The organism is Acinetobacter sp. FDAARGOS_558 (assembly GCF_003937785.1).
Taxonomy (GTDB): domain Bacteria; phylum Pseudomonadota; class Gammaproteobacteria; order Pseudomonadales; family Moraxellaceae; genus Acinetobacter; species Acinetobacter baumannii.
This window is the reverse complement of the sequence record NZ_RKJH01000001.1, coordinates 2,768,234-2,883,576: the sequence shown is the minus strand read 5'-3', so window position 1 is coordinate 2,883,576 and position 115,343 is coordinate 2,768,234. Positions and strand designations below refer to the sequence as shown.

The window sequence follows — 115,343 nt, the reverse complement described above, 5'->3', positions numbered from 1 at the left end:
TCGTTGTCTTCAAATACACTTACGTTGCCATTACCATCACGAATTTGCACAACTGGACCTGACTTAATCACTTGTCCAAGCATACGTGCAACTTCTTCTAATGAACCACCTGGGTCATTACGCAAGTCAATAATAATACCTTCAACTTTCTTGGCTTTTAATGCCTCAAACGCATTTGCAGTATCTTCAGAAACTGAGCGATATTGCTGACCAGCACGACGTGAACGATAGTCAAAATAGAACGATGGAATTTCAATCACACCTAATAGATGCTTTTTACCATCACGTGTCACTTCAACTGTACGTGAACGAACACCGGCATCTTCTTCTTGAATAACATCACGTACCAAAGTCACATTGCGTGCTTGACTCATTGATGCACCAGCACCAAGAAGCTTCAACGTTACTTTTGTACCGCGCTTACCACGAATCAACCCAACAATTTCCGAACTCGACCAGCCGACCACATCGATCATTTTGCCGCCCTCTTGAGCGACACCAACGATTCGGTCTCCTGATTTCACTTGACCAGACTTACTTGCAGGACCACCTTCTACAATGGTTTCAATCTTGGTGTAATCTTCATTACCACGTTCTGGGCGAATCGATACCCCAATACCTTCAAGTTGTAATGTTGTTTGGCGGTTCAGCTCTATCGCATCAATTGGCGGATAATAGTTACTGTGCGGATCATAAGTTGCCAACATTGCATTTAATGTTTTATCCAACACATCGTCGCTTTTCACACGACTAATTCTTTCAAGCTGACGTGTATAACGCTTAGTCAAAGTCTGAGCTGGCGTTAAATCTTCTGGGCCTGTTAAATCTTGACCATCAGCAAGTGAAGGGTTTTCTTTTAACGCCTTTTGTTTCGCCTGCTCTTCTTCACGGCTAATCGTTAAATTAATTAATTGAGAAACCAGCATTTTACGCCAGTGATTTTGCTGTTCAGCTGACGTTTTAAAATACGGTGCTTTTTCGCGGTCTACTTCAATAAAAGTATTTGGCTGTTTTAAATTTTGTGGTTTCTTCAACTCAGCAAGCATGAACTCATAAAACTGTTTTAAGCGCTCACGATATTGCTGGTGAATAGCAAATGGCCCAGTTAAATTCCCCGCTTTTAATGAAGCACCAAAATTTGAACCATAGAGCTTTTTATAGTTTTGAACTTCAGCGTCTAAAAATAATGAGTGGTCCGGATCAAGACTGTCTAAGTACATATCAAGAATACGGTTAGATGTGTTCGCATCCAGACGCATATTTAAATAATGTTGGCGGTCTACTAAAGTTGCCAGTTGACGAGCCACCAAGGCTTGCTCTTGCGTTGGCTGGATCGATTGAGAAACAGCAGCAGTATTGGTTGCTGCTCTTGCTTCGTTCATCGTATGAGAGAAGAATAAACCGCCAGTCGCGATTGCTACTGCACAAGCTATAGTTTGAAGTTTCATAAATTCTTAATACTTCCTTGGGTGTTCGTATCTTACACGCTCTGTTTTCGATATGAACTAAGCAGATTCAACATCTTAACCAACTAAATTGTTTATACCGTGTAGTTTTATCATATTCTGTACTGACAAAATGTAGCAAATCATTGCAAAATTCGCTTATTGTTTTTCAATCAAAATTCAAATGGAACCAATATGATTGGCGCGTTGATGCTGGACATAGCCGGCACAGAACTTACTCAAGAAGATATTGAACTATTACAAGCTCCGCAAGTCGGTGGCATGATTTTATTTGCACGAAATATTGAATCACCACAACAAGTCCGTGCTTTAACCGACCATATGCGCCAAGTTCGCCCAGATATTTTGATTGCTGTCGACCAAGAAGGTGGTCGCGTTCAACGTCTAAAATCTGGCTTTACGTTATTGCCAGCCATGGGCCGTTTTGGCGAGCTCTATATCACTCAACCTCAAAAAGCACTTGAATTAGCTGAACAGTGCGGCTGGTTAATGGCAACTGAAGTTTTGGCTGTGGGGATCGATTTTAGTTTTGCGCCAGTTTTAGATCTGAATGCAATTAGCGATGTAATTGGTGACCGTGGCTTCTCTAAAAATATTGAAGATATCGCTCCGCTCGCTGGCGCATTTATGCGCGGTATGAAAAAAGCCGGCATGGCGAATACCGGTAAGCACTTCCCTGGTCACGGTTCGGTAAAAGCCGATTCACATGTCGCAGCTGCAATCGATAGCCGTAGCTATGACGAAATTTATAACCATGACATGCAAAGCTTTATTAAGCTTATGCCTGAGCTAGATGCGCTCATGCCGGCACATGTGATTTACGATCAGGTTGATCCAAATCCGGCAGGTTTCTCACCTTTCTGGATTCAAGAAGTCCTTCGTAATCGCTTGAAATTTAATGGCGTACTTTTCTCCGATGACTTAAGCATGCAAGCTGCTTGTGTCGCTGGGGGTGCAGACGCGCGTATTCAAGCAGCTCTGGCAGCAGGCTGTGATATGGGGCTAGTGTGTAATGACCGTAGTGCAGCATGTACAGCACTCGATGGTATTGCAAACTTAGAACTACCAAATCAAGAGCGTTTAGAACGTATGCGTGGTCGAATTCCACAAATCCAAGTTGGTGAAACTTTATCGCTTGGAAATGACTGGCAAGCTGTCAAAACAGCCATTGAAGAGTTTAAAAATTCGATTTAAGTTAGTAAAAATTTTAATTGGCTACAAAAACCTATTCACTATCTGATACGCGGATAAGTCATACGCAACCTGCTCATCTGCTGAAGGATATTGATTGCTTCAATATATTTGATAGATGCAGAAAGTGAACAGGTTTTGCGTATGACAATGGTTTTGGTTACTTTTCCCGAAAGAAAAGTAACTCCAACTGAAAGTTCATCCCAGAATGCCAACCTAATTGACAGGACTCCGCCATGCAGGTTCATTCACCATCAATGCATTAGAACCTCTTCATTGTTATTAATAATGAAGATCACACAAAAACAATAAATCGAGTTCAGGACGAATGACACAACACCTTTCAAAACACCGCCACATTTCTTTTACAGCCCACTATACAGGCTATATCTGGTATCAAATGGGGATCTCACATGAAGCACTTGCCACCAGCAAAGGAAAATCGTTGGCATATTTAGTTCACCCATTAGAATCTTGGGCAGAGAAATATGTGGGCGGCAGTATGCGCACGACGCTTAAACAGCGCCATACCATGCTTGATCATAATTTAGAGAAGTTAATTCAAGAAAACCCTGATTTACAGGTGCTTGAAATTGCTTGTGGTTTATCACCACGTGGTTGGTGGTTTAGGCAACATTATCCTTCCATTAGCTATCGAGAGCTTGATTTGCCCGATATGGCTCAAACAAAACAAAATGCACTACAACAAATTGAAAAAAATGCACCTGAAATTTTATCGGTCGATTTATTTACCGAAGCGTTTGCTCAAGCATTTGAAGTTTTTGACTCTAATCGCCCACTGGTTGTAATTAGTGAAGGTTTAATTAACTATTTTGATAAAGACTTATTAAAGCAACTGATCCAATCCATTGCCCACTACGGTGCTTCCTTTAAAAAGCTTTATTATTTAACCGACCTGTATCCTGAACCCGTTAAAAATAAACTTGCAAGTATTATCTGGAACAGTAGTAAATTACTTAAACTTATGTCTCGAAGCTCATTTAGTTTTCATTTTAAGACTCCACTAGAAGTGAAAGACTTTTTTAAAGATGCAGGCTTTAGTCAAGTTAACGTTGAACAACCTCAAATATTCTTTGGACAAGTTTCTAAAGACAGCGATGAAGAGCATTTAGGCGACTTAGTCTGGACTATCCATGCTCAATTAAAATAAAAAATGGAAGCCTCGTGAGTTTTGAGGCTTCCAAATCATAAAAGAATAAAGGTTAAGCTGCTTGTTTCTGGCGAGCAATGAAGCGGCTTAAACGGTCAGCAAGCTCAAAGCTACCATGTTTAAATAAGGCACGGACTCCTTGTTCAGTAGCTTCAAAGATTAAACACTCAATCGAGAAAGCACCCTCTTCATCTTCTAAATGTAAAGCCAAATCACGTGGGTATTCATTTACAAACTCAAGCTGTGCTACATCATCTAACTTCAAATACATCCCAAAGAAAGTCACGTCAACAATCGTCACTGGCACCTCTGTTTCACATTCACGGTGGCTCAGTTTCGTTTTAGGTTGGAGAACTGGTATACGCTCTTCACCTCGGCGTTCCATGTTTTGCATTTGCTCACGCGTCATTGGAATAATGCCATCCAGATTTTGGATAGATTCACCCTTCAAAAATGAAGTGAACAAACTCATAGTTTCTTTACGGCGCTGGAGCTGCGGCACATGGTCGGCGTTAGCAATCAGAGCAAATTCCATATCCGGACATTGCAAAGCAAAATTGGCATTTTCATGAGGTAAAGTAAAACTATCGTACTGCCCTGCTGCGATCAGTGTCTTACATTCTGGAATAGGTACATCTGTTAAACGCAAAAGGCGATTACAGTTAATTTCATAACGCTCTCGTTCAGTACCCGTAAATTCTGCCATTTGCCTAAAAAATAATTTTTTAGCTGTAGGCGACATACGCGTTTTATCTAATTTGGCATGATTCACCAAATATAAAATTACCGCTTGCCCAAACTCTTCCATACGATTTTCTTGCATGAGTTTGAGCGACTCTTCCAGAATCATCCGCCAGCTTTTACGGGTCTTTTGCATAACACCCATTAAAATCATACGGTCCATCAAATCTGGACGATGATAAGCAAAACATGAAGCAACAACTGAACCCAACGACATTCCCATTACAGAAACTTTTTGAATTCCGACGATATCTAGCCAACGTCCTAACATTTCTGACAAATCGGGAAGCTCTAATGTTCCAGCAGAAATTCCGGTATCTCGATTGGTAATTTGTTGATTTGCACCCATAGATGGCAAGTCGATTAAAATCACCGGGCCACTTTCAAATAGTTGTTCAACACAATATTTATACGAGTTAAAATTTTGAAAAGCACCGCCAACAATCACAATCGGTGTTTTGTGAATCGTTTGTGGGTCTGCAATCGCCATGTATTCAATTTTCCAACCGTCAATCCATGTGGTACGAGCTGGCTGTTTAAAACTATCTCTATGGTAGATATCGAAAAACCCAAAACCGGCATAAGCTTGGTTTATCTCCGAATCCATTTGAATAATGGAATTCATATCCTTGCTTCCTCCTTGCTGTAATTTTTTTATGCTGCAAGAGTTCCTTCTTGAACACGTAATCTTTTATGCACAAATCTTTAAAATTTGTATTTGTTTGTATTGCACAATAACATTCTAAACAATTGTCTGAAATATACGCAATCGCTGAATTGACCGCTCATCCTGTTTAAGCCGCTAATAGTTTGCAAAATATTTAAATGTTTTTTTATAGCGATCACATTTTTGAAAAAAAGCCATTCATTGTTCCGCATTTGACTGCTACTATCGTAGTCATTGGTAAATGATTAAAAAATGCTATGCAAGATTCAATTGAACAATATATGCAAAAAGTTGGGCAACAAGCACGTGATGCTTCACGCGTCTTAACAAGTGCTTCTACCTCACTTAAAAATCATGCGCTCTCTGCCATTTATACTGCTTTGGAAAACAACCAAGCAGCTATCTTGGCGGCGAATCAAATCGACATGGAAAAAGGCCGTAGCAACCAGCTCGACAGCGCCTTACTTGATCGTCTTGAGCTTACGCCCGCACGTTTTAAAGGGATGTTGCAAGGTTTAAAAGATGTGATCGCGCTTGTCGATCCAATTGGGGAAATTACGGATCTTGCATATCGCCCCACAGGCATTCAAATTGGGAAAATGCGTGTACCTCTAGGTGTCGTTGGTATGATTTACGAATCACGTCCAAATGTCACACTTGAAGCTGCATCTTTAGCAATTAAATCGGGCAATGCTATTATTTTACGTGGTGGCTCAGAAGCACTTGAGTCAAATAAAGCAATCGCAGAAGCGGTGAAGCATGGCTTAAAAGTTGCTGGTTTACCTGAGCACTCAGTACAAGTGATTGAAACTTCTGACCGCGCAGCGGTTGGTCACCTCATTACTATGGCTGAGTATGTAGATGTCATTGTTCCACGTGGTGGTAAAAGCTTAATTGAGCGTGTAACCAACGAAGCTCGTATTCCTGTGATTAAGCATCTTGATGGTAACTGTCATGTGTTTGTAGAAGCTCAAGCAGACTTACAAAAAGCGTTACCAATTACCTTGAATGCTAAAACACATCGTTACGGCGTTTGTAATGCAATGGAAACTCTGCTCGTTGATGAAAAAATTGCAGAAGTTTTCTTACCACACATTGCTGAGCTTTATGCTGAAAAACAAGTTGAGCTACGTGGTTGCCCAGAAACACGTCGTATTTTGGGTACTACTGTCAAACCTGCGACAGAAGAAGATTGGTATACCGAATATTTAGGGCCGATTCTTGCAGTTAAAGTGGTGAGTGGTATTGATGAAGCAATTGACCATATCAACAAATATGGTTCGCATCATACCGATGCAATTGTGACAGAGAACTATACTTTGGCACGTCAGTTCCTAGCTCGCGTAGATTCAAGCTCCGTCGTAGTTAATGCATCAACTCGTTTTGCCGATGGCTTTGAATATGGTTTAGGTGCTGAAATTGGTATCTCAACAGATAAGATTCATGCACGCGGCCCTGTTGGCTTAGAAGGTTTAACTTCTCAAAAATGGATTGTGTTAGGTGACGGTCAAATTCGTCAATAAGTCTCCTACTTAAATAAAAACGCCTGATCCATATCAGGCGTTTTTATTTTGTTATTTCCCACAGAAAAACCAGCCCGAAGGCTGGTTTTTTTAACCATAGATCAATTAGAAAATAAAGTCGGTATTCACAAATTTCGAATAGTGCTCAGACACCATAGAAGCCAGCATACCTTTACTGTCATCAGTCTGTTTAGCCGCAATCATAGAGCGAATCGAGAATGCACGAAGCGCATCATGCACAGAAAGTGTACCTTCTGCAGAATCTTTACGACCACCAAATGGGAATACATCAGGACCACGTTGACACTGACAGTTGATGTTTACACGACAAACTTGATGTACAAGTGTATCGACCAAATGACCAATTTGCGCTGGGTCACTACCAAAAATACTCACCTGCTGACCATGATCAGAAGTAGTGACATAATCCAATACAGTTTCAATATCATCATAAACAGCAACTGGTACCACTGGGCCAAACTGTTCTTCGCGATACAGTCTCATCCCCTCAGTCACTGGATAAACTACGGCTGGATAGAACATGGTTTTGCAGAATTCACCACCTTCCGGATTAACCACTTTTGCTCCTTTTGCCACCGCATCTTCAATCACTTCAGTCATGTAGGCTGTACGGTGCATGCCTGGTAGCGGCGTAATAGATACACCTTTTTCCCACGGCATACCTACTTTCAGTTTAGCCAGCTCAGTCGTTAAACGGTTAACAAACTCATCGGCTATCGAACGGTGCACCATCAGCATTTTTAAAGCTGTACAACGCTGACCATTGAATGACAATGCGCCCAACAGACACTCTTTCACTGTCAGGTCCAAATCAGCATCTGGCAAAATGATGGCTGCATTCTTTGCATCCAACCCCAGAATCGCACGCAGACGGTGAGATTTTGGATGTTGTTTTTTCAAGTGGTCAGCCACTTTACTAGAACCAATCAGTGCCAGTACATTAATTTGCCCAGATGCCAGCAAATGCGGCACCACTAGAGAACCTGGTGCATAAATGGTATTGATCACCCCTTTTGGAAATGAATCACGAAATGCCTCTAACAATGGTTCAAATAGTAAAGTTCCAAATTGAGGTGGTTTAAAAATAATAGTATTACCCATCAGCATAGCCGGTATCAGGGTTGCGAAGGTTTCATTCAGTGGGTAGTTGTATGGTCCCATACACAACACAACACCTAATGGAGTACGACGAATTTGACCAATGGTGCCTTCAGCAATTACAAAGCGGGAGTTGGCATTATCTAGATCCTTCAGGGCATCAATGGTTTGACGCATGTAGGTAATAGTACGATCAAACTCTTTCTCTGAATCAGCCAAGCTCTTGCCAATTTCCCACATGATCAGCTTAATAATCAGATCTCGTTGCTCTACCATGCGCTGAATGAAATTTTGCATACATGCAATACGCTCACTAACCTTCATCATTGGCCATTCGCCACGACCATTGTTATAAGCTCGTACCGCTGCTTCTAATGCTTCATCGCTTTCTTTTTCGCCCATGACTGGATAACTACCAAGTTCAACTTGCTGTAGGCTACCGTCAGGCTGCTGAATCCAGATCGGAGATAATGTTTTCTTGGTTGCACCAGCCCATAACTTCAACTCACCATCCACGAGTGAGACACGCTGATGAATTTGAGATGGCAAACGTACACTTTCAGGAATACCGTCCACTACTGGAAATTTATGCTGTAAATTATTTAACTGATTCATTCTTCTTAATACCTTATTATTTGTATGTCTTTATATATCCCCGAACCGTACACTGTAATCAGTTCTTCTTCGGATCAATACCACTATTATTATCAGTACTCACCTTGCTTGAACCGTAGACCACAAGGTGAATTCTTAAAGCATGGATAGTTTCGATATTTTCTAGTTGAATTTACCCCCGACACACACTATCAGTTACCCCTAGCTTCTGGATAACTTGTTCAATGATCTGTTCTGGTGTGAGAGCAATATCAATAGCAATTGCTTCATTCACATCAGGTTCCTCTAATGTATCTAGTTGGGTTTGTAACAATGCTGGATCAAAAAAATGACCAGATCTTTCTGCAAGTCTTTGCTGTAATAGTTCATAAGAACCTTTTAGATATACAAACTTAACATTTTGGTCCTGCCCTCTTAAAATATCGCGATACATCCGCTTTAAAGATGAGCATGTAAACACAGCCGTTTCACCATCTCTTTGTTTTGCTTCAATTGCCTGACGAATAGCTTGCAACCACGGCAAGCGGTCTTCATCGGTTAAAGGGATACCTTGGCTCATCTTACTTTTATTTGCAGCTGAATGAAGCGTATCGCCATCAAGAAACTCACAAGCCAAACGCTCTGATAACAACTCACCAATAAGGGTTTTCCCTGTGCCACAAACACCCATTGCTATCACTATCATGGATTACCTACCTCTAATTACAAAACAGCACTAAGCAACAATGTGAAAGACAAACCAAGTACCGAAATAATTGTTTCCAGTACAGACCAAGTCTTCAGTGTCTGCCCAACTGTCATTCCAAAATATTCTTTGATTAGCCAGAAACCAGCATCGTTTACATGCGAGAAAATTAATGATCCAGAACCTGTCGCTAATACTAAAAGTTCAGGTCTAACGACTACACCTGCTGCTGCCGCAATAGGTGCAACAATGCTACAAGCCGTGGCCATCGCAACAGTAGCCGAACCTGTTGCCAGACGTATGAGAGCAGCAACAAGCCATCCTAATAACAATGGTGAAAGGTTTGCTTTTAAAGCAGTAGAGACGATTTCATTAGAAATTCCACTGTCTCTTAAAATACCGCCGAAACCACCACCAGCACCAACAATCAGCAAAATACCCGCAATTGAAGCCAGACATCCACCACAGAATTTTTCAATTTGTTCACGGTTAAAACCCTGCATGGTACCAAAAGTAATAAAGCTGACCAAAACAGCAATAAGCAATGCAATATCAGAAGTACCAATAAAGCGTAATAACTCATTTGGGAACGTTTTTGGTGCAAAGAAAACATCTGCCCAACTACCAACTAGCATCAATGCAACCGGTAGCATGATCGTAAATAAGGTTATCCCAAAGCTCGGCAATTCACGTGTGTTGTTAGCATCTGCTTCAACAAACTGCTTTGCTAAAGGATTATTTTCAGGCAATTTGACATATTTGTTAATCCATAATGCATACAATGGACCTGCAACAACCGCCGTCGGGACGCCAACCAACAAACTGTACATAATGGTTTTACCGATGTCGGCATGGTAAGCCTGTACCGCAAGCAAAGCGGCTGGATGCGGTGGAATCAACCCATGTACGACCGATAGACCCGCAACCATAGGTAAACCAACAATTAATAATGATTTACCTGTACGTTTGGCAATATTGAATGCAATTGGAATAAGAAGTACAAAACCAACTTCAAAAAATACCGGAAGCCCTACAATTAACGCAATGAACATCATGGCCCAGTGAATATGTTTTTCACCAAACCATTTAATTAAAGTAATTGCTATTCGTTCTGCACCACCTGACTCAGCCATCATCTTGCCAAGCATGGTTCCTAACGCAATCACAATCGCAAGGTGACCTAGTGTTTTACCGGTACCTGCTTCATATGATTTAACAATCCCGTCCATTGGCATGCCAACTGCAAGAGCTAAACCAAGAGAAACAATAATAAGAACTAAAAAGGGGTAAATTCTAAACTTCGCGATCATGACAATCAAAGCAACGATCGCAATTAAAGTATAGACAAGCAACATGCCACCCTGAACCGTCTCCATGTGACACTTTCTCCTTGGAATAATGTTATCTAGGCACTGCCTAAATAAAGGTCTTCAACCAGAGATATACTCATTGTTGAAGCACTCATTTTTTATATTTAGTATGACTGGCAACCGCCAGTCACAGCATCACAAAAAATCTAAAGCACCTAAAAGACACTTTAGATTTTTAAACCACAATTACTTTCGTAAAACTCACAACTGACTTGCAATTTGGGCTAAACGGGTAATTTCAGCCCAATCTTGTGCAGCGACAACAGGTTTAGGCGTTAACCATGACCCACCTACACACACCACATTAGGTTGCTTTAAGAAATCTGGAGCTGTCTCTGCTGTAATTCCACCTGTTGGGCAGAAACGTAAGTTTGGAAATGGACCATAAAATGCTTTTAGCATCTCAACCCCACCTGCCTGTTGAGCAGGGAAAAACTTCACAATGTCGTAGCCCAACTCAATCGCTTGAATGAGATCACTCGGTGTCATTACGCCTGGTAAAAGAGGTAAACCTGCATCTTGTGCAGCCAAATGCAAGTCTTTGGTCAAACCAGGTGATACCCCAAATTTAGCACCAGCTTTTTTAGCTTGTGCACAATGCTCAGGCTTGGTAATTGTTCCCACACCCACCACAATGTCATCTGCTAACTGAGATGCACGTTCAATGGCAGCAAGCCCAGCTGCTGTACGTAAAGTAATTTCCAGTACCTTTACACCGCCAGCATGCAACGCACGTGATACATGTTCACCTTGTTCGGCAGAGTCAAAAGCCAACACTGGAATTACTGGACCTAATTTGACAACATCTTCAATCTTGCTCATTACTTTGTAATTCCTTTGTCTTAAATCTGCCCTTGTGGCTCTTCGCCAACAAGTGCACCAAACACAGATGCGCCATGTTCAGCAGGCGCTGCTGCCGCACGGAACACACCAAATAATTCACGGCCAAAACCAACTTCGTTTTCTGCCTGATGTTCTGGTTGAGCAACAGGACGTGACTGCCAAGTCTGCTCATCTAACTCAATATCGAGTACACCAGCTTCAGCATCAATAATTAATATATCTCCGGTTTGAACTTTGCCAATCGGACCGTTCAATAACGCTTCTGGAGACAAATGAATGACTGCCGGTACTTTGCCTGAAGCACCAGACATACGGCCATCGGTTACTAATGCAACATGGAAGCCTTGATCTTGTAAAACACCCAACACAGGAGTCAAGCGGTGCAACTCAGGCATACCATTAGCACGCGCACCTTGGAAACGAACAACCGCAATAAAGTCTCGGTGTAATTCACCACGATCAAACGCTGCCTGTACCGCTTCTTGCGAGTCAAAAACAATTGCCGGTGCTTTCACTTTACGGTGCTCTGGTGCAACCGCAGAAATCTTGATAACACCACGGCCAAGGCGACCTTGCATTAAGCGCAAGCCGCCATCTGGCTGAAACGGCGCATCAATGCTACGGAGTACCTTGTCATCAAGGCTTTGAACTACCCCGTCAACCCAAGTAAGCTTACCGTCAATCAATTTCGGTTCTTTGGTGTAATGCTGTAAACCTTTACCAGCGACGGTCGTCACATCGTTATGTAACAAACCAGCCTCAAGTAAGTTACGAATAAGGAATGCTACCCCACCCGCAGCTTGGAAATGGTTTACATCGGCCTTGCCATTTGGATAGATTTTTGCGAGCAATGGAACAACAGCAGACAACTCATCAAAGTCATCCCAGTCAATTAAGATGCCAGCCGCACGTGCAATCGCAATAAGATGCAACGTATGGTTGGTTGAACCACCTGTAGCCAATAAAGCCACAATACCATTAATAATGGCTTTTTCATCAATAACATGGCCAATCGGCGTGTAGTTGCCTCGCTCGGCAGTTAAGTCAAGTACACGTTTAGCAGCTTCGGCAGTGAGCGCATCACGTAATGGCGTATGAGGATGAACAAATGCCGCACTTGGCAAATGTAAGCCCATCACCTCCATCAACATTTGGTTACTGTTCGCAGTACCATAGAATGTACATGTGCCCTGACCATGATAGGCAGCCGATTCAGCTTCAAGTAAGGCATCGCGTCCTACTTGACCTGTCGCGAATTGCTGGCGGATTTTAGCTTTATCATCATTCGACAAACCGCTACTCATTGGCCCCGCAGGTACAAAAATGGTTGGTAGATAACCAAACTGCAAAGCACCAATCAGCAAGCCCGGAACAATCTTATCGCATACCCCGAGACACAATGCGGCATCGAACATGTTATGGGAAAGTGCAATCGCAGTCCCCATCGCAATGGTTTCACGTGAAAATAGTGATAATTCCATACCGGCATTACCTTGAGTAATACCATCACACATTGCCGGTACACCGCCCGCAAACTGTGCAACACCACCATTTTCACGTGCAGCTGTTTTTATAATGTCAGGGAATGTTTTATATGGGGCATGTGCTGAAAGCATTTCATTATATGAAGACACAATGCCAATATTTGGTTCACGGCCAACTTTAATAATTAATTTTTCATTATCTTCCATGCCAGCAAAACCATGAGCCAGGTTGGCACATGAGAGTGCACCACGAGCTGGGAATTTGCCTTGGGCATGTTCAATACGTTGTAAATATGCAGAACGAGTTTTTTGGCTACGCGCAATTACACGTTCAGTAACTTTTGCCAATACTGGATTCGGCAAGTCCATGCTGGACGCTCCTGTACAACCGGATAAGCCGGAACATAAAAATAGACCAAATGATATATTTCATCATCATTTGATAAGGGGGAGGAACAATATTATTAAGGCAAAAAGCGACATGCAAGCCCTAGTCAACTTTACGGTAATACTCGAGCATCGGTATTAAATACAAATTATGTTTAAGTTTTAAACGAGAAGCTGGTTTTATTCTTGACTATATTTATTGGTATGTCTGCCTCTATTAACTATGAGAAAATTCTCATAATATCAAAGCAATAAATTATTCTTATAAATGTATTAATACCGACTTTTTTATACTAAGTTTTATATTAAAAATGTTTATGATTTATTCATTTTAACTTATATATAAACGATTAAAATTTAATTTCATTTACGTATATTATTTGTAATACTCCCCTCTAGTTTGATTAAAATAACAGCACTTCTTTTTTCTTAAAAAATTTATACCAAATATTTGAAAAATACATTAAATAGAAATCTACCTTTCATAAATATATACAAAAAACTGTTTAATTCTTCTACAAAAAAACAATAAATACAGTGGTTAAGCTTTATACTGAGCGAATATTAGTTATAAAAAATTTAATGGTCGATAGTGCTTAAGTCTAATGGGCTAAAGTCTATCTTGGACAGAAAAACAACACATGTTAAAACATCACAACCTGCTCTTAATGCATCACACAATTAATGCCTTTTGATCAGGAAGTTAGGAAAACTATTTTTATATCAGGACTTGGGTATTTCAACGTGGCTACATCAGTATTAGTTATTAATTGCGGTTCTTCATCTATTAAATACGCACTGGTTTCAGAGCGTCGTGAAGATCGTATTTACGGTTTAGCAGAAAACTTAGGGGCAGCTGATGCTCGTATTAAAGGGATTACCGTCGGTGGAGAACCGCTAGAGCTTTCAATTCCTTATGCTGACCACGCCAAAGCTTTAGAAACTTTACTTGCACGTCTTGCAAACTATAAACCTCAAGCAATCGGTCACCGTGTCGTACATGGTGGAAGCCTTACCAAAGCTGAATTACTCACCCCTGAAATTGTAGAACGTATTCGTGCAGCCACTCCGCTTGCACCGCTTCATAATCCTGCTCACTTAATCGGGATTGAAGCAACGATGCGCCTTTTCCCTGAATTACCTCAAGTTGCCGTATTTGACACCGCATTTCATCAAACTATGCCTGCACATGCATACCGTTATGCAATCCCTAAGTTTTTATATACAGAACATAATGTTCGTCGCTATGGTTTCCACGGTACAAGCCATGCTTATGTGTCTGACCGCGGCAGTGAACTGGCAGGAAAATTCCAAAAAGGCGGTTGGTTAACAGCACACTTGGGCAATGGTAGCTCGACTTGTGCAGTGTGGAATGGACAAAGTGTTGATACTTCTATGGGCCTTACTCCACTTGAAGGTGTTGTAATGGGAACACGTAGTGGTGATGTCGATCCAAGCTTACACAGCTTCCTTGCTAAAAATCTTGGCTGGGACTTAGCAAAAATCGATAAAGTTTTAAATAACGAAAGTGGATTACTCGGCCTATCACAGCTCTCTAACGATATGCGTACAGTGATTGAAGCTGCTGAAAATGGCAATGAAGATGCTTGCCTCGCGATTGAAGTATTTAGCTATCGCCTTGCAAAATCACTTGCTGCCCTAAGCTGTGGTTTACCAAGTATTGATGGCTTGATCTTTACAGGCGGTATTGGTGAGAACTCTGCTTATATTCGTGAAAAAACTCTAGCTTATTTACCTCATTTCGGTTTACAGCTCGATAAAGACCAGAACAACAATTTAAAACGTGGTACAGAAGGCCGTATTGATAGCGGTACAGGTCCACAAATCTGGGTAATTCCAACCGATGAAGAAGGCCGTATTGCCAAAGAAACTCGTCAGGTTGTAGAGGTTTCACAAAATACATCTCCTGAAGTTAGCCTTGCTTAATTACAGAAGTCAAAAAACGCTATTCATTTATTTATAGGTTTATATGAATACAATTTTATTAATTCCTACAGGTGAAGGGGTTGGTTTAACCTCTGCCTGCTTAGGTATGATTTATGCACTTGATTGTAATGGGATTAAAGCAGGCTTTTTAAAACCGTTCTCTCAGGTAGATCAAGAAAATTTAGACCGAACTACCTCTTTATTTGGTCATTTATTTCAAAGCAAAACTGTTCAATCCATTTCTCATGAAAAGCTAACCCAACGCATTGCGGCTGGTGAAGTCGATGAGTTACTTGAAGAAGCAGTAAGTCTTCATCGCAGTATCGCAGCAGACAATAATGTGATTATTGTTGAAGGCTTATTACCAAATGGGCAAGACCATTTTGCCAGTGAACTTAATGCAAGCCTTGCTCAAGCGCTTGATGCTGAAGTGGTTTTAGTCAGTACAGCAGATATTCAAAACCCACGTAAAACAGCAGAGAAAGTTGAAGCTCACTTACGGCAGTTTGGTGGTGCAACCTCTAACCGAACAGCGGGCGTACTCTTTATGCGTACACGCGGGTTGTCTGAAGAGACAGCTCAAATACCTGTCGCATTTGACCCGTCGTTACGTCCAACTGAAGACATCGCAAAATTTACGGCAGAATTGCAAAAATATAACCGCTACTTTGGATCAAGCGATTTACCAATTATTGGTCTAGTTCCGTTTAGTAATACCTTAAGTGTACCTAGAACATTAGACATCGCCAGCGTGATTGATGGCCAATGGGTAAATCAAGGCGAAGCAAAAACACGTCGTATTTTGCACTCAAGTTTAATTGCCTCAAGCATTGAATATGAACTGAATAAATTCATTGCTGGTGAACTGATCATTAGCGCCTCTGAACGTACCGATGTATTACTGGCAAGTAGTCTCGCCACCAGTAATGGTATTCCACTGGCAGGCTTGGTGTTGACTGAGCGTGAAGCTCCTGCTCCCAAGCTTTTAGAGTTTTGCCAAAGTGCAATTAAACAAGGGTTGCCAATTTTACATACCCATTTAAATACACTAGAAACTGCGCAGCGCCTATCCGATTTTGGTAATGAAATTCCAACCGATGACACTGAACGTGCCGAGCAAGTGACCCGATTTGTTTCCAGCCACATAGATGTCGAATGGCTTAAACAGCATAGTAATAACGGTGCTACACCACGCCTTTCCCCTTCTGCATTCCGTCATGAACTGGTACAAAAATCGATTGCAGCTAAAAAACGGATTGTCCTTCCAGAAGGCGATGAGCCACGTACTATTGAAGCTGCTGCTATATGTCAGGCTCGTGGTATTGCGCATTGTATTTTGTTAGCAAAACCAGAAGCTGTACATGACGTAGCAAAAGCACGTGGTATCGAGTTACCAGCTGGGTTAGAAATTATTGATCCAGATCAGATCCGTGACCAATATATTGCTCCAATGGTTGAACTCCGCAAAGGCAAACTCAACGACCTACAAGCTAAAGAGCAATTACAAGATACTGTAGTTCTCGGCACCATGATGCTGGCTTTAGATCATGTGGATGGATTAGTTTCGGGGGCAGTTCATACAACCGCCAATACAGTGCGTCCAGCGTTCCAGCTGATTAAAACCGCACCGGCGTACTCACTGGTTTCATCCATTTTCTTTATGCTTTTACCGGATGAAGTCTATGTCTATGGTGACTGTGCAATTAACCCGGACCCTACAGCCGACCAGCTTGCCGAAATTGCGATTCAGTCTGCTGATTCTGCAAAAGCGTTTGGAATTGACCCACGTATTGCCATGATCAGCTACTCAACTGGTACATCTGGAACGGGTGCTGATGTTGAGAAAGTACAGCAAGCGACTCAAATTGCACAGCAACGTCGCCCTGATTTACTGATTGACGGTCCACTACAATACGATGCGGCTTCAGTTGAAAGTGTAGGACGCCAAAAGGCGCCAGACTCACGCGTTGCTGGCCGTGCCAATGTATTTATTTTCCCAGACTTAAATACAGGAAACACAACCTATAAAGCAGTACAACGTGCAGCAAATGTAGTTAGCGTTGGCCCAATGCTGCAAGGCCTAAATAAGCCAGTCAATGACTTGTCTCGTGGTGCTTTAGTAGATGACATCGTCTTTACTATTGCATTAACAGCCATTCAGGCCGAGCAGCAAGCTGCTGCCAAATAATTAATATCATTTAATCTTTTCTACCTCTCGCCATTTGATATCCGCTCAAATGGCTTTTTTTATTTTTTAAAAATAAGCCTGATTCTAGGTTGTTCTTAATTTTAAATAACTTAGCCTTTGTGTTATTCGACTTTCGGTCAAAAGATCAACCAATCCCCCACAAGATTGTCTTTTTGTCATATAATTTAGCCCGCTAGCTAACAGCCCGCTCAAGAGATTTTTTGGTATGACAACGATTATCAAACAAGATGACTTGATTACATCAATCAAGGACGCCCTACAGTTTATTTCGTACTATCACCCGCAAGACTTTATCCAAGCGATGAGCCGTGCTTATGATCGCGAAGAAAACAAAGCTGCAAAGGATGCAATTGCACAGATTTTAATTAACTCTCGCATGTGTGCGGAAGGTCATCGTCCAATTTGCCAAGATACTGGTATTGTTAACGTTTTCCTTGAAGTGGGCTTAGATGTTAAATTTGATTTAACAATGAGCTTAGACGATGCAGTAAATGAAGGTGTTCGCCAAGGTTACCTTGAAAACAGCAACGTTCTTCGTGCATCTGTTCTTGCTGACCCTGCATTTGGTCGTAAAAATACAAAAGACAATACCCCTGCCGTTATTCACTACAAACTCGTACCAGGTAACAAAGTAGATATTACTGTTGCTGCTAAAGGTGGCGGTTCAGAAAACAAATCTAAACTTGCGATGCTTAACCCATCTGACTCGATTGTTGACTGGGTTCTTAAAACCGTTCCAACTATGGGTGCAGGCTGGTGTCCTCCTGGTATGCTCGGTATCGGTATTGGTGGTACTGCTGAAAAAGCCATGATGCTTGCGAAAGAAGCACTCATGGAAGAAATCAACATGGACGAATTACTTCGCCGTGGACCAGAGAACAAAATCGAAGAACTTCGTATCGAAATCTTTGAAAAAGTAAACGCTCTTGGTATTGGTGCACAAGGTCTTGGCGGTTTAACCACTGTTCTTGACATTAAAATCAAAGACTACCCATGTCACGCTGCTGGCAAACCAGTAGGTATGATTCCTAACTGTGCTGCGACTCGTCACGCTCACTTCCAGCTTGACGGTTCAGGTGTAGCTCATATTCAAGCACCAAAACTTGAAGACTACCCATCTGTAACTTGGGATGCTTCACAATCTAAACGTGTAAACCTTGATACCATTACTCAAGAAGAAATGGACTCTTGGAAACCGGGTGACACATTACTTCTTAGCGGAACAATGTACACAGGTCGTGATGCTGCACACAAACGTATGGTTGAAATGATCGACAATGGTGAAGAATTACCGGTTGATCTTAAAGGTAAGTTTATTTACTACGTTGGTCCTGTTGATCCGGTACGTGATGAAGTGGTTGGTCCTGCCGGTCCTACAACGGCTACACGTATGGACAAATTCACACGTAAAGTACTCGAGCATACTGGTCTATTCGGTATGATCGGTAAAGCTGATCGTGGTCCTACAGCAATTGAAGCAATCAAGGACAACAAAGCAACTTACCTTATGGCAGTGGGCGGTGCAGCTTACCTCGTATCTAAAGCTGTTCGCGAAGCTGAAGTGGTTGCATTTGCAGATTTGGGTATGGAAGCAATCTACAAATTTGTAGTGGAAGATATGCCTGTATCTGTTGCAGTTGATGTAAACGGTACATCAATTCACGCAGTAGCTCCAAAAATCTGGCAAGCGAAAATTGGTAAAATTCCAGTAATCGATGCCGCAGCTGGCTAATCAAGAAAAGCACCGGATTCGGTGCTTTTTTTATGCCTTTTAATATTTTTTTGAAATTGAAAAGAATTGTAACAATTGGTTCGCCAATCTGTGCTATTAATGAATATACCCACCCGCCTACACTGCATATAGGTCATTTCATGACTATTCGCCCTATTCTTAAAAATCTTTCAATCAGTCTCTGTCTAAGCTGTATTACTACAAGCTTATTTGCTTCTCCTGCCAAGTTAAGTTCAGTAAAAGAACTCATGCAAATGAGCCAAATTGATTATCTATTGAAAGAATCAATCAATGAGTTAACGCCTTATTATGATCAACAAGCTGAACAGATCATTAGCAATATTACAGGCATCAAAACTTTAGGCCCGAAAGAAAAAGAGGCAGCGAAAAAGTTAGGCTTACTTTTAAAAGATTCGAGTAACCAGCTGATTAGTAGCCCTAAAACGACTCAAGCCTTACAAGATATTTATTTAAAAACGTATACCGAAGAAGAAATCCAAGCAAATTTAAAGTTTTTGAAAACCCCAGAAGGCCAATCAATTACCCGTAAAAACGTACAGATTATGGGGCAAATTTCAGAATATATGATGGAATTGGGACAGCAAACTTTTAATGACCCTAAAGCACGAGATCATATGCAAGAAGAAATGCTAAAAATTATTGCACCCTTAATGAAAGATAAAGAAAAGTCTTAGCTTTTCTTTATCGACCACAAATTGTTACCACGTTAAAGGGTTCCACAATTTAAATGGTTTTATCAGATGTACATCTGACTTTTCATTATATTTAGCAGGTTTTAATTCTTGGGGTTTATGACGTATTTTTCCTGAAGCATCTTCAGCAACAAAATTGTAGCTAGAAGATTTAAGCTCGGTAAATGCAATTTCTCTACGACCAATATTATCTTGCATTAACATAAATGGACCCGTGTGCTCACTACGGTCCATTTTATTTTCTTCATCATACTTCAAATAATAAGATGCGCCTGCATCTACCGTAATATCGATATATTTAGGTTCTTGAAAATGAATCCCCAACAAAGGGCGGCTTGCTGAAATACGGTAAGTTCCTGCTGGCAGTTCAATCCAGTAATAATGGTTATGCAATAAACTTGGAATTCGTTTGCCATTTACAAATAAATTGATGGCTGCAATTTCTTGACGATTCCATTTCGTGTCTGGCCGGTAAAGATAGACAACTGCTGCCTGCTCATTTTGGGGTTTAACTGGCGCAAATGTCTGACCTAACTTTTGATTTACCCATCCCCCTACAGTGAAGCCGCCTAAACGATATTGATCCAATAAACCGGGTTCTTTATCAACATCAACTTTAGGTAAAGTGGCGGTCAGCTCACCTGAATTCTTTTCTAAGTGTGATGAACTTTGGCAACCTGCAAGTAATGCGGCACAACTTAAAGCAATAATTAAATAACGCATGACATCCCTCAAAGCGTTTTCTTTTGATTTTTCTATATCGCAAAACTATGCGTATTTTGTTTTTTTAGATTACCACCACCTACATGAATTGAAAACAAAAAAAGCATGAATCACCGAGGCAATTCATGCTTTTTAGATGAATGAAATCTAAGCAGACTTCGAATCAATTACTTTTAAATCTGCCTTAGCAACACTTTCATGTGTTACAGCTTCTTTAGGCTGACGTTCTGACTTGTAGACAGGTTCAGCTTCACCATTAATAACTGCTTCATTAATGAAAACTGTTCCTACATCTGTACGGCTTGGCAAGTCATACATCGTTTCAAGTAGAACATTTTCCAAAATCGAACGTAGGCCACGAGCTCCGGTATTACGCTCAAGCGCTCGCTTAGCCACTGCACGTAAAGCTGAATCTTCAAATACGAGGTCAACATTTTCCATATTGAACAGGTATTGATACTGACGAGTTAATGCATTTTTCGGTTCAGTTAGAATTTGCATTAACGCTTCTTCATCAAGCTCTTCAAGCGTTGCAATCACTGGTAAACGGCCAATGAATTCTGGAATTAAACCAAATTTAACTAAATCAGTTGGCTCAACTTGACGGAATAATTCAGCAAGTTTTTTGGTTTCATCTTTGTTTTTAACATCAGCCGTAAAGCCAATTCCACCTTTCTCTTGACGCTGTTGTACAATTTTTTCCAGTCCAGCAAATGCACCACCACAAATAAATAGGATATTTGAGGTATCAATTTGAATGAACTCTTGCTGTGGATGCTTACGTCCACCTTGTGGTGGAATTGAGGCTACAGTACCTTCAATCATCTTAAGCAAAGCTTGTTGTACACCTTCACCAGACACGTCACGAGTAATCGACGGATTTTCAGATTTACGTGTAATTTTGTCGATTTCATCAATGTAGATAATACCCTTTTGAGCTTTTTCTACATCGTAATCTGCTTTTTGCAAAAGTTTTTGTACGATATTTTCAACGTCTTCGCCAACATAACCCGCTTCTGTCAAAGTAGTCGCATCTGCCATTGCAAACGGCACATCTAACAAACGAGCCAATGTTTGAGCAAGTAATGTTTTACCTGAACCGGTAGGCCCAATCAGTAGAATGTTACTTTTAGCAATTTCCACATCTTTAGACACATGACCAGATTGCCCGACTTTCAAACGCTTATAATGGTTATAAACGGCAACAGATAATGTCTTTTTGGCAAGATCCTGACCAATCACATATTGATCAAGCGCAGCACGTATTTCATGTGGTTTTGGCAATGCCTTGCTCGCCCAGTCACCTGCTTCAACCTGTTGGCTGGTTTGTACAAGGTCTAAGCAGACATCTACACACTCATTACAAATATATGCGTCCTCGCCCGCAATCAGTTTCCCGACTTCAGACTGCGTTTTACCGCAAAATGAACAATGTTTTTGTCCTTGAGGATGTTCGGACATATTCTCTCCACAAATAGAATCTTAAATATGAGGGCAAGCGATAGGGTTAAATGACTATATGGAGGCGTTTTCCAACAACTCAAGCCACTTAATATTTTCCCTTATGGACGCTTACTTAATACCTGATCGACCAAGCCATATTCTTTTGCTGCTTGTGCAGTCATAAAGTTATCACGATCGGTATCACGAGCAATCGTGTCATAGTCTTGACCACTGTGTTCTGCCATCAAACGGTTCAAGCGTTCTTTAATAAATAGAATTTCACGTGCGTGAATTTCAATGTCTGATGCCTGACCACGGAATCCACCTAATGGTTGGTGAATCATTACACGTGCATTTTCAAGGCAATAGCGCTTACCTTTAGCACCAGCATTTAATAAGAATGCGCCCATAGATGCAGCCTGCCCCATACAGTATGTCACTACATCAGGTTTAATAAATTGCATCGTGTCATAAATCGCCATACCAGCAGTGACCGAACCACCTGGCGAGTTAATATAAAGATGGATATCTTTATCTGGATTTTCAGCTTCCAAGAACAACATTTGGGCAACAATCAAATTTGCCATGTTGTCTTCAACTTCACCAGTTAGAAAAATGACGCGCTCACGTAAAAGTCGTGAATAAATATCAAAAGAACGTTCGCCGCGAGAAGATTGTTCAACCACAACAGGAACTAAAGCATTTTCAATTGTTGGAACATACATACGTTATTTATTCCTAAATTTTTTGTGACTTAACCTATGGCAACAATATGCGGGATAATTTCTCAAATTGCAAAAGGTTCGCACTGAAATATTATATTATTTATACCTAAGTACTTAAGACGTACTCAAATTAACCATATACCTAAAAATGAAAAAGGCGCCTAAAGCGCCTTTTCCTGACTTCTCAAAAGATTAGCCCATACGGCGAGCTTGTTGTTCTTTCAATAAATCTTCATAAGATACTGCTTTGTCAGTCACTTTAGCAGAAGCTAAAATGTGATCAACAACTTGATCTTCTAACACAACAGCTTCAATTTGAGCGCGTTGTTGAGCATCATTTTTGAAGTATTCAATCACTTCAGTTGGATCTTCATAAGAAGAAGCCATGTCGTCGATGTAAGCATCAACACGTGCTTGGTCAACTTCAAGTTTAGCATCAGCTAATACTTTGCTTACCAATACGCCAAGCTTAACAGAACGTTCTGCTTGTTCTTTGAACAATTCGTCAGGAAGCATGCTCTTGTCAAAAGATTGCGCGCCTGCACCACCAAATTGTTGAGTGAACTGTTGAACCATTTGTTGACGTTGACGGTCAATTTCTTGAGCAACCATTGCAGCTGGAACTTCAATTTCGTTAGCAGCAACAAGAGCATCAAATGCAGCTTGTTTAACTTGGTTACGTAAACCATTGCGAACTTCACGTTCCATGTTTTTACGAACGTCAGCTTTTAATTTTTCAATGCCTTCTTCTTCAGAAACACCGAAGATTTTTAAGAATTCAGCATCAATCTCTGGAAGTTTAGGCTTTTCAACTTGCTTCACAGTGATTTTGAACTGAGCTGCTTTACCCGCTAAGTTTTCAGCTTGGTAATCTTCAGGGAAAGTTACATCAATAACTTTCTCTTCACCAGCTTTCATGCCAATGATGCCGTCTTCGAAGCCAGGAATCATACGGCCTGAACCTAACACAAGTTTAAAGTCTTCAGCAGAACCGCCTTCGAACTTCTCACCGTCGATAGAACCTTCGAAGTCAAAAGTCACTTGCATGTCTTTTTTCGCCATACCCTTGGTTACAGCCCAAGTTTGACGTTGCTTTTGCAAGTTTTCGATCATGGTGTCAACGTCAGCGTCTTTAATTTCAGCTGTTTTACGTTCAACTTCCAAACCGTCAAATGCTTTTACTTCAACTTCAGGATAAACTTCTACAGTTGCTTCAAAAACTAAAGCATCTTCTTTGTGTTCAACTTTCTCAATGTTCGGCATACCTACCGCATTGATTTTTTCTTGTTGAATTGCTTCAAATACGCTGTCACGAATGATGTCATTCACAACTTCTTGATAAATACTTGCACCGTATTCGCGGCGAACAACGTTTGCAGGTACTTTGCCCGGACGGAAGCCGTTGATCTTCACAGTTTTGGCAGTGCGCTTCAAACGAGCTTCAAATTGCTCGTTAATACGGCTCGTCGGTACAGAAACATTTAAACGACGGGCAACGCCCGAAACCGCTTCAGTCGTTACTTGCATGGCTTCCTCGATAAAAATTAGTTAGTAGGAACAGTTTTTAAAAAAGTGCTGTATTATATGACAACTTTCAAGATATACAAAATTAACCGATCAGATCATAAAATTGAAGGACGTATTTTTAGGAAATTTCACAGTAATTTTATGATTTTTAAATTTTTTTTAATGCAACGTTAAGCAAAAGTAATTTTTTAACTATTCTTTACAAATCTAAAATTACAATTAATTTTAATAAAGTTATCGATTTTCCAAACAGTTAAGTTTAATCAATTAATTAGGGCCAATTTGTAACTAAAAGTGATTAAAACTTTCACATTTCCTTCACAATTCTATCGGCAAATCCAATTAACACAAACTGTACATATAAATAAGAATTATTATTATTCGCATAACGTTTATATTTAAGTCCTGAAAGTCATGTCATTGATTAGAACACGTAAAAAAATTGTTTCCTCTGCAATCGCCTCATCTCTCTCGATGATAGCAACAACTGCGATGGCGCAAGAAGCAGTTTCGCAATTACCAACTATCCATACTAAAGCGACTCAAGAAGAATCTTTAAAGGTCGATCAGTCTGCAAACTCTAAATTCGTAGCTCCTCTCAAAGACACACCAAAATCAGTCTCTATTCTTTCTCAAAAATTAATTAAAGATACAAACTCTAATACCCTACTCGAAGCGTTACGCTATGAACCTGGTATTACATTAGGTGCTGGTGAAGGCGGTACCCCGTTTACAGATATGCCTTACATTCGTGGTTATAGCGGTCAATCTTCTATTTATGTAGATGGTGTTCGTAATACAACTTCTCAGAATCGAGATATGTTTGCTATTGAGCAAGTTGAAGTCATTAAAGGATCTTCTTCTGCTCTTGGTGGTGGTGGTAGCGTTGGGGGCAGTATTAACCTCATCCCTAAAGTTGCTCATGAAGGTGATGTATATCAAGGTAGTGTTCAAAGCGGTACCGACAACTATCGTCATATTCAATTAGATGCGAACAAAGATTTTGGTAACGGTATTGCTGGCCGTGTAGTAATTATGGGCCACGAAAATGAGAAAGCCGGCCAAAGTAATGGTGCTGAATATAAACGTGTAGGTATTGCTCCAAGTATTACTTTTGGCTTAGATACAGCAACACGCGGAACACTAAGCTACTATTATTTACGTAGCAATGATGAACCTGATGCAGGCATTCCTTTTAACAATGCAAACCCAGCAAAGCCTCCTGTTGGGGTTACAGTAACACCTGGTGATGGTAAACCTGTTGATGTAAAAGCTGGAACTTATTATGGTTGGAAAGCACGTGATTTTGACAAACGTGAAAACCATATCGGTACCTTTAAATTAGAACATGACTTTAATGAAAACCTGACGTTATCGAATATAGCGACTTACAACAAATCTAAATCAGATTATGTTTATACCAACGCAGATGACTCAAAAGGTAACATTTATAGAGGTACGGTTGCTCGTCGTGCTTTAAGTCGTATTCTCGATACCGATGCATATAGTGATCAACTTTCCCTAAGAGGCAAATTTAATACTGGTTCATTAAAGCATTCTTTTAATGTCGGTACTGAATGGAGCTTCCAAGAAACAGATCAAGGTGTACATACTTTTACTAATGCTGCTGGTGAAACCACATCGACCATTTTAGACAGCAATATTCAAAACTGTACTTCAGCTGCTGCTGTGGCAAATGGCTGGTGTACAAGTTTAAATAATCCAGGCAATGGTGCCTTCACAGATAAGCGTGGATCTATCACAGCACAATCGACCACTCGTAGTCACAATGTAGGCATTTATGCTTTAGACAGTATTGAATTTAATCCACAATGGTTACTTAACTTAGGTGTGCGTTGGGATAAATTTGAAACTGAGAAAAAATATAATAAGGATGTAGATGGACGTACTCCTCATAAAGCTGGTGATAAATTAGAAAGCGATACAGACTACTTCTCTTACCAAGCTGGTTTAGTTTTTAAACCAACAGAAGATGGTAGTATTTATTTAAGCTATGCTACGTCAGCAAACCCAGTAGGTGTGCTTGCTGAGGGTGATACAGGTTCAGATTCTATTAGCGACTCAGGTACTGCAAGTGCGAGTGCAAATGCTCTCAAGCCAGAAGAAGCACGTACTTTCGAGTTAGGTACAAAATGGGACTTATTTAATAACCGTGCGAACTTAACAGCAGCAGTTTTCCGTACTGAAAAGCAAAATACACGTATCCAAATTGACCCTACTACAACTGCCAATGCAGGTAAAAGTAAAGTTGATGGATTTGAAATTAGTCTGAATGGGAAAATTACCGATAAGTGGGATGTTTCTACAGGCTATAGCTATCTAGATAGTGAAATCACCGAAGCAGCCTATAATGCAGTTGCTCAAGAAGGTAAACCATTACCATTTGTAGCGAAAAACAGTGCTACCCTATGGTCTACTTACCGAGTAATGCCTCAATTGACTCTAGGTGCTGGTGTTGAATATCGCGATCAAGTTTTTGTGAACACAACTGCTCCGAAATATCTGCCAACCTATACCATTTACAATGCTATGGCTAAATATGATGTTAATAAGAATGTGAATTTGCAGCTTAACATCAACAATATCTCTGATAAGCGCTATTTCACAAGTGCGCATGCAGCTCACTACGCATTTGAAGGTAATGGCCGTAATGCTGTCTTAGCGATTAACTTTAAATACTAAGGATAAATTCCATAATTTATTTATGGAATTAATTAAAGTTCATATAAAATAGCCTCATCATGAGGCTATTTTTACAAATGAAGTATCTATTAAAAGGTGTTTGCCGTGATTCATCATATCCCCAATGTTTTAAGCAAAGAGCAAGTTGCCGAGTTTCGTAAGCTCATGGAAGAAGCCAATTGGGTAGGTGGAAAAGTGACTGCTGGCACCTTGTCTGCTTCGGTGAAAAGAAATCAGCAACTCTCAGAACAAGACCCCCTTACCCATCATTTAAGTGATATCGTCATCAAAGCAATTTGGCAAAATCCTTTGTTTCAGGCCGCGGCCCTGCCTCACAAAATTATTCCACCGCTTTTTAATCGTTATGATGAACATGAAAGTTTTGGTTTTCATGTAGACAACTCAATTCGCCTTATTCGTGGTACAGCGGAACAAATTCGTACAGATCTATCATGTACATTATTTTTAAGTGAGCCAGATGAATATGAAGGTGGTGACCTAGTGATTGAAGATACCTATGGTTATCACGAAGTTAAATTACCTGCTGGTGACGTAGTTCTCTACCCATCTACCAGTCTACATGAAGTGAGTAGTATTACAGCAGGTACTCGTTTTGCTTCCTTTTTCTGGGTTCAAAGTTTAGTACGTGACGATAGTAAACGGCATCTTTTATTTAGTTTAGATGAAAGTATTCGTGAACTCCGTAAATCACATGGTGATAGCTATTCTGAAGTCATGAAATTAACTAATATTTATCACAACCTAATCCGTATGTGGTCAGAGCTGTAACACTATTTATTTTTGCCTTATTTGAGCGGATTAATTATTTTTATCTCAATAAGGCAAAATAATGAAAATTATTTTCGACAAAATATAAAACAATGCAAAATTAGAAAATAATTTTCTAAACACTGAAATTAAAATCTTTATAAGACTTTTGCACAACGTGTAATCATCGTTTAGATGTGGTATATCTAAACGATAAGCATATTTGCAAACCACCAAACTTACTATTTCATGGTCTATAGATGAAAACGAATTACTTGTTTGCCCAGCCTACTCAAGCAAGACATCATCTCGAACTCCTGATGCTGCGCCTCGCGCGCGTATAAATTTTTGTCTGTATTTTAGAGCAGACCTTTTCAAATTCCCTTTAATTTTTCTGTATTAGATACCATATATAACTGTAGACGTTGCCTTTCACACGATACTTGACGCAACCGTGCTACGAGATAAGGAGTTTTCTCATGATGTTGGCTGACCCTAGCAAAAAATACCGCCGTATGTACCAGCGAGTCGATTTACCAGACCGCCAATGGCCAAATAATGAAATTACAAAAGCGCCAATCTGGATGAGCACGGATTTACGTGATGGTAACCAAGCAATTTTTGAACCGATGAACATGGAACAAAAGTTCAAAATGTTCAAAATGCTTGTAAAAATCGGTTTTAAACATATTGAAATCGGCTTCCCTTCTGCGTCTCAAATTGACTTCGATTTTACTCGTATGTTGATCGAAGAAAATCATATTCCTGATGACGTATACATTGAAGTATTGGTTCAGGCACGTGACCATTTAATTGAGCGTACTTTCGAAGCTTTAGCAGGTGCTAAGCGTGCAATTGTGCATATTTATAACTCTAACTCTCCAACCTTCCGTCAAAAAGTGTTGAATGTAGATGTTAATGGCGCAAAACAGTTGGCGGTGAATGCAGCTCAGAAAGTGAAAGAATATGCTGCGCAATATCCTGAAACTGACTGGATTTTCCAGTACAGTCCAGAATGTTTCTCTGCAACTGAATTAGAAGTAGCAAAAGAAGTCTGTGATGCGGTTACAGAAATTTGGGATGCACGTCCAGATCATAAAGTTATTTTGAACTTACCTGCGACTGTCGAAGTTTCAACACCAAATGTTTATGCAGACCAAATCGAATGGATGCATCGTAATTTGGCACGTCGTGATGGCGTCATTATTTCTGTTCACTGTCACAATGACCGTGGCTGTGGTATTGCTGCATCAGAACTTGCCATTATGGCAGGTGCCGACCGTGTGGAAGGCTGCGTATTTGGTAACGGCGAACGTACCGGTAACGTTGACGTTGCTGCTATCGCATTGAACATGTACACCCAAGGTGTAGCACCAGAATTAGATTTCTCTAATATTAATGAAGTCATTGCAACGGTTGAAGAATGTACTGGTTTACCTGTACACCCTCGTCATCCATATGCAGGTGACTTGGTATTTACTGCATTCTCTGGTTCGCATCAGGACGCAATCAAAAAAGGCTTTGAATACCAGAAAAACGAAGAAATCTGGGATATGCCTTACTTACCAATCGACCCGAAAGATTTGGGCCGCGACTATGATGCTGTTATTCGTGTAAATAGTCAGTCTGGTAAAGGCGGTATCGCTTACTTATTAGAATCAAACTATAACGTTGTATTGCCTCGTCGCTTACAAATCGAATTTAGTCAGGTTGTTCAACAATATACTGATGAGAATGGTACAGAGATTAGTGCTAAACAAATCTGGACCTTATTTAAAGACACGTATGTTGAAGTGAAAAACCACCATTACACGGTCAAAAACTATAAGTTATCTGACATTAATGGTACTCAAATTATCGAACTTGAGATTGATGTTGAAGGTGAAACTCAACAATTACGTGGCGAAGGTAATGGTCCTATCTCTGCATTCTTAAATGCACTTCAATTACCAATTGATGTATTGAACTACGAAGAACGCAGTATTAGTTCAGGTGCAAATGCCAAAGCATTAACCTTAATTGAACTTCAAGTAAAAGGTACAGGCAGAGGCTCATTTGGTGCAGGTGTTCACGACAACACAGTCACCTCATCTATTGAAGCTATTATTGCATGTACCAACCGTTTGATTGATCAAGGTGTTTTAAGTACAGATCAGGTTGTTGCCGCCGCTGTTTAATTAAAAAAAAGACTTTGGAAAGGATACCTAGCTTGGTATCCTTTCTTTTTATTCCTGAAAGATTTAAAAGGCGAAATGTTCCCGTGTCTTTTCCAGCTGACTCAGTGGGGTTAGTCACTCCGCAAAAGTTCCAATTTGAAGAACCCTTACATCTTGAATGTGGCCGTGTTTTACCGCGCTTTGAGTTAATGGTTGAAACTTACGGCACTTTAAATGCAGATAAATCAAATGCGATTTTAATCTGCCATGCCCTTTCCGGACATCATCATGCAGCGGGTTATCACCATGAAGATGATAAAAAAGCTGGATGGTGGGATAGCTGTATTGGCCCGGGCAAGGCAATCGACACAAATAAATTTTTTGTAGTTGCGCTTAATAATATTGGCGGATGTAGTGGATCAACCGGTCCAACTTCACCAAATCCTGAAAATGACAATCGTCCCTATGGTCCAGATTTCCCGTTAGTAACGGTCCGTGACTGGGTCAAAACTCAAGCCATGCTTTCTGACCGCTTAGGAATAAGTGTCTGGTATGCGGTGGTCGGTGGTTCTTTGGGTGGCATGCAGGCGTTACAATGGTCGGTAGACTACCCTGACCGTTTACAAAAATGTGTCGTTATTGCCAGTGCGCCAAAGCTTTCAGCACAAAATATTGCGTTTAACGAAGTGGCACGTCAGTCCATCTTGTCTGACCCGGACTTCCATCATGGTCGTTATTTGGAAAATGATAGCTATCCGAAGCGTGGTCTAATTTTGGCTCGTATGGTTGGCCATATTACTTATCTTTCTGAAGAAGCCATGAAACAAAAATTTGGTCGTGATTTAAAATCCGGCAAGTTTATGTACGGTTTTGATGTCGAGTTTCAGGTCGAAAGTTATCTCCGTTATCAAGGTGAACAGTTCAGTCGTAACTTTGATGCCAATACTTATCTCATTATGACCAAAGCTTTGGATTATTTTGATCCATCGCGTGAGTACGGTCACTCGCTTACAGAAGCGATGAGTAAAACCAAATGCCAGTTCCTGATTGTCTCATTCACCACTGACTGGCGTTTTGCACCAAGCCGCTCACAAGAAATTGTAGATGCACTCATTACCAATCATAAACCGGTAAGTTATCTTGATATTGATGCTGAACAAGGTCATGACTCGTTCTTATTCCCGATTCCACTGTATGTCAAAACACTGCGCGCTTTCTTAGGCGGTGAAGAACATTTAAAATCGACATCACTGGAGGCAAGCTAATGCGTATTGATCAACAACTGGCAGAAAAGTGGATTAAACCCGGTTCTAGCGTACTCGATTTAGGGTGTGGTGACGGTGAATTACTCGCTCATATGAGCCAAAAGCATCAAATTCGTGCTTATGGTTTAGAAATTGATCAAGAAAAGATTGCAATTGCCGTCAGTCGCGGGTTAAATATTATTCAACAAGATTTGAATCTCGGTTTAAGCCGTTTTGCCGACCAGTCTTTTGACTATGTGGTTATGGCACAGGCTTTGCAAGCCGTAGATGCACCCGATGTTTTATTAAGAGACATGGTGCGTGTGGGTAAACAGGCCATTATCACTTTTCCAAACTTTGCACACTGGAAGACTCGCTCTTTTCTAGCATTAAAAGGGATGATGCCTGTATCGGATGCTCTACCATATATGTGGTATAACACCCCCAACATTCATTTATGTACGTTTAAAGATTTCGAAGCACTATGTGCGGAAAATCAAATACAAATTATTAATCGACTCGCCGTCAATGGAAACCAGCAGGGAAGCCTGTTAAGCAAACATGTTCCGAATTTGTTTGGTGAAGTCGCTATTTATCGAGTGAGTGCACTATGAAAAAGACATTATTTAGCACACTAATTGCAGGACTGCTAAGTATGCAGGCTCATGCAGATTATATCGCCCAGCCACAATCGGTTGCGAGCCAAGCTGCGCGCTTCTCCACAATGGGGATTCATGACCTTCAAAAAGCGGCTCAAGCTGGTCAAGCTGGAGCACAGTTTTATCTTGGCACACGTTATCAATACGGCAAAGATGTAGCAAAAGACGATAAACAAGCATTTGCATGGTTTAAAGCTGCTGCTGATCAAGGTCTTTCACCTGCGCAATTAAATGTTGGCCGTATGTATGCTGATGGTATTGGCGTTAAGAAAGACGAAGCTATGGCTCGTAAATATTTCGAAAAAGCGGCAAGTAACGGCGATAACCGTGCAAGCTACAACCTTGCGATGATGGAAGAGCAAAAGAAAAACTACGTAGGTGCTTACCAGTGGTATGAACTTTCAACTCGTGATGGCATGCTCGACAATAAAGTGATTAGCTTATCTGAAGGTAAAAAGACGGCTCTTGCTGCAAACTTAACTCAAGAGCAAATCCGTATGGCACGTGACCGCGCGGATAAATGGATTCAAGCACAATAATAATCCAGCTTATACTTACTCGACTAAAACCACCTTATATCACCTATAAGGTGGTTTTAGTTTTTTAAGCTTCTAATTTTATATTCTATTTGTTTTGCTCTATATCCCCTTTCAAAAAACACGTAACATAGTTCACGTTCAATATTGGTTATAAAGTTTGGTTATCTTATGTCTACCCCACATTGGTTTGATCAGGGCTCTTTAGTCCTTGCAAGTAACAACAAAGGTAAAGTCGCAGAGTTTGAAAAACTTTTTGAACAGCTCAAGTTGCCTGTTGAAATTATTCCTCAGGGTCGCCTAAATATTCCCGATGCCATTGAAGACGGCTTAAGCTTTATTGAAAATGCCATTATTAAAGCGCGTCATGCCTCTAAAATTTCAGGGAAACCTGCTATGGCTGATGACTCCGGTATTTGTGTTCCGGTTTTAGGGGGTGCACCTGGTATTTATTCAGCACGTTATGCTGGAGAACATGGTGACGATGCAGCGAATAATGCCAAATTATTAAATGACCTTTTGCCATTTCGTAAAAATGGTGAAGTGATTGAAGGTATGTTTGTGTGCGTACTTGCTTTAGTGACTCATGCAGAAGATCCATTGCCACAAATTTTCCAAGGCATCTGGTATGGTGAAATTTTAGAAGCGCCACGTGGTGAAAATGGTTTTGGTTATGACCCACTATTCTGGTTGCCTGAGCTACAAGTTTCTAGCGCTGAGTTGACTAAAGAAGATAAGAATAAGATTAGTCATCGTGGGCAAGCGATGCAGTTATTTAGAGAAAGTTTAGTATAATTTTTTCCATATAGCCTTTGAATACCACGTTAGAAAGTATCGGCTTTGTATAGGCAATACTTTACTTTTGTTTTGGCAAAAGTAACAAAACCATTTATGTCACTGACGGTACATCCTTGCTATCGCAGTGACATGGCGGCATCCATGCCGCCTTCGCACAAGTAAATGTGGGGAAGAAAATTTAAAATTAATTATAATGCTACATGTAAAAACACCGCATAAATCGCAATACACACACAACTCACAATCGTCCCTGAAGCGATATAAGCCGCAGATCTCCCCGTCCCTTGATAATGGGTTTCCAGAGCTACAATATTGGCTGCCGGTGGCAAGCAAAACATTAAAAACATTACACCGATGTGCTGATTTATAGTTGGAATCGGTAAAAACCTATAACTTAATCCACAAAGTATAAATCCACAGGCCACTTTAAATGCTTGAGCTTTTGTACTGTAAATTAAATCTTTTGTATAAACTCTGGTACGGCGCAGCCACATTCCAAGCACACACATACCTGCAAAAGTCATTGCAAATTTAGCAACCTCATAAACCCAATGTATAGCAGGGCTTTCGATATGTTGGGCCCCTAAAAGTCTGAGCACAACAGCACAGAATATCGATATACAAGGCGGAGAAGTTAAAACCTTTTTTAATATATTGAGCTTACTTTGCGGTGCCGTAGTAACGGCAGTCACAGCCCAAGCATTGCCAAAAAGCGACATTCCAATATATAAAGCAACAATTGGAGCAGTTGCTTCAGGGCCAAATAAAGCCATAGCAAAAGGAAAACCAAGCCATCCCATGTTGGTATAACTTACGCAAAGCGCCAATAAGCGGTCTTTGAACAAAGCCAAATAAGCAAAGAAAATAATGAATGCCGAACCAAAACTAAAAAGCATTAAGCTCAAGCTTCCCGATTGATAAAAGACCATGTTGTAAATAATCACAATCGGAATCAGGAGTCGTGCAAGCCAAGCTGAGAGAATAGGTTTTACGGTTTCTGAAATGGAGGTCTGAGCAAGTAGAAGTCCTGTGATAAATGCCAATACAGGCAGTAATAATGCCACGCTCTCTCCTCTCGCTCGTCAAAATCAGCTTGTTATGCTACACCTTTTGATTTTGAAATGTATGATCTATTTCAAGTAAATTCGTCTAAGAACGAAGCTCGATAAAATTTAAAAATCCTCCCAAAAAATATCCTTAAAAATCTGGTCATAAGTGTCTACTTATAAATATTGTCTTAAAAATGAAATATAAATGTCACATTCCTGTCATGGCAACCTGTTGATATAAAGCGAACTAAAAAGAGGTATAAAATCATGGCTGGTTTATCTATTTGGCATGTCGTTATTTTCGCAATTGTCGTTATTTTATTGTTCGGTACATCTAAGCTAAAAAATATCGGTAAAGATGTAGGCGGTGCAGTAAGAGATTTTAAAAAGTCAGTTCGTGAAGAAGACGAAGCTGCATCTTTAAATAGCCCTCGTACAATTGATGCACAAGTTAAAACATCTGAAAGCACATCAGTGAAAAGCTAAAGGTTTGACCCATGCTTGATGTAGGAATGACAGAGTTACTCTGTTTTGCAATTATTGCAATTTTAGTTTTAGGTCCAGAGAAGCTTCCGGAAGCTGCACGCTTTGCAGGTCGCTGGTATGTTCGACTAAAACGCTATATTACGAATCTGCAAAACGAGATTGATCAGGAGCTACGTCTGTCTGAGTTCCGCAAAGAAATGCAAGAGGAACTTAACCGCATTGAAGCATTAGAACGTAAAGTACAACAACAGCTTGAAGAAATACAAAAACAGCAGGTTTCAGAAACTTTAGAAACAACTGAAACAGCTAAAACAACACAAAAGCCTATTCGGAAATGTACTCCTATATCGGGCCATTACAAAGTGCCGTATCTGACTAAAGTTAAGCCTTTGGCTCCTCAAACTGATATTTCAGAAACATCTCCTGTTGAATTGAAGATTGCCGTATGAACCAACTGCCTTCAACCGTAAATAGTCAAGAAAACCTAGACCAAATGCCAATCATGAATCATTTGGTGGTTTTAAGACGTCATTTATTTAGGATTGTAGGGGTAACATTATTCTTATTTTTTTGTTTACTGCCCTTTCGAAATCATACTTATCAAATATTATCTGAGCCTCTAAGGTTACAACTTCCTGCCTCATCTTCCATGATTGCAACGGATGTTACAGCAACCTTTATGGCGCCATTTAAACTTAATTTATTTGTTGCACTCATGCTGGCAATGCCATTTATTCTTTATGAAATATGGTCTTTTGTTCGTCCGGCGCTTTATCAAAAAGAACGTCATTTAGCGCTGCCGTTACTCATTGGTAGTATTATTTTATTTTATGCAGGTGTCGCTTTTGCTTATTACATTACCCTGCCTGCCATATTACATTTCTTTATTAGCGTTTCACCTGAAACAGTAGCACCAATGACCGACATTAATAGTTATTTAAGCTTCTGCTTAAAGCTATTTTTAGTGTTTGGTGTCACTTTTGAAATTCCTATCGCGACCTTGCTACTCATTTTGATTGGTGTGGTAAATACGCAAAGCCTTGCTGAAAAAAGACGTTTTATTATTGTAGGATGTTTCTTTGTAGCGATGTTCATTACCCCACCCGATGCGATTTCGATGGTGATGCTAGCAATTCCAATGTGGCTACTTTTCGAAATAGGCTTACTCTTCGGCAAAATTCTTGAGAAAAGAAAAACCCATTCTGCTGAATAAAAATAATATAAAAAAGCCTGAACTTCTAAGTTCAGGCTTTTTTTATGTAGAACGCTTTTTAATCTACAAAGCAATAAACTGTCTTCAAAGTGACTTAAAAATGTAAGAAAAGTGTCATTTTCAATCCATAGAATCGACTCAACAAATATACACACAAAAGTTACGGATTTATTATGACCACTGCTTCTAACCACCCAACACGTCGCGATATTTTAAAATGGTTTACGGGGATCCCTTTTCTTCCATTAGGTGCGATGGCTACGGCAGCAACGTTAGCAGGTTGTAACGATAGCGATAACGACTCATCTATTGTCACTCCGTCAAAGCCAATTAACTTTAAGAATGCAACGTTCACTTCAATGCCAGCTCCTTCAACGGTAGCAGATATTGCCACAACAGCATGTGCATCAAAACTTGCTATTTCATGGGAAGACGGCAGCAAAACAGAATACCAACTCGCTTACAAACCATTCTTCTTAACAGGTACAGAAGTGCCTGATGGTAAAGGAGGAAAAGTCATCGCGGGTGGTTATTACGATATTAATAATAAGCCAATTATTGATAAATCAGTTGCAGGTAAAGAACGTCAATTCTTCTCTGACTGCCCAGATGGTAGTTCTCTCATTAGTTTCAAACAAGCAACAGGCAAAGATTTCACAGATGCTGACAAGAAAGCATTGGGTGTAACCGGTAACCCAGTGTTCCATGTGGTTCAATTTGAATATCTATCAAAAGACCAAAATGGTGGTGATACTTACGGTAAATTATCATCTCCGATTGCTGTCTTAACTTTAGATCAAGATCCAAAGACAGGTCACTTAACTTTAATTAAATACCATAACGTTGATACTTCAAGTGCACATGGACTATGGATTACTTGTGGTGCAAGTTTATCTCCATGGGGAACTCATCTTTCTAGTGAAGAATACGAACCAGATGCTTTTGACCAAAAATTAGGTCAATCACTTTCAACACTTAAAGCCTTCAGTAAAAATATATATGGTGATGAAAACATTGCCAATCCATATAACTATGGCCACTTGCCAGAAATTACCGTAAATGCAGATGGTACTGGTCGCGTTACAAAGCACTATTGTTTAGGCCGTATTTCACACGAACTTGTACAGGTTTTCCCTGATAACCGCACTGTGTTAATGGGTGATGACTATACCAACGGTGGACTATTTATGTTCGTTGCAGATAAGGAGAAAGATTTATCTGCAGGTACACTCTACGTTGCAAAATATACAACAGTACTTAGTGACACAACGACTGGTCAGATTTCTTGGATCAGACTTGGTCATGCAACAAGTGCCGAGATTGAAAATCTCATCAAGAGCGGCATTAAAGGAACTGATATTTTTGAGTCAGTTCTACAAATTGCTAAATATCCAAGCGATGCAACAACAGCAGAGAAAGAGGCTATTGATGCAGGCGACAAAGGTACTCCTGAACAACAAGCTTTAGCCAAAGCTGCAAAAGAGCGTTTAAAATTACAACAAGCTGCCCAAAAAGCAGAATTAGAAGCTCAAGGTTTTAAATTTACTTATTTAAGTAAAACTGGTGTATATCTCAAGCTTAAAGATAATAGCGACAGAACTAAACTTGCAGCGGCTTTCCTTGAAACACACCGTTATGCTGCTTACATGGGTGCTTCAATGGCATTGACCAAAAACGAAGGCACAACAGTAAATATTGCAGATAAAAAAGCTTATTCGGCTTTAGCTAATATTGTCGATTCAATGGTTGAAGGTGGTAGTGGTTATCTTGCTGAGCACAACGTTAAATTCCCGAAAATCACTGCTGGTGGTATTTTGGAGCACACATTAACTGGTGGCCAGAAAGACAGCTCAAATGTTGCAATCAATAGTGAGTGGGTACCTAGCCAATCTAACCTTCTCATTAAAGGTAAAGATATTAGCTTTGACAGCTTAGGGAACACCGCTGACCCAGAGCAAATTGCTAGCCCTGATAACTTGAAGTTCTCAGAAAAACTTCGCACTTTATTTATCGGCGAAGACTCTGGTAACCACTTAAATAACTTCTTATGGGCTTATAACGTTGATACCAAACAGCTCATCCGTATTTTATCTACACCGGCAGGTGCTGAATCGACGGGTCTACATGCAGTCGACGAGGTAAATGGTTGGACTTACATCATGAGTAACTTCCAGCATCCTGGAGACGAATGGAACCGTTTCTATAAAGAAAAAGATGGTGTTCGTACTGGTATTAGCGCAGATTTACTTGCTCAAATTGATACTGCAATTAATACAAATTACAGTAATAAATTTGCAGCAGCAGTTGGCTATATCACTGCCGACCCAATTGCACCATCTGTTGTGAAGAAATAATTTCTTTCACCACTATAAAAGAGGCCTGCTTTATGCAGGTTTCTTTTATTTTTTAACGTCTCATTAGAAAATAAAATTCCTTCAACCTTTCACTAAACGGTCAAATATTTCATTAACTTATCATCAAAACGTCAAAGCCTCGTCACATTCACAAACTAAGCTCATGAAGACTTTTAGAACAATCTCTTTATTAACTTAGGAATTTCCCATGACAGAGCTGACGCCATATCATGAAGATCAAGAATTGGATAATAATACTTCTGACAATATCCACTTTCGTGACATTTTAGAACAACACATCAGTCGTCGTAGTTTAATCACCAAAGCAGCAAGCGGTGCAGTAGCACTGACTTTAGCTTCTACTTTAACAGGCTGTAATGATAACGATGATGACTCTGGCTCTAATAATGGTGGAACCACACCTGTAGACCCAAATAAAAAACCGGAAAAACTCACATTTACGCCCGTAGCTAAAAATTTAAATGATATTGTGACTGTACCGGAAGGTTATGAAGCCAATGTTATCTACGCTTTAGGTGACTCAATCAATCCAAGAGTTGGAGATTGGGACGACAATAATATTCCATCTGGCCCAAGCTTCCAGTTTCGCTCTGGCGACTGCCATGACGGCATGCATTATTTTGGCTTAAACACATCAACAAACCGCTTTGACGAGACTGTGTCAGCACAAGGTTTGTTGGTGATGAATCACGAATATATTAATCAGACCTTCCTTCATCCCAAAGGTCCTACAAAAGTGGATGGACGTCGCCCTGAAGATGAAGTCATTCGTGAAACCAATGCACATGGGGTTTCTGTAGTTCATATTAAAAAAGATCCAACCGCTCAAAAAGTAGAAATTGTTAAAAATTCTATTTTTAATCGTCGTATTACAGCTTCTACAGTTATGGAGTTTGCAGGTGCTGCAGCGGGTTCAAGCCTGCTTGCAACTCGCTTCTCACCTGCTGGACGTCAAACACGTGGCACTCATAATAACTGCGGTAACGGTTATACACCTTGGGGCACTTATTTAACCACTGAAGAAAACTTTATTGGCTATTTCCAACGTTCGGGTAGCGATGAATATGCACGTACAGATGCAGAAAAAATTGCATTAAAACGTTATGGTTTAGGTGTTAAAAAAGATGAACCTTATCTGTATGAGAAAGATGAAAAAGGTGCACCTAAAAAAGATAAAGATGGCAAGATCATTTACTTAAAAGATAAAAATGGTGAGTTAATCCCTAACGTTGATGAACAAGGGCGACAAATTTATTTAGGCACAAGTTCGCGTTACGGCTGGGAAACAGCAATTGGTCAAGTAGAGTCACAAGACTTGTATGATCGCTGGAATGCCGATGTAAAAGCAGCTCAAGCTACCCAAGATTACCGAAATGGGCCAAATACATTTGGCTGGATGGTTGAGATTGATCCATTTGATGGACGCCAAAATCCGGTTAAACGTACTTCATTAGGCCGTTTCGCACATGAAGACAGTGCTTGCCGTGCCGTAGTAGGTCAACCATTAGCATTTTATATGGGTGATGACTCTCGTGGTGAGTACATTTATAAATTTGTTTCAACCGCTGTGTGGGACACCAAAGATATAAACGGTGGTTATACAGCTGGCGACAAATACATGAATGCAGGCAAATTGTATGTTGCTAAGTTTAATAACGATGGTTCAGGTCAATGGATTGAACTTGCTTATGGCAAAAATGGCTTAAATGAAAGCAACACCACCTACCCGTTTAAGTCACAGGCAGACGTTGCTACATTTGCACGCTTAGCAGCGGATTCTGTAGGTGCAACAAAAATGGACCGCCCAGAATGGTGTACGGTCAACCCAGTAAACGGTGAAATCTATGTCACACTCACCAATAACTCAAATCGTGGTAAAGACTATGCAACTGATGCAGCCAATCCACGTAACTACACAGACCTATATGCAGGCACAAAAGAACAAAAAGGAAACGTAAACGGTCATATCATCCGTTTTAAAGAAACTGATGACAAAACAACTGCTGAAACCTTCAAATGGGATATCTACCTATTTGGCGCAGAAGCATCAATGGCTTCAAAAATCAACTTATCCGGCTTAACAGATAACAATGATTTTTCATCTCCGGATGGTATGTGGTTTGACCCACGTGGCGTTCTCTGGATTGAAACCGATGACGGCGCTTACACTGATGTTACTAACTGTATGATGCTTGCAGCTCTGCCGGGTCAAATCGGTGATGGTGGTACAGCAACAACTTCAAATGGTCAGCAGACCATAACAGGTGCCAAAGTTACAGACGCAACATTACGTCGTTTCTTAGTCGGACCAAAGCAATGTGAAATTACTGGTATTGCCATGACTCCTGACTACAAAGCAATTTTCATTAATGTTCAGCACCCTGGTGAAGATTCACCAAGTTACGCGAAACCAGAAAGTAACTGGCCTGCCACACAAAAAGACCCAAGCAATAAAACTGCGCGCCCACGCTCAGCAACTGTTGTGATTACCCGTAAAGATGGCGGCGTTATTGCCGGTTAATTGATTTACCCAGAAAAATGCCGATCACTTGATCGGCATTTTTTATTTCTATCGATTTAAGAGAACCTGTTGCTGCACAATTTGACCACTATGTTCACCTTGCTGGGTCTTTTCCAACCATATCCATTCATTATTGGTCATTCTTAAAAAATTCGAACACCGTGTTCCATATACGGGGCTTTGAATAAAAGTCGATGACAATAATTCTTCCATTTCCGGCTGAATGCCCGTGTTTGGCAACAATGCTGTGGTGACCTTACGCTCATCTTCTAAAATATCCCACGCTGCATGCTGCAAACTTAACTCTTCTGTTTTGTGCTGATGCATAGGCAAGAACTCTTGCGTAAAACGTGTACGTAAATGTCTGGTTTTTTCCCAGTGATCGGACATTAAACCATTCGAAACCACATATACGCCGTTGGCTAATACTTGAGGAGCCTCACCGCGGTTACTCATATAGACCGCCTGATCAGCAGTTCCCATAAACAGGTTAAAACCAGCAAAGTTCTGTTGCTGTTGTTCTAATTGCTGAGCAAAGCGAATCGGTAACAAATCAGACTCTAAAAAAGCCTGAACCAAATGTCCACGAGAAGTCTCATATTGTTTTTTATCACGTCCATCACGGAAATTAGTTAACACAGCCCATCGGCCCTGCGGCGTAACACCCATCCAAGTACCACCCGATTGTAAGTCTTGCCCTGCAATGATTGGCGTATGTTCCCATTGATGCAACAATGCGGTTGGTCGATGATAAAATTCATCACGATTTGAAATCAGACACAAGGGCATATCATCCAGAACATGCCATGCTAAAGCCACAATACACATTGATTCTTGTTCCCTATGTTTACACATTGAATGTACAACATTTTTCACATCATTCCGCTACAATCTGTCAAAACGTAAGATCAAGGAGCAGCAATGCTGACCTATCCTAATATCGATCCGGTCGCAATACATCTAGGACCTCTTCAAGTCCATTGGTATGGACTCATGTATTTATTGGCATTTTTATGTGCTTGGGGGCTTGCTTCCTACCGTGCCAAACAGCGTGATGGCTGGACATCGGACATGGTTTCCGATCTGGTGTTTTACGGTGCCTTAGGTGTTGTACTCGGCGGACGTATCGGCTATGTGCTTTTCTATGAGTTTGATAAATTCCTTGAAAACCCAATCTGGTTATTCCAAGTCTGGACAGGTGGTATGAGCTTCCACGGCGGCTTCTTAGGCGTCATGATCGCAATGCTATTCTGGTGTAAAAAATATCAAAAAACATGGTTCCAGACACTCGACTTTGTTGCCCCATGTGTACCGACAGGCTTAATGTTCGGACGTATTGGTAACTTTATTGGCGGAGAGTTATATGGCCGTGCGGTCACAGATCCGAATTATCCATTCGGAATGATTTTCCCAACCGATCCATTACATTTGGTTCGTCACCCTTCTCAAATCTACCAAGCGCTTTGCGAAGGGCTATTACTCTTTATTATTTTGTGGTGGTTTAGCTCAAAACCACGCCCACGTATGGCTGTATCTGCCCTATTTTTAATGGGTTATGGTGTTGCACGCTTTGTGATGGAATTCTTCCGTCAGCCGGATGCCGACCAAGGTTTCATCTTGTTTGGCTGGATGACGAAAGGACAAATCCTCACCGTTCCAATGCTACTGATAGGCCTTTGGATGATGTGGTATGCCTACCAAAAGAAAATTTATGACTGGGGCCCTCAAAAGAACAGTTAACATCTAAATCAGAGGAGTTTCGGCTCCTCTTTTTTATGCTACAGTTTTTATCTCCCAAGAAAGAAGATTCGCCATGCTGGAATTCTGGTTTAATACGCAAGTCCCGACTTTTAAAAAATTAATCATTTTAATTATTACCCTCTTAATCTGTATTGGGTTATATCAATATCAACCATTGCCTTTAGATACCATTTTAATGTTTACAGGAACTGGGGTTATTTTTTTAATCTGCCGTTACTTTAAATTGCATTTTGCTCAAAGTAACCCGACTGGCTTACTTTACCGCCTATTTACGTGGGTTCCTATCGCTCTTTTATTTGCACTTATCTTTGTAAAAACCATGCCTAACTTACTGATCTGGGGCGTTCAAGGAATCGCATTTATGGCGCTTGCTGCTTTTATTTTTTCACCTCAATCGTTATTTAATAAATAGGCTCATTTTTATGTTGGCTTATTGGTATAACGCACCGCGTCACATCAAACTCATCTTCATTATTGTCGTTTGTGCTGCAATTTATGCAGCCAATCAAGTACAGCCTTTATCGCCGACTTACACTGTTCTTAGCCTCGTGTTAGGGTTCGGGCTTCATTTCGGGCAATATTTACAAACAAAAATTCCAGAGCACAGTTCATATAAACTTAAGCTCCAGTTTCTGCTTAGAATTTACCCTCTCATTATTGTTGCTATTATAATGTGGTTATTGCCCCCTCAATACAATTGGATCGCAACAATACAAGCTTTAGGCTTTGTACTGGTTGGATTTTTTCTTGTTTCGATTTATCAAAATCGGGCCAAACGTTTTTAAACAGTAAATGTAGCTCTCTTTCCTACCTATCGTTAAAGCATGCTATTATCTTCCACGGTTTATTAATCCATGAACCGTCTCCCCTTTTATTTTATGGAAATTAATCCGAACTCGAGAGTGTTATGCGTGCATATTTAAACCTTCTACAACATATCCTTGATAATGGCGGTGACAAAGGCGACCGTACAGGCACAGGAACCCGTTCTGTATTTGGTCATCAAATGCGTTTTGATCTCTCTAAGGGTTTTCCTTTACTCACCACAAAAAAAGTTCACTTTCGTTCTATCGTGATTGAGTTACTTTGGTTCTTAAAAGGCGATACTAACGTTAAGTACTTACAAGACAATAAAGTCACCATTTGGGATGAATGGGCAACAGCAGAACAAACTGCCCGTTTCGGCCGCCCAGAACATGAGCTTGGCCCAGTTTATGGCCATCAATGGCGTAATTTCGGCGCAACTAAAAATGCCGATGGTACTTATAACCAAGATGGTTTTGACCAAATTAAATGGTTAATTAATGAAATTAAAACCAACCCAAATTCACGCCGTTTAATTGTCTCTGGCTGGAACCCAAATGAGGCTGGACAAGTTGCTTTACCGCCTTGCCATACGCTCTTCCAATTCTTCGTACAAGACAACAAGTTGTCATGCCAGCTTTATCAACGTAGTGCTGACGTATTCTTAGGCGTACCATTTAATATTGCCAGCTATGCCCTACTCACCCATATGATTGCTCAAGTGTGTGGCTTAGGTGTTGGTGATTTTGTTTGGACAGGTGGCGATACGCATCTTTATGCCAACCATTTTGAGCAGGCAAAACTACAATTGACGCGTGAGCCATTACCACTTTGCCAATTAAAACTTAATCCAGAAGTTAAAGATATTTTCGACTTCAAATTTGAAGATATCGAGATTGTAGGTTACGAGTCACATCCGGCAATTAAAGCACCAGTTGCAGTATAACGACGGCTTAAATTTCATTAGATTACGGTTTAGAGAATAAGATTATGGCATGGCAAAATGTAGAAGTTGTCCACGTTGTCGCAATGGACAAAAATCACTGTATTGGTAAAGGCAATGCGTTGCCATGGCATATCTCTGCCGATTTAAAACATTTTAAAGAAATCACACAAGGTGGTGTGGTGATCATGGGCCGCAAAACGCTTGAGTCTATGGGTCGTGCTCTACCGAACCGTGTGAACTGGGTGATTACCCGTGACATTAACTGGCATTTTGACGGCGTAAAAATTGCGTATTCAATTGAAGATGCTTTAAATGCTGCTTTAGAAGATGCCAAAAACACCGAAAAGCAAGCTTTATTCATTATTGGTGGTGGTGAAATCTTTAAGCAAACCTTGACAATTGCAGACCGTCTTGAGCTCACTCATGTTGACTTAGATGTACAAGGTGATGCACATTATCCAACAATACCGAGTGAATTTCACAAAACTGCAAGCGAACAGCAAGTAGATGAAAAATCAGGAACTTCATTCGAATTTGCCACTTATAAAAAATAATTTTCTGGTCGCCTATGCACAATATCGGAACACGTGAATTTATTATCGCCCTCCTCTTCGGCGCTTTACATAGTTTATTCACGTTGTTTATTGTGCTTTCCAGCATTTGGGTATGCTTAGCCCTATGGGTCCAACAACCTTTTGGCTGGTTAGGCAGCCGTATTATTATTGGCATATGGATTGCCTTTGCTTTAAGTATGGCGGGTTTATATTTTAATGGGCATATTATTAGCCGTCGTACAGACGTTTTAATCTACCTATTAGCTTTTGCCTGCTCTTTGGTTTGGTACTTTTCGATTACTGCACGTCAAGACCGTGACTGGAACCCTGAAGTTGCCAATATGCTAAGTTACGAAAAACACGGCGATGTTATTACTTTGCATAATGTCCGTAACTTCAACTGGCATCCTGATGGAACCTATGATGTCCGCTGGGAAACCCGTACTTTTGACCTGAACCAGTTAAATGGCATAAATATCATTACCTCTTACTGGATGGGGCCACAAATTGCCCATACGCTAGTCAGTTTCGAATTTAAAAATCAACAACCTTTAGTTTTTTCGATCGAAATTCGAAAAGAAAAGACTGAAGAGTTTTCAGCAATTGGCGGTTTCTTTAGAAAATATGAACTGAGCTTAATTGCATCTGATGAAAAAGATATTGTCTACACGCGTAGCAATATCCGTAAAGAGCAAGTTTATAATTTCCCGGTCAATATGCCTCGCTCTGAGCAAAAAGCGCTATTTTTAGAATATCTTAAAAAAGCAGATGAACTACGCGCAGAACCAAAGTGGTACAATACGCTCACAAGTAATTGTACAACTTTAATTTTTGATATGGTTCAAGCCATTAACCCATATCAGCTTCCTAAAGATTATCGGTTAATTGCCTCTGGTTACTTACCTAATTATTTATATGATCTTAAAGCACTCGATCAAAATATTAGCTTGAAACAGTGGTACCAAATTGCACACATTAACCGACGTACTGAACATTTTGAACAATTTGCAGACCAAAGCAGTGAGCATTTCTCTCAAATTGTTCGACAGGGTTTACCTAAAGTAAAATGAAATAAGTAATGCACTTTTCTTTACTTTTTTATACACGCTTTACTTTGTAATCTAACTAGATAAACCCTATTGTAATAGGCAGGAAATAGAGGAAAAAACAATGCAACAGGCATTATTTGGCGGCGGCTGTTTTTGGTGCGTCGAAGCCGTATTTTTACAAATACGTGGTGTAGAAAAAGTAACAAGTGGTTATGCTGGTGGGCATACAACTCACCCAACTTATGAGCAAGTATGTCAAGGTGACACTCAGCATGCTGAAGTGGTTCTTATCGACTTTGATGAACAACAAGTTACATATTCTCAGTTACTTGATGTGTTCTTTGCAACGCATGATCCAACGACTTTAAACCGCCAAGGTAATGATATTGGTACTCAATACCGCTCTGTTATTTACTATTTTAATGAAGAGCAAAAGCAGGCAGCAGAACACACCATTCAGACGTTAAAAGATGACGATCTTGATATTGTGACTGAATTATCTCCTGCTCCTACATTCTATCCGGCAGAAGACTATCATCAAAATTACTATGAAAAAAACCCTTCACAAGGTTACTGCAACTTTGCAATTCCACCTAAGCTGTTAAAGTTACATAGTAAATTTCAACATCTCATGAAAAATTAATAAATGAGAAAATAAAAAAGCAACCGAATTGGTTGCTTTTTTATTACGTGAAACTAGATTTTAGTTTTCACTTACAAAGGCAATATCGCTCAGTCCGGCTTCACTGGCGCGAGACATTACCTGAGCAACAGTATCGTACTTCGACTCTTTATCAGCGCGAAGTTGAACTGTCGGTTTAACTGCACCTTGACCTGCTTCTTGGAAACGTTTTTGAAGCTCATCAAGGCTAATTACTTGAGTATCCCAAGCCACTTCACCATTTGCATTGATACTAATCGTAATTGCTTTTGGTGGTGGATCAATAATTTCAGCAGTTGTTTTAGGAAGCGTTAATGGAATCGATGGGTTGGCAACTGTTGCTGTGACCAAAAAGATGATCATTAACACCAACATAATGTCGATTAGCGGAATGAGATTCATCTCATTCATGCCACTATCGTGGTCTTCACCCAATTGAAAAGCCATTAAGCTTGACCTCCAACATAACTTTGCTGTGCAGTTTTAACATCAGACTTTACAGTTGAGTCTTGCTGCAACATGGTGTCGATTAACAAACTGTGTGCTTGATCTTGTAAATCATGAGCAAGGCCACGATTCGCACGTACACAGATGTTATAAGCCAATACCGCTGGAATCGCAACTGCAAGACCAAGACCAGTCATAATAAGTGCTTCACCTACTGGTGTAGCCACTTGAGCTAAACCTGCCTGTCCGCTCTTACCAACAGCAACTAACGCGTGGAAAATACCCCATACTGTACCAAACAAACCAACGAATGGTGCAATTGAAGCAATTGTTCCTAAAACTGAAATACCTTTATCAGCATTGGCTTTCTCAGCAGAAATCTGACGCAATAATGCTTGCTCTGCAACTGCTTTACGTTGTTCAAAACTCAAAGGTTGTAACTTTGCTTTGAGCGAAGTAATAGCCTGAGAGAGTTGAGCATAAGCTTGTTGTTTTAGTTGGCGAGTCCCCATCAAACGTAAGATGAAAACTGTCCAGGTAGCAATCGACATTGCCAATAAGATGAAATACAGGGTTTTACTCACTGCATCTGCATGTTGCCAATAGATTGAAAAGTTCATATTCGAACTCCTGATTAAGGTTAGCCGTTGGGACTCAAATTCGTTTAAGGGGTTAAGTCAAACGGTTGCTCTGCTTTAATTGGATAAGCAACACCGTTTTCCATATAAGGTTTAAATTTTGCACTACGTACAGCACGGACTACCTTGTCATCTAGACTTGGAATACCGCTGCTACGGGTTACGCGCACGTTAGTAATCTTGCCTTTCTCATCGGCTTCAATAAGTACAACAACCGAGCGTGCTTCGCCCTGTAAATCTTTTGGTGAAACAGTCAAACGTGGTGAGCGGCTCCACTGTACACCCGAACCACCAATTGAAACGCGTTTTGGCGATGGATCTGGAGCAGGTTGAGCTTTAGGTGCTTCTTGAACCACTGGCTTTGGCTTTTCAACGACTTTTTCAGTCACAGTAGTCGTTGGCGTTACTATTTTCGGTTCAACTTTAGGTTCTGTTTTTACTGTTTCTTTAGGTGTTTCAGCCTTTTTGACCTGCTGAATTTTTTCCACTTTCTTAGGTGGAGTTACAGGTTTCTCGACAACTTTAACCTCTTTCACTTCTTTTTTAGGTTCCGGCTTTTTAGGCGGTTCTTTTGGTTTTGGTGGTAAAGGTTTTGGTTGCTCTTGAATTTTTACAAAACGGACTTGTAAAGGTTTCTTTTCAATTGGCTTTAGTTCAGCAGGCTTAATGTGGCTGACTGCCCATAAGACCCCGATATGACCAATTGCAACCGCAATTAGTGCCGTGATGACTTTCTTTTTCATCGGATTGGGAGAGTTTAAGGCTGCGGAAGATTGACTCATAAGAATCTAATTACCTAATGGATGATGATTTCGGTTTTCAATTTATAGAAACGATTTCAAACATCGGATAGAACAATAAAGTGCCACAATAATAAATGAGAAGTGTTTTCATTTGCAACTACTTTTTTATGAAAACATTCCTCATTATCGCGAGGTCTAACTTGATAAAGTGATATCACCTTAGTTTTCTCATGCTTAGACAACGCACTAAAATTTGTAAGTTCCCTATTTTCACTTATCAGATCGCGCTCAGCTTAAAAAATAATTAAGTAGCTAGATATTAAAAGTATTCTATAGAGCAACAGACTCTAGTTATGTTATAACATTTTAAATTTATTTTAGCCATAAAAAAAGCACGCTCAAAAGCATGCTTTTAAAGGAATATAAGTTGTTAGAAAACAACAGTCTTATTGCCATCTACAATAATTCGGTCTTCTAAATGCCATTTAACAGCACGAGCTAATACATTACGTTCAACATCTTCGCCAAGCTCACGTAACTGCTCAACATTATAATCATGGCTCACACGTTCAACGTCTTGCTCAATAATTGGGCCTTGGTCTAAGTCAGCAGTCACATAGTGAGCTGTTGCACCAATCAACTTTACACCTTTTTCATATGCTTGCTTGTATGGGTTTGCGCCCACAAAAGCAGGTAAGAATGAGTGGTGAATATTGATAATTTTCATTTCCCATTTAGAAACGAAATCTTCACTTAAAATCTGCATGTAACGCGCTAGAACTAACAAGTCATTGCCTTGCATCATTTCATGAATTTGAGCATAAGCTTCTGCTTTATTGTCTTTAGTTACTTTAATGACTGTAAATGGAATACCAAAGTTTTCAACCGCTTCACGTAAATCTTCGTGGTTAGAAATTACGTGGGTAATTTCACACGGTAAAGAACCACGTGCATGACGCCACAATAGCTCAAGCAAAGCATGGTCAACTTTAGAAACTAAAATACCAACCTTTTTAATATCATTAACAAAAGCAAGACGCCATTGCATGCCATAACGTTCCGCTACATTTGCTGCGAAAGTCTGAATTAAAGCATCTTTACGAGACTGTAAATGATCAAGTTCAAATTCAACACGCATGAAATAACGTCCGCCTTGAGCTTCCGTCGCATACTGATCAAGCGCGGTAATGTTTGCACCCTGATGGTACAAAAAGCTCGATACAGCCTGTACGATCCCAGGCTTGTCTTCACAAGTAATCAGTAAACGGGCTGTATTGGCAGTGGTCATATTCATTTGGTTAATATCACTTAATTGAGACAAAATTTTGATAAGCCGAGTATTCTAGCGCTCTAAATAAACAAGCACAACTATTCATCTTTTAGGGACGATAAGCTGGCAAAAAGATCCGAAGGTCCAAGCGACTCCAATAATTGCTCATAAGTCGCGCGGCTTTCCCCCATTAAATAAGGGCCTTCTAAAAAAACCATTTGCCGTAAAGCTTGCCAAACCCATTTTTCTTCAAGGTGGTTATTGTCACTAATGTGTCCGGACATATATAGAAAGTTGGTCCAGTTGGTTAAGACAATCCAGAGGTTAATAATGAGCGCTTCAATTTCCGAAGGTGTCATTTTCATAAGCCCAGCATCAACAAAGGCCTGATAAATTCTTTGCCCTTGCTGCATGACCTGCCCTGCGAATCGAGGATAGATCTTTTTAAAGTCTTCGTTACTTTCAACTAAATGATAAACATCGCGGTGGATAAAACGATAGTTCCATAGCTGACCACTGAGCACCTGAAAATAATTAATTTTGTCATTGGTCGTTAATGGTCTGTCCTCAGGTAAAGAGAGCATTTCTAAAGTCTCGACCTGATATTGGTGCATTAATTCCTTAATGATTTCATGCTTGTTTCGAAAGTGATAATACAAGTTTCCAGGACTAATCCCCAACTCTGCAGCAATATGATTGGTAGTGACAGACCGTTCGCCACGCTCATTAAAAAGCTGCAAACTGATTTGTAAAATCCGGTCTTTTGTCTTCAGAGCTTTAGGTAGAGACATTTTAATAACCTTCGTTAATTCATATGGTTAAGACTTGTACACAGAAACCAACTTGACTCTTTAGAGTATTTACTCTAAAAAATAAGTATATCAGTATATTTGGTAAGTACCGATGAACAGTCAAACAAAAACAAATCCAGAGACTCAGGTTCCTTATGATGTTAAGCATTTACATGATTTGCTTGAGCAGCAAAAGATTGCCTACTTACGTCATCCGGTACCCACTGCTAAAGAGCGTATTGATCGTTTAGCCCGTCTTAAAAGAGTCTTGGTAAAATATCAAGATCAGATTGCCGAAGCAATTAACCTTGATTATGGCAATCGTGCCATTATGGAAACCAAAATTGGTGAGTTACTTACCTGTCTTGAACAAATCAAGTATTACAGTAAGAACCTGACCGGATGGATGAAACCATCAAAACGCCATATCAGTGTATTACATCAGCCAGCAAAAGGTTGGGTACAATATCAACCAATGGGTGTTATTGGCATTATTACACCTTGGAACTATCCATTACTACTTTCCGTTGGCCCACTCATCTGTGCTTTGGCAGCTGGTAACCATGCCATGATCAAAATTTCGAGTGCTTCTCCAAATTTTGGACAAGTTCTTGAAAATGCACTTTCTGAAGCTTTTCCACAAGAATTGGTTGCTGTGGTTAATGGCGGTGGTGTGATCTCTGATGCGTTTAGTCACCTGCCTTTTGACAAAATGATTTTCACAGGCTCGACTTCTGTCGGTAAAACAGTCATGGCGGCTGCAGCTCAAAACCTTGTGCCAGTCATTCTTGAGTTGGGGGGTAAATCCCCTGCGCTTGTACATGCTTCCGTAGACATGAAAGATGTCGCACAGCGTATTGCTGTGGGTAAATTATGGAATGCAGGCCAAACTTGCGTTGCGCCAGACCATATTTTCTTGCCGCGTGGTAAAACTGCCGAGTTCATTGAAAACTTTAAATTGATTGTGGCTGGAATGTATCCTCATTTCCGTAACAATCAAGACTACACTTCTATTATTAATGATAAGCAGTACAACCGTATTCAAGGCTATCTAGAAAATGCCCGTGATCAGGGTGCTCGTATTATTGAAATTAATCCTCAAAATGAAATTTTAGATGATGTCCGCAAAATTGCACCGACTCTGGTTACTGGTGTAACAACTGCAATGGATATTATGCAAAATGAAATTTTTGGTCCTGTTCTACCAATTTTAGAATATGACCAAATAGAAGAAGTCATCGAATTTATTAATAGTCGACCACGTCCTTTAGCAATGTATTATTTTGATTATGATCAGGCACGCGCTGATTATATCTCTCAACATACTCATTCAGGGCATTTCGGAATTAACATGGTGATTACCCATGTAGCACAAGATGATTTACCTTTTGGCGGTATTGGTGCGTCAGGTATGGGTAAATATCACGGACCGGAGGGCTTTTTTGGGCTTTCACATGAACGTTCGGTCATGTCAAATCCAAAACTTTATAGCTTGAAATATATTCTTCCGCCGTTCAATAAACCGATTCATCGCTTCATTTCGAAAACCTTGTTGCGTTAACTGATCAAGGCATGATCTGTTATACTAGATCATGCCTCGTTTTTACCAATTTCGCTTGTCTTTTAATCGTATTTTTGGTATAAAACGCCCCTTGAATGAATTCATCCGTTTACATTTAGTATGACTGGCCACAGATTTGCTGTTGGCTAAATCAATGGAGTTACACCATGTCTAAGGTTTGCCAAGTTACCGGCAAGCGTCCAGTCGTTGGTAACAACGTCTCACACGCCAACAACAAAACCAAGCGCCGGTTCGAGCCGAACCTGCACCACCACCGTTTCTGGTTAGAAAGCGAAAAACGTTTTGTACGTCTTCGTTTAACCACTAAAGGTATGCGTATTATTGACAAATTGGGTATCGAAAAGGTTGTTGCAGACCTTCGTGCTCAAGGTCAAAAGATCTAAGGAGTCTGAGCAATGCGTGATAAGATTCGCCTCGTTTCTTCAGCTGGTACAGGTTACTTCTATACCACGACTAAAAACAAACGTACTATGCCGGAAAAAATGGAAATCAAAAAATTTGATCCAAAAATCCGTCAACACGTGATTTTCAAAGAAGCTAAAATCAAATAATTTTAGCCTCGAAAAAAACGACTTCTTTATGAAGTCGTTTTTTTTTTGCATTTTTTTTATACCAGCCTTTTTGTTAAACTTTCCACATATTCCGCCTTGGCATTTTTTATGCTTGTCTTTAGCCTAACTCACGTAAAAGGAGTTTTTAGTGCCGCATGACGTAGATTTAATTATTTTACTTGCTGTTGGTTTCGGCGTTGCCCTGTTTTTTGGCTATATTGCCGCCCGACTACGACTTCCCCCTCTTATTGGCTATCTCATTGCCGGAATTATTATTAGTCCTAATACTCCTGGTGTTGAAGCAGATATTCATCTTGCAAACCAACTTGCTGAACTTGGTGTAATGTTCCTCATGTTTGGCGTTGGTATGCATTTTTCCTTAAATGATCTTTTACTTGTTCGCCGCATTGCCTTGCCAGGTGCAATCTTACAAATTGCTGTTGCAACTTTACTGGGTATTGGCGTTTCAATGTTATGGGGCTGGAGCTTTGGCTCCGCACTCGTTTTTGGCTTAAGCCTGTCATGTGCGAGTACAGTTGTATTATTAAAAGCTTTGGGAGACCGTGGTCTGCTAGATTCTGTAAACGGCAAAATTGCTGTGGGCTGGCTGTTAGTTGAAGATTTAGTCATGGTACTTGTTTTAGTACTTCTTCCAGCTACAGCTGTTTTACTTGGCGGAAAAGCTCCAGCAGGCACAGAAGGTAACATCTGGCTAACTCTTGGAATCACCCTATTAAAGGTTATTGGCTTTATCGCCTTTATGCTGATTGTCGGTAAGCGCGTTGTGCCTATTATTATGCAGTTTGTTGCTCGCTTAGGTTCAAGAGAGCTATTTACGCTTACTGTAGTCGCTGCTGCTGTATCGATTGCCTATGGTTCTTATGCCATCTTTGGAGTTTCAATGGCATTAGGGGCATTCTTTGCCGGAATGGTTGTTAAAGAATCAGATTTTAGCCATCGCGCAGAAGAAGAAACGCTACCACTACGTGAAATTTTCTCGATTTTATTTTTCGTTTCAGTAGGGATGTTGTTTGATCCACATATTCTTATTGAACGTCCACTACATATCTTGGCTGTTATCGCAATTATTATGGTGGGTAAAACACTTGCTGCAATGGCCTTGGTTTTATTCTTCCGCTATCCAATCAATACTGCTTTAACAGTCGGGGCCAGCCTTGCTCAAATTGGTGAGTTTTCATTTATTTTGGCTACCCTTGGTGTCTCTTTAGGTCTATTAACTCTAGAAGCTCAAAACCTAATTTTAGCAGGCGCATTATTCTCAATTACACTGAACTCTTTCATCTTCTCGGCAATTGAGCCGGTACAACGTTGGATTCGTGAACGCTCTCATTTAGCACGACTTCTTGAACGTAGTGGCGACCCATTAGCCATGCTACCCGATGAAGTCGATCAATCTTATCTACGCGATCAAGTGGTGATTGTAGGGTATGGTGGCGTTGGACGACGTATTACTGAAAATTTAATTAATCAAAATATTAAAGTCGTAATTGCAGAAGAGAATCGTGAAATCGTAGAAAAACTACGTCAGGCAAATATTGCAGCTGTAAGTGGTGTAGCAACCGAACCTGGCGTTTTAATTCAAGCACATATCATGCACGCACGACTCTTGGTAATTTCACCTATGGATATTTTAGATATTCATCGGATTGTAGATATTGCGAAGCAATTGAACCCTCAAATTCAGGTTTTAATTTGTGCAGAAAGTAAAGAAGAAGCCGCAGTGATTAGAGACGAACACATTGGTGAAGTATTCTATGCGAAAGAAGAAATGGCTAAGAATATGAGCCATCATATTTTAAATCAAATCGAACTTGCGCATCAGTCCACACATCATTAATGCATACAAAAAAAGCGTACTCAAGAGTACGCTTTTTTTAACTTAAGAATTTAGGCTGCTCATCCACAACTTCAGCCTGCCATTCATTGACCTGCTTTTCTAACAGCCCAAACAAAGCTGCTTGAATCATATGTTGTGCAACTATAGGCGTCTGTTCACCTAATATTGCCTTTAGTTCATCACTAAACTGAATTTTAACCAAGGGCTCTTTTTCAGAACCAGCATTACGCAAGGCGAGCTCACCACCTTCTAGTTGGACTAATTCCAACACTGCTTCTTGATTTCCAAATAACTCTTTCAATTGCTGTATAGACATATACTTCCTCCATGTTTCAACATGGTGGCAAAGCACCCTTGCACTTTGCATCTCTCGTCTTATTTATATAGGCGCACTGGGATTAAATTTCAAGCGCTCAGATAGTTTAATTTTAGAACTCGACCATTTCGTTACGAAAACCATCAATTAAATGACTTAACTCTCTATGCCATTCACGCAAAATTTTCACATCAGGTAACCATGATTGTGGTCCCTGAGTCACTTTAATGATCAAATTAGAAGAAGTTTCTTCTTCCGGTGTCGGTTCAGTTGGTTCCGGTGCATATTGGCACATACGGTAAGCACGTTTTAATTCTGCAACGAAGCCATCTTTTGCCAATTGCTGCAAAACAGAAACTTCCGGAGAAACTTGTCCTTTTGCCGCCATATGCTCTTCAATAGATTTTAATGTCGGTTGCAAGTCATTTAAACGGTAATAACGTACCAATTCTTGCAAAAATGCCAACATTGCACCATGTAAATGAAATACAGCTGCTTCACGATACGCTTGTATCTGCTGTACATGATCAGTTTGCTCTGCTTGTTGACACGCTAGGCGTGCAAAATAGAGTTTTTGATTGGTACGATCGGCATGATAACGAGCAACACGTGACATAACTAAACTTTCCTGTTCTAAAATTGCCATCTATATGGCTATTCTTAGCTTAACGACTCCATTGATAAAATCAACGTTATTTATGGTAAATCCAGAGAGACTTGATAAATTTTACGTTTAGCCGGGATTTTCAACTGTCGCTTCATAGGACGCACATTACTTAGAACCCAAGCAAAATATCCTTCACTCCAACCAGAGGCACAGGCAGGTTCAATCTCATCGTTTCGCCAAACATGAATAGAATCAACATCAACCAAAGCGACGGCAACTCCCTCTTCTTCATCACCATCATTCTTTAAAAAATTTTGGTTCTCAACAATGAATAGATCTTTAAGAGGCAGCTGTGCAGGGACCCAGGAACGAACTTCAAGTGTTTTTATTCCCTAAGCTATACGGGTTCCATTTGGAGTAACCACAGAAAGAGCTAAAAATTGTTGCATAAAAGCCTTACTCTTCAGCTGCCTTAACCCGAATACCGTAACCTTTTACTTTAAGTGTATTTAGACCTTTGATTGCTTTAATGGCTTCACGCGGATTCGGCATTTCGACAAAGCCAAAGCCTTTTGATTTACCCGTATCTTTATCGGTTACAACGACACAAGACTCAACTTTACCATAAGCTTTAAACAGCTCTAAAACTTCAGCTTCAGTCACTGAACGATCTAAATTACGAACTAATATTTTCATTTTCCAACCTTCATTGACCATCAAAAGAAAGGCCAATATACATTTGAGTATTCACAGTGTCTTATACAGTAATTTAGTCAAGATCGATACCAAAACCTAAGTTTACTGTTCGTGAAGTATTCCATTGTTTTTTGGCGAATGGCTGCGGCACCTGACGATGAATTTTGGCCTGAACCAAATGGGCAGGTAAATCATTTAGAAAATAGCTTTCGATTTTGCGGCCTTGTTCGTCATACGTGTCTTGTGACCATGTATTGAGATTTTGCTTCGTCAAAATCAATTCATTTTCCGCACGTGTTAATGCAACATACAATACTCTGCGCTCTTCTTCGACTTCATCAAAATCGCCCTGTGCACGCGCATAGGGATATTGGTTTGGTGAGACATGTGGTACATAACACACTTTCTGTTCTGCACCTTTAGCGGAGTGAATTGTAATTAAGGTCACTAAATCATCATCACCCGCTTTTTCAATTTCAGAAATTGAAATTGGTTCAAGCACATATTCTTCAAGAAACTCACCAAGAGATGCATGTTTACGCGCAAGTTGTTTAACCAAGTCAAAATCCCTAACTCGACGTGACCAGTCTTTAGTTTTATAGTTTTGCTCTAACTGTTCACTTAATGCATCAAGTGCTAGACCAATACTTGCCTCAACATGCTGCTGTAGCACATCAAGCTGTTTCAAAATCAAAATGGCCTGTAAAGGAACTTTTCCATGACGCTCCAAACGCTGACAACGCTCTTCGACCTCACTAATGCTCATTAACTCTTGCGCTAACTTGCTAGCACCCACATCTCCAATACCATCCCATAAGGTTAAAAAGCGCATCCAAGCCAAGTCATCCTGCGGGTTACTCACAATACGCAATAAACTGAGCACATCCTTTACATGCGCTGATTCAAGTAACTTTACACCACCAATAAAACGATACGGAATTTCAGCGGCAATAAATGCACCTTCTAAATAGCGTGCGCTGTAACCAGAGCGGACTAACACCATATGGTCGTACCAATTTGCGCCCTGTTGGTGTCGCTCTATTAAGTCTTGTGCAATCCAGTTGGCTTCTTCAAATTCATTACCAAACAAATGGAGTTGTGGCTTTTGTCCTTTGCCACGATGTGCCTGTAACTGTTTTTGGTAATCGATTGGACTGTGAGCGAGTAACCAATTTGATAAATCTAATATTTCTTGAGTCGAGCGATAATTCAGATCTAAAGTATGAATCACTGCATCTGGAATATGTTCTTTAAAAGAATGAATGTTTTCAAAATCGGCCCCACGGAAACCGTAAATTGACTGGGCATCATCTCCCACACAAAATAATTTCACCTTACCAATCAGTGGCTGCAAAAGTGCCCACTGTAAAGGGTTGGTATCTTGCATCTCATCAACCAACAAAGCTTGGCAGAAACCAGCAACCCAGTTCGTCAGTGCTTCGGAGTTTTGTAAATGAACAGCGACGATCGACAAAATGTCATCATAGTCTAAAAAATTACGCTCTCTTTTACGCTGTTCATAGGTTTTCATTAACTCAGCAATTTGTGATTTATATTCATATGCTTCAGGTAATTGCTTGAGTAACGCTTCAGAAAGCTTAGATTGCGTATTTCGGGCATAAGAATATAAATCACACAGCTCTGCCGCTTTAGGCAAAACATTATCTTTGTCTTTGCCTCTCAATAAGCGAAACATGAGTAACTGATCATCACGATCAATAATACTAAATTGGGTTAAACCAAACGCTTGCGGATTACGACGCAATAAATACATGCAAAAGGTATGGAAAGTGGATGCACGAAGACCTTTAGCTTGCGCCCCGACATGCTGTTCAACCCTTGCAACAATTTCACTCGCAGCTCGGCGGGTGAACGTTAAAATCTGAATTTGATTTGCAGGCAAACCTTGATCAATTAAATAAGCTGCGCGAGCAACAATAGTTTTCGTCTTGCCACAACCCGCTCCAGCCAAAACCAGACAGTTTTGAGCCGTAGTCGTTGCTGCTTTTTTTTGCTGAGCATTTAATTCATTAATTAACTTTGCAAGACTCATAACACATATCGCTAAAACACCAAGGCTTAGTTTAACAGACCCATGCCATGAGATGGACCTTCGCTCACTAAAAACAAAAAAGGGCACCCTAAGTGCCCTTTTGTTCATTATTTATTTTAAGAAACTGTTTTTGAGCTAGAAGGTAAATGCTTAATCGCAGAAGCGAGCCCTAAAAAGTTAATTCCCTGAAATAAAATATCTACTGCCAAAAACATTCCCAACACCCAAAACGGAGAATCTTTAGACACTAAAATTAAAATACCTGTAGCGAGGGTTAATAATCCTGAAAATAAGGTCCAGCCCCACCCTGCAATTGGTCTTAGTAAAAATGCATTTATAGTGCGGATTACACCCGCAATAATTAGAGCAATTGATAATAAGCTTGTTAAAACCACAGCCGTAGTAACAGGCGTAGAAAATGCATAATAGCCTGCCATTAAATACAGCACTCCAAAAAGTGCCCACAGCCATCGGCTACCGCCTTTAAATACACTTAAGGCAGCAATTAAATGCAATACACCGCCCACCATCATTAAAATACCAAACAGAAAAACAACCGAAAATGTGGCAAATGGCAGTGAGCTAAATAACACCAAACCGAAAATAATGAGCACAAAGCCTAATATTAGATACCATTTACGATCAGCATGTAGCTGATTACGAACCAAATCATTACCTACAGTTTTCATGACGGCGTCTCTTATTATCAGGTATTAGGAAGTTTATATAATGTCATTATAGTGATGTACTTCACATTTATTGTCTGTATAAGATGTGCATCGTTTATTAACAATTGATGTGGATAAAACAGTATTTATCCACAATTTTATTTCAGCCACCCCACTTCTTGGGCTGTTGGTAAACCTATTACGGTTTCTTGTAAATCATTTGGCATTTTGCTGGTCTGCTCAGATAATGGTGTTCGACCACCCATGATTTCTGCTCGCTTTTGTGGATAAAGAGGTACTTTTTCAGGTTGTGCATATCCTAATGGATATATGGGCTGACCTGTTTTTAAATCATATTTATCTTTTGCCCCAAAGCCATGCAATAGCTCATGAAAGATTACAACCTGATTTTGTGATGCTTGCCCACGTGTAGCAAACAAATTAACACTACCAATACGGCCCTTTTCTAAAGCAGTCGAATGCACCAAAACTTTTTGATAATTGGGATCGTAATAATTTAAATAAAGTTTGAGTGATGCCCCATTATCTTCAGGCTGTTGTTGTCGCCAGGCATAAAAACGAAACTTTAAACTCCACCAAACCACATGAAAAATACCGGCATTTTGTGGCACCTCAGGCGGACGCTGCTGTAACTGTTGCCCCAAGCGTATTTCAAAGTTTGCTGATTGGCCCCGATAATGTTGCGACCATTCACTTAAATAGCTTTTAAGCGTCTGGAAATCAGTGTTTTGTAACTGATGAATATAAGCTTGTGTGGTTTGTAAGCCATCTGCATTTATTGGGTGTAATATCACCACAATAGGCTGATTCCAGTCTTGGTTTTGGTCACGCCACGCTTGAACTGCAACGATTAATAAAACAATTAATAGACATAAAATCCGAATGTTTTTCCACATTCTTTTTCCCCATAAAAATTAAAATTTTCTTTTATTGTTGTAGATGTAAAAAATGCTAGCTGAGCTAGCATTTTTTATCTGTCTTATTTAGCCTTCAATCCATTTACCGTCTTGGTAAATTAGGCTCCATTTGGTTTGTTTACCTTCTGGTGTTTCAGAACCCACATATTGTGATTGGTTCTTACGACTAAACTTCACAATGGTTGGGTTACCTTCAGGGTCTACATCTGGAGCTTGTAAAATAAACTGGTATTTTGGATCAAGTTGATCAGCTACGCTACGAAGCTCAGCAACTTTTGGTGCACGTGTTTCACGAATTTTCGGGAACTTACTTGCAGCCAAGAACAGACCAGCCGCGCCATCACGTAACACAAAATAATCATCATGCTTGGTTGAACGCAAGTGTTCCATCTTGATTGGTTCTACACGTGGTGGCGCAGGTTGACCATTTTTCAAGACTTTACGAGTATTGTCACAGCTTGTACAAGCGAAATATGGGCCGAAGCGACCAGTCTTAAGCTGCATTTCACCATCACATTTATCACATGGAATGGTTGGGCCATCATAACCTTTGATCTTGAACTCGCCTTCTTCAAGCTCATAGCCATCGCAATCCGGGTTGTTACCACAAACATGTAACTTACGGCCACCATCAATGACGTAGCTGTCCATTGCTGTACCACATTTCGGACAACGATGTTTTGACATCAAGTCTGCTGTTTCAGCACTATCATCATCAGATAACGCTGCTAGAGACTCAACTGGCGTTAAGTTCAAGGTCCCTTTACAGCGTTCCTTAGGCGGCAAGTTATAGCCAGAACACCCTAAGAATACGCCTGTAGTGCCCGTACGAATCTGCATTGGACGTGAACATTCAGGGCAATGTACTGCTGGTACTTCAACTGGCTGGTTACGACGCATTCCCTGCTCACCTTGAGCATTGGTCAAACGCTTTTTAAAATCACCATAGAATGTGTCTAGCAATTCCTTCCAGTTACGCTCACCCGTTGCTACACGGTCCAACTGACCTTCTAAATCTGCAGTAAATGCATAATTCATTAGGTTATTAAAACTTTCATCAAGACGATCCGTTACGATCTCACCCATTTTCTCGGCAAAGAGACGGCGATTTTCTAACTTAACGTAACCACGTTCTTGAATCGTAGAAATAATGGCAGCATAAGTCGACGGACGACCAATACCACGTTTTTCAAGTTCTTTTACTAAAGATGCTTCAGTAAAACGAGCTGGTGGTTTGGTAAAATGCTGACTTGGATCTAGCTTTTCTAGCTTTAAAATTTCGCCCACTTTAATTGCAGGTAAAATGATATCGTCATCAGATTTGTTGGCACCACGAACTTTAGTAAAGCCATCAAATACAAGCGTACGGCCTTTTGCCTTTAACTCCACATTGCCAGCTTCAACTGTTAAAGTTGAAGATAAATATTCTGCCGGAGTCATTTGGCAAGCTACGAACTGACGCCAAATTAAATCATATAAGCGCTGAGCATCACGCTCTACACCAGCAAGTTGATCACCAGTCAGCGCAACATTTGATGGACGAATAGCTTCGTGGGCTTCTTGAGCACCTGCTTTATTACCATAGCGATTTGGCTTAGCTGGTAAATATTTTTCGCCATATTGGCTTTCAATATGTGCACGTACCATACTTACAGCATCATCACTCAAAAACGTTGAGTCAGTACGCATATAAGTAATGAAACCAGCTTCATACAAGCGCTGCGCCAACATCATGGTTTTCTTTACAGAGAAACCTAAACGTGTACTTGCAGCTTGTTGCAAAGTCGACGTGATGTATGGAGCGCTTGGATTCACCTTAGTTGGTTTATCTTCACGCTGGGCAACTTTATATTCAGCGCCTTTTAATACATCTAACAGGGCATCTGTTTCAGCTTTATTTTTTAATTTAAGCGTTTTACCCGCCTGTTTTACAGCCTCAAGACGAATGTCATCTTTTTTAGCTTTAGTGTCTGCAAAGACTTGCCAATATTCTTCTGGAATAAAAGCACGAATTTCACGTTCACGTTCAACAACAAGCTTTACCGCTACAGACTGTACACGACCTGCCGATAAACCACGGGCAATCTTTTCCCACAATAATGGCGAAACCATGAAGCCTACTACACGGTCCAAGAAACGACGTGCTTGTTGTGCATTAACACGGTTTAAGTCGAGACGTGTTGGCTGTTTAAATGCTTCTTGAATGGCATTTTTAGTAATTTCGTTAAATACCACACGATGATAACGGCTATCGTCACCACCAATCACTTCGCGTAAGTGCCAAGCGATTGCTTCCCCTTCTCTATCCAAGTCCGTTGCGAGATAGATTGCATCTGCATCTTTAGCAAGTTTCTTGAGTTCAGCAACAACATTTTCTTTGCCAGGCAGAACTTCGTAATGCGCTTGCCATCCATGTTCCGGATCGACGCCCATACGATTGATTAAAGCCTGATTCGCTTTTTGTTCTTTTTCAGCCTCAGTGAGTTTGGTCCGGGCAGCCGGCTTTTTCTCTGTTGCTTTACTGCCGCCTGTTGGCAAGTCACGTACGTGACCTACAGAAGACTTAACAATGTACTGCGAACCTAAATATTTGTTGATGGTTTTCGCTTTGGCAGGCGACTCCACAATCACTAAGGCACGTTTATGTGCAGCAGAGGCAGAAGATGCTGTGCTTTGAGATGCAGAGCGCGAGGTATTCGCCATATAAAATGTTATTCCTATACCAATAAATTTAAAAATCAGGCTTCAGCCAAGGCCAACAGATAAGCCTTCATCTCATCTAATTGCGTAGCTTTCAGGTCCGATTCCTCATCCCAATAAAGGCCTACACAGTTTGCCTGCATATCAATAGCATAAATCCCTTTTAATGCAATGGGAGAATCATTAAATTTCTCATCGCCTTGCACAACTTTTAATTTTCCGTCTATAACGCGAGCACGCATGAGCGGTAAACGAGCATCGGGGATCAATACACTATAGTAAGCAACCATGCTGGCACGCTTTTCAGTTGCCATCGGGACATGTGTCCATTCAGGTGCAGCAATTACGCGTGGATGTAGCCCCATTTTGCGGGCTTTGTCTCGCATAATTCCCAGCGCCTTTTCACGTGGACTCACTCTTAAACCAAAAATGGAGCCTAGCACGAAAAGAACAATGATAACGGTAACCCAAATTCCGATATTGTCCATAGCAAAACCTATTAATCTCTTTTATTAGAGTTGCATAAGCTGACCAGAAAACGCAAGTTACATCATAAAAATAATGTCCAATTAACCGACAAGGCTAAAAACTACAACATTTCCTCATAGATATTTTTAACAATCTAGGCAGAATATTTAGGCGCTCTTTTCAGTTTCAAGAGTAGTTAACTTACCAAACTGATCCAGATGCGCATCTCCCCACGTTTTTAAAGCAAGAAGTATCTGCTCAAGCCCGCGCCCTAAATCAGTTAGACAATATTCCACTTTAGGAGGCACTTGAGGATAAACCTCACGATGAATAATGCCATCTTGTTCTAATTCCCGAAGCTGATTGGTCAGCATTCTTTGTGTAATGCTTGGAACTCGTTTACGAATTTCATTAAATCGTAAAGTTCCTTCATTTAATAAATGCCAAAGAATGACACATTTCCATTTGCCATCAATCAAACTGATTGCGGCCTCAACTGAACAACCTGGTGAGCAGTCAAAACTTGAATGTCGAGCTTTTGCCATTTTACAGTATCCTTTTTGACACTATGAGCGTTATTTGTCTGTAGTCACTATTTTTAAGCTTACGTTATGATCAAACTCTCAACAAGAGGAATGATGATTATGAAAGCTGTGGCATATCAAAAAGCGGGGCCTATTACATCCCCAGAGGCACTCGTAGATATTGAAATCGACACTCCAGTAGCTAAAGGACATGATTTACTTGTTCGTGTTCAAGCTGTATCAGTAAATCCAGTCGATACCAAAATACGTAAAAATGTAAGTGCTGAACAATCTGGTTGGAAAGTACTTGGATGGGATGCTGTAGGCACGGTAGAAGCGATTGGCGATAAAGTTACTCAATTTAAAATTGGTGATGTGGTTTGGTATGCAGGTGCTTTAAATCGCCAAGGCAGTAATAGTGAATTGCAATTAGTTGATGAACGTATTGTCGGTCATAAACCAAAAACTTTAGAAGCGACTGAAGCTGCGGCTCTTCCTTTAACAGCAGTCACAGCTTGGGAAATGTTATTTGATCGTCTACAAGTTCCAAAGACTGCGCCTGCTAATACGACTATTTTAGTGATTGGTGGAGCTGGTGGGGTAGGTTCAATTACCATTCAGCTTCTTAAGCAATTAACTAACCTCACGATTATTGCTACAGCTTCACGCCCCGAAACAAAAGAATGGGTAGAACAACTAGGTGCTGATTATGTATTAGACCACCGTCAGCCTTTAGCTGCACAAATTAAACAATTAGGATTAAGTGCACCTTTATATGTATTCTCAACTACTGAAACAGATCAACATTTATCAGATATTGTAGAGTTAATTGCTCCACAAGGTCATTTTGGACTTATTGATGACCCTGATCAGTTAGATATTAAACCGTTTAAATCTAAGTCTGTCTCAGTTCACTGGGAATTTATGTTTACGCGCTCAATGTTCCAAACGGAAGATATGGAAAAACAAAGTGCGCTACTAAATGAAGTCAGTAAACTGGTGGATGAAGGTAAAATCAAAACAACTGTGACTCAGGTTTTAAGCCCAATTAATGCTGAAAACTTAACACGGGTTCATGAGCAAATTGAAAGTGGTTCAACCAAAGGGAAAATCGTTTTACACGGATTTTAAGTTGCACTTTTGAAAATAAATGGCAAGCGTAACGCTTGCCATTTTAATTAGTAATGCGGTGGTTTATTCGTTAATGGATCAAAAGGTGCAACACCTTCTGATAAATCTGCAGATTCCACACGTTGATAAAGTAATTGCATTTGTTTTTTTAAATCAGCTATTTCTAAAGTTTGAATCGCGAGTTGCTGATTTAATTCCTCAACTAAATCATCTAAAAATGCAATTCGCACTTGCAAATCTTCAATGGGTGCGGAAAATGACGCTTGATCATCATGATATGGTGGTTTAGTCATTTAAGTCCTCATTTGAGATTTTGGAAAACATTATGGCCTATATTACTTTAAGGGATGTCCAACTTGCTTTTGGCGGACCTGCCCTGCTCGATGGCGCGAACTTCAACCTAGAACGTGGCGAACGAGTCTGTTTAATTGGTCGTAATGGTGAAGGTAAGTCTACTTTACTTAAACTCATTGAGGGAAGCCTACTACCAGATTCTGGTGAAGTTTCTGTCCAAAATGGTTTAACTGTTTCTATGCTAGCTCAGGATGTTCCAATGTCATCGGGCAAAGTTGCAGATATTGTAGCAGAAGGTGCAGGAGAAGCCGCTGCCGTACTTAAAGCCTATCATGAAGCAAGTGATGCCTGTGTACTTGGTGACATGGAAGCTTGCGATCGTATGGGATCTTTACAGCATAAACTTGACCAACTTGATGGATGGGCATTAGAAAATAAGGTCAACACGATTTTAGGCAAAATGGAGTTAGATCCGAATGCAGATCTAGCAGACCTATCGGGTGGTCGTAAACGTCGCGTTTTACTCGCCCGCGCCCTACTTACCCAACCAGATGTGTTATTACTCGATGAGCCAACTAACCACTTAGATGTTGAAAGTATTGAGTGGCTTGAGAAATTCCTGCTTGATCAGAATAATTTAACCTTACTCTTTATTTCGCATGACCGTTCTTTTGTAGACCGCCTTGCAACTCGTATTGTGGAATTGGATCGCGGCATATTACGCAGCTATGAAGGAAACTATTCTCGTTACCTTGACCTAAAAGCTCAGCAACTTGAAGCTGAAGAAAAACAAAATGCCTTGTTTGAAAAGAAACTTGCCGAAGAAGAAGCATGGATTCGTCAAGGTATTAAAGCACGTCGTACACGTAATGAAGGTCGTGTCCGTGCCCTTAAAGCATTACGAGAAGAGTCAAAAGCTCGCCGTTTCCAACAAGGCAAAGTCAATATGGGCGTTCAAGAAGCACAGCGCTCAGGCAAACTTGTATTTGATATTGAACACTTAAGCGTAAGCTACGATGGACAAACCCTCATTAGAGATTTCTCTGCCATTGTTATGCGCGGTGACCGCATTGGTTTGGTCGGTGATAACGGCGTAGGAAAGACTACTTTAATTAAAGCGATCTTAGGCGAAGTTCAGCACGAAGGTGTTGTCAAAACAGGAACTCAGCTTGAAATTGCTTACTTCGACCAATTACGTAATCAGCTTGACCTTGAAAAGTCGGTTTCTGAAAACGTTTCTGAAGGTTCAGATTTCGTTGATGTAAATGGTCAACGTCGCCATATTCTCAGTTACTTACAAGACTTCCTATTCTCTCCGGAACGAGCTCGTACACCGGTAAAAGCACTTTCTGGTGGTGAGCGTAATCGTGTCCTGTTAGCAAAACTATTGCTCAAGCCATCGAACCTGATTGTAATGGATGAGCCAACGAATGACTTAGATATGGTCACACTTGAGCTACTTGAGGAGATGTTGTCTGAATATAAAGGTACTTTGCTTCTAATTAGCCATGACCGTGCTTTTATGGACAACGTTGTAACATCAACTTGGGTATTTGACGGCAAAGGCGGTATTGCAGAATATATCGGTGGTTATCAGGACTATTTGATTCAGCGTCCAAACGAGAGAGTCGTTGACCAAAAAGGCGATGTAAAAAAAGCTCAGGCTAAAGCAGAAGCTGAAAAAAATGCAGCTCAAACGAACGTAAAAAAGGTCAAATTAAGCTACAAAGATCAACGTGAACTTGAGCAATTACCGGCAGAAATTGAAAAGTTAGAAAATGAGCAAGCTGAACTTTCTGATAAACTTGCTGACGGCTCATGGTTCGTAACGGATGCCGATGCGGCAACCAAAGCAAGCCAGCGTCTAGCAGAAATTGAAGAGTTACTCCTTGAAAAGTTAGAGCGCTGGGATGAACTTGAGCAAATGAGTAAAGGGAATTAATTAATTTTTTTACCTGCTGATTAATTTAAAAAGCCTCCTAGATTAGGGGGCTTTTTTAAATATAATTTAAGATATTTTTTCAAATAAGATTTATAAAAATAATTATGTTATACCTATCAGTATAATAATATTTAAGGATATTTCCATGCTAGATCTCTCTCAAATTTTGGCATTTGGATTCATTTGTCTGGCGATGGTACTCACCCCAGGCCCAAACATGATTTATCTTATCTCTCGTTCCATTAGTCAGGGCAAACTCGCAGGTTTTATTTCTCTCGGTGGCGTTGCCGTTGGTTTTGTATTTTATATGCTCTGCGCTTCTTTCGGGATTACGGCACTTGTGGTCGCAGTTCCATATGCCTATGACACTATTCGTATTGCCGGTGCGATGTACTTACTTTGGTTAGCATGGAAAGCTTTACGCCCCAATGCCGCACCTATTTTTAATGTTAAAGATTTAGCGGTTGACTCACCATTAAAGTTATTTTTAATGGGCTTTTTGACTAATTTACTTAATCCTAAAATTGCGATTATGTATTTATCTTTATTACCTCAGTTTATTCACCCGCAACAAGGCAGTATTTTAGCGCAGTCTATCCAACTCGGGACTATACAAATTTTTGTAAGCGTTTCAGTAAATGCGCTGATTGTATTTTCTGCTGGTAGCATTGCTCTTTTTCTACAAAAAAAACCACTTTGGGCAAGCATTCAACGCTGGGTCATGGGTACAGTATTAGCCGGCCTTGCGGTTCGTATTCTTCTAGAACACCGCCGATAACCCGCTTTATTTTTCTTTATCGCGTCTAAACCTTCAATTTACTCCTGTGTATTACGACGATAAATTCAGTTCGTGATACACTTTTGGCAGTTTTAACTTTTTAAATTCTTTATATCGTTATGAGCCAAAAGCAGCCTTATACGCCCGGTGAGTTTCAATGGTCCTTTTTGTTGCCTAAATATTGGGGTGTGTGGATTGCGATTACTTTCCTGATGCTTTTGGCTATTTTACCGTGGGCAATTCAATGGCGCTTAGCTCATGGATTGGCAAACCTTGCTTGGAAATATTTAAAGTCTCGTCGTAAAACCACAATTCGTAATTTAGAAGTTTGTTTCCCTGAATGGTCACCTGAAAAAGTACAGCAACAAGCAAAACAAGTTTTTGTAGATATGATGCTTGGTATTTTTGAGACCTTAAACGCATGGTATAAGCCTTACTGGTTTAAAAACCGTGTCACTATTGAAGGCTTAGAACACATTACCAATGCACAAGCTCAAGGCAAAGGTGTTTTATTGCTTGGTACACATAGTACTTTACTCGATGCAGGTGGTTATGTATGCGCCCAATATTTCGAGCCGGATGTTGTGTATCGCCCTCAAAACAACCCACTCCTCGATATGCTAATTTATCGTTGCCGCGGCACAATTTATAAAGCACAAATTGATCATGATGACATGCGTGGTTTGATTCGTCATCTTAAAGAGGGCGATGCAATTTGGTATAGTCCCGATCAAGACTTTGGGCTTAAACAAGGTGTTATGGCACCATTTTTTGGAGTGCCAGCTGCCACTGTAACCGCTCACCGTCGTTTATTAAAAATCTCGAAAGCGGTTGCTGTGCCTTTATATTTTTATCGTCATGGCGATGTACAGAACCCTAAATATCATATTTTGATTGAACCTGCGGTCGACAATTTACCAAGTGAAGATGAAGTCGATGATGCAACGCGTGTGAATAAGATTATTGAGAACCAGCTTCGTATCGCACCAACTCAATATATGTGGTTTCACCGTCGTTTTAAAACACGTCCAGAGGGATATGAAGAGATTTATTAAGATAAGGCTGTAATAATTTTAGATTAGTAATAGGCACAGCCTCGATTTAAAGTGATATTCAAATACTTTCGGATAGGCAGACCTTACTTTTTAGGGATGAAAAGTAAGCAAAAATCCTTTGTTCCGCTGATGTTACATCCTTGTAACACAACGCAACAGCGACATCCATGTCGCTATCACGATAGTAAACTCCGGATAATGATTTAGTTTGAGATGATGTATCTATGGATGATTCATCTTTTATGAACGTATAAGGCAAAAAACAATGAAAGTGATGCAACTTCTCCCAGAACTCAATAGCGGTGGCGTAGAACGCGGCACACTGGAAATTGCACGTGCACTGGTTGCACAAGGCCATCAATCTTTGGTTGTTTCAAATGGCGGCCGACTAGTGTCTCAACTTGAAGCTGAAGGTTCTACTCATTTAACGCTGCCTATCCATAAAAAATCATTGTCAAGCTTGTGGCAAATCCGTCCATTACGTCAGCTGATTGAAGAGCACCAACCAGACATTGTACATGTGCGCTCTCGCGTACCTGCGTGGCTAACCCACTTCGCTTTAAGAAAAATACCAGCGAATAAACGCCCTCACCTCATTAGCACGGTACATGGTTTCTATTCAGTTAATCGTTATAGTGCGATCATGACTCAGGCAGAAAAAGTGATCGCTGTTTCTGATAGCGTAGTTAAATACATCACAAACCATTATAAAAACTGTCCACCACAAGATATTGTCCGTATTTATCGAGGCATTGACCCTGCTGCTTTTCCGCATAACTACCAACCTTCAGCACAGTGGTTTAACCAAGTCTTTAACGACTTTCCCGAACTCGAAAATAAATTTTTACTTTGCCTACCTGGCCGTATTACTCGTTTAAAAGGACATGAAAGTTTAATTGAACTGATGCAGCAACTTCATTCGCAATATCCTCAACTGCATACTGTTGTTGTGGGTGGGGCTGATGTAAAAAAACAAGCCTATTTAAGTGAGTTGCAAAACACCATTCAAAGCAAAGGACTTGCAGATAAAATTACCTTTGTAGGACATCGCTCAGATATACGCGAATGGCTCGCTTTTAGCGATATAGTGCTCTCTCTATCCAATCAAGCAGAAACATTCGGTAGAACAGCATTAGAAGCCCTTTCGGTAGGCACGCCGGTCATTGGCTGGAACCGTGGAGGTGTTGCCGAGATTTTATCTCATGTGTACCCGCAAGGTCTTGTTGAAGCAGAAAATGAAAAAGCTTTAGTAGAAACAGTAAAGAATCATATTGAACAACCGCAAACAGTCGCTCCTGTGACAATGTTTAGTTTAAAAGATATGTGTGACCAAACGCTTGAGCTATATCAAAGTGTATTGAAATAACCCAATAAAAAAACCCGCGATGTTCGCGGGTTTTTTTCGACTAAAAAACTTCTCTATTACTTAAGAGATGCTTCATAAGCAGCAGCTTTTTCATAGTCGTATTGTTTTTCCCATTTACTGATTACAAGTACAGCAAGCGCGTTACCTACAACGTTCAACGCAGTACGAGCCATATCCATGATACGGTCAACACCAGCAATAAATGCTAAGCCTTCTACAGGAATACCAACACTACCTAATGTCGCCAATAACACAACAAATGATACCCCAGGAACACCTGCAATACCTTTAGAAGTAATCATTAACGTTACAACTAAAATCACTTGTTGGCTGATTGACATTTCAATGCCGTAAAGCTGTGCAATAAAGATTGCTGCGATACTTTGGTAAAGCGTAGAACCGTCAAGGTTAAATGAATAACCAGTTGGAATTACGAAACTAGAAATCGCTTTTGGCGCACCATAAGCTTCCATTTTTTGCATAATACGCGGTAAAACTGTTTCCGAACTTGCAGTCGAATACGCCAAAATTAATTCGTCTTTCAAAATCTTAAACAAAGTAAAGATATTGATGCTGAACATTTTTGCAGTAATACCTAAAACCACTAAAGCAAAGAATAAGATTGCACCATAAACCAATACAACCAATTTACCCAATGGAATAAGCGAAGCAAAACCGAAGTTTGCAACAGTTACAGCGATTAAGCCAAATACACCCACTGGCGCATATTTCATGATGATGTGTGTTACACGGAACATTGTTTCCGATACAGCATGAAATACATTTAATAATGGGTCTTTTGTTGTTGCTGGTAATGAAGATAAACCAATACCAAATAGCACAGCAAAGAAAATCACTGGCAACATTTCGCCATGCGCCATTGAACTAATAATGTTCGTTGGGATAAGCGATAATATCGTCTGGATAATACCATGAGACTGTGACTGTACTTCTTCAGTTGTATGCTTATATTGAGAAATATCAGTTTGTACCAGTTGAGACATATCAATGCCTGAACCTGGATGGAAGATATTCGCTGCAAACAAGCCAACCAAAATAGCAATAGTAGTAATAATTTCGAAATAGAGAATGGTTTTAAAACCAAGACGCCCTAGACTTTTTGTACTGCCAACACCAGCAATACCTAAAATCAATGTAGAGAAAACGATTGGGATTACAATCATTTTAATCAGGCTAATAAAGATCTTACCTAATGGAGTAAGAACGTTATTTACAATACTATCTTTGATTTCAGGCTGGTTATGTAAAACAGCCCCGACAACTATCCCTAGGATTAAAGCAATTAAAATTTGCCATGCAAGGCTAAATTTAAAATTCTTCATAAGACAATCCTTATGCACCGCAAAGTATCAAATATGAGAGGGAGAAGACCACTACTTTAGAGTGAAACCTCAATATGTACACGAATTTCCAAACAGAAATTTAAATGCACAAGCAAATCACAACCCGCCGATCCGGCGAAGTAAACAACAATGCCTGTTGACGATCCAACATGTCAACGATCGGCACATTCTATTGAGATTTGCCAATTAAACAAGTCCAATTTATATCTAAATAGGTCAAAGCCTAGATTTATCCGTCAATAATCTATAAAAACAAAAACTTAACAAAAAAGTTTTTTGTATCCATTTTCATTAAAAATTGCTCAGATATATAAAAAAATTTATGGACGATGACTTATAATTAAGTAGATTTTAAAATTAAGAATACCTTAAAAATATTGGTTTTATTTACAACGAATTAAATGATATATCTATAAAATATCAACCCGAGTTCTGCGTCCTGCAAAACTCGGGTAAATGAGGTTGTGCTTTCAGGGTATATAATTCTTTTTATCGCTTCCGTTCTAACATCTTATCCGTGATGTCGTTCCATATCAGCTTAGTGCATCCTTACTTGGGATTATCCATTCCCGCTTCCGTGTGCCGATGAATGTAGAATACGGGTTTTAACTCTGCCTGCCTATTGGACCTAGACTCAAATCTTTGTACGTTATTGCTTACAACTCACTTTATATATTTTTCTCTTTATAAGGCTGTGCAATTTCATCAGTCACGATTTTTTCTTCTTTTTCAGCTTTAGCAATACCTTCTTGTATCGCGGCTTGAGCTTCTTCTTCATCGGCTTGAGTTTGTTCTAGTTCCTCGTGAATTTCTTCAAATATTCGACCTGTTTGTAAAACGACATAGACAGGAAAATGGTCTGATCCAATATGAGATAAACGCTGCATTTTTACTAAACCGAAGTCTGTACTATGAAAGATATGGTCAAGTGACCAGCGCAATAAAGGATAGTCCGCATGAAAAGTATTAATAAAATGCCGCCCCACTCGTGGATCGAGTAGCCCACTAATACGTTGAAATAAACGGGTTGTTCGTGACCACGCTACGTCGTTTAAATCCCCCATCACAATACAACTTTCATCAAGATCTTTAATTTGATCTCCGACAATTAAAAGCTCAGCGTCACGCAGTGTTGAATCTTTTGCTTCAGTTGGGCTAGGTGGCTTAGGATGTAAACAGTAGAGCTGAACAGGCATGCCAGATCGCAAAATTACCGTGGTATGAATAGAAGGTATTTCATTACTTAAAATGAATTTAACCTCAGTATTTTTAAGCGGTAACCGGCTATATAAATGCATTCCGTATAAATTATCTAAAGGTACGGGCACACGGTATGGATAATCTTTCTCGATCTCTTTTAAAGCATTTTCCCAAGTTGTATCGCTCTCTAAAGTAAGCAATAAATCAGGTTTTAAAGTCCGTACATGCTCAAGTAATAAATGATATTTATCATTCGGGGTGAGCACATTAGAAACTATCAGTGAAATCTGTTTTTTAGGATCTAGCTGATGCTGTTTGACCTTTTTAACCTGTTTTTTCCAAAACAGCGTATACGGTAAAACCATTTTAAGTTGGTAGGCAATCGCTGCGATGAGTACCGCAAGCAAAAGCTCACGCCATACGTCCCATTCGGTCGGCCAAAACAACATACCAATTAAAGCAATTAAGCCAATAAACAGAATTTGTAATCTTGGAAAATCTGCACCTCGAAACCACCACTCATCACGAGGAATAAGTGACCAGAAGCTTAACCAAATCACCACTACTGCCAGTACTTCGATATAAATCATTGAAATTACTCTTTTAAGATGATTTGTTTTTTAATGTTTTTGTCATCTTTATCAATTTTGTATGTAACATAAACAAGATATTCTACTCAATAAAATTGCTGTTTTGATTCTGTAACGCTTGCAGTTGTGAGCACTTTTGATACACTCAACTCCCCCTTTAACAATTTTAACGCACCGAGGCAAAATGACATGAAAGTAGGTCTGGTCGGTTGGCGCGGGATGGTCGGTTCCGTCCTTATGCAACGTATGGTTGAAGAGAATGATTTTGCTCATATTGAGCCATTCTACTTCTCTACCAGTAATGCAGGTGGTGAAGCTCCTTCATTTGGTGGTAAGACTGCCCCAGCACTTATGGAAGCTACAGACATTACCAGTCTGAAGCAAATGGATGTCATTATTACCTGTCAAGGTGGTGACTACACGTCTGAAGTTTTCCCAAAGTTAAAAGCAACTGGTTGGGATGGCTACTGGATTGATGCGGCATCTACTTTACGTATGACTGATGATGCAATCATCGTTCTTGATCCGGTTAACCTTAATGTAATTAAAGACGGCTTAGCGAAAGGTACTAAAACTTTCGTTGGTGGTAACTGTACAGTATCACTCATGTTGATGGGTGTTGGCGCACTTTTCCAAAATAATTTGGTTGAGTGGATGACTGCGATGACTTATCAAGCGGCATCAGGCGCTGGCGCACAAAACATGCGTGAGTTGTTAACAGGTATGGGTTATTTATATAACAATACCAAAACTTTGTTAGATGATCCTAAATCTGCAATTCTTGATATTGACCGTCAAGTTGCCGAGTTACAACGCGGTGAGGGTTTCCCTTCTGCGAACTTTGGTGTGCCACTTGCTGGTTCATTAATTCCTTACATTGATAAACAGCTTGAAAGCGGTCAATCAAAAGAAGAGTGGAAAGGACAAGTTGAGACCAACAAGATCTTAGGTAACTCTCAAATCGTTCCTATCGATGGTCACTGTGTTCGTATCGGTGCAATGCGTTGCCACTCTCAAGCATTAACCATCAAATTGAAAAAAGATGTTCCGCTTGATGAGATCGAAGATATGATTCGTAACTCAAACCAGTGGGCTAAAGTTGTACCAAATACACGTGAAGCATCAATGACTGATCTTACACCTGTTGCTGTAACTGGTACCCTAACTGTACCTGTAGGTCGTTTACGTAAACTCAATATGGGTAAAGAGTACCTCGGCGCATTCACAGTAGGCGATCAGTTACTTTGGGGTGCTGCTGAGCCTCTACGTCGTATGTTACGTATTTTAGTAGAATACAAAAGCTCATAATTTGATCTGAATTATTCAGTCAAAATAAAAAGCCGATCACATTTGATCGGCTTTTTCGTAACTGGTTTGTAAAAAATTAACAATTTATTTACATTCCATTATTGTATAATTTTGAACGACTTTACGACTGATCAGGTCATGGATTGAGATGACTGCATATAACAAATTAAAAATTGCCATTTTCACCATTATGTCTTCGCCTTCTCTTTATGCGATTACATTAGATCCTATTCAAATTCAATCTGCACCTGGGGAATTACTTTATGCAGAAATGAATTTTCAGCAAGCAGATCCTAATACCCCATTGCAAGTCAGTTTGGCCACTCAAGATGATCTCAATGGTTTGGGAGTAACTCATCAACCTCCGGGTAACCTAAACTTTTATATACGCCAAAATGGTCAGGGTTCTGGCGTTATTGTGATTACCTCATCGCGTCCTATTATCGATCCTGAACTGAATATTGTCGTAAAAGTCAGTGAAGGTAACGCAACCCGTCTTCAACATATTAAAACCGTTTTAAAGCCATCGCCTATAAAAAAAGCCGCCATTAACGAAAGTCCACTTTCACCGCAATTTATCGTAAATGAAAAAGATATCGCATTAAATTTGCCTGAAAGTACTCAGTACACACCTACTGAAAATACATCAACGGTGGCAGAAACCACAAGTAATGAACATAATCTAAATATTAGCACTGGAACTGCTCCAGCTTTGAATAGTTCTAGCCCTGCTCCTGTGGCTCCTTTTACCGAAAAACCTTCGACTCAAACACTTCAGCCAACTATAGCTACAATGAATACCGAATCATCGGCTGTAGAGAAACAACCTTCGACTTCACTCAAATCAAGTGATGGCAATCAAACAACTACCGTCAAAAAAGCAGCGCAATCTAAAACTGCCCAACAAAAAAATGTATTAAGTAAAAATACGCCGAAAAAGCAAAAAATTAGCGCTTATAAAGGCCCGGCACCTACTGGTAAATATGTCGTACAACGTAACGAGTCTTTATGGAGTATTGCCAATCGTATTGCAGCACAGACCAAACAACCCGTGGCTAAAGTCATGCGAGATATCCAAGCACAAAACCGACATGCTTTTATTCAAGGTGATGTAAACCGTTTACGTCAGGGAAGTTCGCTAAACTTAACAACAAATACAACTAAAGCTTCCCATTTAAAACCTAAATCGAGTGAAGCTCACTTGGCAAAACCCTCTTCTGGCAGAGCTAAATATCGTTTACAACAAGCTGAAATGAGCATTGTGGCAGAGAACAGCCCAAATTCTGCTCATGGAAGTGCAAAAAAGAGCACACAACAAAGTCAAAACAATACTGAGTTAGCAGTAAAAGTTATGACAACTCGCAAAAAAACCGTTACATTACAAAGGAATGTAACCAAACTAAATCAAACTTTAAGTTTAAAAGACCAACGTATTCAACTCTTGAATGCGCGTTTGGCAGAGTTACAACAGCAATTACAGGCACAGCAACAAACTCACAAGCAAAAACATTAAGTTAAAACCAGAGTTAGCACGCTTTATATTGCAAATATTTATTTTTTAAGGGGAAAGTAATGTTATATGTGATTCCGTTTATCATATTACTCGTGGTCGCCGTTATTTTAAAAAAACGCGAGAATAGTCAAAAACAAGAGGCCACTTCCCCAAAAAATATAAATAGAAAATCCGGCAAAAAAGCGAGTGCTAAATCAAGCAAAAGCTCGCGTGAAAAAATAAAAGCCAAGGTCATTGAGGAAAATATTCCTGCTATCCCTCAAAGTAATCCTGTACCGGAAGCTTTACGACACAATATTCAACAGCTCATTCAAGAAAAACAGTTTTCAGCAGCTGAAGCTCAAGTCAATCAGGCGCTAAAAAAAGATAATACTCAACATGAACTGTATTTATTACTTCTTGAAATTCATATTGCTCAGAAAGATGAATTTGCAATTCAACAGTTGATTAGCCATATTCGTAGCTTAGGTTTAAATGAAATAGCAGCTCAAGCAGAAACTCGACAAAAAGAATATGAATCATCCAGACAACCTGATGCTATTGATTTCCCTCAAGCTCAAACATATAAAGAACCGAAAAACACAGACACAACGGCTCAGTTCGATGAATTAACAACAAGTTCTTCCGAGGCTTCTTTTGATGACCTACAGAAAGACTATCCCCCTGTAAAACAAGAACCTGCTGTTGAAATTGAACCTTTAGAGTTTAACTTTTCATTCGAACAGACTTCGGCTACGGAAAATACCAACCAACCGGCACAACAACCTGAGTTATCATCCACTCAAGAAACAAATGAGCTGGCCGATTTAGAGTTTTCTTTTGACTTGGCACCTCTGCATGGAACTGAGGAAAAATCTCAAGCAGTAGAGGTAAAAGCAGACCAAGAAAATAGCATCAATGCATTAGATTTTAACTTTGACTTAAATCCTTCAAGTCCAGAGACAAAATCTGTTGAACAAGCTCCATCACTAGATGAAATTAAACTCGTAGAACAAGCCCCATTAGAAGCGGCTTCTATCGCACCTCTTGAGTTTTCGTTAGATGAGCCTGCCTTAGTTCCAGCACCAGAGCTTGAAACTCAAAACCATATAGATGTAGTAAATGAAGCAGCTACTCAAACCCAAATAGAGGATCCGCTTTTAGAAGCTTTTCCAGAATTAAAACAAATAAATGAAAATGAACTCGATTTAAAATTAGCTGAACAATACATTAAGTTTGGAGCGAACCAAGCAGCGCGTAATTTACTACAGAGTGATGAGCAAAAATTCAACACAGAACAACAACAACATGCGAAAAACCTACTTAATCGCATAGCTTCTTAGAACTGTTCGATTTACCATAAGCAGTCAGAGATGACTGCTTTTTTATGCCTGCAAAAAGATGAAAAAAATAGCTTTATTTTATATGGGTGGTACTTTTGGTTGCATTGGTGAACCTTTAGCTCCTATGCCTTATGACCAATTCCTACCTCAACTTGAGAAAGTGATTCCCCCACACTTAACAGTTGATTGCTTTGCTGCGCCCAATATTGTCGATAGCAGTGCATGTACAGCACCTGACTGGTTACGCCTAATTCAACGCATACAACAACTACAACTAGAAGGCTATCAGCATTTTGTTGTCATTCATGGTACAGATACGCTCAGTTATGCAGCTGCGACTTTAGCTCGCTTTTTAGGGCAAAGCTGTCATATTGTGATTACTGGTAGCCAATACCCGTTACTCAATATTCAAGGTGATAACACCCGTGAATTTACTGATGCAATTGAAAACTTATATCTTGCATTAGAGCAGGTCATTGCACTTCCGGTTGGTGCTTATCTCGCATTCCACCATCAAGTATTTCACGCACAAACTGCATTAAAAACGCATACCACTGAACTCGATGCATTTTCAGGGTTAAGTAGTAACGTTGAGTTTACGCCTCAGCAAAATGAATTGATCGTACAAGATGCTCAAATTGAAAAAGCTGCTTCCTTTCAGCTTTTAAACTGGATGATGCAACCGATTGCAACACAGCATTTAGTACAACAATTACGTCACTTACTTCCTGCCCCACCACACTTTTTAGTGTTGCAAGGTTTTGGTACAGGTAATATCGCCGTAAACGATGAATTTTTGGCAACATTAGACGAACTCTATACTCGTGGATGTGTACCAATTTTGGCGACACAAGTGACTTTTGGGGGTATTGACCAACGTTATGCAATTAGTGCTTGGGCCAAAACTGCAAAAATTGTCATTAATGATGCCCATAGCCATGCAGATCTCTATGCAAAAGCACTTCAAATCTATTTAAAATACCCAACCCCAGAACAATGGTTGAACCATTGGAATGAAAATCTGCATTAAATAGAGGTGAAGCCATGCAACGTTATGCGGTCGGTATTGAATTTAGTGGTATTCAATATCGAGGTTGGCAAACACAACAGCCAGGCGTTGCCAGCGTTCAGGAAACTATAGAGCGTGTACTCAGCAAAATCGCGGATGAACCGATCACACTTCACGGTGCTGGTCGAACAGATGCAGGAGTACACGCAACAAATATGGTGGCTCATTTTGACACTAATGCGATTCGTCCAGAGCGTGGATGGATCATGGGAGCAAATAGCCAGCTTCCTAAGGATATTTCAATTCAGTGGATTAAACAGATGGATGAAGAGTTCCATGCACGGTTTAAAGCCACTGCTCGTCGCTACCGCTATGTTGTATATAACGCTCCACATCGCCCTGCACTTTTACATAAACAAGTCACGCATATTTATCAAAAATTAGACGTGCAAAAAATGGTTAAAGCTGCCAGCAAATTTGAAGGTACGCATAACTTTGAAACCTTCCGTGCAGCAGCCTGCCAGTCAAATCAACCTGTACGACATGTAAAGCATTGCCGTTTGTTTGAACATGGACGTTATTTGGTTTTAGATATTCAAGCTGATGGCTTTTTACATCATATGGTTCGAAATATTATGGGTTGCTTACTTGAAATTGGGCAAGGCATGTATGAAATCGACCATATTGATACAATGTTCGCAGCCGAAGATCGTAAGGCAGCAGGAATTACCGCCCCACCTGATGGTCTCTATTTTATTCAATGTTATTATCCCGAGCAGTTTGACTTACCACAACCACCGCTCGGGCCACATTGGTTAAACCTACCTGAGTAGGCTTAACCAATTTTTAGTTCTAACGATGTTGCTTACGCTTACGGTACTCAACCGGTGTTTCATTGGTCCAGCGCTTAAACGCGCGGTAGAATGTACTCGGTTCAGAAAAACCTGTTAAATACACAATACGCTCAACACTTTCATTAGTATTTGCTAAAAGTTTTTTAGCTAAACGACAACGGTAGTCAGAAAGTATTTGCTGGAAGCTGGTATTTGCTTCACTTAACTGCGTCCGTAAACGACGCGGCGTAATATTTAATTGTGCCGCTACGGTTTCTAGCGTCGTTTCTCCACTTTCAAGTGTCGAACCAATCGCACGGCGAACCTCACCCACTAAATCATAACGGGCAAGTTCTTGTAACTTTTCAATTGCCAATTGTTCATGCAATTGAAGTAATTCAGGCTCTGCCTGCCAAAGCTGAAAATCTAAAATGGCAGGGTCAAAATATAGCCGTGTTTCTTTCTGCCCTAAGCTTACCGGACAGCCATAGACGCGGAAGTATTCATCTTCAGAAGCACCTTCACTGAAATTAAAATCAATGAAGATCGGATGAAACTGGCCTTCGGTAATAAATTTGAAGAATCTGAGCACACCTGAAATCGCACATTCTGAAAAATGACGATTAACAAGGTTGTCTGCCCCTACCTGCTCACCATTAGTCAAATAGCAGCGTCCATCTTCAACCACCAGTTTTGCATCAAATGCATCACTAATGAGTCGCTGGTAAGCCAAAGCTCGCTTAAGCCCTTCACCAAAAGTTTCACTACTAATAAATAAATGTTCAATCACCTGACCACGGTACAAAGGTAAATGCTCACCTAAATGCAAACCGATGTCTGGATCTTTACTGACTTCCTGAGCAGCAGTCCAAAAGGCATACTGCGCACTTAACGGAGTACGTGCGTTTGTATCGACCTGATTTAAAGCGACTCCCGCTTTAGTTAATATTTCTTCTGTTGGCAATCCTGCACGACGAATTGCTTGATAGCCAAAACGTAATACAACTGATGCATCTGTTAGCTGACCCACGCAGTGCCCTTCCATGTAGATACTTCATTGATACTTAGGAGCTGTTGACTCTTTATGCATGAACAGTCCCTAATAACTATGATTTTAGATTAGCGTTGATTGACCAAACTGACAACAGAATTAGAGTTCTTTTGTGAAAAAAATTACATCTTTTTTATTAGTCATACTTTAACCAGATGCTTTCACAAGAAGATGTCTATCTTGTTTTTTTTAAATAAATTGACTATAATTTGCGCCTTTCCAATTTGATCATCAGGTAGGCTATGGCCAATAAAGAGGAACTCATTGAGTTCGAAGGCGTTGTCACCGAAACGCTTCCTAATACGATGTTCCGTGTACGTCTTGAAAACGGTCACGAAGTTATTGCACACATTTCTGGTAAAATGCGTAAACACTATATTCGTATTCTTACTGGCGACAGTGTGAAAGTCGAAATGACTCCATATGACTTAACCAAAGGTCGTATTACGTACCGTGCTCGCTAATTAGTGAATGCAAAAAAGCCACTTCATCATGTGGCTTTTTTATTGCGTTTTTTATTCACTTAATCGACTGGTTTTACATCCCACCGTTTGGCATTCACGCAATCTTTCTTGCAGCCAATGGTTTCTTTCTTGCGTTGTCTGTAAACGACACTGCACGTCTACGCTATTTCTATTAGAATCTGTACATTCAGCATCACGTTGGCGTATCCAAGCAAGCTGCGACTTCTTAAGCGTATTTCTTTGTGCTGTATTTAATTTCGCTCTTAATGCCTGATAATTCTTATTCAGGTCTGCATCAGCACTCGCATAGATTTTATTGGTACAGTAAATATCATCATAAGTATTACGAGCACTATCACAGTTATCAGCATAGGCCGTGGTTATTCCGAAACACAAAAAGGCAAAAACTATTTTTTTCATACTCTTCTTCCTTAAGTTTTGGGCAATTATTATTAGTCTGTAAATATAAGAATAAGTCTAAAGGCAAACTTACCTTCTATTTATCATAATCCTGCTTTTTTACTTTACAAGTTAGCAAATCCAACCTATTGTTCTTTAATGATAAATATAATTCTATATAGAGAAAAAATGAATATATCTACCTTATGTCAAATGAGTTTGCTTTCATTCATGCTGTTTAATATTAATGGCTGTGCTAGTCATCCACGCCAATCTGTAGATTTGCAAGAATATTTAAAAAATTTTATAGGCAAATCATCTACAACGATTCAGCAAGATCTCAACTTACGGAGTCTTGGCTTTCAAGTCGCCCGCACACCACAAAAAACTTCTGATCAACTTATTTATACGATTTTACGGCCCTTAAGCATCCCAATTCCGATGGTAAGTAATGTCGATATGAGAGGTGGTTCTGTTCCCATACAATCAGGTAATTTGAGCGGCAACTCTTATGATATTAACTTTAATTGCAAGGTTATTTTTAAGCTCAAAAATGACATTGCCGAATCTATTCAATACGAAGGTAAAGCTTGCTAAACACAACCATAAAAAAACGCAGCTTTAAGCTGCGTTTTTTAGCAAAGTAGCGATTAAACAAGAGCAGCAACAACTGCTTCACCCATCTCAGCTGTACCAACTTTAGTCATGCCTTCAGACATAATATCGGCTGTACGTAAACCTTGATCAAGTACTTGCCCTACTGCATCTTCAATTGCTTTAGCAGCAGCTTCTTCACGGAAGGTATAACGAAGCATCATCGCAACTGAAAGAATGGTTGCCAACGGGTTTGCAACGTTTTGCCCTGCAATATCAGGCGCTGAACCATGACAAGGTTCATACATGCCTTTGCCATTTTCATCTAAAGAAGCCGATGGCAACATACCAATTGAGCCGGTAAGCATTGCTGCTTCATCAGACAAAATATCGCCAAACAAGTTACCTGTCACGATTACGTCAAACTGTTTAGGCGCACGTACAAGCTGCATGGCAGCATTGTCCACATACATGTGTGAAAGCTGAATATTTGGATAGTTGGCTTGCTGTAAATCTGTGACCGTTTGCTTCCAAAGCTCTGTTACTTCTAAAACATTGGCTTTATCTACAGAACACACTTTACCGCCACGTAATTCTGCAAGTTCAAAAGCAACTTTTGCAATACGCTTAATTTCGCTTTCAGAATAAACGTCAGTGTTATAGCCCTGTTTTTCACCATTTTCGAGTTCACGAATACCACGTGGTTGACCAAAATAGATACCACCAGTCAATTCACGAACGATCAAAATATCTAAACCAGCAACTATCTCAGGTTTTAAGCTAGAAGCATCGGCTAATTGTGGATATAAGATCGCTGGGCGCAAATTAGCAAATAAGTTAAGTTCACTACGAATTTTTAAAAGACCGCGTTCAGGACGGATAGAACGTTCAATAGTGTCCCACTTTGGTCCGCCAACAGCACCTAATAAAATGGCATCAGCCTTCTTTGCTTGCTCGCTAGTTACGGCTGGATACGGCTCTCCATGAGCATCAATCGCTGCACCACCTAACAAGCCATGTTCCCAAGTCAACGACAAATTAAATTTTTCATTTACTTTATTTAATACTTTTTCTGCTGCCCCAACAATTTCAGGACCAATCCCATCGCCAGCCAAAATTAAAATCTGTTTAGACATGAAGTTTTCCATTTTTCAAAGACAAGACAGCGTTACGACTGCCGTGGTGTTAGTTTTTTCTGTTCGAGAAATTCACCTAGTCCTGTGGTGACATCAAATGGTCGACAAAAACGGCGAATTACCCGCCCATCCTGCTCTAAGTCAACACATAATGGATCTGGTACAGAAACATTCAGCAAACTACCCGAACGGTTAGATTTGTCTCGGTACATTTTAAACATATAGCGATGGTTAGCTTTGAATTGGTGAATAACATGAATCGTTTCAGCCCGATCTGGAGAAATCGGATAGTAACGAATCACCACTTCATATTGTTTGGCAGGCACAGATAGATACAAACTATTGCTTTGACTTAACACCGAACCATTTAATCTCACAATTCCTTGATGAATTGCCTGATTACTAATACGACGTGTCTGTGCGTCAACAACAGTAATATCATTTAGCCGTTCAAATTCGCAACTTTTTGCGCCCGAACAATATATTGCTGCATTCTGCCCCAAATTTTCTTGTTCAGCCTGCTTAATACGAACAGTATCCACTACATTGTAAGTGCTCTGACAAGCACTTAGTGTTATCGCGCACAGGCTCAACAAAAAGCTATGAGTAACGTTCCTCTTCATTGTTCAAGCCCAATCCTCATCTAGTGCATAATTTTAAGCTGTTGTTATGCTTTAGCATGTTAGCAAGAGTTTGAACATGACGCCATGACTATGTTTAAAATGTACCGAAAGGTTAATTTATCTCTTGGAATACCCAAGGACGAACCTGTTTGGTTTTTTCTTCATAAGCGCGAATTGCGTCCGCATTTTGAAGTGTCAAGCCAATATCATCCAAACCATTTAACAAGCAATGCTTACGAAATGGATCCACTTCGAATTTAAATGCTTCGCCAGTTGGTGTACGAACTTCTTGCGCAGCCAAATCAATTGTTAATTGATACCCTTCTTGCGCAGCACATTCCTTAAATAACTGATCAACAATGTCTTCAGGCAAAATGACTGGCAACATACCGTTTTTAAAACAGTTATTAAAGAAAATATCAGCAAAGCTTGGCGCAATAACAGTGCGGAAACCATATTCGTTTAATGCCCAAGGTGCATGCTCACGACTTGAACCACAACCAAAGTTAGTACGAGCAATTAAAACGGTTGCACCTTGATAGCGAGGCTGATTTAAAACGAAATCCGGATTTTTTGGACGTACCGAGTTATCTTGTCCCGGATAGCCTTCGTCTAAATAACGAAGTTCATCAAATAAGTTGTCGCCAAAACCTGTACGTTTAATCGACTTTAAAAACTGTTTTGGAATAATTAAATCTGTATCAACATTGGCACGATCTAATGGTGCAACGATACCTTGTTCAACTGTATAAGCTTTCATGGTTTGCTCCAGACCGAATTAAAATGAACGAACGTCAACAAAATGACCTGCAATCGCAGCCGCTGCTGCCATTGCCGGACTGACCAAGTGAGTACGACCACCATTACCCTGACGACCTTCAAAGTTACGGTTCGAGGTTGATGCACAATGCTCACCCGGTTGTAACTTGTCCGCGTTCATTGCCAAGCACATTGAGCAACCCGGCTCACGCCATTCAAAGCCAGCTTCCAAGAAAATTTTATCCAAACCTTCTTTTTCTGCCTGTTGTTTAACTAAACCAGAACCCGGAACAATCATGGCTTGCTTAATGCTAGGTGCCACTTTACGGCCTTTAACTACTTCAGCAGCAGCACGAATATCTTCAATACGGGAATTCGTACAAGAACCGATAAAGACACGATCAAGCTGAATATCAGCCAATGCCTGACCTGCATTTAAGCCCATATACTGATAAGCACGTGTCCAGTCATTGCGTTGTACGTCATCTTTCGCTTGTTCTAAAGTTGGTACAGCTTTCGACACCGGAATAACCATCTCAGGTGAAGTACCCCAAGACACTTGTGGTTCAATCTCCGCACCATTTAATTCAACAACTGCATCAAACACAGCATCATCGTCTGAATGCAATGTGTTCCAGTAAGCAACTGCTTGATCCCATTGTTCGCCTTTTGGTGCATAGCTACGGCCTTTTACGTATTCAATGGTTTTTTCATCAACAGCAACCATACCTACACGCGCACCCGCTTCAATCGCCATGTTACATACCGTCATACGTCCTTCAATCGACATATCACGGAATACCTGACCACCAAATTCGATTGCATAACCCGTACCGCCAGCGGTACCAATTTTACCGATAATGGCTAACACTACATCTTTTGGTGTTACACCTTTACCCAATACGCCATCGACGCGAACCAACATGTTTTTAGATTTTTTCTGAACCAAACATTGTGTTGCTAACACATGTTCAACTTCAGATGTCCCAATACCATGTGCCAAGCAACCGAAAGCACCGTGAGTCGCTGTATGTGAGTCACCACACACCACCGTCATACCCGGTAAAGTTAAGCCTTGTTCAGGACCAACAACATGCACAATACCTTGGCGAATATCATTAATACCGAATTCAACGATATTAAATGCCTTACAGTTATCATCTAAGGTCTGAACCTGAATACGAGAAGTATCATCTTCAATACCAGCGATGCCCTGATCACGTTCTTTTTTAGATGTTGGAACGTTATGGTCTGGGGTAGCTACGTTTGCACTTAAACGCCACGGTTGACGACCAGCAAGTTGCAAACCTTCAAATGCTTGTGGACTCGTTACTTCATGCAATAAATGACGGTCGATATAAAGTAAGCACGAACCATCATCACGCTGAGTAACTACGTGGTCATCCCACAATTTGTCATATAAAGTTTTGCCTGCCATGTCGTCTTGCTCCATTGGACTGGGTAATTCTAATCTTTCTTCGATTATAGCCAGAGTTTTACATAAATCTAATTTATCATTTTTATAAATTAGAAAACTTTTAGGAATCATTCCTGAATGTTTTAATATCGGTCAAAATATATAAATCGGATTTGCTAATGATTATCATTTGCATAATCCATTTTTAATCCTATACTCTCATCTCTATACTAAAAATATCAAATACAGGTAGAGAGAATAGTTATGGCTAATATTCAAAAATTCGTTGTTAATAATCAACGTACATTAAAGAAAACCTTAAGTTACTACATAATGCATATTACGGTAGCCATGTTAGTTGCCTACTTTGTAACGGGTAATATTTGGATGGCTTTAACACTAAGTATGTTAGAACCAACAGTACAAGCTTTTGCATTTTTCTTTCATGAAAAAGTATGGGCAGCAAAAGACCGCCGTATATCAGCTTTAAGCGAAAACGAGACGACTGCTTAGATTAAGATTAATACGCTAAATCACAACTTTATAGAACGTTGAGCTGCAAGCATGATACGATTTTGGCTTGGCAACTTTAGCCTCTCTCGATTTTTCTATTCCAAGTAGAGTTGTATTATGAATCTTGCAGCCTTTGAAGCTTTTGTAAAAGTTATGGAAACAGGTTCGATCTCTGTGGCTGCGGATCAACTATTTATTACCCAACCTGCTGTCACCAAACGTATTCATAGCCTAGAAGAGTACTTTGGCGTAAAGTTATTTGAATCGGCAGGCCGTGGGGTTCAAGCAACTCATGCTGCGCATTCATTATTACCAAAAGTTAAAAGCTGGTTAAATGAACTTCGAGATATTCACCACACGCTAAGTCATGAGCAAACCCAAATACAAGGTCGTTTAAAAATCGGGACGAGTCATCACATCGGTTTGCATCACTTGCCTGCTCCGCTTAAACACTTTGTTCAGCAGTTTCCTCAAGTCACGCTAGACGTACATTTTGTTGATTCCGAACAAGCACACGAACAGGTACTTGCTGGCGATTTAGAGTTAGCTTTTTTAACACTCCCGCCCTCAGGTGATGAGCGTCTTAACTATATTACGATCTGGAATGATCCTTTAGTTTTTGTAGCTGCTCCATTTCATCCATTGGCTCAAAAAAAGAATTTAACTTTACAAGATTTAATTGAATATCCAAGTTTGCTGCCTGCCGCACAGACTTATACAGCCCAAATCACCTTGGCTGAGTTTGAAAAACAAGGCCTTAAACCGAAAATTACCATGAGCAATAACCCACTAGAGTCAATTCGTATGTTGGTCTCTATTGGTTTAGGTTGGTCAGTTTTACCAAAAACTCTGCTGAATCAAGATATGCAGCAGCTTGATTTAAATGTCGAGATGAACCGGCAGTTAGGCATGGTATGGCATCCTGCACGTACTCAATCTAGAGCCATGCAGGAATTGATTAAAATGATGCAAGAATAACGGTATTAATGGCTATATTTTTTAATAAGAATATAAATCAAAGCCGCGAAAGGTAGTAGTAAAAATAGAACGCCCCAACTGAAACATATAGCAGCGAAAATAATTCCGCCAAGTGCACTCATAAACAGTAAAGCAATGATATAAATAAGTAACTCACCAAAAATAGCGGTAATGAGCTGATCTATAAATTCTTGAAAGAAACCATTGCTACCTTTACTTTTAGTGCGCTTATTTTTAGTCATGCTATTTTAATTAATAAAGTTATATATTGATTAGAAATAATACTATAAATATATACCCTTTACTCTACTATCATTATACTTTTCACTTAAGATTCATGAGCGTGAAGAATCAATATTCAAAGATAATTAAAATCGGTTTATATATATTTATAACTTTAGCTATCTTAGTTCTAGTTACATTTATTTGGTTTAAACCGATACGTGTTATTTTCGCCCATCACCTTTCATTGTTACATTGTGATGGTCAAGTCTGTGTAGATGATCCAAAGACACAGCCTCTTGCAAAGACACTTTATAATCAGGCATTAAAAGAGACCCAAAATAAAGTAGGTGCTTTTCATCAACAACCCACTATGGTTTTTTGCTCAACTCCACAATGTGCAAATACCTTTGGTATGGAAAAAGCAGCCGCTAAAGCGGTTGGTAATTTGGGGTTATTGGTTGCACCGCGAGGCTGGAAAGATTTCTATATCACTCATGAGCTTATTCATCATCGACAAGCAGAAGAATGGGGAAATATAGCAATGCTAACTAAACCTAAATGGCTGGTAGAAGGCATGGCTTATAGCTTAAGTGATGACCCACGACCTACTTTATCGGTTCCTTTTCAACAATGGCGAGCTCAATTCAAGCTTTGGCATCAACAAAATCCTGATTCAAATATTTGGCTTACCACAGAAAAAATTAAATAATTTATTAGAGAGCTTCCGGAATATTACATTTTTCTAGGAAGCTCTTGCTTTAAATTAAATCGACCAGTCCTGAACTTCCCAGTTGTGTTCTTGAGCCAGTTTCTCAAGACGATCATCAGGGTTGACTGCAATCGCATGCGTTGCATATTCAAGTAAAAAACGGTCATTAATTGAATCTGAATAAGCCCAAGACTCAGAAACGCTACGTCCGTCCAGCCATGCCTCAAGACGTGCAAGTTTGCCCTTTTGATAACACGCTAAACCCGCCACTTTACCTGTATATTTACCATCAGCAACCTCGGCGTTAGTTGCTAAGATTTCAGTAATTCCAAATTCACGGAAAATCGGCGCAGTAATAAAATCACTTGTTGCTGTAATACCTACAATGGTATGGCCTAAATCTTGATGTTTTTTGATTGCATCAAAACCTTTTGGTCGCATTTGAGGACGAATCACTTTTTCCATAAACAACTGATGAAGCTCAGTTAAGTAGTTATTGTCATGCTTTGTTAAAAAGCCGAAAACAAACTCATTATAAGCATATGGATCTAGTTGCCCTGCTTTGTAGTCTTCATAAAATTTATCATTCATCTGACGATGATGAACCGGATCAACCAAACCTTCATTGACTAAAAATTCACCCCACGAGTGGTCTGAATCGGTATTTAACAAGGTATGGTCTAAATCAAACAACGCCAGTTTCATGAAAATTCTCGTTTAAACTGAAATTTAAGAAAAAAAATGTAAATCTATCTCCGCTAGTCGATAGAAATTCGTTAAGATCGTAACAATTTAAACATTTTACTTTGATCTTTTCGAGCTGGACATAAAAAAGTGTTTGTCCCCGTGATCGAAGTCAACGATATAGACAATATTTAGGTAGCCAAATGATCGACTCAGAAGGTTTCCGACCCAATGTCGGGATCATTTTGGCAAACGATGATGGACAGGTTTTATGGGCAAAGCGCATTGGTCACAATGCTTGGCAATTTCCACAAGGAGGCATCCAGTTTGGAGAAACCCCTGAACAGGCACTTTTTCGAGAACTGAGAGAAGAAATCGGCTTATTGCCCGAGCATGTCCAGATTATTGCGCAAACCAAAGGATGGCTGCGTTATCGTTTGCCACATCGGTATATTCGGTCAGACTCTGACCCCGTATGTATCGGACAGAAACAGAAATGGTTTTTACTGAAGTTAACTGCGCCTGCAAAAAACATTCAGTTAAACCTCGCCGACCCGCCTGAATTCGATGAATGGCAGTGGGTTAGCTATTGGTATCCTCTTGGTCAAGTGGTGAACTTCAAACGTGATGTTTACCGTAAAGCCATGGTGGAGTTGTGTACACAGTTGCCAGTGCAACAATTACCCTAAAAATCATTTATCTAGCAAATGATTTTTATTAAAAGTGCTGTTATAAATACATTCATAGTCTAAAAAATACTGGAGTATACATCCATGTCAAACATGCAACTCGACACTCTAAGACGCATTGTCCAAGAGATTAATGCGTCCGTGAGTTTGCATGAATCGTTAGACATTATGGTCAATCAGGTTGCTGAGGCCATGAAAGTGGATGTTTGCTCTATTTATTTACTCGATGAACGCAATCAACGTTATGTATTGATGGCCTCAAAAGGCTTAAATCCAGAATCTGTTGGGCATGTTTCATTGCAGTTAGGTGAAGGCTTGGTGGGTCTGGTTGGGCAACGTGAAGAAATTGTTAACCTTGACAATGCGCCAAAGCACGAACGCTTTTTGTATTTACCTGAAACAGGCGAAGAAATTTATAACTCATTCCTTGGCGTACCCGTCATGTATCGCCGTAAGGTTATGGGTGTTTTAGTTGTCCAAAATCGACTTCCTCAAGATTTTAGTGAAGCAGCCGAATCATTTTTAGTCACCTTATGTGCACAGCTCTCAGGTGTTATTGCACATGCGCATGCGGTTGGAAATATTGACGTATTTCGTAAGCCAAGCAATGGGCCTGCCTATAAGACCTTTCAAGGCGTTTCCGGTGCAGGTGGGGTGGCTTTAGGTCGCGCTATTATTTTATATCCGCCTGCCGACTTAGGTTCAGTACCTGACCGTGAAGCAGAAGATATCAGCGATGAACTCCGCATTTTAGATCAAGCTATTTCATCGGTACGTTCAGAAATTCGTTCTTTAGACGAAAAAATGCATGACTCGCTCATGGCAGAAGAACGGGCTTTGTTTAGCGTATTCTTAAGAATGCTAGATGAAAATGCCTTACCTGCAGAAATTAAAGAACTGATCCGTGATGGGCATTGGGCACAAGGTGCGGTGCGCCGTGTAATTGAAAAACACACTGCCCTATTTGCACAAATGGAGGACGATTATCTTCGTGAACGCGTTTCTGACCTTAAAGACTTAGGGCGACGTATTCTAGCGTGCTTACAAGAAGAAGATTCAAGCCACCGTGAACTCAGCCCAGACAGTATTTTAATTGGTGAAGAAATTAGTACCGCTGCGCTAGTAGAATTACCAGTAGATAATATCGCAGCTATTGTGACGTCAGAAGGCGCAGCCAATTCGCATATGGTGATTGTTGCCCGTGCATTAGGGATTCCAACGGTGGTCGGCGTAACCGAACTGCCTGTAAATACGCTTGATGATGCAGAAATGATTGTGGATGCCTATCAGGGCCGTGTTTTTGTAAACCCTCCACGTCGTTTACGTCAACGTTATAAAGAAATTCAAAAAGAAGACGAGCAAATTGCAAAAGATCTCAAACAATATGAGACCAAAGAAGCGATTACACCAGACGGTGTCTCTGTTCAACTGTTTGTGAACACGGGCCTCATGATCGATGTAGTCCGCGGTGTACAACGTGGCGCTCAAGGTGTGGGTTTGTACCGTAGTGAAATTCCATTCATGTTACGGGAACGTTTCCCAGGTGAAGAAGAACAACGTGCCATCTATCGCCAACAGTTGAGCCACTTTGCCAATAAGCCGGTAGTCATGCGTACCCTCGATATTGGCGCCGATAAAGACTTACCTTACTTCAGTATTGAAGAAGAGAACTCGGCATTAGGGTGGCGCGGTATTCGTTTCACGCTCGATCATCCGGAGATTTTCTCAGCACAAATCCGGGCAATGCTCAAAGCCAGTATTGGTTTAAATAATTTGCATATCCTATTGCCAATGGTAACGACAGTAAGTGAAGTCGAAGAAGTACTTTATTTACTTGAGCGTGACTGGATTGCAGTGCAAGAAGAAGAACAAGTTAAAATTACCAAACCAAAAATCGGGATTATGGTTGAGGTACCGAGTGTACTGCTACAAATTGATGAGTTCGCCGAACTTGTCGATTTCTTCTCGGTTGGTTCAAATGACTTAACTCAATACTTACTTGCTGTGGACCGTAATAATCCGCATGTCGCAAACGTCTATTCACACTTCCATCCGTCTATTTTGCGGGCTTTAACTCGACTCGTGAAGGAATGTCATAAATACCAAAAACCGGTAAGTATTTGTGGTGAGATGGCGGGTGATCCGTTATCGGCAATCTTACTGATGGCCATGGGCTTTAACACCCTTTCGATGAGTTCAAGTAACATCTTGCGTGTCCGAAAAGCAATTTGCCATGTCCCAATGTCAGATGCCCAAAAGCTGCTTGATGATGTCATGAAAATGAATAATCCGCTTATTGTAAAAAGCTGGCTTGAGTACTACTTTAAAACTCACGGTCTAGCCGATATGGTTAAATCTAACCGCCTTGTAAGCGTATAAATATTTAAAAAAGGAGAGTCAAAAAGCTCTCCTTTTTCAATTCATCTATTTTTAAATTTTCTCTTCATTTTTAAGCTGCCACTTAGCGCACTCCTGATCTTTAACCCCCAAAAATCGGTTTTACCAATTAATATGGACAATTTAATCCATTTGAAAAATAAACAATCAGATTCTAGTATATTTAAAGAACGAAATTGAAAGATATTGCGATGTTTCAATGATTAAGGAGCTCATGCCATGCGTCATTATTTGCAAAATTTGAACCATTTTCCCTCTTGTTTTTTAGCCTTCATGCAGTAAATTGAAGGAATAATAAACAAAGGAAACTCATGTATTGTTGAATAAAACTGATGAGCTGACATAACAGTGAAAAATTTTTAAAACGGTTTCTCTCACCATTTGTTCTCTCATTTCTTTATTCGATACGCATCATTTTTTTAACCCAGAAGTCCAGGAAAATGAGCCTTCAGTTTTATTAAGAGCTCAATAAATATTACCCAGAGAGAATATAATCATGTCAAACGAATCAAAATGTCCTTTTTCAGGTCATAACTCAAAACCGCAAGTAACAGTCGGTGGTGGCACGGCTAATTTACACTGGTGGCCAAATCAATTACGTGTTGACTTACTCAATCAACATTCAGAACGCTCTAATCCACTCGGTAAAGATTTTAATTACCGTCAAGAATTTAAAAAACTCGACTACTACGCACTTAAAGCCGATATCAAAAATGTATTAACCGATTCCCAAGACTGGTGGCCAGCCGACTGGGGAAATTATACGGGCTTATTTATCCGTTTAGCGTGGCATGCTGCCGGTACATATCGTATGGGCGATGGCCGTGGTGGTGCCGGTCGTGGTCAACAACGTTTTGCTCCATTAAATAGTTGGCCTGACAATGCAAGTTTAGATAAAGCACGCCGTTTACTATGGCCAGTTAAACAAAAATACGGTCAAAAAATATCTTGGGCCGATTTATTTATTCTTGCTGGGAACATCGCACTTGAGTCTTCTGGTTTCCGTACCTTTGGTTTTGGTGCCGGTCGTGAAGATGTTTGGGAACCAGACAACGATGTAAACTGGGGCGATGAAAAAGAATGGTTAGCTCATCGTAACTCTGAAGCATTGGCGGGCAGTAATCTTGCTGCAACCGAAATGGGCCTAATTTATGTGAACCCTGAAGGACCACAAGCGAGTGGTGACCCACGATCAGCAGCACCGTTTATTCGTGCCACTTTCGGCAACATGGCAATGGATGATGAAGAAATTGTTGCCTTGATTGCAGGCGGTCATACTTTAGGTAAAACTCACGGCGCTGCCTCTGCTGACCATGTACAAGCAGACCCGGAAGGTGCACCAATTGAACAAATGGGCTTTGGTTGGGCAAACAGCTATGGCACAGGTGTCGGTAAAGATGCGATCACTTCAGGTTTAGAAGTTATTTGGTCACAAACGCCAACACAATGGAGCAATTACTTCTTTGAAAACCTTTTCAAATACGAATGGGTACAAGAACGTTCACCTGCTGGCGCAATTCAATGGGTAGCAGCAGATGCTGAAGCCATTATTCCAGATCCTTTCGACCCATCAATTAAACGTAAGCCAACGATGCTTACTACAGATTTGACCCTACGTTTTGACCCTGAGTTCGAAAAGATCTCTCGTCGTTTCCTTAACGATCCACAAGCCTTTGCCAATGCTTTTGCTCGTGCTTGGTTTAAATTAACTCACCGTGATATGGGACCAAAAGCACGTTATTTAGGTCCAGAAGTTCCTGCTGAAGATTTAATTTGGCAAGATCCATTACCTGCTGCTAGCGCTACACCACCTTCTGCAAGCATTGCTGATGCAAAAGCAAAAATCGTTGCTCTAGGGTTATCTGCTGGTGAGTTGGTTTCCCTTGCATGGGCATCTGCATCAACATTCCGCGGTGGAGATAAACGTGGTGGTGCAAACGGTGCACGTATTGCTTTATCACCACAACGTGAGTGGGAAGTAAACAAAAAAGCTGTTGAGACGTTAACTAAAATTGAAGAGCTCAAGGCATCAACCCAATTGTCATTGGCGGATTTAATCGTGTTAGCTGGTAACGTTGGTGTAGAACAAGCTGCTCAAGCAGCAGGTTTCAATATTACCGTTCCGTTTGCCCCTGGTCGTGTTGACGCATTACAAAGTCAAACCGATGTTGAATCATTCCAATTACTGCTCGGTCTTGCTGACGGTTTCAGAAATTGGAAAAAACAGGGAGTCAACACACCAGCTGAAGTCTTATTAATTGATAAAGCACAACAACTGACTTTGACTGCACCAGAGTTAACTGCATTGATTGGTGGTTTACGTGTACTAGGCACTAACTGGGATGGTTCTCAACATGGTGTCTTCACTCAGCAAGTTGGTGTACTCAGCACAGACTTCTTCACAAACTTACTCGACATGTCGAATGTATGGGCACCTGTTGATTCAACAAGTGAAGTATTTGAAGGTAAAGACCGTAAATCAGGCACAGTGAAATTTACCGCAACACGTAATGATTTAGTCTTTGGTTCGAATTCTATCTTACGTGCATTAGCCGAAGTTTATGCTCAGGCGGATGGTAAAGAAAAATTTGTTCAAGACTTTGTTGCTGCATGGACTAAAGTCATGAATCTTGACCGTTTTGACTTAGCTTAATTTAAGCCAAAATAATAAAAAGCCAGTTCAAATTGAACTGGCTTTTTTAATACAAAACAATGAATTTTAGACAGTCAATTTATGCCCTTCTCGAATGCAATAAAAAGGATTAGCAAGCTTTGATGAAGCTTTAATGGCTTGAGCTAATGCATGTTCAGGATCTTCACGCCCCTCATCCGTTAACTGAAAAGTTCGATAGTGAATTGCCACAGACCGATGTGCTTGTAAATCTAAATGTGCATGAACTGCATCTTGCGGATTCATATGAACATAGCTCATTAATTTACGGGGTTCATAAGCTCCGATTGGAAGTAAGGCCACACGCGGCGCGCCATAGCGCGTATGAATTTGTTTGAAGTGGCCCGCATAACCAGTATCACCCGCAAAAAAACAATGTCCTGTTTTCGCCAAAACCGAAAAACCGCCCCAAAGTGCCTTATTTTGGTCACGTAAACCCCGCCCCGAGCCATGCTGAGCAGGTGTATAAACAATTCTTAATTCGTGATAAGGAATTTCCTGCCACCAATCCATTTCAATTACATGGAATTCTTTAGGTAAGTAAAATCCGTTGCCAAGCCCTGTATAAATCGGCATAGCAAACTTCTTATGAAGCCACTCAAGCGTTGCTAAATCCATATGGTCATAATGGTTATGGCTCAACAATACCCCGTGAATTGTAGGTAACTGTTCTAAAGCAAAACCCGCTGGGCATACACGGCGTGGACCACGGCCATGTAAAGGGCTTGCGTAGTCACACCATACCGGATCGGTAATAAAGTTATAAGGTCCAATTTGAATGAGTACCGTAGCATGCCCTACAAACCAAACTTGCCAATCATCTAAATCCGCATGTGGACGGTTTTGTGGTAAAGCAATTGGTGTATTAACACGTACATCATATTCATTCTGAATATCAACATTCCAAGTATAAGACTCACGAGTGACTAACCAACGCAATAACTCTTTCGATCCTCGTGCAGGCGATCTAGGCTGCTGATTATAAAAACGGGTGTCATTTTCATGGCCCAGTTCAGGATGACAAAAAGGCGGTTTTATCCATGTATGCGTCCAACAGGACTGAGTCGGCAATTGATAAGTTAATGTCGGCTTGTCTTTCATGGGCTTATTCTATGGTTGTAGCATCAGGAGGATGAATCATTCAGTTTTCTATCTTAGCGATTTAAATAAATTAAGCTATGACACTTACACTTATTTATCATATAAATATCCCTTTTATTTTTGTCACAGCCGACATAGATCAATCTAAAGTGCCACAAAAAAATGTTTAGATGTGTTGAGTTTGTGATTCCTTAATTACTATTCTTATTAAAAGCTACTGTATAACATAACAATAAAATATAATAAGCAAAGACTTACAACAGAGGTGAGCTAGTTTCTTTGTGGTTAATCTCTTATTTTTAAAACTGCTCAATTTTATCAATTTTGCTTCATATATAAACTATTAAACCAAGCAGCACATGCATTGAAAAACCAAAAAAAATATAGCAAGATGAACCGAAACATTTATTAACAAAATACTCCTTACACATTTTTTGTTAGAAATTAAGATTCTCAATTGTTAAATTAACAATACTTTTTTTCATAATATGAGAAAACTTTAAGTGAATTTCTGGAAAGTAATTTAAATTTCTTTCCTAAATTTAAAATCACTTTGGTTATGAATATGAATTAATATATTTTACAAATTAATAATTAAATAAAATTTCATATTAATTTCATAATGATTTATAAATTTTCATTTATTTTATAAATACCTAAAGCACCTTCACGCTATATAGTTTTATGCTTTATACTTTGCTTAAATCATAGTAAGACATTTTTTGGATTAGTCTTATGGAATTACGCCATCTTCGATATTTCATTACAGTTGCTGAAGAATTAAATTTTAGTAAGGCCGCTCTCAAACTCTATACTGCTCAACCCTCCCTTAGCCAACAAATTAAAGATTTAGAAGAAGATGTCGGGGTACGACTTTTAAACCGCACAAAACGTAAAGTTGAGTTAACAGAAGAAGGTGAAGTATTTTTAGAGCATGCCCGTTTAACGCTTGCTCAAGCTGATAAAGCAGTAGCGATGGCCCGCCAAGTCTCAAAGGCTAAACAACAATTATTACGTATCGGTTTCGTCCCCATAGCAGAAATGAAAATTTTTCCATACGTACTTCCAAATCTGCGCTTACAACACCCTGACCTCACCATTGAATTATCAAGTTTAAATAACGCTGAGCAACTCAAAGCCTTAAAAAGAGGTGAACTCGACATCACGTTTACCCGTGATAATACTGAAAATGATGAAATCCAAAGCCAATTTGTCTTAACAGAACCTTTAATTTTTTTATTACCAAGAAACCATCCACTTGCGAAATATGACCGTATTCCGGTCAAAGCTTTGCATGGTATTGATTTTATTATTCCGGCAGCTGAACAATCTAATACACTACACAATACAATTTTAGAGTTTACTAAAACTCATGGTATTGACCTCAATATTGTACAAAAGGCCGATAGCATTTTACTTAATATAAACTCTATTGGTTCAGGCTTAGGTTGTACTATTTTACCTGCCTATGTCGCGCCTTTAGGGGTTTCTAACACTGTAGTTCGCCCTCTAGATGTCGAATTACCTTCTTTAGATTTATTTGTTAGTTATCGTAAAAATACAGAGTCAGTCGGTGTAAAAAGATTTATTGATCAACTCAACAAAGTATTTCATCTTGATAAAAATCTAGATTAAGCACCTTAGGTATATTTACGCTTATTATTAAAGAATAAATGAGTTAGAAAATTTAAATGTATGTATAAATAAATGAAATTAAAATTTATTTAATATCTTTTATCGATTAATTAATTTGAGATAATTTTTATTATATTTTAGATTGTCACACTTAATAAAAACAAAAATGACGATCTAAAGTATAAAGGTTATATAAAACCTAATGTTAAATTAACCAAACAGTAAAAATATATTTAAGATAACAGCAAGGAGAGTTAACAAGATGGTTGGACTATTTCAGCATTTAGGACGTAGTGTACAAAACCGCCCTCACTTCTTTATTGCTTTAATTTTTGGAGTGATTGTTGCAAGTTTATTGGCATGGCTCACTTCATGGAAATGGTCTACCATTTTATTAGCAAGCTGGAATGGCTCAATCAGTTTATATTTACTCCATGTCTGGAAACTGATGAGAAGTGCCGACCATTCACAAATGCAACAGCAAGCCAAAAAACAGGACGAAAGTAAATGGGTCATTATGCTCATTGTTTTATTGGCCATCACAATGAGTCTAGTTGCGATTTTGGTACAACTTTCCCAGCTCCCTTCTGGGCATTATGAAAAGTTAGGACATGTAGCGTTAGCTTTACTTACCATTATTTCAGCATGGCTTTTCATGCATACTGTTTTCGCTTTGCATTATGCCCATGACTTTTATATGGCTCTATCCAGAAATGAAGAGAACGGTGGGTTAGACTTCCCGGGTACTGAACATCCGACCTATCCTGACTTCTTATATTTTAGCTATATTATTGGCACCTCAGCACAAACCGCCGATGTTTCAATTACCAACAAACATATGCGTCTTTTAAACTTATTTCATGCTGTATTATCTTTTGGCTTCAACACGACCATTTTAGCGATTTGTATTAACGTTGCTGCTGGCTTTCTTACCAACTAAGACCTTTATTTAAAAACAAAAAAGCCCCATTTAGGGGGCTTTTAAGAATAACTATACTTACAACAGTTGGCCCATACTGCTTTGTTTTAAGCCTTCGCGCTGTTTGATCGTTTCAACATAACGTGTAATAGCTGGGTGCGATTCAATCGTTTTCATTTTTAATTGCCATAATAGCATGGCTCCAACACTTACATCTGCGGCGGTAAATTGTTCACCACATACATACGGATTTGCTTCACTCAGTCCTTGAACTAAAGCTTGATAAGCATCGTTATAATCACCATAACCCACAAACATTTTTTGCTCAGGTGCGATCTCTATTCCTAAAGCTTTATCGACACCAGCAGCTTCCCAAGGACCAGCCATCATAAAGAGCCAACGATAGTACAAACCACGTTTCGGATCATCTAAAGCAGGTGCCAAACCTTTGTCACTAAATTTGTCTGCCAGATATGCACAAATTGCACCTAATTCATAAATAACGACATCGCCATCTACCAATACAGGCACTTTCCCAAAAGGGTTAAGCTTTAAATATTCGGGTGATTTCATCTCGGTTCGGTATGCTACTTCAATACGCTCACATTCCACGCCAAGCTCAACTAAAAGCCAGTCTATAACGACACCACGCGATTCATTGTTAGTATAAAGTTTAAGACTCATTCTTATTGCTCCTTGTTTATCGTGATTCCTAGTCTACAAATACCTTTTGTCAGTTTTTGTCAGTAGTCCTTTGCATTTCTTGTTTCCACCATCTTTGAAACAGATGTTTTTTAAATTCAGGATATATTTCCTCACTCATTTGCAAGTTATGAATACGATCTATCCGAAAATGGCGAAATGCCTGCCGTAATTCACACCAAGCAGCAAGTACAACTTTGTCATGTAAATACCCTAAAGCAAAAGGCCAAAGAGAACGTTGACTCATACGCTTGTGTTCATCGCAATAATCGACTTTGATCTTTACTTGTTTACGAATCGCTAAACGTACTTGTTCTACTAAAGCTTCATCAACCGGATGCCAGTAATGTGTAACACCTAGCGTCATATCATCGATCAAATATTTCCGGTGCTCTGGTAAAACCGCATAAAGTTTAGAATAGATTGAAACAGCTGCCGATTTCATTGCCTGATCTGGAACGTCTTTCAACCACTCTAAAGCTAAAAATAGAGCCTCGGCTTCATTCTCATTAAAAGTAACCGGTGGTAATAAAATGTCTTCTTTAAGCTGAAACCCCAAACCTGCCGATGCATCTATTCTGACACCTTGAGCACGTAAACTATCAATATCACGGTAAATGCTGCGAATACTAATTCCCAAGCGTTCAGCCAAGACTTGAGCAGTAACGGGATAACGAGATTCACGGAGTTGCTGTAAAAGATTTAATAGACGAATAGAGCGGCTCATTTTTTCTCTTCTTATTGTTCTTTAGTTTTAAAAATAAGGAGGAATAAATTCCTCCTTCTTACATCATTTTAAATTACGCTACGTCTACAGTAGATAACTTTGCATACTCTCTTAAAAAGTTGTGCAGCTCAGATACATCTTTAGCAATGGTTAAAGGCTGGAACTGTTGTAGAACTTCGACCGAGTGCACTCCATAGCCCACCCCAATACGAGGCATACCTAAACGCTGAGCCATTTCAAGGTCATAACTACTATCACCAATCATAACTGCCTGTTCGACACTTACTCCAGTTACAGTCAAGATTTCTTGTAACATGAGCGGGTCTGGTTTTGAACGGGTTTCATTGGCTGCTCGAGTAACATCAAACAGATGAGTACTCTGTGTTTTTGCAATCACACGGTCTAATCCACGACGGTTTTTACCCGTCGCAACTGCAAGTTTTAAACCTTGAGCTTTTAAGTCATGAAGTAGTTCAGAAATACCTTCAAACCATGCATCATTTGTCGAGTTGGCAATATAGTGATCGCCATATGCTTTTAAAATCGAATCATGCAAATCAGGTACTTCTGGAAATAAGGTCTGCATCACTTCCGGCAAACCTAAACCGATAATACTCTTTGCGGCTTCATCAGTCAGAGTTAACTTATGCTCTTCTGCCGCATGCTGTAAACTTGCAACAATCTGACCAACAGAATTATATAAAGTACCATCCCAGTCAAAAATCACTAATTCGGTTTTCAGACTCATTTTGCTACTCTCAAAGCCTCTAATAACTGGGTCATGTCTTCTGGCAACGGTGCTTCAATCGTTGGATAACCCGGAATATCCAAACGCATGGCATGTAAACACAAACGGCGTGCTTCAGGTCCCGTATATGCAGTGTTATGCCCATATTTATCATCGCCCACCAACGGATGTCCAATACTTAAACCATGTACACGAATTTGATGGGTACGGCCTGATAAAGGAGATGCATGAACTAAAGTGGCATTTTTAAAGCGCTCTGCAACCACCCATTCGGTTTTACTTGGCTTACCTTCTTTAGATACACGTACACGACGTTCGCCATTGGCTAACTCATAACGAAATAAAGGCGCATCAATGAGCTGTTTATCAAGACTCACTTGACCTTTTACAATCGCTGCATAGGTCTTACGAATTTTGTGTTCACGCAACATATCTTGTAGCAGTTTTAAAGTGCTACGCTTCTTACTAATCATAACTAGGCCAGAAGTATCGCGGTCAATACGGTGAATCAGTTCTAAATATTTTTTACCTGTTGCCGCACGTAGTGCCTCAATCAAACCATAAGCCACGCCACTACCGCCATGTACAGCAATACCTGATGGTTTGTTTACAACTAATAGTCCTTCATCTTCATAGACCACACGGCTTAATAAACCTTGAGCCACACTGTCGCTTACAGGAACAGCAGTTTCATCTTTTTGTTCATAGCGAATAGGCGCAACACGAATCTGGTCCCCAATTGCAAGTTTGGTCTCGGCTTTAATACGTTTTTTATTCACGCGAACCTGACCTTCACGAATCAAACGATAAATTCGACTCTTTGGCACACCCTTTAAACGTGAAAACAGGAAATTATCGATTCGTTGTCCTGCTTGATGCTCATCCACCTCAAACCAAGTGACACTTTGCCATTGCTGTGTAGAATTCATACTAATATTTAAACCTGAAATTTTACGAAATTTGATTAATAAATGACCGATTAGCTTAGTTTTTTCACAAGAAATCTAAGCTTAGCCCATAGGCAGATGCTGCAAGGTTTGATATAGTCAGCGCACGGATACCACCGTAAGTGAACATCTAAAGGGAAATTTCCCTGATTGAAACCTCAATCAAAATGATGCTTTCATCACCAGCTCGGACAGGTCCTAAAGAATTATGCCGACGCCGAAGGCTTATTATATCGGCAAAATGACAAACTGTTGCGTTTAATTCAGTTTGTTCAAAAAAATATGTTACCAACTCTAGTTGGTTATGGAACGTAAACTGATACACATCAGACAAATCGCTCCTTAATGTTGCCTTCAGGCTAAAGCGTTGATGCATTGGAACTGCCGAAAGCACCGATACGATGAGCATTCCGTATCAAACTTCCAATAAAGAAGTCACTTCGCGCCCAATGACAGTGAAAGTCATTAACCAATGCACCGCTCACCCGCCAGTGAAGCAAAAAGGAATTCCGATTTAAAGGTTGAAGCAGTATTGCCTACATCACAGACGAGAATCGAAGCTAAGGCTAAATGTAGCCGGTAACAGATGACTCAGACCACAAGTATTTTGAGATCTGGGAAATGATCCGTCATGTTCGATGTTCGTTCAGAACCTTTAAGTTTGTTTGGTTTGTTTGTGTGAGTCACTATTAGGTGTCACACCCATGAAACGTATGTTGATTAATGCAACTCATGCCGAAGAAGTTCGCGTTGCACTTATCACTGGTAATCGTCTTTACGATTTTGATTTAGAGAATCGTACCCGAGAACAGAAAAAATCCAATATCTATAAAGGCCATGTCACCCGCGTAGAACCATCTTTAGAAGCTGTTTTTGTTGAATATGGCGCAGGTCGTCAAGGCTTCTTGTCTATGCGTGAAATTGCGAATAGCTATTTTCAGGCAGACCCACGTCAAACTTCAAACATTCGTGAACTTATTACTGAAGGCACAGAGCTTTTAGTTCAGGTTGAAAAAGAAGAACGTGGTAATAAAGGTGCAGCACTTTCTACGTTTATTTCCCTTGCAGGCCGTTATTTAGTTCTTATGCCAAATAACCCGAAAGGTGGCGGTATTAGCCGTCAAATTTCAGGTTCAGTACGTGAAGAATTAAAAGAAATTTTAGCTTCTTTAAATGTACCTCGTGGTATGAGCGTTATTGTACGTACCGCAGGTATTGGGCGTACCCAAGAAGAATTACAACTCGATTTGCAACACTTGCTTGACCTTTGGGCACAAATCCAAGGTACAGCGAGCTCAGGCCCATCTCCAATGCTTGTTCATCAGGAAGCGGGTGTGGTAACACGTGCAATTCGTGATTACTTACGTGATGACGTTGCTGAAATCATAATTGATAGCGAACAGGCTTATAACGAAGCATATAACTTTGTTAAAGCAGTGATGCCGCGTCAATTAGACAAATTAAAAACTTATACTTTAAACGAGCCATTGTTTGCTCATTTTGGTATTGAAAGCCAAATTCAAACTGCTTATGAGCGTGAAGTAAAACTTCCTTCTGGCGGTTCAATCGTCATTGACCAGACTGAAGCTTTAGTTTCAATCGATATTAACTCTGCGAAATCGACTCGTGGTCATGATGTTGAAGAAACTGCACTAAATACTAACCTTGAAGCAGCAGAAGAAATTGCTCGCCAACTTCGTTTACGTGACATTGGCGGTTTAGTTGTTATCGACTTCATCGATATGACTAAAGAGCGCAACCAACGCATGGTTGAAGCAAAACTTCGTGAAGCAACTCAAAGCGATCGTGCACGTATCCAATTCGGTCAATTGTCTCGTTTTGGCTTAATGGAAATGAGCCGTCAACGCTTACGCCCATCGCTTGAAGAAGCAACTGGTTATGTATGCCCTCGCTGTCATGGTACAGGCATGGTTCGTGACTTACGTTCGCTTTCTCTTTCAATTATGCGTAAAGTTGAAGAGATTGCACTTCGTGAACGTCATGGTGAAGTTCAGGTTGAAGTTCCAGTTGAAATTGCAGCCTTCTTGCTTAATGAAAAACGCCATAGTCTGGTGTATTTAGAGCAAACTTCTGGTGTACGTGTAACTGTATTACCACACCCGCACTTAGAAACTCCACATTACGAAATTGCATATAACCCAGATGGCTTTGCTCCATCTAGCTATGAACGTACAGAAGCAACCCGTTCTAGCGAGAAAGAGTTAGGTTATGAGTCTTCTGAATGGCATTTAGAAGAAGCAGATCATGGCCATGCTCATGTAACTGCTACAGCTTCAACTCATGCTGCGGCTCAGAAAAAAGCAAATCATGCAACTCAACCTGTAGCACAACCTTCTGCTCAAAAAGCAGCAAGCCCATGTGCATGGTTAGAAAACCTGTTTGTTCAAAAACAAGCGCAAACAGTTGATCAATCTCGTTCAGCACAAAATGCTGCTGCTGCGATTGAGCAGATGGTGAATACAGGCGCAGTAAGCCGCGGACAGTTCGGTCAAGTAGCTGTACCTGCTGTTGCAGAAGTTGCGCCAGTTCAATCAAATAACGCTTATATTTCACAGTCACCTGTGAAACAAGACGTTCGTGAACATGTTGAAAAAGATGATAAATCTCAGCAACAACGTCAGAACAACAAAAAGCGTAAACATAAAGAGCAACGTGAACAACATCACCAATCACATGAACAGCAACATCAAGTTCATGAAGAAGTGGTTCAATTGTCACGCCAAGAACAACGTGAGTTAAAACGTCAGCAAAAACGTCAACAGCAGCAAGATCAGCAACATCAAAATAATGATGTACAACACACTGAAAATGCTGTGCCACGCCGTGACCGTAATAATCAACAACGTCCAAACCGTCCAAATCGCCACCGCGATCCAAGTGTATTAAATGAAAATCAAAATACACCGGTTGTTATTGATGAAAAACAAATTAAGGTTGATGTGATTGATGCACCTAAGCATGATGTCATGAACACTGCTTTAATCATCAATGTTGATCAAGGTCAAAGTGAGATTGTTGCACTTACACCTGAGCGTCGTCACGTTGAGCGAGTTGAAACGACTTCTACTGAAGTTGCTCAAGAGCCAACTCCAGCTCCTGTTGTAGCCGAGAAAGCTGCTGTAGTTGAAACCAAAGAAGAAGCTCAGCCAAGCCAAGAAGCTGCTCAGCCACAAATCAAACGTGCTAGCAATGACCCTCGTATGCGTCGTCGTCAGCAACGTGAGGCTAAACACGCTAAGGCAGCTACGCCATCTATTGCGCCATCGCAAATTCCAACTTTGGCACAACACACAATCGGTAGTTTAATCCGTCATGTGTATGGTGAAGATTGCACCGTATTGATTGAACAATTTGGTCTAGTCCCAACGTTTAATCGTGCTTTGCAGAAATTTGCAGAACAGTACGCAAGTACGTTAGTAGTTGAAGTTACTGCTGAAACGGAAGAGAAAAAGCCGGTAACTCGTGATGCAGAACTTCCAAGCCACAAACCGGCTGAAGAAGCAGAACCTGCACCAGTACTTCCGCTTACTCCGCCGCAAGCACCAGCTCCACGTGTTGCAAATGACCCGCGTGAGCGTCGTCGTTTAGCAAAACTTGCTGCGGAACAAGCATTTGAGCAAGTGAAACAACAACATTCTGCTCAAGAAGAAGTTGCTACTCCTGCTCCTGTAGCAGAAGAAACCGTTGCTGCTCCAACTGCTGAAACACAAGCAACAGTTGAACCAGCACAACAACCGCTTGAACTTAATCAGTCAACTGAAGTCGTACAACCTGAAGCTGCTCCTGTAGAGGAAAAAGCTACAGAAGAAACAGTAGCTGAAGCTCCTGCAGCGAAGGAACCTGCGCCATCAAAAGCAGCAAGCAAAGCAAAAGCAGCGGCTGAAGAAACAGTAGCTCCGACTGAAGCAACAACTGATGCCGAATCAGAAGACGTTAAGGCAGATAAGGACAAACCGAGCCGCCCTCGTCGCCCTCGTGGCCGTCCGCCAAAAAAAGCTAATCCTGTAGCTGAGTAAGCCATTTGCTCAATTGCAGCTAATTTAAACAAACCTAGTCATTTCGATGACTAGGTTTTTTTTGTTATTTTTAGCCAATTAGGTTGATTGCACTAGAAGAAAAGTTTTAAAAGCATGGTGAACCATGAAAACTATTGGACTTTTTGCCCACACAACCTTTTTTGGATTGATCGAAAAATAAATAGGATTGATATGAGCCAGACAACACAGACCGATATCATTACGCTTGGTGATGTTGCCACAAGACTTCCTAGCTTCATTCCCAAAGTACCCCATATCCTAAATGGTCTTAAACAGGCTTATTTAAGAACATCAAATACTCCAACAGGTTTGGGTATTGCTTTTGAAAAAGCTGTTAAAAGAAATCCGAAAGGCACGGCATTATTATTTGAAGATCAAAGTTATTCTTATGAAGCTTTAAATGAATGGGCAAACCAGATTTCCCATTACTACCTTTCTCTCGGAGCGCGTAAAGGGGACGTCATTGCTGTAATGATTGAAAACCGCTCTGAGCTGATTGCAACAATTGTTGGTTTAGCCAAAATTGGTGTGACAATTGCACTTGTAAATACATCTCAAGTCGGTAAGGTTCTCGCTCATAGCATCAATCTTGTAAAACCTATTGCCGTTATTGCTGGTGAAGAAGTCCGAGCTGCTATTGATGAAATTCGTCAGGACTTAAATGTACCTAAAGACCGCTTCCACTGGTTCGCAGATCAGGCAACACGTCAAAACTCGGGTACAGCGCCTGAAGGCTATGTCAATCTTGCGGACCAAATTGATCAATTTCCAAAATTCAATCCGTCTACTACCCGCTCTGTCACTGGTAACGATGGTCTGTTCTATATCTACACATCAGGTACAACAGGTTTACCAAAGGCGGTTATTTTCAAGCACAGTCGCTGGACATTAGCGTATGGCACCTATGGACATATCTTAAACTTAGGACCAGATGACGTCATGTACGTGACCTTACCGCTTTACCATGCAACAGGCGTGGTAGTTTGCTGGTGTGGCGTTATCGCAGGCAGTGCAACACTTGCGATTCGACGTAAATATTCGACTAGCGCATTCTGGAAAGATGTTCAAAAATTTAATGCGTCTGCCATTGGTTATGTTGGTGAACTTTGCCGCTACTTGATGGATGCTCCTGTCACCGAGCTTGACCGCAACCATCGTGTAACCAAAATGATTGGTAATGGTATGCGCCCAAATATCTGGGACAAGTTCAAACAACGCTTTGGTGTTAAAGAAGTACTTGAGCTTTATGCATCGAGTGAAGGCAATGTTGGATTTAGTAATATTTTCAACTTTGACAATACGGTTGGCTTCTCTCCTACTCCATATGCCATTATCCAATTCGATAAAGAGAAAAACGAGCCAATACGCGATAAAAATGGCTGGTGCCAGAAAGTAAAAGCAGGTGAAGTTGGCCTACTCATCGGGAAAATTACCAGCCGCTCGCCATTTGATGGTTACACCGACCCTGAAAAGAACAAGTCTGTGATCTGGAAAGATGTCTTCAAGAAAGGCGATTCTTATTTCAACACAGGTGATTTGGTCCGTGACATCGGCTTCCGTCATGCACAGTTCGTTGACCGTCTAGGTGATACTTTCCGATGGAAAGGTGAAAACGTATCAACGACTGAAGTTGAAAATATGGTGTGCGAATACGACAAAATTGCCGAAGCTGTCGTTTATGGGGTAGAAATTCCAAATACCAATGGCCGTGCCGGTATGGCAGCGATCACTCTCGCAGATGGTGAAGAGCTAAATGATGCTGATTTAACCGAAATGGTGACCGTATTTAAGAAATGTTTACCTACCTATGCAGTACCTGTATTTTTACGTGTACAAAAAAAGGTCGAAACAACAGGTACATTTAAATATCAGAAGAATAAACTGAAGGAAGAAGCGTTTAATCCAAGCAAAACTTCTGAACGTTTACTCGCTTTATTACCTGGTGCAAGCAGTTATTGTGATATCACAACTGAAATTTTTGACAATATTCAGACGTATAAATACCGTTTTTAGTTTATTTTTTAGCTAAACAAGAGGAAATCGTGCTTTTTATAAGCAATCATGCAAATGTTTTTAAATTTCCTCTTGTGTTAGTTGAATAACTTGCTAAAATACGCGACATCAAAACGATACAGTGTTTAGAAGTGTTACTTCTCTCTGAGTCAGTTCGAGTTTGATTGCTAAAGAAAATTATAGATTTTCTCCTGCATTCAAGTAAAACAAGGTTTTACTTAATTCTCGCTCAGGGTCGTTAGCTCAGTTGGTAGAGCAGCGGACTTTTAATCCGTTGGTCCCGCGTTCGAGTCGCGGACGACCCACCACTTATTAGTTTTGAACCTATTTGGGTCGTTAGCTCAGTTGGTAGAGCAGCGGACTTTTAATCCGTTGGTCCCGCGTTCGAGTCGCGGACGACCCACCAAATTCTAAAAAGCCTCTCAGTTCGAGAGGCTTTTTTTATTGTTATCCTATTTTCTTTTTATGACTAAAAGATGACGATACATTTGCGATTTAAAACTTCCCCCACCCAATTCATAAAAACTTCTAGTCGCTTTGGAATATAACTCCTGTTGGGATACAAAATATTAAGTGGAAGCGATGGTGCACTGTAAGCACTCAGCACCTCAACTAAAATCCCCTGTTCAATTTTATCCTGAACATCATAATAAGGAAGTTGAATAATTCCCAAACCTGCACAAGCAGCGGCGATATAGGCCTCGGTATTGTTCACACTTAAAGCACTATCCATCATCACAATTCCACCTTGATATATAAATTCTCCCTGCTTTTCTCCTACAGCTCCTGCGTAATTAATTAATTTATGCTGTTCAAGATCATTTAACTGCTCAGGAACACCATAATCTTGTAAATATTGCGGACTGGCACAATTCACCATCACTAAATGACCAATAAATCTTGCAATTAAACTGCTGTTATCTAGCTCTCCTACCCGAACAACACAGTCAATTCCCTTTTCAATTAAGTCAGTCAGGTCATCAGAACTATTGAGCTGTAAATGAATATCCGGATAACGATGATAAAAATCAGGCAGCTCAGGAATAATCACTTGATGCACAATCCGGCTAGGCATCGAAATCTTTAATGTGCCCCTATAATGCTGTTTTTGTGTCTGGATCAACTGTTCTAATTGTTCATAATCAAACAACAGGTTTTGGCATTCTGGCAATATTCGTTGGCCATCTTGAGTAAGACTGACTTTACGGGTAGTACGATGAAATAAGCGTACTCCATAGTGAGTTTCTAACTGTTGAATGGCACTCGTCACTGTCGAGCGAGGTAAATCAAGCTGATTTGCTACCTCACTAAAGCTTTGTCGTTTAGCGACTTCTGTAAAAATATAAAATTGCTGCAACCGATCCATTTTAATTGTTCGTATTTTCTGAATAGTTAAACCAAACTAGCATAATTGATCACAAATTAGTGCCAATCTAGACTTAAAAACACTAAAACAAGTCATCATAGGAACAATCATCATGACAACTCATAGCCTCAAAGATAAAGTTGTATTGATTACTGGCGGTGCTAAAAACCTAGGCGGACTCATTAGTCGTAAATTTGCAGAACAGGGTGCAAAACTCGCAATTCATTATAATAGTTCGGAAACTCAGGCAGATGCAGAGCAGACCTTAGCAGATGTTAAAGCATTGGGTGCAGATGCAATTCTAATTCAGGCAGATCTAACAGATATCGATAACATCGAGAAGCTATTCTTAGACACTAAGCAGCATTTTGGTGGTATCGATATTGCGATTAATACCGTCGGAAAAGTCCTTAAAAAACCGATTTTAGAAACCACCGAACAAGAGTTTGATAGCATGAGTGATATCAACTCAAAAATTGCCTATTTCTTTATTCAATCGGCGGGTCGACATTTAAATAACGGCGGAAAAATCTGTTCAATCGTAACTTCTCTTCTGGCTGCTTACACAGGGTTCTATTCAACCTATGAAGGCTTAAAAGCACCTGTTGAGCATTACACCCGCGCTGCATCGAAAGAATTTGGAGATCGCCAAATTTCTGTGACTGCTGTTGCACCGGGACCAATGGACACACCATTCTTTTATGGTCAAGAGTCTGCCGAAGCAGTCGCTTACCATAAATCAGCTTCAGCTTTAGGTGGACTTACTAAAATTGAAGATATTGAGCCATTAGTCCGTTTCTTAGTCACCGACGGTTGGTGGATTACAGGTCAGACGATTTTCGCAAATGGTGGTTATACCACCCGCTAAAATTACAAAAGCCGCATCTCATCGTGCGGCTTTTTCTTTATAATGATTTGATTATAAGAACTCTTCGAGTACCGAGTTTAAGAAAATATGCCCCTGCTCTGTACAAGCCAAACGACCGCTATCCTCTACCAATAACTTTCTCGAACGTAATGAAGTAAGTACATCATCTAAATCATCTAAACTTAAGCCTGTGCGCTGTTCATATAACTCAGCTTTTACCCCATCATTTAAACGTAAAGCGTTCATCATAAACTCAAAAGGTAGTTCATCTGTTTCAATCTTTTTCATTTGCAAATGTTCGGCTGGAACCTTAGCCAAATAGTCTTTAGGTAAACGAGTCTTTTGAAAACGATATACACCATCTGGTCGGGTTACTTTGCCATGTGCTCCTGCACCAATCGCAAGATAATCACCAAATTGCCAATAATTTAAATTATGAGCTGAAGGCTGCTCTTTACGCCAAGCTGACACTTCATAATTGATAAAGCCATTTGCTTTTAGATAGGCTTCACCTTGCTCTTGAATATCTTCTAACACCTCATCTTGAGGTAAAACAGGCTGTGTTCGGAAAAATACGGTATTTGGCTCAATGGTCAGTTGATACCAACTGATATGTGTCGCACCATGCTCTACAGCCGTCTTTAAATCATAAAGTGCTTGCTCTAGTGTTTGTTCTGGCAAGCCATGCATCAAATCGACATTAACTCGCTTAAAACCTGCTTGTCGTGCCTGCTCAATTGCATCCATAGCATTGTTGGCTGAATGAATACGCCCAAGCTTTTGCAGGTGATCGGTATTAAAAGTCTGTACACCAATCGATAAACGATTAATTCCTGCTTCTAAATAGCCTGCAAACGGGTCATGTTCTAGTGTTCCCGGATTAGCTTCTAAAGTAATTTCACAGTCATCTTCAAAGTTAAGCAGCGATTTAAGCTGTTCAAATAGCCATGCATAACCTTTAGCAGAAATAAGTGAAGGTGTTCCACCACCAATAAATACACTGTGAATTGAACGTCCTTGTGCCATCTCGACTTGAGTTTCAAAGTCGGCTACCAATGCTTTTAAATAAGTTTGCTCGAGTTCTGCCGAAAGCGCACCATCAGGCACCGCATGTGAGTTAAAGTCGCAATAGGGACATTTACGCACGCACCAAGGCATGTGGATATATAAAGATAAAGGAACAGAAGCAGGATTTAATACGGCCAAGGAACAGGGTCCAATTTACACAATATTTCTATTTTAACATGACTGCATCAATGGGCTTATGAAAACATACCTTAATTGCTTTAGACTGTTTTTAAACATACTTAAATATTGATAAAAATGATGAAATTCTCTAGTCAACTTTTCCTGATCTTACCCTTAGCTATGGGAATCGGTGTTGCCATGGCTTTTCAGACTGCAATTAATGCTCAGCTTCGTGAGCAATTACACTCACCATTGCAAGCAGCATTGTTATCATTTTTCATAGGTACTATCGTCTTAGCCATTATGGTGTTCTTCCAAAGTGCCGAGAAACCGAGTTTAAGTGAAATATCCAATATTCCATGGCTTCTCTGGACCGGAGGATTTCTTGGGGTTTATGCAATTAGCATGAGCATTTATACTGCACCTAAGCTTGGTTTTTTAACCTTTACAGGGTTAGTCGTTTTTGGGCAATTGGTCATTTCTATGTTACTTGACCATTTTGGCTGGTTAGGTACCGAAAAGACACCTGTTACATGGCAACGGTTTCTAGGTGGAGTGGTCATCTTTGTTGGTGTATTACTTACCTTGCAACGCTAGTTTCATTTTTTATATTTATAAAGAGTACCTTTTGTGTCGAATGTCACGTCGTTTCGGTCTGAATTAAAACAACTCTTCCATTTAATGTTACCTATTTTAATTACGCAGTTTGCTCAAGCAGGGTTCGGGTTAATTGATACCATTATGGCTGGGCATTTATCTGCCGCAGACTTAGCCGCTATTGCGGTAGGTGTAGGCTTATGGATTCCAGTCATGCTCTTGTTCAGTGGCATCATGATTGCAACCACACCATTAGTTGCCGAAGCAAAAGGCGCTAGAAATACAGAGCAAATTCCAGTGATTGTCCGCCAATCATTATGGGTTGCAGTAATTCTAGGGGTATTGGCAATGCTCATTTTGCAGCTTATGCCATTTTTCTTACATGTGTTTGGCGTACCAGAAAGTTTACAACCTAAAGCCAGTTTATTCTTACATGCAATTGGTTTGGGTATGCCCGCTGTAACCATGTATGCAGCGCTCCGAGGCTATTCCGAAGCATTAGGCCATCCCCGCCCTGTCACGGTCATTAGCTTACTAGCCTTAGTGGTTTTAATCCCGCTTAACATGATTTTTATGTATGGCTTAGGACCAATACCTGCTTTGGGTAGCGCAGGCTGTGGTTTTGCAACATCCATTTTACAGTGGCTAATGCTCATTACGTTAGCAGGCTATATTTATAAGGCTTCGGCTTATCGAAACACATCTATTTTTAGCAGATTCGATAAAATTAGCCTGACTTGGGTTAAAAGAATTTTACAGCTCGGTCTGCCAATTGGTTTAGCTGTGTTTTTTGAAGTGAGTATTTTTAGTACAGGGGCATTGGTCCTTAGCCCTCTAGGGGAAGTCTTTATTGCCGCACACCAAGTAGCAATTTCAGTCACTTCGGTACTGTTTATGATTCCACTTTCTCTTGCCATTGCTTTAACCATTCGCGTGGGGACGTATTATGGTGAAAAGAACTGGGCTTCCATGTACCAAGTACAGAAAATTGGTCTAAGCACAGCAGTATTTTTTGCTCTATTGACCATGTCTTTTATTGCTTTAGGCCGTGAACAAATTGTCTCGGTTTATACTCAAGATATAAATGTTGTGCCGGTTGCCATGTATTTGCTCTGGTTTGCAATGGCATATCAATTAATGGATGCTCTACAAGTCAGCGCTGCCGGCTGTTTAAGAGGTATGCAAGATACTCAGGCACCGATGTGGATCACCTTAATGGCGTATTGGGTAATTGCTTTTCCAATCGGTCTTTATTTAGCGCGTTATACCGATTGGGGCGTAGCTGGTGTGTGGTTAGGTTTAATTATTGGTTTAAGTATTGCCTGTGTTTTATTGCTATCACGACTCTATTTGAATACCAAACGTTTAAGTCAAACCTAATAAAAAAGCCGATGAAACATCGGCTTTTTTTATTTTATGCAGATTTTGCCCGTGGGCTTGCTCCAATTTGCCAGACAAATGGTAAATCCGTACGGTTTACTTCCCAATCTCCAATCACTTTTTCTTTGTAAATAAGCGGATTATGTGAAGACACAGTCCGAGCATTACGCCAGAAACGGTCAAGTTGTTTCACTTGGCTACTCGCCGAGGCCCCTAAGGCATTAAATAACTGGCTTGTTAAATCGAGTACTAGATTAGAAATCACCACCTGTCCTTGTGCCGATTCAAGCTCGGCATCCACATTGAACTGATGCTCTTTCACTTCGGATTCAGCAAAATGGCTTTCATAGGCTTTTTGCAGTGCCTCAGCGGTTTTTAAGGTAATTGCTTCACTTGCATACGCTTGAGCTGAGGCTTTGCCGACCACTTGTAAAACTTGTGGGTCGTGACGAACCAAGTCACCATTACCATGACTAAAAATACGTTTACGTTCACGAATTTCCTGACTAAATGTCTCAACCGCGGCACGCGCAATACCCGTTAAAGTTGCAAGATGCACCACCTGATAAAAAGCGGTCTGATATTTAAAACGTTGGTCAAATGGAATAAGGTGTGAAGCTGGCAAATGAACCTGATGTACTTTTAAAGTACCACTGCCCGTTGTCTTTTGACCAAAACCATCCCAGTCATCAATCACGCTCACCCCTGTTTCATGGCGGTAAATAGCAGCAATCACATGACGGTCATTTACTTCATCGTAAGCAAATAAATCAATCCAGTCTGCAAAAATACTTCCTGTTGAATAGTACTTTTCACCATTTACCACCAAGTTACCCGAAGCGTCTTTGGTGACACGAGTAACGACATCGCCGATCTGTACGTTTCCAACTTCTGTCCACGCATTCCCGACTAAATCACCTTGTACAAAGCGCTGAAACCAGACTTCCTGAGAATGCTCTTTATGAGCAACCAAGCGGTCTTCAACAAATGCGAAATGACCTCGTAAAGCTTGCACAATATTGGAATCAGCTTCTGCTAACTCTGCCAAAAGCTGGAACAGTTGAGGTAATGAAACCCCATCTCCACCATATTTACGGGGTATTCGTACAGCGCCCAACTTGGCTTCTTTTAACCACTGAATCGGTTCAAAAGGCAAGATTCGCTCTTTTTCCCGTTGAATTGCACCTTGTGCAATTTTTTCAAAAATGGGACGAAATCTGTTTGCAACCTTTTGGTAATCAGCACCGACCGACAGTTCTTCTAATTCAATTTGAGCTGTTGTCATCGTTATTCTCCTAATTTGGTTTTTTCTTTCAATTTAGCTCCATGCATGACGAGGTGGCTGAACTCCATTGAGATAATAGTTACCAACAATGTGATATTTCCAACGCACGGGGTCATGCAAAGTGTGGGTACGGGCATTGCGCCAGTGACGGTCAAGGTTGAGTTCAGATAAAGTAGAACGCGTACCCGACAACTCAAAAAGTTTATTGGCTGCCAAAATAGCAATTTCTGTGGTGAGTACTTTTGCCTCGGCAACCAATAGGGTGGCTTGGTTTACATGTTCTTCGGTGGTATCGGCAATGGCCTGATCAATTGCATCTCCAGCCAAATCCAATACCGCTTCTGCTGCACGCAGTTTGATTTTTAGGTCACCAATATTTGCAATTGTGTAAGGGTCATCACTGGCTTTTTCCAGACCTGAATCAATCCATGCACGGCTATGGTTTTTGACATATTGAATCGTTTCTTCAATTGCACCACGCGCAATACCGGCATCGACCGCAGCCTGAATAAACTGAGAAATAGCACCTGCTGGTGTTGGGCGCTCAAATGCTTGGTAAATTGGAACTAGATATTCTTCACGTACTGGCACCTGATTCAGCTCTACCGTGCCACTAGCTGTAGTACGTTGTCCAAAACCAGACCAGTCATTAATAATATTGACCCCAGATGTTTCACGTGGCACAAGTGCAGCATAAGGTTGTCCTAGTTCATTTACAGCAACAATTGGAATCCAATGTGCGAGCAAGGCACCCGTTGCAAAGAATTTCTTGCCATTAATTTCATAACCATGCTCGGTCTTTCGTAATGTGGTAGTGAGGTCTGCTACTGTCTTACTGTGTTTTTCGGAAAATGCATTGCCAAAACGAATTCCTCTTAACACCAAGTTAAAGAAGAACTGTTGCTGTTCAGGTTTCGCATCTAGTCTTAAATGTTCAATAAAAGCCAAGTGGTTTTGAGGCAACTGAGCAAGAGAAGGGTCAACACTCGCAATTGTTTTGATCACTTCCGCTAAAGTTCGATACTTGACTTGCGCCCCACCAAATTGCTTAGGTACTGTAATGGCCCACAAGCCACTTTGTGAGAACTGTTGAATTTCATTTAAGGGTAAACGGCGCTCTCTATCTCGATCTGATGCTTCTTGGGCAAATTCTTGAGCAAGTTGCTTGGCAATCTCTATTGCCTCTTCATCAGAACGAATAATATGTGCGTCTTTCGACTGCTCGAATACAGATAAAGGAACCGCTTGAGAGCGCCCATAGGACGAATTTAGACTGGTCATAAGTTTTATTGTCTCTATTTCTTATTTAACATGCCCTTCACCTTAGCACTAAAAAAACAGCGACTTTATAGATATTAAAGCTTTGTTTATGAAATGAATT

At 40.2% G+C, this 115,343-nt stretch carries 103 protein-coding genes and 2 tRNA genes (1 of these 105 cut by a window edge); 57 read left to right on the top strand and 48 right to left on the bottom strand.

Annotated features, from left to right (window positions below):
* A protein-coding gene (locus tag EGT34_RS13825; RefSeq protein ID WP_000776302.1) for a carboxy terminal-processing peptidase crosses the window boundary here: on the bottom strand, positions 1 to 1,448 show its 5' portion. It extends 736 nt beyond the left edge of the window; only the first 1,448 of its 2,184 coding nucleotides appear in the window; its start codon is at positions 1,446 to 1,448; the stop codon falls past the left edge of the window.
* Positions 1,449 to 1,640: 192 nt separating this feature from the next.
* Here EGT34_RS13825 and nagZ point away from each other — a divergent pair, with 192 nt between their 5' ends.
* Both nagZ and EGT34_RS13815 read left to right on the top strand, forming a co-directional pair.
* Complete coding sequence (gene nagZ / locus EGT34_RS13820; RefSeq protein ID WP_000578583.1) at positions 1,641 to 2,660, top strand: beta-N-acetylhexosaminidase; 1,020 nt, start codon at positions 1,641 to 1,643, stop codon at positions 2,658 to 2,660.
* Positions 2,661 to 2,985: 325 nt separating this feature from the next.
* A complete protein-coding gene (locus EGT34_RS13815) occupies positions 2,986 to 3,828 on the top strand; it encodes a class I SAM-dependent methyltransferase (RefSeq protein WP_000191942.1) in 843 nt (280 codons plus the stop codon).
* Positions 3,829 to 3,880: 52 nt separating this feature from the next.
* Here the strand turns inward: EGT34_RS13815 and EGT34_RS13810 are convergent, their stop codons facing one another.
* Positions 3,881 to 5,194: an alpha/beta fold hydrolase gene (locus tag EGT34_RS13810; RefSeq protein WP_001084479.1), complete on the bottom strand. Its 1,314-nt coding sequence runs from the start codon at positions 5,192 to 5,194 to the stop codon at positions 3,881 to 3,883.
* 299 nt (positions 5,195 to 5,493) lie between these two features.
* On the opposite strand from EGT34_RS13810, the gene EGT34_RS13805 reads away from it, so the two are divergent.
* Complete coding sequence (locus EGT34_RS13805) at positions 5,494 to 6,759, top strand: glutamate-5-semialdehyde dehydrogenase (protein ID WP_001154159.1); 1,266 nt, start codon at positions 5,494 to 5,496, stop codon at positions 6,757 to 6,759.
* 105 nt (positions 6,760 to 6,864) lie between these two features.
* Here EGT34_RS13805 and EGT34_RS13800 read toward each other — a convergent pair whose 3' ends face one another.
* The 5 genes from EGT34_RS13800 to edd form a co-directional block, all read right to left on the bottom strand.
* A complete protein-coding gene (locus EGT34_RS13800; RefSeq protein ID WP_001072702.1) occupies positions 6,865 to 8,493 on the bottom strand; it encodes an NADP-dependent glyceraldehyde-3-phosphate dehydrogenase in 1,629 nt (542 codons plus the stop codon).
* A gap of 172 nt (positions 8,494 to 8,665) precedes the next feature.
* Entirely contained in the window at positions 8,666 to 9,178 is a 513-nt protein-coding gene (locus EGT34_RS13795; RefSeq protein ID WP_001978744.1) for a gluconokinase, read from the bottom strand.
* Positions 9,179 to 9,195: 17 nt separating this feature from the next.
* Positions 9,196 to 10,554, bottom strand: a complete 1,359-nt coding sequence (locus EGT34_RS13790) for a gluconate:H+ symporter (protein ID WP_000450961.1) — start codon at positions 10,552 to 10,554, stop codon at positions 9,196 to 9,198.
* A 195-nt stretch (positions 10,555 to 10,749) separates the two neighbouring features.
* Entirely contained in the window at positions 10,750 to 11,370 is a 621-nt protein-coding gene (eda, locus tag EGT34_RS13785) for a bifunctional 4-hydroxy-2-oxoglutarate aldolase/2-dehydro-3-deoxy-phosphogluconate aldolase (protein WP_000034283.1), read from the bottom strand.
* A gap of 20 nt (positions 11,371 to 11,390) precedes the next feature.
* A complete protein-coding gene (edd, locus tag EGT34_RS13780) occupies positions 11,391 to 13,244 on the bottom strand; it encodes a phosphogluconate dehydratase (protein WP_000365485.1) in 1,854 nt (617 codons plus the stop codon).
* A 762-nt stretch (positions 13,245 to 14,006) separates the two neighbouring features.
* Between edd and EGT34_RS13775 the strand changes: the two genes are divergently transcribed.
* The 4 genes from EGT34_RS13775 to EGT34_RS13760 all read left to right on the top strand — a co-directional run bounded on the left by EGT34_RS13775 (position 14,007) and on the right by EGT34_RS13760 (position 19,845).
* A complete protein-coding gene (locus EGT34_RS13775) occupies positions 14,007 to 15,209 on the top strand; it encodes an acetate/propionate family kinase (RefSeq protein WP_000236000.1) in 1,203 nt (400 codons plus the stop codon).
* A gap of 43 nt (positions 15,210 to 15,252) precedes the next feature.
* The gene (pta, locus tag EGT34_RS13770) at positions 15,253 to 17,397 is read left to right on the top strand and encodes a phosphate acetyltransferase (protein ID WP_001092292.1); all 2,145 of its coding nucleotides are present in this window, start codon (positions 15,253 to 15,255) and stop codon (positions 17,395 to 17,397) included.
* A gap of 226 nt (positions 17,398 to 17,623) precedes the next feature.
* Positions 17,624 to 19,150 (top strand): fumarate hydratase, encoded by a 1,527-nt coding sequence (locus EGT34_RS13765; protein WP_000207467.1) that lies wholly within the window; start codon positions 17,624 to 17,626, stop codon positions 19,148 to 19,150.
* Positions 19,151 to 19,290: 140 nt separating this feature from the next.
* Entirely contained in the window at positions 19,291 to 19,845 is a 555-nt protein-coding gene (locus tag EGT34_RS13760; RefSeq protein WP_000155519.1) for a DUF2059 domain-containing protein, read from the top strand.
* 24 nt (positions 19,846 to 19,869) lie between these two features.
* Here the strand turns inward: EGT34_RS13760 and EGT34_RS13755 are convergent, their stop codons facing one another.
* The 4 genes from EGT34_RS13755 to tig all read right to left on the bottom strand — a co-directional run bounded on the left by EGT34_RS13755 (position 19,870) and on the right by tig (position 24,281).
* Positions 19,870 to 20,586 carry a DUF2846 domain-containing protein gene (locus EGT34_RS13755; protein WP_001269736.1) on the bottom strand — a complete coding sequence of 239 codons (717 nt, stop codon included), beginning with the start codon at positions 20,584 to 20,586 and terminating at the stop codon, positions 19,870 to 19,872.
* A gap of 147 nt (positions 20,587 to 20,733) precedes the next feature.
* Positions 20,734 to 22,047, bottom strand: a complete 1,314-nt coding sequence (gene clpX, locus EGT34_RS13750; protein ID WP_001289250.1) for an ATP-dependent Clp protease ATP-binding subunit ClpX — start codon at positions 22,045 to 22,047, stop codon at positions 20,734 to 20,736.
* Positions 22,048 to 22,148: 101 nt separating this feature from the next.
* Positions 22,149 to 22,754, bottom strand: a complete 606-nt coding sequence (gene clpP, locus EGT34_RS13745; protein ID WP_000289452.1) for an ATP-dependent Clp endopeptidase proteolytic subunit ClpP — start codon at positions 22,752 to 22,754, stop codon at positions 22,149 to 22,151.
* A 192-nt stretch (positions 22,755 to 22,946) separates the two neighbouring features.
* Positions 22,947 to 24,281 carry a trigger factor gene (gene tig, locus EGT34_RS13740; protein WP_001198432.1) on the bottom strand — a complete coding sequence of 445 codons (1,335 nt, stop codon included), beginning with the start codon at positions 24,279 to 24,281 and terminating at the stop codon, positions 22,947 to 22,949.
* Positions 24,282 to 24,695: 414 nt separating this feature from the next.
* On the opposite strand from tig, the gene EGT34_RS13735 reads away from it, so the two are divergent.
* The 7 genes from EGT34_RS13735 to rdgB all read left to right on the top strand — a co-directional run bounded on the left by EGT34_RS13735 (position 24,696) and on the right by rdgB (position 33,142).
* A complete protein-coding gene (locus EGT34_RS13735) occupies positions 24,696 to 26,984 on the top strand; it encodes a TonB-dependent receptor (RefSeq protein WP_002013915.1) in 2,289 nt (762 codons plus the stop codon).
* Positions 26,985 to 27,089: 105 nt separating this feature from the next.
* Entirely contained in the window at positions 27,090 to 27,773 is a 684-nt protein-coding gene (locus EGT34_RS13730) for a Fe2+-dependent dioxygenase (RefSeq protein ID WP_000581255.1), read from the top strand.
* Positions 27,774 to 28,231: 458 nt separating this feature from the next.
* Positions 28,232 to 29,929: a 2-isopropylmalate synthase gene (gene leuA, locus EGT34_RS13725; RefSeq protein WP_000978841.1), complete on the top strand. Its 1,698-nt coding sequence runs from the start codon at positions 28,232 to 28,234 to the stop codon at positions 29,927 to 29,929.
* An 83-nt stretch (positions 29,930 to 30,012) separates the two neighbouring features.
* The gene (gene metX, locus EGT34_RS13720) at positions 30,013 to 31,173 is read left to right on the top strand and encodes a homoserine O-succinyltransferase MetX (protein ID WP_000009640.1); all 1,161 of its coding nucleotides are present in this window, start codon (positions 30,013 to 30,015) and stop codon (positions 31,171 to 31,173) included.
* Positions 31,173 to 31,766, top strand: a complete 594-nt coding sequence (gene metW, locus EGT34_RS13715; protein WP_001217230.1) for a methionine biosynthesis protein MetW — start codon at positions 31,173 to 31,175, stop codon at positions 31,764 to 31,766. Before metX ends, metW begins: the two co-directional genes overlap by 1 nt.
* Positions 31,763 to 32,350 carry a tetratricopeptide repeat protein gene (locus EGT34_RS13710; protein ID WP_000751692.1) on the top strand — a complete coding sequence of 196 codons (588 nt, stop codon included), beginning with the start codon at positions 31,763 to 31,765 and terminating at the stop codon, positions 32,348 to 32,350. Before metW ends, EGT34_RS13710 begins: the two co-directional genes overlap by 4 nt.
* Before the next feature lie 168 nt (positions 32,351 to 32,518).
* The gene (gene rdgB, locus EGT34_RS13705; protein ID WP_000106722.1) at positions 32,519 to 33,142 is read left to right on the top strand and encodes an RdgB/HAM1 family non-canonical purine NTP pyrophosphatase; all 624 of its coding nucleotides are present in this window, start codon (positions 32,519 to 32,521) and stop codon (positions 33,140 to 33,142) included.
* Between the two features lie 191 nt (positions 33,143 to 33,333).
* Here the strand turns inward: rdgB and EGT34_RS13700 are convergent, their stop codons facing one another.
* The gene (locus tag EGT34_RS13700; RefSeq protein ID WP_001196401.1) at positions 33,334 to 34,209 is read right to left on the bottom strand and encodes an AEC family transporter; all 876 of its coding nucleotides are present in this window, start codon (positions 34,207 to 34,209) and stop codon (positions 33,334 to 33,336) included.
* Between the two features lie 252 nt (positions 34,210 to 34,461).
* Here EGT34_RS13700 and EGT34_RS13695 point away from each other — a divergent pair, with 252 nt between their 5' ends.
* The 5 genes from EGT34_RS13695 to EGT34_RS13675 all read left to right on the top strand — a co-directional run bounded on the left by EGT34_RS13695 (position 34,462) and on the right by EGT34_RS13675 (position 40,789).
* Entirely contained in the window at positions 34,462 to 34,680 is a 219-nt protein-coding gene (locus EGT34_RS13695) for a Sec-independent protein translocase subunit TatA (protein WP_000908081.1), read from the top strand.
* A gap of 11 nt (positions 34,681 to 34,691) precedes the next feature.
* Complete coding sequence (gene tatB / locus EGT34_RS13690; protein WP_000887765.1) at positions 34,692 to 35,129, top strand: Sec-independent protein translocase protein TatB; 438 nt, start codon at positions 34,692 to 34,694, stop codon at positions 35,127 to 35,129.
* Positions 35,126 to 35,893 carry a twin-arginine translocase subunit TatC gene (gene tatC, locus EGT34_RS13685; RefSeq protein WP_001072729.1) on the top strand — a complete coding sequence of 256 codons (768 nt, stop codon included), beginning with the start codon at positions 35,126 to 35,128 and terminating at the stop codon, positions 35,891 to 35,893. Before tatB ends, tatC begins: the two co-directional genes overlap by 4 nt.
* Positions 35,894 to 36,066: 173 nt before the next feature.
* Positions 36,067 to 38,247 carry a PhoX family protein gene (locus EGT34_RS13680; RefSeq protein ID WP_000205461.1) on the top strand — a complete coding sequence of 727 codons (2,181 nt, stop codon included), beginning with the start codon at positions 36,067 to 36,069 and terminating at the stop codon, positions 38,245 to 38,247.
* Between the two features lie 208 nt (positions 38,248 to 38,455).
* The gene (locus EGT34_RS13675; protein ID WP_000137993.1) at positions 38,456 to 40,789 is read left to right on the top strand and encodes a PhoX family protein; all 2,334 of its coding nucleotides are present in this window, start codon (positions 38,456 to 38,458) and stop codon (positions 40,787 to 40,789) included.
* Positions 40,790 to 40,837: 48 nt separating this feature from the next.
* On the opposite strand, the gene EGT34_RS13670 is transcribed toward EGT34_RS13675, so the two are convergent.
* Positions 40,838 to 41,617, bottom strand: a complete 780-nt coding sequence (locus EGT34_RS13670; RefSeq protein ID WP_000335019.1) for an NRDE family protein — start codon at positions 41,615 to 41,617, stop codon at positions 40,838 to 40,840.
* Between the two features lie 93 nt (positions 41,618 to 41,710).
* Here EGT34_RS13670 and lgt point away from each other — a divergent pair, with 93 nt between their 5' ends.
* From lgt to msrA, 7 genes are all read left to right on the top strand, one after another.
* Positions 41,711 to 42,529: a prolipoprotein diacylglyceryl transferase gene (gene lgt / locus EGT34_RS13665; protein ID WP_000959085.1), complete on the top strand. Its 819-nt coding sequence runs from the start codon at positions 41,711 to 41,713 to the stop codon at positions 42,527 to 42,529.
* Between the two features lie 73 nt (positions 42,530 to 42,602).
* Complete coding sequence (locus EGT34_RS13660; protein ID WP_000889270.1) at positions 42,603 to 42,962, top strand: hypothetical protein; 360 nt, start codon at positions 42,603 to 42,605, stop codon at positions 42,960 to 42,962.
* A gap of 10 nt (positions 42,963 to 42,972) precedes the next feature.
* Positions 42,973 to 43,335, top strand: coding sequence for a hypothetical protein (locus EGT34_RS13655; RefSeq protein WP_000881942.1), 363 nt, complete (start codon positions 42,973 to 42,975; stop codon positions 43,333 to 43,335).
* Between the two features lie 122 nt (positions 43,336 to 43,457).
* The gene (thyA, locus tag EGT34_RS13650) at positions 43,458 to 44,300 is read left to right on the top strand and encodes a thymidylate synthase (RefSeq protein ID WP_060454576.1); all 843 of its coding nucleotides are present in this window, start codon (positions 43,458 to 43,460) and stop codon (positions 44,298 to 44,300) included.
* Positions 44,301 to 44,344: 44 nt separating this feature from the next.
* Positions 44,345 to 44,854, top strand: coding sequence for a dihydrofolate reductase (locus tag EGT34_RS13645; RefSeq protein ID WP_000312550.1), 510 nt, complete (start codon positions 44,345 to 44,347; stop codon positions 44,852 to 44,854).
* A gap of 14 nt (positions 44,855 to 44,868) precedes the next feature.
* The gene (locus EGT34_RS13640; RefSeq protein ID WP_000551513.1) at positions 44,869 to 45,924 is read left to right on the top strand and encodes a DUF4105 domain-containing protein; all 1,056 of its coding nucleotides are present in this window, start codon (positions 44,869 to 44,871) and stop codon (positions 45,922 to 45,924) included.
* Positions 45,925 to 46,024: 100 nt separating this feature from the next.
* Positions 46,025 to 46,546, top strand: a complete 522-nt coding sequence (gene msrA / locus EGT34_RS13635) for a peptide-methionine (S)-S-oxide reductase MsrA (RefSeq protein ID WP_001183413.1) — start codon at positions 46,025 to 46,027, stop codon at positions 46,544 to 46,546.
* A 60-nt stretch (positions 46,547 to 46,606) separates the two neighbouring features.
* Here msrA and EGT34_RS13630 read toward each other — a convergent pair whose 3' ends face one another.
* The 5 genes from EGT34_RS13630 to EGT34_RS13610 all read right to left on the bottom strand — a co-directional run bounded on the left by EGT34_RS13630 (position 46,607) and on the right by EGT34_RS13610 (position 50,453).
* Positions 46,607 to 47,011, bottom strand: coding sequence for an ExbD/TolR family protein (locus EGT34_RS13630; RefSeq protein ID WP_000885431.1), 405 nt, complete (start codon positions 47,009 to 47,011; stop codon positions 46,607 to 46,609).
* Positions 47,011 to 47,631: a MotA/TolQ/ExbB proton channel family protein gene (locus tag EGT34_RS13625; RefSeq protein ID WP_001011664.1), complete on the bottom strand. Its 621-nt coding sequence runs from the start codon at positions 47,629 to 47,631 to the stop codon at positions 47,011 to 47,013. Before EGT34_RS13625 ends, EGT34_RS13630 begins: the two co-directional genes overlap by 1 nt.
* A gap of 44 nt (positions 47,632 to 47,675) precedes the next feature.
* Positions 47,676 to 48,431 (bottom strand): energy transducer TonB, encoded by a 756-nt coding sequence (locus EGT34_RS13620; protein WP_000083586.1) that lies wholly within the window; start codon positions 48,429 to 48,431, stop codon positions 47,676 to 47,678.
* A 391-nt stretch (positions 48,432 to 48,822) separates the two neighbouring features.
* A complete protein-coding gene (gene purU, locus EGT34_RS13615) occupies positions 48,823 to 49,686 on the bottom strand; it encodes a formyltetrahydrofolate deformylase (protein ID WP_001057506.1) in 864 nt (287 codons plus the stop codon).
* Positions 49,687 to 49,760: 74 nt separating this feature from the next.
* Positions 49,761 to 50,453 carry a TetR/AcrR family transcriptional regulator gene (locus tag EGT34_RS13610; protein ID WP_000056618.1) on the bottom strand — a complete coding sequence of 231 codons (693 nt, stop codon included), beginning with the start codon at positions 50,451 to 50,453 and terminating at the stop codon, positions 49,761 to 49,763.
* A 112-nt stretch (positions 50,454 to 50,565) separates the two neighbouring features.
* Between EGT34_RS13610 and EGT34_RS13605 the strand changes: the two genes are divergently transcribed.
* The 4 genes from EGT34_RS13605 (at position 50,566) to EGT34_RS13590 (ending at position 54,444) form a co-directional block, all read left to right on the top strand.
* Complete coding sequence (locus EGT34_RS13605) at positions 50,566 to 52,014, top strand: coniferyl aldehyde dehydrogenase (RefSeq protein ID WP_001088254.1); 1,449 nt, start codon at positions 50,566 to 50,568, stop codon at positions 52,012 to 52,014.
* A gap of 167 nt (positions 52,015 to 52,181) precedes the next feature.
* On the top strand, positions 52,182 to 52,418 hold the full coding sequence (gene rpmB / locus EGT34_RS13600; RefSeq protein WP_000048256.1) for a 50S ribosomal protein L28: 237 nt from the start codon (positions 52,182 to 52,184) through the stop codon (positions 52,416 to 52,418).
* A gap of 12 nt (positions 52,419 to 52,430) precedes the next feature.
* Positions 52,431 to 52,586, top strand: coding sequence for a 50S ribosomal protein L33 (gene rpmG, locus EGT34_RS13595; protein WP_001205031.1), 156 nt, complete (start codon positions 52,431 to 52,433; stop codon positions 52,584 to 52,586).
* 148 nt (positions 52,587 to 52,734) lie between these two features.
* Positions 52,735 to 54,444: a cation:proton antiporter gene (locus EGT34_RS13590; protein WP_001119811.1), complete on the top strand. Its 1,710-nt coding sequence runs from the start codon at positions 52,735 to 52,737 to the stop codon at positions 54,442 to 54,444.
* Between the two features lie 37 nt (positions 54,445 to 54,481).
* Here EGT34_RS13590 and EGT34_RS13585 read toward each other — a convergent pair whose 3' ends face one another.
* From EGT34_RS13585 to EGT34_RS13540, 10 genes are all read right to left on the bottom strand, one after another.
* Positions 54,482 to 54,760, bottom strand: coding sequence for a hypothetical protein (locus EGT34_RS13585; RefSeq protein WP_000027403.1), 279 nt, complete (start codon positions 54,758 to 54,760; stop codon positions 54,482 to 54,484).
* A 112-nt stretch (positions 54,761 to 54,872) separates the two neighbouring features.
* Positions 54,873 to 55,376: a DUF6586 family protein gene (locus EGT34_RS13580; protein WP_031972037.1), complete on the bottom strand. Its 504-nt coding sequence runs from the start codon at positions 55,374 to 55,376 to the stop codon at positions 54,873 to 54,875.
* Between the two features lie 80 nt (positions 55,377 to 55,456).
* Positions 55,457 to 55,756 (bottom strand): ASCH domain-containing protein, encoded by a 300-nt coding sequence (locus tag EGT34_RS13575; RefSeq protein ID WP_227503738.1) that lies wholly within the window; start codon positions 55,754 to 55,756, stop codon positions 55,457 to 55,459.
* 67 nt (positions 55,757 to 55,823) lie between these two features.
* Positions 55,824 to 56,063 (bottom strand): RNA recognition motif domain-containing protein, encoded by a 240-nt coding sequence (locus tag EGT34_RS13570; protein WP_000699342.1) that lies wholly within the window; start codon positions 56,061 to 56,063, stop codon positions 55,824 to 55,826.
* Between the two features lie 73 nt (positions 56,064 to 56,136).
* The gene (locus tag EGT34_RS13565; protein ID WP_000050361.1) at positions 56,137 to 58,116 is read right to left on the bottom strand and encodes an ATP-dependent helicase; all 1,980 of its coding nucleotides are present in this window, start codon (positions 58,114 to 58,116) and stop codon (positions 56,137 to 56,139) included.
* 116 nt (positions 58,117 to 58,232) lie between these two features.
* Positions 58,233 to 58,805, bottom strand: coding sequence for an HdeD family acid-resistance protein (locus tag EGT34_RS13560; protein WP_000859452.1), 573 nt, complete (start codon positions 58,803 to 58,805; stop codon positions 58,233 to 58,235).
* A gap of 137 nt (positions 58,806 to 58,942) precedes the next feature.
* The gene (locus EGT34_RS13555) at positions 58,943 to 59,701 is read right to left on the bottom strand and encodes a hypothetical protein (protein ID WP_000265764.1); all 759 of its coding nucleotides are present in this window, start codon (positions 59,699 to 59,701) and stop codon (positions 58,943 to 58,945) included.
* 87 nt (positions 59,702 to 59,788) lie between these two features.
* Positions 59,789 to 62,425, bottom strand: coding sequence for a type I DNA topoisomerase (gene topA, locus EGT34_RS13550; protein WP_000024261.1), 2,637 nt, complete (start codon positions 62,423 to 62,425; stop codon positions 59,789 to 59,791).
* Positions 62,426 to 62,460: 35 nt separating this feature from the next.
* A complete protein-coding gene (locus tag EGT34_RS13545; protein WP_000368721.1) occupies positions 62,461 to 62,910 on the bottom strand; it encodes a hypothetical protein in 450 nt (149 codons plus the stop codon).
* Between the two features lie 147 nt (positions 62,911 to 63,057).
* Positions 63,058 to 63,435, bottom strand: a complete 378-nt coding sequence (locus EGT34_RS13540) for a winged helix-turn-helix transcriptional regulator (RefSeq protein ID WP_001029768.1) — start codon at positions 63,433 to 63,435, stop codon at positions 63,058 to 63,060.
* A gap of 99 nt (positions 63,436 to 63,534) precedes the next feature.
* Here EGT34_RS13540 and EGT34_RS13535 point away from each other — a divergent pair, with 99 nt between their 5' ends.
* Positions 63,535 to 64,545 (top strand): zinc-binding alcohol dehydrogenase family protein, encoded by a 1,011-nt coding sequence (locus EGT34_RS13535; RefSeq protein ID WP_000648650.1) that lies wholly within the window; start codon positions 63,535 to 63,537, stop codon positions 64,543 to 64,545.
* 47 nt (positions 64,546 to 64,592) lie between these two features.
* On the opposite strand, the gene EGT34_RS13530 is transcribed toward EGT34_RS13535, so the two are convergent.
* Positions 64,593 to 64,838 (bottom strand): SlyX family protein, encoded by a 246-nt coding sequence (locus tag EGT34_RS13530; protein WP_000165735.1) that lies wholly within the window; start codon positions 64,836 to 64,838, stop codon positions 64,593 to 64,595.
* Between the two features lie 32 nt (positions 64,839 to 64,870).
* Here EGT34_RS13530 and EGT34_RS13525 point away from each other — a divergent pair, with 32 nt between their 5' ends.
* The 4 genes from EGT34_RS13525 to EGT34_RS13510 all read left to right on the top strand — a co-directional run bounded on the left by EGT34_RS13525 (position 64,871) and on the right by EGT34_RS13510 (position 69,980).
* Entirely contained in the window at positions 64,871 to 66,781 is a 1,911-nt protein-coding gene (locus EGT34_RS13525) for an ATP-binding cassette domain-containing protein (protein ID WP_000323468.1), read from the top strand.
* A gap of 145 nt (positions 66,782 to 66,926) precedes the next feature.
* A complete protein-coding gene (locus EGT34_RS13520; protein WP_000886289.1) occupies positions 66,927 to 67,559 on the top strand; it encodes a LysE family translocator in 633 nt (210 codons plus the stop codon).
* A 119-nt stretch (positions 67,560 to 67,678) separates the two neighbouring features.
* Positions 67,679 to 68,614, top strand: coding sequence for an LpxL/LpxP family Kdo(2)-lipid IV(A) lauroyl/palmitoleoyl acyltransferase (gene lpxL / locus EGT34_RS13515; protein WP_000078874.1), 936 nt, complete (start codon positions 67,679 to 67,681; stop codon positions 68,612 to 68,614).
* 265 nt (positions 68,615 to 68,879) lie between these two features.
* Positions 68,880 to 69,980, top strand: a complete 1,101-nt coding sequence (locus EGT34_RS13510) for a glycosyltransferase family 4 protein (protein WP_000867107.1) — start codon at positions 68,880 to 68,882, stop codon at positions 69,978 to 69,980.
* A gap of 56 nt (positions 69,981 to 70,036) precedes the next feature.
* Here EGT34_RS13510 and gltP read toward each other — a convergent pair whose 3' ends face one another.
* Both gltP and EGT34_RS13500 read right to left on the bottom strand, forming a co-directional pair.
* Positions 70,037 to 71,323: a glutamate/aspartate:proton symporter GltP gene (gene gltP / locus EGT34_RS13505; protein ID WP_000787677.1), complete on the bottom strand. Its 1,287-nt coding sequence runs from the start codon at positions 71,321 to 71,323 to the stop codon at positions 70,037 to 70,039.
* 689 nt (positions 71,324 to 72,012) lie between these two features.
* Positions 72,013 to 73,134 carry an endonuclease/exonuclease/phosphatase family protein gene (locus EGT34_RS13500; protein ID WP_000639214.1) on the bottom strand — a complete coding sequence of 374 codons (1,122 nt, stop codon included), beginning with the start codon at positions 73,132 to 73,134 and terminating at the stop codon, positions 72,013 to 72,015.
* Between the two features lie 189 nt (positions 73,135 to 73,323).
* On the opposite strand from EGT34_RS13500, the gene asd reads away from it, so the two are divergent.
* The 5 genes from asd (at position 73,324) to truA (ending at position 79,119) form a co-directional block, all read left to right on the top strand.
* Positions 73,324 to 74,442 (top strand): aspartate-semialdehyde dehydrogenase, encoded by a 1,119-nt coding sequence (asd, locus tag EGT34_RS13495; protein WP_000862762.1) that lies wholly within the window; start codon positions 73,324 to 73,326, stop codon positions 74,440 to 74,442.
* Positions 74,443 to 74,590: 148 nt separating this feature from the next.
* Positions 74,591 to 75,955 carry a FimV family protein gene (locus EGT34_RS13490; protein ID WP_000128075.1) on the top strand — a complete coding sequence of 455 codons (1,365 nt, stop codon included), beginning with the start codon at positions 74,591 to 74,593 and terminating at the stop codon, positions 75,953 to 75,955.
* A 59-nt stretch (positions 75,956 to 76,014) separates the two neighbouring features.
* A complete protein-coding gene (locus tag EGT34_RS13485; protein ID WP_000967565.1) occupies positions 76,015 to 77,277 on the top strand; it encodes a hypothetical protein in 1,263 nt (420 codons plus the stop codon).
* A gap of 58 nt (positions 77,278 to 77,335) precedes the next feature.
* Positions 77,336 to 78,307, top strand: a complete 972-nt coding sequence (locus EGT34_RS13480; RefSeq protein WP_000717081.1) for an asparaginase — start codon at positions 77,336 to 77,338, stop codon at positions 78,305 to 78,307.
* Positions 78,308 to 78,321: 14 nt separating this feature from the next.
* Entirely contained in the window at positions 78,322 to 79,119 is a 798-nt protein-coding gene (truA, locus tag EGT34_RS13475; RefSeq protein WP_001190105.1) for a tRNA pseudouridine(38-40) synthase TruA, read from the top strand.
* Between the two features lie 19 nt (positions 79,120 to 79,138).
* Here truA and EGT34_RS13470 read toward each other — a convergent pair whose 3' ends face one another.
* Positions 79,139 to 80,149 (bottom strand): AraC family transcriptional regulator, encoded by a 1,011-nt coding sequence (locus EGT34_RS13470; protein ID WP_002009591.1) that lies wholly within the window; start codon positions 80,147 to 80,149, stop codon positions 79,139 to 79,141.
* 263 nt (positions 80,150 to 80,412) lie between these two features.
* Between EGT34_RS13470 and infA the strand changes: the two genes are divergently transcribed.
* Positions 80,413 to 80,634, top strand: a complete 222-nt coding sequence (gene infA / locus EGT34_RS13465; protein WP_001284370.1) for a translation initiation factor IF-1 — start codon at positions 80,413 to 80,415, stop codon at positions 80,632 to 80,634.
* A 51-nt stretch (positions 80,635 to 80,685) separates the two neighbouring features.
* Here the strand turns inward: infA and EGT34_RS13460 are convergent, their stop codons facing one another.
* Positions 80,686 to 81,054: a lysozyme inhibitor LprI family protein gene (locus EGT34_RS13460; RefSeq protein WP_000724606.1), complete on the bottom strand. Its 369-nt coding sequence runs from the start codon at positions 81,052 to 81,054 to the stop codon at positions 80,686 to 80,688.
* 168 nt (positions 81,055 to 81,222) lie between these two features.
* Here EGT34_RS13460 and EGT34_RS13455 point away from each other — a divergent pair, with 168 nt between their 5' ends.
* A complete protein-coding gene (locus tag EGT34_RS13455) occupies positions 81,223 to 81,630 on the top strand; it encodes a hypothetical protein (RefSeq protein ID WP_002030185.1) in 408 nt (135 codons plus the stop codon).
* Between the two features lie 53 nt (positions 81,631 to 81,683).
* On the opposite strand, the gene leuB is transcribed toward EGT34_RS13455, so the two are convergent.
* From leuB to leuC, 4 genes are all read right to left on the bottom strand, one after another.
* On the bottom strand, positions 81,684 to 82,763 hold the full coding sequence (gene leuB / locus EGT34_RS13450; RefSeq protein ID WP_000043180.1) for a 3-isopropylmalate dehydrogenase: 1,080 nt from the start codon (positions 82,761 to 82,763) through the stop codon (positions 81,684 to 81,686).
* 32 nt (positions 82,764 to 82,795) lie between these two features.
* The gene (locus EGT34_RS13445) at positions 82,796 to 83,386 is read right to left on the bottom strand and encodes a hypothetical protein (protein WP_001984507.1); all 591 of its coding nucleotides are present in this window, start codon (positions 83,384 to 83,386) and stop codon (positions 82,796 to 82,798) included.
* Positions 83,387 to 83,498: 112 nt separating this feature from the next.
* The gene (leuD, locus tag EGT34_RS13440; RefSeq protein WP_000649450.1) at positions 83,499 to 84,146 is read right to left on the bottom strand and encodes a 3-isopropylmalate dehydratase small subunit; all 648 of its coding nucleotides are present in this window, start codon (positions 84,144 to 84,146) and stop codon (positions 83,499 to 83,501) included.
* 18 nt (positions 84,147 to 84,164) lie between these two features.
* On the bottom strand, positions 84,165 to 85,583 hold the full coding sequence (gene leuC / locus EGT34_RS13435; protein WP_000907607.1) for a 3-isopropylmalate dehydratase large subunit: 1,419 nt from the start codon (positions 85,581 to 85,583) through the stop codon (positions 84,165 to 84,167).
* Between the two features lie 243 nt (positions 85,584 to 85,826).
* Between leuC and EGT34_RS13430 the strand changes: the two genes are divergently transcribed.
* Both EGT34_RS13430 and EGT34_RS13425 read left to right on the top strand, forming a co-directional pair.
* Entirely contained in the window at positions 85,827 to 86,075 is a 249-nt protein-coding gene (locus tag EGT34_RS13430; protein WP_001284190.1) for a DUF2061 domain-containing protein, read from the top strand.
* A 117-nt stretch (positions 86,076 to 86,192) separates the two neighbouring features.
* Entirely contained in the window at positions 86,193 to 87,053 is an 861-nt protein-coding gene (locus EGT34_RS13425; protein WP_001046500.1) for a LysR family transcriptional regulator, read from the top strand.
* 5 nt (positions 87,054 to 87,058) lie between these two features.
* Here EGT34_RS13425 and EGT34_RS13420 read toward each other — a convergent pair whose 3' ends face one another.
* Complete coding sequence (locus tag EGT34_RS13420) at positions 87,059 to 87,295, bottom strand: hypothetical protein (protein WP_000164721.1); 237 nt, start codon at positions 87,293 to 87,295, stop codon at positions 87,059 to 87,061.
* A gap of 95 nt (positions 87,296 to 87,390) precedes the next feature.
* Here EGT34_RS13420 and EGT34_RS13415 point away from each other — a divergent pair, with 95 nt between their 5' ends.
* Positions 87,391 to 87,987 carry a hypothetical protein gene (locus EGT34_RS13415; protein ID WP_000114043.1) on the top strand — a complete coding sequence of 199 codons (597 nt, stop codon included), beginning with the start codon at positions 87,391 to 87,393 and terminating at the stop codon, positions 87,985 to 87,987.
* A gap of 54 nt (positions 87,988 to 88,041) precedes the next feature.
* Here the strand turns inward: EGT34_RS13415 and EGT34_RS13410 are convergent, their stop codons facing one another.
* Entirely contained in the window at positions 88,042 to 88,692 is a 651-nt protein-coding gene (locus tag EGT34_RS13410) for an HAD family hydrolase (protein WP_000761587.1), read from the bottom strand.
* Positions 88,693 to 88,874: 182 nt separating this feature from the next.
* Between EGT34_RS13410 and EGT34_RS13405 the strand changes: the two genes are divergently transcribed.
* The 3 genes from EGT34_RS13405 (at position 88,875) to katG (ending at position 94,410) form a co-directional block, all read left to right on the top strand.
* Positions 88,875 to 89,360, top strand: coding sequence for an RNA pyrophosphohydrolase (locus EGT34_RS13405; protein WP_000567254.1), 486 nt, complete (start codon positions 88,875 to 88,877; stop codon positions 89,358 to 89,360).
* Positions 89,361 to 89,444: 84 nt separating this feature from the next.
* Positions 89,445 to 91,739, top strand: coding sequence for a phosphoenolpyruvate--protein phosphotransferase (gene ptsP / locus EGT34_RS13400; RefSeq protein ID WP_000069121.1), 2,295 nt, complete (start codon positions 89,445 to 89,447; stop codon positions 91,737 to 91,739).
* A gap of 514 nt (positions 91,740 to 92,253) precedes the next feature.
* A complete protein-coding gene (katG, locus tag EGT34_RS13395; RefSeq protein ID WP_000064285.1) occupies positions 92,254 to 94,410 on the top strand; it encodes a catalase/peroxidase HPI in 2,157 nt (718 codons plus the stop codon).
* A 66-nt stretch (positions 94,411 to 94,476) separates the two neighbouring features.
* Here katG and EGT34_RS13390 read toward each other — a convergent pair whose 3' ends face one another.
* A complete protein-coding gene (locus EGT34_RS13390; protein ID WP_000653392.1) occupies positions 94,477 to 95,529 on the bottom strand; it encodes an MBL fold metallo-hydrolase in 1,053 nt (350 codons plus the stop codon).
* Between the two features lie 735 nt (positions 95,530 to 96,264).
* Here EGT34_RS13390 and hcaR point away from each other — a divergent pair.
* Together hcaR and EGT34_RS13380 are read left to right on the top strand one after the other, a co-directional pair.
* On the top strand, positions 96,265 to 97,164 hold the full coding sequence (gene hcaR / locus EGT34_RS13385; protein WP_000423241.1) for a DNA-binding transcriptional regulator HcaR: 900 nt from the start codon (positions 96,265 to 96,267) through the stop codon (positions 97,162 to 97,164).
* Positions 97,165 to 97,426: 262 nt separating this feature from the next.
* Entirely contained in the window at positions 97,427 to 98,104 is a 678-nt protein-coding gene (locus tag EGT34_RS13380; RefSeq protein WP_000232915.1) for a DUF1345 domain-containing protein, read from the top strand.
* 57 nt (positions 98,105 to 98,161) lie between these two features.
* On the opposite strand, the gene EGT34_RS13375 is transcribed toward EGT34_RS13380, so the two are convergent.
* The 4 genes from EGT34_RS13375 to EGT34_RS13360 all read right to left on the bottom strand — a co-directional run bounded on the left by EGT34_RS13375 (position 98,162) and on the right by EGT34_RS13360 (position 101,189).
* The gene (locus EGT34_RS13375) at positions 98,162 to 98,767 is read right to left on the bottom strand and encodes a glutathione S-transferase family protein (protein ID WP_000053842.1); all 606 of its coding nucleotides are present in this window, start codon (positions 98,765 to 98,767) and stop codon (positions 98,162 to 98,164) included.
* A gap of 49 nt (positions 98,768 to 98,816) precedes the next feature.
* Positions 98,817 to 99,512, bottom strand: coding sequence for a helix-turn-helix transcriptional regulator (locus EGT34_RS13370; protein WP_000091419.1), 696 nt, complete (start codon positions 99,510 to 99,512; stop codon positions 98,817 to 98,819).
* Between the two features lie 73 nt (positions 99,513 to 99,585).
* On the bottom strand, positions 99,586 to 100,260 hold the full coding sequence (locus tag EGT34_RS13365) for an HAD-IA family hydrolase (RefSeq protein WP_000054127.1): 675 nt from the start codon (positions 100,258 to 100,260) through the stop codon (positions 99,586 to 99,588).
* Entirely contained in the window at positions 100,257 to 101,189 is a 933-nt protein-coding gene (locus EGT34_RS13360; protein ID WP_001089412.1) for an RluA family pseudouridine synthase, read from the bottom strand. The genes EGT34_RS13365 and EGT34_RS13360 overlap by 4 nt, the downstream gene beginning before the upstream one ends.
* Before the next feature lie 722 nt (positions 101,190 to 101,911).
* Here EGT34_RS13360 and EGT34_RS13350 point away from each other — a divergent pair.
* The 4 genes from EGT34_RS13350 (at position 101,912) to EGT34_RS13335 (ending at position 107,684) form a co-directional block, all read left to right on the top strand.
* Positions 101,912 to 105,244: an Rne/Rng family ribonuclease gene (locus tag EGT34_RS13350; protein ID WP_060454579.1), complete on the top strand. Its 3,333-nt coding sequence runs from the start codon at positions 101,912 to 101,914 to the stop codon at positions 105,242 to 105,244.
* Positions 105,245 to 105,436: 192 nt separating this feature from the next.
* Positions 105,437 to 107,278 (top strand): long-chain-acyl-CoA synthetase, encoded by a 1,842-nt coding sequence (locus tag EGT34_RS13345; RefSeq protein WP_000084317.1) that lies wholly within the window; start codon positions 105,437 to 105,439, stop codon positions 107,276 to 107,278.
* Positions 107,279 to 107,510: 232 nt separating this feature from the next.
* Positions 107,511 to 107,586, top strand: a tRNA-Lys gene (locus tag EGT34_RS13340).
* 22 nt (positions 107,587 to 107,608) lie between these two features.
* Positions 107,609 to 107,684: transfer RNA gene (locus EGT34_RS13335), tRNA-Lys, on the top strand.
* 63 nt (positions 107,685 to 107,747) lie between these two features.
* On the opposite strand, the gene EGT34_RS13330 is transcribed toward EGT34_RS13335, so the two are convergent.
* Entirely contained in the window at positions 107,748 to 108,644 is an 897-nt protein-coding gene (locus EGT34_RS13330; RefSeq protein ID WP_000375494.1) for a LysR family transcriptional regulator, read from the bottom strand.
* A gap of 112 nt (positions 108,645 to 108,756) precedes the next feature.
* Here EGT34_RS13330 and EGT34_RS13325 point away from each other — a divergent pair, with 112 nt between their 5' ends.
* The gene (locus EGT34_RS13325) at positions 108,757 to 109,512 is read left to right on the top strand and encodes an SDR family oxidoreductase (protein WP_000207247.1); all 756 of its coding nucleotides are present in this window, start codon (positions 108,757 to 108,759) and stop codon (positions 109,510 to 109,512) included.
* Between the two features lie 51 nt (positions 109,513 to 109,563).
* Here EGT34_RS13325 and hemW read toward each other — a convergent pair whose 3' ends face one another.
* On the bottom strand, positions 109,564 to 110,718 hold the full coding sequence (gene hemW / locus EGT34_RS13320; RefSeq protein WP_000279710.1) for a radical SAM family heme chaperone HemW: 1,155 nt from the start codon (positions 110,716 to 110,718) through the stop codon (positions 109,564 to 109,566).
* A 117-nt stretch (positions 110,719 to 110,835) separates the two neighbouring features.
* Between hemW and EGT34_RS13315 the strand changes: the two genes are divergently transcribed.
* Together EGT34_RS13315 and abeM are read left to right on the top strand one after the other, a co-directional pair.
* On the top strand, positions 110,836 to 111,297 hold the full coding sequence (locus tag EGT34_RS13315) for a DMT family transporter (protein WP_001984522.1): 462 nt from the start codon (positions 110,836 to 110,838) through the stop codon (positions 111,295 to 111,297).
* A 33-nt stretch (positions 111,298 to 111,330) separates the two neighbouring features.
* Positions 111,331 to 112,677 (top strand): multidrug efflux MATE transporter AbeM, encoded by a 1,347-nt coding sequence (gene abeM / locus EGT34_RS13310; protein ID WP_000073361.1) that lies wholly within the window; start codon positions 111,331 to 111,333, stop codon positions 112,675 to 112,677.
* A gap of 34 nt (positions 112,678 to 112,711) precedes the next feature.
* Here abeM and EGT34_RS13305 read toward each other — a convergent pair whose 3' ends face one another.
* Together EGT34_RS13305 and EGT34_RS13300 are read right to left on the bottom strand one after the other, a co-directional pair.
* Positions 112,712 to 113,962: an acyl-CoA dehydrogenase family protein gene (locus EGT34_RS13305; protein WP_024437441.1), complete on the bottom strand. Its 1,251-nt coding sequence runs from the start codon at positions 113,960 to 113,962 to the stop codon at positions 112,712 to 112,714.
* Positions 113,963 to 113,995: 33 nt separating this feature from the next.
* Positions 113,996 to 115,243 carry an SfnB family sulfur acquisition oxidoreductase gene (locus EGT34_RS13300; protein ID WP_000202657.1) on the bottom strand — a complete coding sequence of 416 codons (1,248 nt, stop codon included), beginning with the start codon at positions 115,241 to 115,243 and terminating at the stop codon, positions 113,996 to 113,998.
* Positions 115,244 to 115,343 lie beyond the last annotated feature (100 nt).

Bases quoted from the DNA above. Each gene is read 5' to 3' on its own strand.
- nagZ (WP_000578583.1), top strand. From the start codon at position 1,641: ATGATTGGCGCGTTGATGCTGGACATAGCCGGCACAGAACTTACTCAA.
- EGT34_RS13815 (WP_000191942.1), top strand. From the start codon at position 2,986: ATGACACAACACCTTTCAAAACACCGCCACATTTCTTTTACAGCCCAC.
- EGT34_RS13810 (WP_001084479.1), bottom strand. From the start codon at position 5,194: ATGAATTCCATTATTCAAATGGATTCGGAGATAAACCAAGCTTATGCC.
- EGT34_RS13805 (WP_001154159.1), top strand. From the start codon at position 5,494: ATGCAAGATTCAATTGAACAATATATGCAAAAAGTTGGGCAACAAGCA.
- EGT34_RS13800 (WP_001072702.1), bottom strand. From the start codon at position 8,493: ATGAATCAGTTAAATAATTTACAGCATAAATTTCCAGTAGTGGACGGT.
- EGT34_RS13795 (WP_001978744.1), bottom strand. From the start codon at position 9,178: ATGATAGTGATAGCAATGGGTGTTTGTGGCACAGGGAAAACCCTTATT.
- EGT34_RS13790 (WP_000450961.1), bottom strand. From the start codon at position 10,554: ATGGAGACGGTTCAGGGTGGCATGTTGCTTGTCTATACTTTAATTGCG.
- eda (WP_000034283.1), bottom strand. From the start codon at position 11,370: ATGAGCAAGATTGAAGATGTTGTCAAATTAGGTCCAGTAATTCCAGTG.
- edd (WP_000365485.1), bottom strand. From the start codon at position 13,244: ATGGACTTGCCGAATCCAGTATTGGCAAAAGTTACTGAACGTGTAATT.
- pta (WP_001092292.1), top strand. From the start codon at position 15,253: ATGAATACAATTTTATTAATTCCTACAGGTGAAGGGGTTGGTTTAACC.
- EGT34_RS13765 (WP_000207467.1), top strand. From the start codon at position 17,624: ATGACAACGATTATCAAACAAGATGACTTGATTACATCAATCAAGGAC.
- EGT34_RS13760 (WP_000155519.1), top strand. From the start codon at position 19,291: ATGACTATTCGCCCTATTCTTAAAAATCTTTCAATCAGTCTCTGTCTA.
- EGT34_RS13755 (WP_001269736.1), bottom strand. From the start codon at position 20,586: ATGCGTTATTTAATTATTGCTTTAAGTTGTGCCGCATTACTTGCAGGT.
- clpX (WP_001289250.1), bottom strand. From the start codon at position 22,047: ATGTCCGAACATCCTCAAGGACAAAAACATTGTTCATTTTGCGGTAAA.
- clpP (WP_000289452.1), bottom strand. From the start codon at position 22,754: ATGTATGTTCCAACAATTGAAAATGCTTTAGTTCCTGTTGTGGTTGAA.
- tig (WP_001198432.1), bottom strand. From the start codon at position 24,281: ATGCAAGTAACGACTGAAGCGGTTTCGGGCGTTGCCCGTCGTTTAAAT.
- EGT34_RS13735 (WP_002013915.1), top strand. From the start codon at position 24,696: ATGTCATTGATTAGAACACGTAAAAAAATTGTTTCCTCTGCAATCGCC.
- leuA (WP_000978841.1), top strand. From the start codon at position 28,232: ATGATGTTGGCTGACCCTAGCAAAAAATACCGCCGTATGTACCAGCGA.
- metW (WP_001217230.1), top strand. From the start codon at position 31,173: ATGCGTATTGATCAACAACTGGCAGAAAAGTGGATTAAACCCGGTTCT.
- EGT34_RS13710 (WP_000751692.1), top strand. From the start codon at position 31,763: ATGAAAAAGACATTATTTAGCACACTAATTGCAGGACTGCTAAGTATG.
- rdgB (WP_000106722.1), top strand. From the start codon at position 32,519: ATGTCTACCCCACATTGGTTTGATCAGGGCTCTTTAGTCCTTGCAAGT.
- EGT34_RS13695 (WP_000908081.1), top strand. From the start codon at position 34,462: ATGGCTGGTTTATCTATTTGGCATGTCGTTATTTTCGCAATTGTCGTT.
- tatB (WP_000887765.1), top strand. From the start codon at position 34,692: ATGCTTGATGTAGGAATGACAGAGTTACTCTGTTTTGCAATTATTGCA.
- tatC (WP_001072729.1), top strand. From the start codon at position 35,126: ATGAACCAACTGCCTTCAACCGTAAATAGTCAAGAAAACCTAGACCAA.
- EGT34_RS13680 (WP_000205461.1), top strand. From the start codon at position 36,067: ATGACCACTGCTTCTAACCACCCAACACGTCGCGATATTTTAAAATGG.
- EGT34_RS13675 (WP_000137993.1), top strand. From the start codon at position 38,456: ATGACAGAGCTGACGCCATATCATGAAGATCAAGAATTGGATAATAAT.
- EGT34_RS13670 (WP_000335019.1), bottom strand. From the start codon at position 41,617: ATGTGTATTGTGGCTTTAGCATGGCATGTTCTGGATGATATGCCCTTG.
- lgt (WP_000959085.1), top strand. From the start codon at position 41,711: ATGCTGACCTATCCTAATATCGATCCGGTCGCAATACATCTAGGACCT.
- EGT34_RS13660 (WP_000889270.1), top strand. From the start codon at position 42,603: ATGCTGGAATTCTGGTTTAATACGCAAGTCCCGACTTTTAAAAAATTA.
- EGT34_RS13655 (WP_000881942.1), top strand. From the start codon at position 42,973: ATGTTGGCTTATTGGTATAACGCACCGCGTCACATCAAACTCATCTTC.
- thyA (WP_060454576.1), top strand. From the start codon at position 43,458: ATGCGTGCATATTTAAACCTTCTACAACATATCCTTGATAATGGCGGT.
- EGT34_RS13645 (WP_000312550.1), top strand. From the start codon at position 44,345: ATGGCATGGCAAAATGTAGAAGTTGTCCACGTTGTCGCAATGGACAAA.
- EGT34_RS13640 (WP_000551513.1), top strand. From the start codon at position 44,869: ATGCACAATATCGGAACACGTGAATTTATTATCGCCCTCCTCTTCGGC.
- msrA (WP_001183413.1), top strand. From the start codon at position 46,025: ATGCAACAGGCATTATTTGGCGGCGGCTGTTTTTGGTGCGTCGAAGCC.
- EGT34_RS13630 (WP_000885431.1), bottom strand. From the start codon at position 47,011: ATGGCTTTTCAATTGGGTGAAGACCACGATAGTGGCATGAATGAGATG.
- EGT34_RS13625 (WP_001011664.1), bottom strand. From the start codon at position 47,631: ATGAACTTTTCAATCTATTGGCAACATGCAGATGCAGTGAGTAAAACC.
- EGT34_RS13620 (WP_000083586.1), bottom strand. From the start codon at position 48,431: ATGAGTCAATCTTCCGCAGCCTTAAACTCTCCCAATCCGATGAAAAAG.
- purU (WP_001057506.1), bottom strand. From the start codon at position 49,686: ATGAATATGACCACTGCCAATACAGCCCGTTTACTGATTACTTGTGAA.
- EGT34_RS13610 (WP_000056618.1), bottom strand. From the start codon at position 50,453: ATGTCTCTACCTAAAGCTCTGAAGACAAAAGACCGGATTTTACAAATC.
- EGT34_RS13605 (WP_001088254.1), top strand. From the start codon at position 50,566: ATGAACAGTCAAACAAAAACAAATCCAGAGACTCAGGTTCCTTATGAT.
- rpmB (WP_000048256.1), top strand. From the start codon at position 52,182: ATGTCTAAGGTTTGCCAAGTTACCGGCAAGCGTCCAGTCGTTGGTAAC.
- rpmG (WP_001205031.1), top strand. From the start codon at position 52,431: ATGCGTGATAAGATTCGCCTCGTTTCTTCAGCTGGTACAGGTTACTTC.
- EGT34_RS13585 (WP_000027403.1), bottom strand. From the start codon at position 54,760: ATGTCTATACAGCAATTGAAAGAGTTATTTGGAAATCAAGAAGCAGTG.
- EGT34_RS13580 (WP_031972037.1), bottom strand. From the start codon at position 55,376: ATGTCACGTGTTGCTCGTTATCATGCCGATCGTACCAATCAAAAACTC.
- EGT34_RS13570 (WP_000699342.1), bottom strand. From the start codon at position 56,063: ATGAAAATATTAGTTCGTAATTTAGATCGTTCAGTGACTGAAGCTGAA.
- EGT34_RS13565 (WP_000050361.1), bottom strand. From the start codon at position 58,116: ATGAGTCTTGCAAAGTTAATTAATGAATTAAATGCTCAGCAAAAAAAA.
- EGT34_RS13560 (WP_000859452.1), bottom strand. From the start codon at position 58,805: ATGAAAACTGTAGGTAATGATTTGGTTCGTAATCAGCTACATGCTGAT.
- EGT34_RS13555 (WP_000265764.1), bottom strand. From the start codon at position 59,701: ATGTGGAAAAACATTCGGATTTTATGTCTATTAATTGTTTTATTAATC.
- topA (WP_000024261.1), bottom strand. From the start codon at position 62,425: ATGGCGAATACCTCGCGCTCTGCATCTCAAAGCACAGCATCTTCTGCC.
- EGT34_RS13545 (WP_000368721.1), bottom strand. From the start codon at position 62,910: ATGGACAATATCGGAATTTGGGTTACCGTTATCATTGTTCTTTTCGTG.
- EGT34_RS13540 (WP_001029768.1), bottom strand. From the start codon at position 63,435: ATGGCAAAAGCTCGACATTCAAGTTTTGACTGCTCACCAGGTTGTTCA.
- EGT34_RS13535 (WP_000648650.1), top strand. From the start codon at position 63,535: ATGAAAGCTGTGGCATATCAAAAAGCGGGGCCTATTACATCCCCAGAG.
- EGT34_RS13530 (WP_000165735.1), bottom strand. From the start codon at position 64,838: ATGACTAAACCACCATATCATGATGATCAAGCGTCATTTTCCGCACCC.
- EGT34_RS13525 (WP_000323468.1), top strand. From the start codon at position 64,871: ATGGCCTATATTACTTTAAGGGATGTCCAACTTGCTTTTGGCGGACCT.
- EGT34_RS13520 (WP_000886289.1), top strand. From the start codon at position 66,927: ATGCTAGATCTCTCTCAAATTTTGGCATTTGGATTCATTTGTCTGGCG.
- lpxL (WP_000078874.1), top strand. From the start codon at position 67,679: ATGAGCCAAAAGCAGCCTTATACGCCCGGTGAGTTTCAATGGTCCTTT.
- EGT34_RS13510 (WP_000867107.1), top strand. From the start codon at position 68,880: ATGAAAGTGATGCAACTTCTCCCAGAACTCAATAGCGGTGGCGTAGAA.
- gltP (WP_000787677.1), bottom strand. From the start codon at position 71,323: ATGAAGAATTTTAAATTTAGCCTTGCATGGCAAATTTTAATTGCTTTA.
- EGT34_RS13500 (WP_000639214.1), bottom strand. From the start codon at position 73,134: ATGATTTATATCGAAGTACTGGCAGTAGTGGTGATTTGGTTAAGCTTC.
- asd (WP_000862762.1), top strand. From the start codon at position 73,324: ATGAAAGTAGGTCTGGTCGGTTGGCGCGGGATGGTCGGTTCCGTCCTT.
- EGT34_RS13490 (WP_000128075.1), top strand. From the start codon at position 74,591: ATGACTGCATATAACAAATTAAAAATTGCCATTTTCACCATTATGTCT.
- EGT34_RS13485 (WP_000967565.1), top strand. From the start codon at position 76,015: ATGTTATATGTGATTCCGTTTATCATATTACTCGTGGTCGCCGTTATT.
- EGT34_RS13480 (WP_000717081.1), top strand. From the start codon at position 77,336: ATGAAAAAAATAGCTTTATTTTATATGGGTGGTACTTTTGGTTGCATT.
- truA (WP_001190105.1), top strand. From the start codon at position 78,322: ATGCAACGTTATGCGGTCGGTATTGAATTTAGTGGTATTCAATATCGA.
- infA (WP_001284370.1), top strand. From the start codon at position 80,413: ATGGCCAATAAAGAGGAACTCATTGAGTTCGAAGGCGTTGTCACCGAA.
- EGT34_RS13460 (WP_000724606.1), bottom strand. From the start codon at position 81,054: ATGAAAAAAATAGTTTTTGCCTTTTTGTGTTTCGGAATAACCACGGCC.
- EGT34_RS13455 (WP_002030185.1), top strand. From the start codon at position 81,223: ATGAATATATCTACCTTATGTCAAATGAGTTTGCTTTCATTCATGCTG.
- leuB (WP_000043180.1), bottom strand. From the start codon at position 82,763: ATGTCTAAACAGATTTTAATTTTGGCTGGCGATGGGATTGGTCCTGAA.
- EGT34_RS13445 (WP_001984507.1), bottom strand. From the start codon at position 83,386: ATGAAGAGGAACGTTACTCATAGCTTTTTGTTGAGCCTGTGCGCGATA.
- leuD (WP_000649450.1), bottom strand. From the start codon at position 84,146: ATGAAAGCTTATACAGTTGAACAAGGTATCGTTGCACCATTAGATCGT.
- leuC (WP_000907607.1), bottom strand. From the start codon at position 85,583: ATGGCAGGCAAAACTTTATATGACAAATTGTGGGATGACCACGTAGTT.
- EGT34_RS13430 (WP_001284190.1), top strand. From the start codon at position 85,827: ATGGCTAATATTCAAAAATTCGTTGTTAATAATCAACGTACATTAAAG.
- EGT34_RS13425 (WP_001046500.1), top strand. From the start codon at position 86,193: ATGAATCTTGCAGCCTTTGAAGCTTTTGTAAAAGTTATGGAAACAGGT.
- EGT34_RS13420 (WP_000164721.1), bottom strand. From the start codon at position 87,295: ATGACTAAAAATAAGCGCACTAAAAGTAAAGGTAGCAATGGTTTCTTT.
- EGT34_RS13415 (WP_000114043.1), top strand. From the start codon at position 87,391: ATGAGCGTGAAGAATCAATATTCAAAGATAATTAAAATCGGTTTATAT.
- EGT34_RS13410 (WP_000761587.1), bottom strand. From the start codon at position 88,692: ATGAAACTGGCGTTGTTTGATTTAGACCATACCTTGTTAAATACCGAT.
- EGT34_RS13405 (WP_000567254.1), top strand. From the start codon at position 88,875: ATGATCGACTCAGAAGGTTTCCGACCCAATGTCGGGATCATTTTGGCA.
- ptsP (WP_000069121.1), top strand. From the start codon at position 89,445: ATGTCAAACATGCAACTCGACACTCTAAGACGCATTGTCCAAGAGATT.
- katG (WP_000064285.1), top strand. From the start codon at position 92,254: ATGTCAAACGAATCAAAATGTCCTTTTTCAGGTCATAACTCAAAACCG.
- EGT34_RS13390 (WP_000653392.1), bottom strand. From the start codon at position 95,529: ATGAAAGACAAGCCGACATTAACTTATCAATTGCCGACTCAGTCCTGT.
- hcaR (WP_000423241.1), top strand. From the start codon at position 96,265: ATGGAATTACGCCATCTTCGATATTTCATTACAGTTGCTGAAGAATTA.
- EGT34_RS13380 (WP_000232915.1), top strand. From the start codon at position 97,427: ATGGTTGGACTATTTCAGCATTTAGGACGTAGTGTACAAAACCGCCCT.
- EGT34_RS13375 (WP_000053842.1), bottom strand. From the start codon at position 98,767: ATGAGTCTTAAACTTTATACTAACAATGAATCGCGTGGTGTCGTTATA.
- EGT34_RS13370 (WP_000091419.1), bottom strand. From the start codon at position 99,512: ATGAGCCGCTCTATTCGTCTATTAAATCTTTTACAGCAACTCCGTGAA.
- EGT34_RS13365 (WP_000054127.1), bottom strand. From the start codon at position 100,260: ATGAGTCTGAAAACCGAATTAGTGATTTTTGACTGGGATGGTACTTTA.
- EGT34_RS13360 (WP_001089412.1), bottom strand. From the start codon at position 101,189: ATGAATTCTACACAGCAATGGCAAAGTGTCACTTGGTTTGAGGTGGAT.
- EGT34_RS13350 (WP_060454579.1), top strand. From the start codon at position 101,912: ATGAAACGTATGTTGATTAATGCAACTCATGCCGAAGAAGTTCGCGTT.
- EGT34_RS13345 (WP_000084317.1), top strand. From the start codon at position 105,437: ATGAGCCAGACAACACAGACCGATATCATTACGCTTGGTGATGTTGCC.
- EGT34_RS13330 (WP_000375494.1), bottom strand. From the start codon at position 108,644: ATGGATCGGTTGCAGCAATTTTATATTTTTACAGAAGTCGCTAAACGA.
- EGT34_RS13325 (WP_000207247.1), top strand. From the start codon at position 108,757: ATGACAACTCATAGCCTCAAAGATAAAGTTGTATTGATTACTGGCGGT.
- EGT34_RS13315 (WP_001984522.1), top strand. From the start codon at position 110,836: ATGATGAAATTCTCTAGTCAACTTTTCCTGATCTTACCCTTAGCTATG.
- EGT34_RS13305 (WP_024437441.1), bottom strand. From the start codon at position 113,962: ATGACAACAGCTCAAATTGAATTAGAAGAACTGTCGGTCGGTGCTGAT.
- EGT34_RS13300 (WP_000202657.1), bottom strand. From the start codon at position 115,243: ATGACCAGTCTAAATTCGTCCTATGGGCGCTCTCAAGCGGTTCCTTTA.